Genomic DNA, 112,734 nt, shown 5'->3' with positions numbered 1-112,734 from the left:
CGGCGGCGGCCATGCCCGAGGCGAAGGCGAAGCCGCGGCTGCCGCCTTCCAGGCCCGCCACGCAGCGCTCGTAGGCGAAGCGGGTCGGGTTGTGCGTGCGCGAGTACTCGAAGCCCTGGTGCTCGCCCGGGCTGGATTGCGCGTAGGTCGACGTCGCATAGATCGGCGGCATGACTGCGCCGGTGCTCGGGTCGGGCGACTGGCCGGCGTGGATCGCCTTGGTGCCGAGTGCCCACTGCGCCGGATCGGCCGCGTTGCGGTCATCGGTCATGGAAGAAGGTCCTGTTCGACTGGCCGGCGATTCTAGCATCGGGCCTCACGCGCCCCACGGCGCACGGACGCGCGCAGAAGGCCGTGCGCACGCCGTTCAGCTGGCGTGGCGCCAGAACTGCCGCAAACCGCAGCGCGAGTCGATCAAGACCGGCCCGACAGCGCCTTCGCGGCGCCTACTGCACCCGCCGACGGAGGTAGTTCAGCAGGTCGATCCGGGTGATCAGGCCGAGGAAGCGCTCGCCCTCGGTGACGATCGCAACCTGGCCGCGGTCGAACACCGGCAACAGCGCCTCGACCGGCGATTTGACGTCCAGGAAGTCGAGCTTGCTGACCATCGCGGTCGAGACCGGATCGCGGAAGCGGCCTTCGTCGCCGTAGACGTGCAGCAGCACGTCGCTCTCGTCGAGGATGCCGACGATCCGGTCGCCGTCCATGACTGGCAACTGCGAGATCTCGTAGAGCTTCATGCGCTGGTAGGCGGTGACCAGCAGATCGCCCGGGGCCAGCACGACGGTGTCGCGACGCGAATACGGGCGCAGGATCAGGTCACGCAGGTCGCCGTGCTGCTCACGCTCGATGAAGCCGTTGTCGAGCATCCAGTAGTCGTTGTAGAGCTTGCTCAGGTACTTGTTGCCGGTGTCGCAGACGAACACCAGCACCTTCTTGGGGCGCGTCTGGGCGCGGCAGTACTTGAGCGCGGCCGCCAGCAGCGTGCCGGTGGAAGACCCCCCGAGGATGCCTTCTGCCTGCAGCAGTTCGCGCGCCGCCAGGAAGCTCTCGCGGTCGCTGATCGCGTAGGCCTGCCGCACGCGCGAGAAGTCGGAGATGCTCGGCAGGAAGTCCTCGCCGATGCCTTCGACCATCCAGCTGCCGGACTTGTCGCTGAGCGTGCCGTCGTTGATGTATTCGGCCAGGATCGAGCCGACCGGGTCGGCCAGCACCAGCTCGACGTCCGGGGCATGTTCGGCGAAGCAGCGCGACAGGCCGGTCATCGTGCCCGAGCTGCCGCAGCCGAAGACGATCGCGTCCAGGCCGCCGACCTCGGCCATCTGGCGCAGGATTTCCGGGCCGGTGCCATGCTCGTGCGCGGCCGGGTTGTCGGGGTTGCCGAACTGGTTGATGAAGTAGGCGCCAGGCGTCTCGGCGGCGATGCGCGCGGCGAGGTCCTGGTAATACTCCGGATGGCCCTTGGCCACGTCCGAGCGCGTCAGCACGACCTCGGCCCCCATCGCCTTGAGGTTGAAGATCTTCTCGCGGCTCATCTTGTCGGGAACGACCAGGATCAGCTTGTAGCCCTTCTGTTGGGCCACCAGCGCCAGACCGATGCCGGTATTGCCGGCCGTGCCCTCGACCAGCGTGGCGCCGGGCGCGATGTCGCCGCGCTGTTCGGCCGCTTCGATCATGCTCAGGCCGATCCGGTCCTTGATCGAGCCGCCAGGATTCTGGTTCTCGAGCTTGAAGTAGAGTTCGCAGACGCCGGCGTCGAGGCGGCGCGCTTTGACGATCGGGGTCTCGGCGATCAGGTCGAGGACGGAAGAGGCGATCGGCATGGGGTCCGGTCCACAGCAGGCGGGCCGTCGATTATCGCCCATCGCCACCGCGCCGGTCGCGGTACCCGGCATTCGCGGGCGATGGCGGCCGACGAGGATGACCGCCACCGCCCGCGACTGACGTGAACCTAGTGTTTCTGCATCGCGTCGTACATCGACGCCAGGCGGTCCTTCGCGGCAAGTTTCTCGCGCTTCATCTGCGACAGCGTGGCTTCATCCACCGGCAACACGCCCAGCTCGGCATTGAGCACTTTCTTGTCCAACTCCTTGTGCCGGTAGTAGAGCTGTCGGAACTCGACATTGCCCTTCATGATTTCTTCGAGTTCCACCTGCGAGTGCGCTTCGAACATGAAATCCTCCTGACACGAATGCGAACGCCCCGGCCGGCGACGGCAGGGGCGCTGCGGGGACGGCCTCCAGGGGACGGGCCTCGAACGATCCGCTCGGGCATGCGGCGCCGCGCTTGGGGCGGGCATCGGACACCTCATGAGGGATCGTCTCGGTCATCGGCCTGGTTCGTTGACCGGATGGCGAAAGAGGAGACCACCCGGCGCAATCGACCCTACTCCGGGGTCGCAACGGCGGCAAGGCCCCGACGGCATGCGACAACGCGGCCGCGCGGTCAGACACGTTAAGAGCAGCGCTCAGGGACCCACGCACATCGCGTCATGGCGCGGCCGGCACGTTAAGATGACGCCAAGTGCTTGATTCCACTTGGATTCATGGATGTGAGGTGATCCACCGGGACAGCACATCCCGGCGCGCCCACAGCCAGTGACAGGGCCCGCATGTCGCGCCGGCCGTCTCACGCAGCCGACGGATGACTCAGGGCTCGAGGCTCTTGAGCAGTTCGGCCTCGCGCCGCTTGAGTTCGGCCTCACGCTGGCGCGCGGCGCGCAACTTGGCGGCCTCGCCACTCGCGACCCCCTGCAGCACGGTCTCGGCCTGCTGGCGCGCGGCCAGTTCCTCCTCGGCCGCCAGACGCAGGCGCGCGGCTTCCTCGGCCTGGATCTGCGCCTGGATACGCAGGCGCTCGGCCTCCTGGCGTGCCCGCACGGCGTCCTGCTGGCTGGCCTCGACCAGCAACTGCGCGCGCTCGCGCTCGAGTTCGCCCAGCTCCCGGCGCGCGACCTCGGTCTGCGCGGCGACTTCGGCCGTTTCCACCCGCCACTGTGCAATCTGCAGCGCGGATGCGCGCTGGCTGCTCCGCACCGTGGCGAGCGTGGCCAGGGCCTGGCGTGCCTGCAGGCGCTCGTAGGCGGCCGCGCCGGCGGTCCCGGCATCGGCATCGATGGCCTGCAGCCGCTGCTGAAGCGCGGCAGCATCGGTGTCGTTGCCCGATTGGGCCCAGGCCGTGGACACGGCCATGGTCAGGGCGAGCGTCAGAATCGACAGGCGCATGCTCAGTTCTCCCCCTGCAGCCGCTGGCGCAGATTGGTGATCTCGGCGCGTCGCTGCGCCAATTCGGCCTCGGTGGCCGCCTGACGCGCGCGGGCGTGGGCCAGATCGGCGAGCGCGGAGGCCGACAGCGCGAGCGTCCGCGCTTCGGCATCGCGGCCGTTGCCGGCCGCCGCCTGCGCCTGTTCGAGCGCGCGGCGCGCCTGGTCGATCTGCATCGGTGCGTACTGGTCGGCGTCGGCATCGCCAGCCCGGGCGACCGACAGCCGGGCAGCTGCGAGATCCTCGGTCGGTGGCGGTGCGCTGGCGCAGCCTGCAAGCGACAGGGCACAGGCGAGCACGGCTGCGCCCAGCAGTGGCCGGATGTATGCGAAGCTTGTCTTCATCGAAGCATCGTGCCCGAAAAGCGTCATTACGGGCATTGTCGTCAGCAAGCCGGGGGCGCGCAATGTGCCCCGGCCGCCCGTGGGGAATTCATACATGGACATCGGCCCGTTTCTGAAGCTGATGACGGAAAAAAGCGCGTCGGACATGTTCCTGAGCACCGGCGCGCCGATCCACATCAAGATCGAAGGTCGGTTGCAGCCGCTCGAGGGCACGCATCTGGCGCCGGGGGTCGTCCGCCAGATCGCCTACTCGATGATGGACGAGCAGCAGATCCGGCGTTTCGAGCGCGACCTCGAGATGAACATGGCCTACTCGCTGCCCGAGGTCGGCCGCTTCCGGGTCAACGTCTTCCGGCAGCGCGGCGAAGCCGGCATGGTGGTGCGTGCGATCAGCAGCAAGATTCCCGACATCGCGCAGTTGCAGCTGCCGCAGGTGCTCAAGGACGTGATCACCGCACCGCGCGGGCTGGTGCTGATCGTGGGCTCCACCGGCTCGGGCAAGTCGACGACGCTGGCGTCGATGATCGATCACCGCAATACCTGTTCGGCCGGCCACATCCTCACCATCGAGGACCCGATCGAGTACCTGCATCGGCACAAGCGCTCACTGGTCAACCAGCGCGAGGTCGGGATCGACACCCAGACCTTCCACAACGCGTTGAAGAATGCGATGCGCGAAGCGCCCGACGTGATCCTGATCGGCGAGATCCTCGACGCGACCACGATGGAAGCGGCGATCGCGTTCGCCGAGACCGGGCACCTGTGCCTGGCCACCCTGCACTCCAATAATGCCGACCAGACGATCGAGCGCATCCTCAACTTCTTCCCTGAGGCCGCGCACAAGAACGTGCTGATGAACCTGTCGCTGAACCTGCGCGCGGTGATCTCCCAACGCCTGGTCGAGGGCGTGGACGGCCGCCGGCTGCCGGCGACCGAGGTGCTGCTCAACACGCCGACGATCCGCGACCTGCTGCGCCGAGGCCATGTCCACGAGGTCAAGCAGGCGATGGAGGAATCGCTCGAGGAAGGCATGGAGACCTTCGACCAGTGCCTCTACCGCCTCTACAAGAGCGGGCGCATCGAGCGCGAAACCGCACTGCGCGCCGCCGACTCGCGCGACGGCCTGGACCTGAAATTCCGGCTCTCTGAAGGTTCAGCCGACGCCCACGATCCGTACGCGGACGTGTTCGCCCCGCAGTCGCTCTAGCCCGCGGCCTTCAGGCGGCGTCGGGCTGGGCCTCGGGCCGCGCGGCGGCGAAGGCCGGCATCGCCAGGCAAGCCGATTCGATCGCGAGGATGCGTGGGTACGGCGCGAGCTCGACGCCGAAACGGCGGGCGTTGTAGAGCTGCGGGACCAGCGCGCAATCGGCAAGCCCGGGCGCATCGCCGACGCAGAACCTGCCCGCTTCGGGCGCCTCGCCCAGCAGGCGCTCGAACGCCGCGAGCCCATCACTGACCCAGCGCCCGATCCAACGGGTGCGTCCTGCCGCATCGATGTCCCATTCGTGTTCCAGGAACTGCAGCACGCGCAGGTTGCCGAGCGGATGAATGTCGCAGGCCACCAGTTGCGCGAGCGCACGCGCGCGATGGCGCGCGACGGGATCGGTGGGGAGCAGCGGCGACGACGAGAAGACCTCGTCGAGGTATTCGATGATTGCCAGCGACTGGGTCAGCATGCGCTCGCCATGCCGCAACACCGGCACCAGCCGCTGGGGATTGCGCGCCGCGTGCACGGGCGCGCGTTGCTCGCCGCCGTCGCGCAGCAGGTGCACCGGCACCGACGCGAACGCCAGCCCCTTGAGGTGCAGCGCGATGCGCACGCGGTACGCGGCGCTCGAACGCCAGTAGCCGTACAGCGTCAGCGCAGCATCGGTCATGCGTCGGCGTCTACGTCGGGAACGTAGCGCTCGACGACCTGCTCGATCGCACCGAAGATGCTCGCCCCGGACGCATCGAGCATCTCGATGCGCACGGTGTCTCCGAACGACAGGAACGGCGTCTTCGGCGCGCCATGCTCGAGGGTTTCGACGACGCGTCGCTCGGCGAAGCACGAGGCTCCCTTGCTGGTATCGGCGTTGGCGATGGTGCCCGAACCGACGATCGTGCCGGCCGTCAGCGGCCGCGTCCTGGCCGCGTGGGCCACCAGTTGCGCGAAGTCGAACTGCATATCCACGCCCGCCTCCGGCGCGCCGAACCAGTCGCCGTTGACGTGGGTCACCAGCGGCAGGTGCAGCTTGTGCTCGCGCCAGGCCTCCCCCAGTTCGTCCGGCGTCACGAACACCGGACTCAGTGCCGACCTCGGCTTGGCCTGCAGGAAGCCGAAGCCCTTGGCGAGTTCGCCCGGGATCAGGTTGCGCAGGCTGACGTCGTTGACCAGGCCGACGAGTTGGATATGGCCGGCCGCTTGGGCCGGCGTCACGGCCATCGGCACATCGTCGGTGACCACGACGATCTCCGCTTCCAGATCGATCCCGTAGTCTTCGCTGGTCACCTTGACCGTGTCACGCGGGCCGTAGAACCCGGCGCTGGTCGCCTGGTACATCAGCGGATCGGTATAGAAACTCTCGGGCACCTCGGCGCCCCGCGCGCGACGCACCCGCTCGACGTGCGGCAGGTAGGCGCTGCCGTCGACGAACTCGTAGGCGCGCGGCAGCGGCGCGGCGAGCCGGACGAGATCGAGGTCGAAGACACCGTCGGCGTCGCCGGCGTTGAGCGATTCGTAGAGCGCATTGAGCCGGGGCGCGGCGTTCGACCAGTCGTCGAGCGCCTGCTGCAGTGTCGCCGCAACGCCGGTGGCACGCACGGCGGTGGCCAGGTCGCGCGAGACGACGATCAGGGTGCCGTCACGGCCGCCCTCCTTCAATGAACCCAGCTTCATGGCAACTCCGGTTGGCGTCGGCTATTCGTTGCGATTGTAACCAAGTGCCGGCCCGCGATCAGTCCTCGCCCTGGAACGCGCCGCTGCGGTAGGTCAGCACCAGAGTATCGCGATGGCCGGCGGCGTCGATCGGCTGGATCGGCGTCGATTCGTGGATGACGCGGTGGTCGTCGAGCAGCAATGCCGACCACGGCCGGGTCAGCGTGAAGCGCTGGCCGCTGGGGCCGTCGGCGTCGAAGACGCGGGTTTCGCCGCCCTTGATGCCCTCGCGGGCGACGAGCAGCACGGCGACGAAATCCACGCCGTCGCGATGCGCACCTTCGGGCGTCGGCCGCCCGATGCCATCGGTGGTGTCGATGCGGAACTGGTGCGCCTCCACGTACCAAGGCTGGCGTGCGCGGACCTGGTCGAACACCGCGCCGAGCCCGGCGATCAGCGCCGTCCACACCGGCGCCGCGGCCGTGGCCGCGTCGACCGGTTCGAACCAGCGATGCATACCGCCGTGCAGCGCGTTGTAGTCCTCCGATTGCCAGTGCGCGCGTCGCGCCGCCGCGACGAGTTGGTCGCCGTGCTGCACGTAGCAGGCATGGCGGCGCCGACGATAGCGCCCGCCATCGCGCAGGTAGCCGTCGGGCGGTAACGCGTCCCAGTCGGATCGCAGCGCCTGCAGATCGGCGATCGCGACCTCGCACAGCGTCGACAGCGCGTCGGGGGCCAGCACCGCGAAACCGTGGGCCTTGAGATCGGCGACCGCACGCGCGGCGTCGGATAACGGAGGAAGAGGGCTGTGCATCGGCGGATTCTAGGGCGTGGAACCGGCCTGCGGACGAGCGCGTTTGCTGGGACAAGCGCGAATGTCCGCGCAAAAAAAAAGCCCGCCTTTCGGCGGGCTTTTTCGTAGATGGCAGCCCCGGATGGATTCGAACCACCGAATGCCTGAGTCAGAGTCAGGTGCCTTACCGCTTGGCGACGGGGCTATGACGCTATTGTACCGCCGAAACCGCAAAAAATCGCAAGTCCCGGCGATGCCGGATCCACGCATCGCGCGTGGATCCGAACCCGCGCGATCAGCGCTTGGAGAACTGCGTGGCGCGGCGAGCCTTGTGCAGACCGACCTTCTTGCGCTCGACTTCGCGCGCGTCGCGGGTCATGAACCCGGCCTTGCGCAGTTCGGTCTTCAGCGTTTCGTCGTATTCGACCAGCGCGCGCGCGATGCCCAGGCGGATCGCACCGGCCTGGCCGGTGGTGCCGCCGCCGGTGGCGGTGACGACGACGTCGAAGGTCTCGGTGTTCTGGGTCAGCTCGAGCGGCTGACGCACGATCATGCGCGCGGTCTCGCGGCCGAAGAACTCGTCGAGCGGACGGTCGTTGACGGTGATCTTGCCGCTGCCCTTGCGCAGGAACACGCGGGCGACAGAGGACTTGCGACGGCCGGTGCCGTAATTCTGGGTGATAGCCATGACTTAGAGTTCCAGGGGCTGCGGCTGCTGGGCGGCGTGCGGATGCTCGGCACCCTTGTACACCTTGAGCTTGCGGTACATGGCACGGCCGAGCGTGTTCTTCGGCAGCATGCCCTTGACGGCGATCTCGATCACGCGTTCGGGGTGGCGCTCGAGCGCCTGGCCCAGCGATTCGGTCTTGAGGTTGCCGATGTAGCCCGTGAAACGGTGGTAGAGCTTGTCGGTCATCTTCTTGCCGGTCACCGCGATCTTCTCGGCGTTGATCACGACGATGTAGTCGCCGGTATCGACGTGCGGGGTGTAGACGGGCTTGTGCTTGCCGCGCAGGCGGTGGGCGATTTCCGCGCTCAGGCGGCCCAGCGTCTTGCCGGTGGCGTCGACGAGATACCAGTCGCGCTGGACGGTCTCGGACTTGGCGGTGAAAGTCTTCATGACGGGTTGGTACTCGGTCGGTGACTGGTCGGGCTGATTGCGCCGGTGGCCGGCGGAACTTCGCCTCGCGTTGTGTACGGTGCAGCAAAGAGGCGGGATGATAGCGCGACCGGTCATCGCGCGCAACCAAGTGCCTGGACCGCGCTGGCATCGGCTGCCCGCACCGCAGACAATGGACCGCCCCGGACACCTGGAGCCACCGCGATGTCATCGTCCCGATCGAGGTTCGGCCCGCTCGACCAGGTCCTGGTCGAAACCCAGCGCGCGCTGGAGACAGTCTTCGGCAATCCGCCCGCCGCCCGCCCCAACCCGGCAGCCGACACCCCCGACGTCGTGCTCGACCCGCACGAACGCCGCCATGCGGCCGGACTGATGCGCATCAACCATGTCGGCGAAGTCTGCGCCCAGGGGCTGTACTTCGGGCAGGCCGCGGTCGCCCGCGAGCCCGACACCCGCGACCACCTGCTCGAGGCCGCGCAGGAGGAGACCGACCACCTGGCCTGGTGCGCGCAGCGCCTGCGCGAGCTCGACAGCCGGCCCAGCATGTTCAATCCACTGTGGTACGGCGGCAGCTATGCGCTCGGCGTGCTCGCCGGGCTGCGCGGCGACGGCTGGAACCTCGGCTTCGTGGTCGAGACCGAGCGCCAGGTGGAAGCCCATCTGGACGAGCACCTGGAGACGTTGCCGCCGGCCGACGCGCGCAGCCGCGACATCCTGCGGCAGATGAAGGAGGACGAGGCCCGGCACGCCGACCACGCGGAACTGGCCGGCGCCCGCGCGCTGCCCTGGCCGATTCCCTCGCTGATGTCGGCCGCCTCGTCGGTGATGAAGACGGTGGCGTACCGGCTGTAGCGCCAGGGGCCCTGACGGGCGATCGGTAGCGAACGACGCGGCAGGCGCCCGGCGTCGGCCAGGCACCCAACGGATCGCCGCGCACTCCAAACGAAAACGGCCCCGCATCACGCGAGGCCGTTTTCGAATCATGCATCGCCGATCACGGCGCCTGCGTCAGTCGACGAGGTTGCGCCCGTGATAGAGCTCCTCGATCTCGCGCTTGAGGCGCGCCTCGATCTTCATCCGGTCCTTGAATGACAGGTTGCGCGCCTTCTCCTCGAACAGGTACTGGTCGAGGTCGAAATCCTTGAGGTGCATCTTCGTGTGGAAGATGTTCTCCTGGTAGACATTCACATCGAGCGCGTCGTAGCGCGACTTGATGTTCTTGGCCAGGTAGTCCTGGATCGAATTGATCTTGTGGTCGATGTAGTGCTTCTTGCCCTTCACGTCGCGGGTGAAGCCGCGCACGCGGTAGTCCATGACCACGATGTCCGACTCGAGGCTCTCGATCAGGTAGTTGAGCGCCTTGAGCGGCGAGATCACGCCGCACGTCGCCACATCGATGTCGGCGCGGAAGGTCGCGATGCCGTTGTCGGGGTGGGTCTCGGGATAGGTGTGGACGGTGATGTGCGACTTGTCGAGGTGCGCGACCACCGCATCGGAGATCACGCCCTTGGCGTCCTTGCGGTCGATCACCGGTTCCTCGGAGATCAGGATCGTCACCGACGCGCCCTGGGGCTCGTAGTCCTGACGGGCGACGTGCAAGATGTTCGCGCCGATGATCTCCGCGACATCGGTCAGGATCTGCGTCAGCCGGTCGGCGTTGTAGACCTCGTCGATGTAAGCGATATAGCGCTGGCGCTCGTCCTCGGACGAGGCGTAGCACACGTCGTAGATGTTGAACGACAGGGCCTTGGTCAGGTTGTTGAAACCCTGGAGCTTCAGGCGCGGGAGCGGTTTGACCACAGCGGTCGACCCTCGGGGGTTGGGCGAAACGGCGATTATGCGGCAAACCGGGGCCCGCTCGCGACCTCGGCGCATCGCGGTTTGCCCCCGACCGGCCGACCGCCTACTCTTCGGCATTCCCCGCTGCGATGCCTCATGCCCTCCGATCCCGTGGCCCTGATCAATTCCCATGTTCGCACGCCGCATCCGATGTCGCCGTCGGCAGCGGCCATCGAACGCTTCCTCGCCCATTGCCACCGCCGGCGCTATCCGCCGCGCAGCGAGGTGTTCCGCCCCGGCGATCCGGCGGGCACGCTGTACTACGTGGTGAGCGGCTCGGTCAGCATCATCACCGAGGAGGAGGACGGCCGCGAACTGGTGCTGGGGTACTTCGGGCCGGGCGAGATGGTCGGCGAGATGGGCCTGTTCATCGAATCTGACGTGCGCGAGGTCATCCTGCGCACCCGGACCCAGTGCGAGCTGGCCGAGATCAGCTACGAGCGGCTCTATCAGCTGTTCGAGACCACGCTGGCGGGTGATGCCACCTCGATCATGTATGCGATCGGCGCCCAGCTCTCGCGCAGGCTGCTCGACACCAGCCGCAAGGCCGGCCGGCTGGCGTTCCTGGATGTCACCGACCGCATCGTGCGCACGCTGCACGACCTGACCCAGGAGCCGGATGCGATGAGCCACCCGCAGGGCACCCAGTTGCGGATCTCGAGACAGGAGCTGGCCCGGCTGGTCGGCTGCTCGCGCGAGATGGCCGGCCGGGTGCTCAAGAAGCTGCAGGCCGACGGCAAGCTGACCGCCCGCGGCAAGACCATCGTGCTGTTCGGGACGCGGTAGACGCCATGAGCACCGGACATTTCGCACCGCGCGGCGATCTGCCCGACGCCGATCTGCGCAGCGCGTCGGCCATCGACGCCGACGACGTCGCCGCCCTGCTCTCGGAGCTGGGCTATCCCTGCGGCGTGGACGACGCGCGCGAGCGCATCCTGGCGGTCACCGCCAACGACCGCCAGGCGCTGGTGGTCGCACGCAGCGGTGGCCGGGTCTGCGGGCTGGTCGCGCTGGACTTCATGTACTACCTGCCGCTGGGCACCACCACCTGCAGGATCACCGCGCTGGTGGTCACCGATACCGCGAAGGGCCAAGGGCTGGGCCGCCAGTTACTGAAGGAGGCCGAGCGCCGCGCGCGCTTCGCCGGCGCGGCGCGGCTGGAACTGACCAGCGGCTCGCAGCGCACCGATGCGCACGCGTTCTACCGGGCCTGCGGCTTCTCCGACGGCACCCTGCGCTTCATCAAGCGGCTCGGCGACGCCTGATCCTTCGACAGCGCGCCCCTTGGGCGCCGTATGCTGTGGCCGACCATCGCAATGGACCGCACATGACGCTTGGCGACCAATTCCTGTTCTTCGTGCTGGTCGGCCTGGCCGCGCAGCTGATCGATGGTGCGCTGGGCATGGCGTTCGGGCTGGTGTCCTCCTCGGTGTTGCTGAGCATGGGCGTGCCGCCGGCGGCGGTGAGCGCCAGCGTGCACACCGCCGAGGTGTTCACCACCGGCGCTTCGGGCGTGTCGCACCTGGCGATGCGCAATGTCGACCGGCGGCTGTTCTTCCGCCTGGCGATCCCGGGCATGGTCGGCGGTGTGCTCGGCGCCTATGTCCTGACCCGATTGCCCGGCGACGTGGTCCGCCCGTTCATCTACGCCTACCTGCTGGTGCTCTCGGTGCTGATCCTGCTGCGCGCAGCGGGTCGGATGCTGCCCCGGCGCGAGGTGCAGCGGGTGCCGCTGCTCGGCTTCGTGGCCGGCCTGCTCGATGCCAGCGGCGGTGGCGGCTGGGGCCCGGTCGCGACCTCGACGCTGCTCGCGCGCGGCGGCACGGCGCGCACGACGATCGGCACCGTCAACGCCGCCGAGTTCCTGGTCACGTTGTCGATCTCGGTTACGTTCTTCCTGACCATCGGCCTGCAGCACCTGGACGTGGTGCTCGGCCTGCTGGTCGGCGGCATGATCGCCGCGCCGCTGGCGGCGCTGTTCGTGCGCCATGTGCGCGAGCGCTGGGTGCTGCTGGCGGTGGGCGTGCTGGTGATGGCGATCAGCCTCTACCAGATCGGCCGGTCGCTACTGCCCGGCTGAGCCTGCCGGGGTGCCGGCGCGATCGCCGCAGCCCCAGTTGAGGATCGGTGTGCCTGACGGCAGTACGCGCCGGAACATCGCCACCGCGCCCGCCTTCGGGTTGACCACCACCGGGCTTGCCGCCGCCTTGAGCAGCGGCAGGTCCGCGCTCGAATCGGAATAGGCGATGTCGATGTCACCGTAGCCGCGCTCGCGCAGCATGCGCATCTTCTCCTCGGCATGGCAGTGCCGCGTGGCCACGACGGCGCCGAGCTTGGGGCCCACCGCGGTGCCGATCACCGGCACGGTCTCGTGCGCCACAAAGGCCAGGATCGCGCGCGCCAGTTCGGGCGGCGCGCCGGTCGCCACGACCACGCGGTCGCCGGCTTCGCGGTGGCCGTGCAGCACCTCGAGCGCCACCGGCAGCAGCCGCGGGCGGATCTGGTCGGCGTGCCGGGCGACGTAGAGATCGATCAGGCGATCCAGCGACCCGCGGCTGTTCAGACCCACGGTGCCGATCCACGCGTAGCCGGAGATGCCGTAACGACGGGTCGGCAGGCAGGCGATCATCGGCCCGAGCAGCGGCGTGGCCAGCAGCGCCAGCGCCGTGCGCCAGGCGCTGCGGCGGATCAGCCAGCTGAACAGGTGCGTGCCCGAATCGCCGTCGTAGAGGGTGTGGTCGAAGTCGAAGACCACGGTGCGCGGCGCAGCGGCGGCCTGTGCATCGGTGGCCGGCCCGCCGGCCGCGGCGGCAGCCGGCGTCAGCAGCCCGGCCAGCGTCGGCGCGGCATTGTTGGCAGGCGCGTCGCCGGGCGAGGCCCGGGCCGGATCGCTGGCCTCGACGATCACCGCGGTCAGTGGCGCACGCGGCGCGTCCGCTTCATCCGGTGCCTGCGGCGGCGGCGCGATGACCTCGGGCGGCGGCAGGGCCGGCGAGAACAAGGCGCCGAGCGCGACGCCGGGATCGGGTGCGCGCATGAAGGCTTCGCCGACCAGGAAAGCGTCGATGCCCGCCTCGCGCATCCGCGCAACGTCGTCGGCCGTATGGATGCCGCTCTCGGTGACCAGGCGCCGATCGCGCGGCACCGCGCCCTGCAGCGACAGCGTGGTGTCGAGCGAGACCTCGAAGCTGCGCAGGCTGCGGTTGTTGATGCCCAGCAGCGGCGACGGCACCTGCAGCGCGCGTTCGAGCTCGTCGATGTCATGCACCTCGACCAGCACGTCGAGATCCAGCGACATTGCCAGCCCGGCCAACTCGGCCAGCGCGCGATCGTCGAGCGCGGCGACGATCAGCAGGATGCAGTCGGCGCCGAGCGCGCGCGACTCGTGGACCTGCCAGGGGTCGACGATGAAATCCTTGCGCAGCACCGGCAGCGAGCAGGCGGCGCGCGCCTGCACCAGATAGTCGTCGGCGCCCTGGAAGAAGTCGATGTCGGTCAGTACCGACAGGCAAGCCGCACCGCCGGCCGCGTAGCTGCGGGCGATGTCGGCGGGGCGAAAGTCCGGGCGGATCACGCCCTTCGACGGGCTGGCCTTCTTGATCTCGGCGATCACCGCCGCATCGCCTGCGGCGATTCTGGCCTCGATCGCCGCGGCGAACCCACGGACCGGGCCGGCATCGGCCGCGCGCGCCGCGATCTCGGCCAGCGGGCAGACGGCGCGACGAGCGGCGACTTCTTCGTGTTTGCGCGCGACGATGCGCTGCAGGACGTCGTTCAAGATCGTAGAACCGCGGCGGACGGACAGGGCCGCCCAAGATACCGCAGGTGATGCCGCCGCCGGGCGCCGGGCCCGATCAATGGGCCCGACCGTTGGTCGCCGCCACGAACGCGTCGAGCCGCGCACGCGCGCCGCCGTCGGCGATCGCCTTGTGCGCGCGCGTAACGCCATCGGCGATCGAGTCGGCCACGCCGGCGACATACAGCGCCGCGCCGGCGTTGAGGCAGACGATGTCGCGTGCCAGCCCCGGCGTGTCGTCGAGTGCGGCCAGCAGCAGCGCCTTCGATTCGGCCGCGTCGGCGACCCGCAGGTTGCGGCTGGCCGCCATCGCGATGCCGAAGTCCTCGGGATGGATCTCGTACTCGTGCACCTGCCCGTCGCGCAGTTCGCCGACCAGGGTGCCGGCGCCCAGCGAGATCTCGTCCATGCCATCGCGCCCCCAGACCACCAGCGCGCGCTCGGCGCCCAACTCCCGCAGCACGCGGACCTGGATGCCGACCAGGTCGGGATGGAACACCCCCATCAGGATGTTCGGTGCGCCGGCCGGATTGGTCAGCGGGCCGAGGATGTTGAAGATCGTGCGCACGCCCATCTCGCGTCGCACCGGGGCGACGACCTGCATCGCCGGGTGGTGCACCGGTGCGAACATGAAGCCGATCCCGGTGCGCGCGATGCAATCGGCGACCGCCTCGGGCTGCAGGTCGATGCGCGCGCCCAGCGCCTCGAGCACGTCGGCGCTGCCCGATTTCGACGACACGCTGCGGTTGCCGTGCTTGGCGACCTTGGCGCCGGCCGCGGCGACCACGAACATGCTCGCCGTGGAGATGTTGAAGGTGTGCGCGCCGTCGCCGCCGGTGCCGACGATGTCGACCAGTTGCACGCGGTCGTCCTCGGCGAGCGGCACCGGCAATGCGAACTCGCGCATGACCTGCGCCGCCCCCGCGATTTCGTCGACGGTCTCCTTCTTGACCCGCAGGCCCGAGAGGATCGCCGCCGTCATCAGTGGCGAAACCTCGCCACGCATGATCTGGCGCATCAGCTCGACCATCTCGTCGCGGAAGATCTCGCGGTGCTCGATCGTCCGTTGCAGGGCTTCGTGGGGGGTGATGGGCATCGCGACGCGGACTCCTGGCGCAGGCTGACGCTGCAGATTGTCGCCGATCCCGGCGCCGTGCCCGCAATCGCAGGGCACGAACGCTGCCGCGCTGCCGCTCAGGGCTTGCCGTTGGACACCGTCATCCGGTCGAAGACCTTGACCACGACACCGCCACCGGGCACCAGCGCACCCGCGACCTCGGCACCGAGTTCGAACATCGTCTCGCGGGTCACCAGCCGGTTCACCTTGTCCTTGAACCACTGCCCGGCCTCGACGACCTCGCCGGTCAGCCCATCGACCTCGATCACGCCGCGCCGGTCGGCATTGGACCAGACGTACTCGAACGCGAACACCGGACGGAAGAACAGGTGCAGCTTCTCGAACCGGTCCTGGTCCTCGTGGATCTCGTGGGCGTTGATGGCCTCGGCTGCCAGCTTGGCCTTGGCGATCTGGATCGCCGAGGCCATCGGCACCCGCGGCTGCACCGCCTCGGGCCGGTCGAGCGCTTCGAGCTCGGCGTGCTTGTAGCGCTCCACGTAGGCCGCCAGCGTCGCCGCCTTGATCTCACGCCCCAGGCCGTCGACATAGTCGGCGTAGTCGACCCGGCGATAGCACTGCTCGATGACCGGCACGTCGATCCGGCCCTTGCCGCCGTTGCGCGCGACCTCGTAGGACTGCGCCCCGATCTGGACCGACTTGGCATGCGGGTTGTGCACCGGAACCGGGTAGTCGACCCGGCAGGCGTACTCGACGGTCCGCTGCGCGACCACGTGCCAGAACGGCTCCAGGCGCATCTCCTGCCGCGACAGCAGCACGGTCTCGGGCTTGGGGCGATTGAGCGGGTTCCACTTGGCCAGCGTCCCGAAGGCGCCGAGTTTCTTCTTCTCGGCCTGCTCCTGCGCGGCCCGGAACGAGTAGACCTCATCGAAAACGTAGAGCCGGGCGGCGCCCGGGTGCGCTGGCACCTGCATGTCCATTGTGTCCTTCTCCTTCTGGAATCCGCGTTTGTCCTCGCCCCGCCCCACTCAGCGCGTCAGGAAGTTCTTCAGCAAGGCATGGCCGTGTTCGGTGAGGATCGACTCGGGGTGGAACTGCACGCCCTCGACCGGATACGTGCGATGGCGCAGGCCCATGATCTCCTCCACCGTGCCGTCATCATGCTCGGTCCAGGCGGTGACCTCCAGGCAATCGGGCAACGATGCGCGCTCGACGACCAAGGAGTGGTAGCGGGTGGCGTCGAAGCCATCGGGCAATCCGGTGAACACGCCGCGGCCCTTGTGCCGGATCGGCGAGGTCTTGCCGTGCATGATCCGGCCGGCGCGGACCACGCGACCGCCGTAGGCCTGGCCGAGCGCCTGATGGCCCAGGCACACGCCCAGGATCGGCACCGTCGCCCCGAGCCGCTCGATCACCGCCAGCGACACGCCCGCCTCGTTCGGCGTACACGGGCCGGGCGAGATCACGATCCGCTCGGGGGCGAGCCGCTCGATCTGTTCGACCGTCAATGCGTCGTTGCGCTCCACCCGGACCTCGGCGCCGAGCGCCTGCAGGTACTGCACGAGGTTCCAGGTAAAGCTGTCGTAGTTGTCGAGCATCAACAGCACGGCTGGGCACCTTGACGTGTGTGGGGTAAGCAGGCGGCGCGGCATCGCGTCGGCCCTTCAGGCACGCGCCGAGGATTGAAGGCGCCCGGCATTATCCGTCGCGGCGCGGCGCACCGACACCCCCTTGCGCATCGATGATCGCCCGCTGTCTGACCTGGATCAGGGCGGCGCCCGCAGCGGTCGCCCAGGATGGCGACACCCATCCGGAGACCGCCATGACCAGTGCCGCAGCCCCGACCTACACCGCCCACCCCTTTGACGCTCGCGGCATCGCCCGGCGTTTCCGCCATTCGGCGATCTTCGGCGCACTGGGCGCGCTGCAACCGGGCGAGGCCATGCGCTTCGTCAACGACCACGACCCGTTGCCGTTGCTCGACCAGTTGCGCGAGCGTTTCGGCGAGCGGCTGGAGATCGCCTACCTGCAGCGCGACCCCGGCGTGGTGGCGATCGACTTCATCATCCGGAGCTGAGCGCTGTGGGTTTCCCCGCGTTCTTCGCGCAGGCGCCGGTCCTGCGGCTGCGCGACGACCTGTCGATGCTGCTCGGTGCGACGCCTGACGGGATCATCGAGTACCGCTACGCAGATGCGGTGCGCCTGGCCGGCCATTCGTGTCCGACGGTGGCCGGCGCATGGCTGTGCGCGCGGGCCGGGCTGCGTGCGCTGTACGGCGAGGCCGTACCCGAGCGCGGCGGCGTGTCGGTCCATTTGCCCGATGACGAGGATACTGGCGTGACCGGCGTGGTCGGGCAGGTGCTGACGCTGGTCACCGGCGCGGCCGGGGCCGGCGGCTTCAAGGGCCTCGGCGGCCGCCATGCGCGCAATGGGCTGCTGCATTACGGCGATGGCGGCAGCGCCTCGCTGCGGTTGCGTCGGCTCGATACCGGCGCCGCGATCGAGGTGGTGCTCGACACCGCACCGGTGCCAGCCGACGCCGAGCAGCGCGCATTGCTCGGCGCGGTCGTCCAGGGCACCGCCGATCCGGACCAGCGACACCGGTTCGGCGAGGCCTGGCAGGCGCGGGTACGCCGGCTGCTGCTTGATCACGCCGACGACCCGGCCGTGGTGCGCGTGCGCGCCGTCGCCTGAATGCCGTCGCCTGCGGCTACAGCCCCTTCGCCGCCTGCGCGACCGCGCGGAACAGCGCGCGGCCCTTGTTCATCGTCTCGGCCCATTCCATGTCGGGATCGGAGTCGTACACGATGCCCGCGCCGGCCTGCACGTACAGGCGACCGTCCTGGATCACCGCGGTACGGATCGCGATCGCGGTATCGGCGTCGCCGTGCCAACCGATGTAACCGACCGCGCCCGAGTACACGTTGCGCTTGACCGGCTCGAGGCTGCGGACGATCTCCAGCGCGCGCACCTTCGGCGCGCCACTGACCGTGCCGGCCGGGAACGTCGCGCGCAGCACATCGGCGTAGCTCAGGCCGGCCTTCAACCGACCGGTGACCTCGCTGACGATGTGCATGACATGGCTGTAGCGCTCGATCACGAAGCGCTCGCCGACCTCGACCGTACCCGGCGCCGAGACATGGCCGACGTCGTTGCGGCCCAGGTCGATCAGCATCAGGTGCTCGGCGCGCTCCTTGGGATCGGCCAGCAACTCGGCCTCCAGTGCCTGGTCCTGCGCCGGGGTCGCGCCACGCGGGCGCGTGCCGGCGATCGGACGCACGGTGACCGCATCGCCCTGCAGGCGCACCAGGATCTCCGGCGACGAACCCACGACCTGGGTCCCGCCGACATCGAGGAAGTACATGTACGGCGAGGGGTTGAGTGCGCGCAGTGCCCGGTAGACGTCGACCGGGCGGGCCTGGAACGGCACCGACATGCGCTGCGACAGCACGACCTGGAAGGCGTCGCCGTCGGCGATGTAGTCCTTGACCTGCGCCACCGCGTCGATGAAGCCCTCGCGGGTGAAGCCGGACACGAAGTCCGATTCGTCCAGCGCGGCCGGCTGCAGGGTTTCGGGGTAGCCCGCCCCGCCCTGGCGCAGCCGGTGGCTGAGTGCATCGAGCCGGCGGTTGGCGCGCGCCCAGGCCTGGGGCTCGCGCGGGTCGGCATGCACGATCAGGTACAGCCGGCCCTTGAGGTTGTCGAACACCGCGACCTCGGTGCTGAGCATCAGCAGGATGTCCGGCGTGCCCAGCTCGTCGCGCACGTCGGCGCGCGCCGCATTGCGCAGCCGCGGCTCGATGTACTCGATGCACTCGAAGCCGAACCAGCCGACCAGGCCGCCGGCGAAGCCGGGCAGGCCCTCGACCCGCGGCACCGAATGCTCGGCGCGCAGGCGCTCGACCTCGGCGAACGGATCGGCGACCTCCCGCGTTTCGATCGTCTCGCCGTGCTCGCGAACGGTCAGCGTGTGGCCGCGGAAGGCGTACACCCGCTCGGCCGGCAACCCGATGATCGAATGCCGACCGAAGCGCTCGCCGCCCTCGACCGATTCGAACAGGTAGGTGTGCGGCCCATCGGCTAGCTTGAGATAGACCGACAGCGGCGTGTCGAGGTCGGACAGCACCTCGCGCACCACCGGGATGCGTGTGTGGCCGTCAGCGGCGTACTGCTGGAACTGGGACTGCGAGATCACGCGGCATTTCCTCGGGCAACGGGCGGGCGGACACGGCGGCAGAACGCCGCCATCGCCGGTCGATGCCGAGGATCCACAGGTGCGGGGCAGCGGGAACGCGCATCCCGCTACTCTAGCGAGTCGCCCCTGGTGATGCGACTGTCCCGGCGCCGCGCAACGGGCAGTCCACAGGCAGGTGCATGCGGATCCGGCCGGCGACGCATTCGACCGCGAAGCGCCGCGAGGCGTGCGGCTCGCCATCGAGGTTGAGCGTGAGCGGCGCATCCGACTCGACGACCAGCCGCGGCAGCCGGCGACGCACCGCGACGTGGTCGAGCGCGGCGACCTTACCCTCGACCAATGCGGTGCGCAGCGCCGCGACAACCTCGCCCTCGAATTCGGGCACGATCGTCAGATCGATCATGCCGTCATCGATCCAGGCGTCGGGACACAGCGCCTGCCCGCCGCCGGCCTGACGGCCATTGCCGATACCCAGCGCGACCAGGCCGCCGTCCCAGGCGAAATCGGGACCGCGCACACGCACCTGGATCGGCTCGATCCGGCCCACCCGAGACAGCCCGGTCACGAAGTAGGCCAGCCCGCCAAGCACGCGCTTGAGGGCGTCGCGCGTCTCGACCGTCACCTGGGTGCCGAAGCCCCCCGAGGCCAGGTTCGCGCACCACAGCACGGCGTCGTCGGCCGCCACGCGCAGCACATCGACGGGGCGAGGCGGCAGTTCGGCCACCAGGGCAAGTGCGTCCTGCGGCGCATCGGGTATCTGCGCTGCGGTCGCGAAGTCGTTGGCAGTCCCCAGTGGCAACACGCCCAGCGACGGCAGCGCATCGGCCGCTTCCGGACGTGCAGCAAGTGCGGAGACCACCGCATTGACCGTGCCATCACCGCCGCCCACGATCAGCGTGTCCACGCCACTGGCCAGTGCTTCATCGACGAAGCGCGCGGCATCGCCCGCCTCCCAGGTCACCCGGACCGCCAGCGCGATGCCACGGCCGCGCATCGTCGCAACCGCCTCGCGCACCGCCTCCACCCCCGCCGATTTGCCGTTGAGGATCAGACACCAGGACGGAGCAGGCATGGGGCACGAGACAAGGGAAAGGTGGCGCAGCGTAGCGGAGTGCGCGGCATGCGCTGTTAAACGCCCCTCACGCCCTCGCCCGCGCGCCGTCATGACGCTGTCATCGAGCGCCCGGACCATGGGAGGCCATAGCAGGGACGACGGGCGGAGGCAGGATCAGCCTCCAATCTTCCGGAAGGCCGCATCGCAGGATGCGGCCTTTCTTCTGCGCCTCTCCTTGCGCGCATTCCTCTCCGGAAGGGGCCGCCGCCTGTCGGCCGCAAGCCGCTCTTCCCTCGGCAGGCCCCAGCGCAAAACCGGGGTCAGAGTGCAATTGCGTGAGGCGAAACTGCACTCTGACCCCGGTTTAAAGTGCTGGCTTCAGGCCGACAGGTCGCCGGCGCGGGCGATCTGTGTGCGCATCGCCTCGACGACCGCACGGTAGTCGGGCTGGCCGAAGATCGCCGAGCCGGCGACGAAGGTGTCGGCGCCCGCCGCGGCAATCTGGCCGATGTTGTCGGGTTTGACGCCACCGTCGATCTCCAGCCGGATCGGTTTGCCGGTGGCGTCGATGCGCTCGCGCACGCGGCGCAGCTTGTCGAGCGTCGAGGGAATGAACGCCTGGCCGCCGAAGCCCGGATTGACCGACATCAGCAGCACCATGTCCAGATCTTCGAGCACGTAGTCGAGCACCTCGACCGGCGTCGCCGGATTCAACACCAGGCCAGCCTGGCAGCCCTCGGCGCGGATCAACTGGATCGTGCGGTGCACGTGGCGGCTGGCCTCGGGATGGAAGCTGATCAGCGTCGCGCCGGCGCGGGCGAAGTCCGGCACGATGCGGTCGACCGGCTCGACCATCAGGTGCACGTCGATCGGCGCAGTCACCCCGTGCTTGCGCAGCGCCTCGCACACCAGCGGGCCGATCGTCAGGTTCGGCACGTAATGGTTGTCCATCACGTCGAAATGCACCCAGTCGGCACCGGCGGCGAGCACGGCGTCGACCTCCTCGCCGAGCCGGGCGAAGTTGGCGGACAGGATCGAGGGCGCGATGACGGCGGGCTGCATGGATGGCTCCGGGAGCGACGGAAGGACGCGGCGAGGGCCGCAGGCCGTCATTCTACGCGGCGGCGCACGCGGCCCAGTGCTCGCCGGGCGCAGCGAACGGGCTCGGCGGGCGCCACCGGGACAGTGGGACGTATGCGCCGACGATGCGCGTGCCGCGCCTCAGCGCCGGGGACGCTTGCGGCCGTCGCGGCCGCGGCGCAGCCGATCGTAGGCGGCATTGAGCTCGGCGGCCCGCGCCTCGGCCTGGGCCCGCAGCTCCGGCGCCGCGCCGGCCACACGGTCGGGGTGGTACTGCGAGATCAACCGGCGATAGGCCTGGTCGATCTGGACCTGGGTGGCGTCCGGGGCCAGGCCGAACACCGCATAGTCCTTCTGCTGGCGCGGCGCCAGCCAGCCGGCATCGAACGCATGGCCGATCACCAGCCCGATCACGCCGCCCGCCGGGTGGCGCAGCAGCAGCCATCCGGCGATGAAGCCCAACAGTTTTCCGTACCAGCGTTGCATGGCCGGCAGTGTAGCGGTTCGCCGCCGCGCGGGCGGTCGAGAAGCCCCCCTGCACCGCGACCGCGTTCGCACTACACTTGCCGGCCGTTTTGCGACGCAACCCGGACCACCCCTGTGTCGACGACCCTGCTCGAAGCGAACCTGCCCGGCCTCCACCTGCGCCACCGCGGCAAGGTCCGCGACGTGTTCGAGCTTGGCGAGGAGCGGCTGCTGATCGTCGCCACCGACCGCCTGAGCGCGTTCGACGTCGTGCTGCCCGACCCGATTCCCGGCAAGGGCGAGATGCTCTGCCAGATCAGCAACTTCTGGTTCGAGCAGACCGCGGCGCTGATGCCCAATCACCTGACCGGCGTGGAAGTGGCCAGCGTGCTGCCCGCAGGGGTCGATCCGGCGCTCTATGCGCAGCGTGCGGTCGTGACGAAGAAGCTCAAGCCGGTCCCGGTCGAGGCGATTGCCCGCGGCTACCTGATCGGCAGCGGCTGGAAGGATTACCAGCGCACCGGCCGGGTCAGCGGCATCGCGCTGCCGGGCGACCTGCGCCAGGCCGAACAGTTGCCGCAGCCGATCTTCACGCCGTCGACGAAGGCCGCCGTCGGCGACCATGACGAGAACATCGACTTCGACACGATGGTGCGCCACATCGGCGCCGATCTTGCCGAACAGGTGCGCGACGCCACGCTGCGGCTGTATGCGCATGCCGCCGCGCATGCCGCTGAGCGCGGCATCATCCTGGCCGACACCAAGTTCGAGTTCGGCACCGATGCCGACGGCCGCCTGTACGTCATGGACGAGATGCTGACCCCGGACTCGTCGCGTTACTGGCCGGCGGACGAATACCAGGTCGGCACCAGCCCGCCGAGCTACGACAAGCAGATCGTGCGCGACTATCTGGAAACGCTGGACTGGGACAAGACCGCGCCGGGCCCGCGCCTGCCGGCCGAGGTCATCGCGCGCACCCGCGCGCGCTACGCCGAGGCCCTGCAACGGCTGGCGGGCATCGCCGTCGACTGAAGGCGCATCGGCGCGCGCAGCGTGACTGGCGCGGTGCCCGATGAGGAATGCGATCAGGGGGCCGCGCGCGGCCTACAGCGGTGGGCCGACCCACACGGCCATGCCATCGGGCCGACGCGACGCGACCAAGCCGATGGGGCAGACGCGTGCGTCTGCCCCGCCCCGCCATCAGAAGTCGGTGACGAAGGTCACCAGGCCGCTGATCACGGCGGCATAGCTGGTCGCGAGCATCGCCACCAGCAGCAAGGCTGCCCACAGCCGCGCGGGCCAGCCGCGTCCGCCACGCCAGGTCTCGCGCAGGTTCCAGGCCGACGTCGCGAGCCCGGCCGCGATCGCGACGACAGACAGCGCGCTCAGCACCAGCACCCAACCATTGAGGCCGTCGTTGATCCGGAAGTAGTCGGCCATGAACCAGGCGATCAGGCCGATCCAGCCGGCCCAGCTCAGCAACACCAGCCAGCTTGCGGCGCGGCTCGCCCGGTAGGCGCGTACAGTGCGCGGCGGCCACGGCAGCGCGAGGCGATAGCGGCGCCGCACCAGTGCACTGACCGGCCAGGCCAATGCGCTGAGCACCAATACCGCGAACGACACACCCAGCACCGGCATCAGCCACGCGGCCGAGCGATAGCCTTCGACGCGCTGGAAGAGCATGAACGGCGAGACCGCATCGACCGAGAACGCAGTCACCTTGCCGTCTTCGACCACCGCGGCCAATCGCTGCTTGCCATCCAGCGTGCGCCAGACGAACGGCGCCACCGGATAGAAGCGACCCGGCTGGCCGTCGGTGCCCGAGAACATCGGGAACCCGACCGAACCGTCGCCGTAGTCCACGAGCTGCACCTGCTGGAGCTGCATCAGGCGCATGAAGCCCGACTCGCTGCGGCGCGAGTTCAGGTAATGGCCTGCGGCGAGCAGCCGGGCCTGCGCCTTCGCTGTCTCGATGTCGACCTGGGCCGGCGGCGTCTGCGCGGGGAAGTAACGGTCGGCGAAGCCTTCGAGCAGTTCGCTGCGGATCACGCCGGTCGCGCCGTCCGCGCCGGTGCTGTTGACCGACACGAAGACACCCACGCCCTGATCGCGGAACAGATACAGATACGAGTGGAAGAAGATCGTGTCGCCGCCGTGGCCGAGCACCCGCTGTCCGTTGAGGTCGATCTCGTAGAAGCCCAGCGCCATGGTCCGCAGCGGCGGGACGAAGCGGGTCTGCGGCGTGTACATCTGCGCCGCGGTCGCGGCCTTGAGCAGCGGAGAGTCGCGGCCGGCCGCGGTCTCCAGGTGCGCGATCATGAAGCGCGCCATGTCGCTGCCGGTGGCCGCCAGGGCGCCGGCCGGCGCCGACGGCACGACTTCGTAACCACCGGGTTCGTCCGAGGCGAGCTGATAGCCGCGCGCCATCAGCCCGGCCAGTTCGTCGGGCAGCGGCTGGCGGAAGCTCGAGCGGGTCATCCGCAACGGCTGCAGGACATGCCGCTCGATGTAGTCGTCGAACGACTCGCCACTGACCCGCGCGACGATGTAGCCCGCCAAGCTGGTCGCGTAGTTCGAGTACGCCGGGACCGTGCCGGACTCGAAGATCTGGCCGGGCACCCAGGCCTTGAGGTAGGCGCCGAGCTCGGTCTTGCCGGCGCGCGCCTGCGCCTCGGTGGTCATCAGATTCTTGACCCGCTCCTCCAGTCCCGAGGTGTGGGTCATCAGGTGGCGCAGCGTGATCGGTGTCCCGCGCGTCGGCACCCGGAAGTCGAGGTAGTCGTTGATGTCGGCATCCAGATCCAGGCGCCCGGCCTCGACCTGCTGCATCACCGCCGTCCAGGTCAGCAGCTTGGAGACCGAGCCCGGCCGGAACAGCGTCGCGTCCGGATCCACCGGCTGGCGCTTGGCGACATCGGCGTAGCCGTAACCACGCTTGGCGATGATCTCCCCGTCCTTGACCACGGTGACCACACCGCCGGCGATGTTGCCGCGGGCCAGCGCATAGGGCATGAACCCGTCGAGCCAGGCCGTGACATCAGTCCCGGTCAGGACATGGGCGCCGTCGGCGGCCGGGGGCGTTTCGACAGTCGCCGGCAGCTCGGGGGCCGCCGGGGCCGCGGGCGCGGGCCCCGTCTGGGCGAACGCGGAGGTGCACAGCAGCAAGCAGGCCAGCAACGATCGCACACGCAACGAACCTGACATCGGGAGCACCTCGACGGGACGGACGTAGGACCAATCTGCCGACTGTCTCGCCCCGAATCGGACAAGTCAAGCCTGATCGGAAAATATTCTCGCTTCTGGCACAGATGACCGACCAGGGAGAAAACGACGCCGAGCGCCGCACCCACGTGGCAGATATCGGCGCGGGCGACCGGCATCGAACGCGCTGCATTCTGCGAAGATGCCCGCGCACCCACGGCACCCGGGAGTCCTGATGGACACGACACACGACGGCGAAGGCGTGCGCCCGATCGAGCACTGGTTCGCGCATTACTCGGCCGACCATCGCAACGCAGCCAACCAGCGGATCCATGTCGTCGCCGTGCCGGCGATCCTGTGGAGCGTGGTGGCCCTGCTGTGGTGCCTGCCGCCGGGGCCGTTCTTCCGCCATGGGGCCTGGGCCGCGCTCGCGATGTTCGGCGCCTGGCTGTTCTACCAGCGCGCGTCGCGCCCGCTGGGCCTGGGCATGCTCGCCGTCTTCATGGCGATGGCCGCGGCCACGGCCTGGCTGCATCGCACGCTCGGCACGCCCGGGCTGCTGGCGCTGGGCGCGGCCGTCTTCGTGGTGGCATGGATCGCCCAGTTCGTCGGCCACAGCCGGTGGTTCGAGGCCCGCAAGCCGAGCTTCCTGACCGACTTGCGCTATCTGCTGATCGGGCCGGCCTGGGTATTGGCCAAGCTGTATCGGCGGCTCGGCTGGCGGTACTGAGGGGGGTCGCTCAGTCCGGGAACATCGACGCGTCGGGCACAAACGGCCGCGGCGCGTAGCCGAACGCGGCCTGCGCCGGGGCGGGGTCGAACACCAGATCCTCGCGCATCCGCGCCACCGCCCCGGCCGGCAATCCCTGCAACTGACCGGCGCGATGCGCCAGCTGCAACGCCACTTCGAACAACGGCGCCGGCAGCAGCAATAGCCGTGGCCGCGGGGTCAGCACCGCCAGCGTGCGCGCGACCATGTCGCGATAGCGCAGCGTCTCGCCGCCGGGCAAGGCGTAGGCCTGGCCGGCGGCGGCCGGTGCATCGACCGCAGCCAGCGCCGCGGCCGCCAGATCGTCGGCATGCACCGGCTGACGCAGGCCACGCGCATCGGTGGGCAGCACGAAGAGGCCGCGGCGGCGCGCAAGCGCGACCACGCGCGCCAGGTTATGCGCGCTGCCGTGCCCGTAGATCAGCGTCGGGCGCAACAACGTCGCCGCCGCGCCGCGATCGCCGGCGGCCGCGAACAAGCGCGTCCCGGCTTCGCGCAGCCGGGACGCCAGCGCGCGTTCGTCGGGGTCGGCCGCAGCCTGCTTGGTCGCGTCGCTGGTGGATCCAAACGCCACCACGCGCGGGCTCTCGGGGCCAGTGGCCGCATACCAGATCGAGAAATGGTCCAGCGGCCCACAACTGAAAACGGCATCGAAGCGACCGGTCAGCACCGGCATCGCCTGGAAGCCGCCCAGATGCCAGCGCAGGCCCGGTTGCGACGGACGGGCCTCGCGCGAGACCGCATCGACCGTCCAGCCAGCGGCGAGCAGCCGCGCCACCAGCGCACGCCCGATCGCGCCACTGCCGCCCAGCACCAGTGCATGCCTGTTCATGTCCGTCCGCCGTGGAGAGGCGGCCGGCCCCGGGAAGACGCGAACGGCGCGGAGCATGCTGACATCCTCACAGCATAGCCGGCAAAATCCACGAACTGTTCGCGCGCATCGGTTAGACTGCTCGGCCCTTGCGCGCTCCGCCGGCTTTCTGGCCGACCGCCTCCACAAGGAGTCCGATGCTCGAACTGTTGTTGGCCCTGCCCTTCGTGCTGGCGCTCGTCGTCGCCCTCTCGGCGCACGCGTCGCGTCGCACCACCGCCTGGCTCGCCGGCTTCGTGCCGTTGCTGGGACTGGCGGTATTGGCGGCAGTGGCTGGCGACGTGTTCGACGGCACGATCCTGCGCACCGGCTACGAATGGATCCCCGAGGCCGGGCTCGACTTCAGCCTGCGGATGGACGGGCTGGCCTGGACCTTCGCATTGATGGTGCTGGGCATCGGCGGGCTGGTGGTGCTCTACGGCGCCTACTACCTGTCGCCCAAGGACAGCCCACGGCGGTTCTTCACCTACCTGCTGCTGTTCATGGGTGCGATGCTGGGCATGGTCCTGGCCGGCAACCTGCTGCTGCTGGCGGTGTTCTGGGAGCTGACCTCGATCAGCTCGTTCCTGCTCATCGGGTTCTGGTCGCATCGCCAGGACGCCCGCCAGGGCGCGCGCATGGCGCTGACGATCACCGGCCTGGGCGGCCTGGCGCTGCTGGGCGGCGTGCTGCTGATCGGGCGCATCGTCGGCAGCTACGATCTCGATGCGGTGCTCGCGGCTGGTGACACGATCCGCGCCAGCCACCTCTACCCCGCGGCGCTGGCCCTGGTGCTGCTGGGCGTGTTCACCAAGAGCGCGCAGTTCCCGTTCCATTTCTGGCTGCCGCAGGCAATGGCTGCGCCCACACCGGTATCGGCCTATCTGCACTCGGCGACGATGGTCAAGGCGGGCGTGTTCCTGCTCGCGCGGCTGCACCCCGCACTGGCGGGCACTGACCTGTTCTTCTATGTCGTCACCGGCGTCGGCGCGACGACGCTGCTGGTCGGCGCCTGGTTCGCGATCTTCCAGCACGACCTCAAGGGGCTGCTGGCCTACTCGACGATCTCGCACCTGGGCCTGATCACGCTGCTGTTCGGCCTGTCGACCGACATGGCCGTGGTGGCCGGCCTGTTCCACATCCTCAACCACGCCATGTTCAAGGCCTCGCTGTTCATGGCGGCGGGCATCATCGACCACGAGGCCGGGACCCGCGACATGCGCCGGCTCGGCAACCTCCGGCGCCTGATGCCGATGACCAGTGCCCTGGCGATCATCGCCTCGCTGGCGATGGCGGGGATTCCGCTGCTCAACGGCTTTTTGTCCAAGGAAATGTTCTTCGCCGAGGCGCTGGAGATCGGCGGGCACGGCACGATGCGGCTGATCATCAGCGGCGCCGCGCTGCTGGCCGGCGTGTTCGGCATCGCCTACAGCCTGCGCTTCGTGCACGACACGTTCTTCGGCAACGGGCCACGCGCGCTGGATGTGGTACCGCACGAGCCGCCGCGCTGGATGCGCATCCCGGTCGGCGTGCTCGCGGTGCTGTGCGTGGTGGTCGGCATCGTGCCCGCGCTGACGGTGCAGCCGCTGCTGCGCACGATGGTCGCCGGCACGCTCGGCGATGCCGCGCCCACATTCAGTCTTGCGGTCTGGCACGGGGTGAACCTGCCGCTGCTGATGAGCGTGGCCAGCCTGGTGCTGGGCGTGGCGCTGTACTTCGGCCTGCGCCGGCTGCTCGACTTCCATGCGGTGGTGACGCGCTCGATCGGCCGGCACGTGTTCCACGTCAACATCGAACGGCTGTTCTCGCTGGCGCGCGCCTTCACCGCCCGCGTGGCCAATGGCCGCCTGCAGCGCAGCCTGCTAGGCCTGCTGCTGGTCGCGTTGCTGCTCGCCGGCTGGCCGCTGGTCGGCGAGATCGGCGAGATCCTGTCGGCGGCGCCGCGCTCGCAGACCATGCCGGCGATCGGCTGGATCCTGTGGACGCTGCTGGTGGCCGCGTCGATCGGCACGGTGCTGGTGCACGGCAAGCGGCTGACCGCACTGATCGTGATCGGCGGCGTCGGCCTGACCGTGAGCCTGATGTTCGTCTACCTATCGGCGCCGGATCTGGCACTGACCCAGCTGCTGGTGGAGATGGTCACCATCGCGCTGATGATGATGGCGCTCAACTACCTGCCCAAGCAGTCGAAGGTTGCGCGTACGCCGCTGCGCAAGGTCCGCGACGTGGCGATCTCGCTGGTCGCCGGCGGCGGACTGGCGACACTGGCCTACGCGATGATGATGGCGCCGGTGGACACGATCTCCGGCGAACTGCTGGTGCGCTCGCTGCCCGAGGCCTACGGACGCAACGTCGTCAACGTGATCCTGGTCGACTTCCGCGGCTTCGATACCTTTGGCGAGATCACCGTGTTCGGCACCGCCGCGCTGGTCGTGCACGCGTTGCTGCGCTGGGCGCGGCTGCAGCCCGATGAAGTGATGCCCGGTCCGCCGGTGCACCTGCCGATCGCGGCCGACCTGACCCAGTTGCTGTTCCCGCTGGCGCTCACGGTCTCGATCTACCTGTTCCTGCGCGGGCACAACGCGCCCGGCGGCGGTTTCATCGCCGGCCTGGTGTTTGCGGTGCCGGTGCTGGTGAAGTACGTGCTGCAGGGCGCGCGTGCGGTCGAGGCGACCTTCGGCTTCGACTACCTGCGCGGCATCGGCATCGGCCTGCTGCTGGCGGTGATCGGCGGCGTGGGCTCGTGGTGGTTCGGCCTGCCGTTCCTGACCAGCGGCCACATCGATCTGAACCTGCCCGTGGTCGGCCTGCTGCCGCTGGCCAGCGCCCTGGTGTTCGACACCGGCGTCTACGTGGTGGTGTTCGCCGGCACGCTGCTGATGCTCTCGACGATGGGCACGGTCAAGCAACGCCAGTCCAGCGAGGAGACGTCCTGATGGAATTCGCGATCGCCAGCGCCATCGGCGTGCTTGCCGCCTCGGGCGTGTACCTGCTGCTGCGCGCACGCACTTTCGACGTCATCCTCGGGCTGACGTTGCTGTCGTACGCCACCAACCTGCTGATCTTCTCGTCCGGTCGCATCGTGGTCGGCAAGCCGCCGGTGCTCGGCGATGGCCTTCCCGAGACGCTGGCCAGCTACACCGATCCGCTGCCGCAGGCACTGGTGCTGACCGCGATCGTGATCGCCTTCGCGATGACCGCGGTGACCGTGGTCGTGGCGATGCGCGAGCATTCGGATCTGCATACCGACCACGTCGACGGCGAAGAGCCCGACGACGAGCGGCGCGGGGGCGGGCGATGAACCACATCGCGATCGCGCCGATCCTGGTGCCATTGATCACTGGCGCCCTGCTGTTGCTGCTCGAGCGCCGGCATCGCGCCTCGACCCTGCGGCTGTGGGCGTGGCTGGGCATGGCGGTGCTGCTGGCGGTCAGCATCGCGCTGCTGCTGCAGGTCCAGCGCGAGGAGATGCTGGTCTACCTGCTCGGCGACTGGCCTGCCCGGCTGGGCATCGCACTGATGGTCGATCGCCTGTCGGCGATGATGGTGATGACCACCACGCTGCTTGCCATCCCGTGCCTGCTCTACGCCTGCGCCGGCTGGGACAAGCGCGCGCTGCACTTCCATGCCTTGTTCCAGGTCCAGCTCGCGGGCCTCAACGGCTCGTTCCTGACCGGCGATCTGTTCAACCTGTTCGTGTTCTTCGAGGTGATGCTGATCGCCTCCTACGGCCTGCTGCTGAGCGGCGCGCGCGGTGCGCGGATCAAGGCCGGCATGCACTACGTGGTGTTCAACATCGCGGCATCGACGGTGTTCCTGCTCGCGCTCGGCCTGCTCTACGGCTTGCTGGGCACGTTGAACATGGCCGAGCTGGCGGTGCGCGTGGCCCAGGTGCCGCCCGAAACCGCGCCATTGGTGCGCGCCGGCGCCGGCTTGCTGCTGCTGGTGTTCTGCGCCAAAGCCGCGCTGCTGCCGCTGTACCTGTGGCTGCCGGAAGCCTATGCACGGGCACCGGCGGCAGTGGCGGCACTGTTCACCATCATGACCAAGGTCGGCCTGTACGCGATCCTGCGTGTCTTCACCCTGGTGTTCGGCGCCGATGCCGGCCTGCTCGCCGACCTCGCTTGGCCGTGGCTGCTGCCGGCGGGTGCGGCGACGATGGTGCTGGCCGCACTTGGCGTGGTCGGTGCGCCGCGACTGCGCATCGGCGTGGCCTACCTGGTGCTGTTGTCGGCCGGCATGCTGTTCGTCGCATTCGCGCTCGCCAACCGTGGCGCGATCTCCGCCGGCCTGTACTACCTGCCCCACAGCGTGTTCGTGACTGCGGCGCTGTTCCTGCTGGCCGACATCATCCAGCGCCACCGCGGCAGCACCGGCGACTATCTGATGCCGATCGCCTCGATGCCTGGCAAGACCGTGCCGGCGCTGTTGTTTCTGGTCGCGGCGATCTCGGTCACCGGCCTGCCGCCGCTGTCGGGCTTCATCGGCAAGCTGCAACTGCTCAACTCGGTCCCCGAGTCGGTCATCGGCTGGGTCTGGGCCGCGATCCTGGTCAGCAGCCTGATGGCGATCATCGGCCTGTCGCGTAGCGGCACGCGGCTGTTCTGGCGCGTCGATCCGGTCCCCGAGGGCACAGCGCCGATGCCGCTGCGCCGCTCGGAAATCGCTGCGACCATGCTGCTGCTCGGCTACGGTGTGGCGATGACGCTCTTCGCCGGGCCGCTGCTGCGCTACACCGATGCGACGGCTGCGCAATTGCTCGATACCGGCGCGACGGTCGAGCGCGTCGGCGGGACCACACCGTTGATCCGGGAGCCCTCGCGATGAAGCGCCGTCTGCTGCCGTCGATCCCGCAGAGCCTGACGGTCTTTCTCTTCTGGCTGTTGATGGCCGAGGACTTCAGCCCCGCCAACATCGTCATGGCGCTGCTGCTGGCCTGGTTGATGCCGCTGCTGGCCTCGCGGATGGAACGCGAGTTCGCCCAGCTGGGCCGCCTGCGCGGCGTCTGGGCGCTGGGCGCGCGCGTGCTGTGGGACATCGTGGTCGCCAACGTCACCGTCGCCCGTCAGGTCCTCGGCCCCCGCGACAAGCTCAACTCCCAGTTCGTCTGGCTGCCGCTGGACCTGACCAACATCCACGGTATTTCCGCGCTGACCAGCCTGATCACGCTGACGCCCGGAACCGTATCCGCGGAACTGTCGGAAGACCGCCGGTTTCTGTTGATCCACTGCCTGAGCACCGACGATCCCGACGCGCTGGTCGCCGAGATCAAGGACCGCTACGAGGCCCCGCTGCGGGAGATCTTCCCATGAACGGCAATCCCCTGATCGAACTGGCCATCATTGCCGGCATGCACCTGGTCGGCATCGCCATGCTGCTGTCGACGTGGCGGTTGCTGCGCGGGCCCACTGCGCCCGATCGCATCCTCGCCCTCGACACGCTCTACGTCAGTTCGATCGCCCAGCTCATCCTGTTCGGCATGCTGATGGATACCGAAATCTACTTCGAGGCGGCGCTGATCATCGCGATGCTCGGCTTTGTCGGCACCGTGGTGCTCAGCAAGTACGTGATCCGCCGGGACGTCGTCGAATGAACATCGTCCTCGACCTCGTCATCGCGCTGTTGCTGCTGGTGGGGTGCTTCTTCACCCTGCTCGGCGCGATCGCGCTGCTCAAGCTGCGCGACTTCTTCCAGCGCGTCCATGGTCCGGCCAAGGCCAGCACGCTGGGCGTGGGCTGCATCCTGTTTGCCTCGATCCTCTACCACTCGGTCAACGAGAGCGGCGTGCATCCGCGCGAACTGCTGATCACGGTGTTCCTGTTCCTGACCGCGCCGATCAGCGCGCACCTGATGTCGCGCGCCGCGTTGTCGTTGATGGACGACCGACCGCCGCATCCCGGGCGCACGCCCGATGCGAGCCAGCGCGTCGTCGACGACGAGGATCCGGCACCGCCCGAGCGCGACTGAGCTTCCTTCAGCCGCGCGTTCGGGCGATACCCGCGCCTTCAGCCGCAGCCTTCGACGTAGTCGATCTGCGGCGGCACGCCGATGCGCCACTCGGTGACCTTGCCGGCTGCATCGGTCTCGAACACCAGGGCCTTGTCGCCCTCTGCGACACGCAGCGTCTGCGCGCCTTCCACGTACTTGTGCGGCGAGGCTTCGACGCGCCCGCCGTAGAGGCGCTCGATCTCGGCCCGATCCATGCCGACCTTGCCGCCGCCCGGGGCGGTGTAGCCCTCGTTGCGGACATCGATCCGGACGAAGCGATCGCCTTCGATCATGAAGCCGAGCCGGTAGTCGGTCGTGCCGATCGGCTGCGGCTTGAGGATGTAGCAGCCGCCCGGCTCCGAGGGCGCCGCATCGCCGAGGTCGTTGCCCCAGGACATGCGCACGTCTTCTGCGGTACCGCCGAAGGCGGCCGGTCCGAAGCCGTCGAACGTGATCACACCATCGACCACCTGCGGAATGTTGGTGCCCGGCGCGTGCGCGGAAGCGGGCGCCGCGTCGGTGCCTGCGGCCTGCACCGGCGGCGAGCCTGCGGGCGCGGGGTCGGCGGCCTGTGGCGTGCGGGCATCGGTCTCGGGGCCGGCAGCCGGCGCGGGCGAGCGGTCACCGCAGGCCGATAGCGCGAGCGCAAGCAGGGCGACGGCAGGCAGGGTCTGCTTCATGGGCAACTCCACGAGAAAAAGACCGCGCCAGCGTCCGCGAGCCCGTGTGAATGGGCTGCGAACTGCGCGCCGACAGCAGCCGATACGCAATCGGCACGGCCAGGCGCTACCGCCGCACTTGCCGTCCTGCATCGACCGCCGTTGCAGGCGGGTGCCCTGCGCTAACGCGGCGGCACGAACCGGCGCTCCAGGCCCGCCCAGACGGTCTGGTAGTCCGCTTGCCGATGCGCGGCTTCGAGCGCCTGCATCGTCGGTCGCAGCACCCCGCGGGTCTCGAACATGAAGGCCATCGTGTCGGCGATCACGTCGGGCTTGGAGAGGTCGGCGGCGCTGGCCTTGTCGAACGTGGCCGCATCCGGCCCGTGACCGCTCATACAGTTGTGCAGCGAACACGCGCCGGGCGAGAAGCCGTCGGCCTTGGCGTCGTACTGGCCGTGCACCAGGCCCATGAACTCGCTGGCGACGTTGCGATGGAACCACGGCGGCCGGAATGTGTGCTGCGCCACCAGCCAGCGCGGCGGGAAGATCGCGAAATCGAGATTGGCGGTGCCGGGGGTGTCACTGGGCGAAGTGAGCACGGTGAAGATGCTCGGGTCCGGGTGGTCGAAGCTGATCGAGCCGATCGTGTTGAACCGGCGCAGGTCGTACTTGTACGGCGCGTAGTTGCCATGCCAGCCGACGACGTCGAGTGGCGAGTGCCCGATCGACGCCTGCCACAGATGCCCCTGGAACTTGGCGATCAGCGAGAAGTCGCCTTCGATGTCCTCGTAGCGCGCCACCGGAGTCAGGAAGTCGCGCGGATTGGCCAAGCCGTTGGCGCCGATCGGCCCGAGGTCAGGCAGGCGCAGCGCGCGCCCCTGGTTCTCGCACACGTAGCCGCGGCTCGCCCCGTCGGGCAACTCGACGCGGAAGCGGATGCCGCGCGGAATCACCGCGATCTCCTGCGGTTCGACCTCGAGTGTGCCGAGCTCGGTCGCCACCACCAGGCGGCCCAGCTGCGGCACCAGCAACAACTCGCCATCGGCGCTGTAGAAGAAGCGGTCGGTCATCGAGGTGTTGGCGGCGTAGACGTGGATGCCGACACCGTCGTAAGCGCCAGCGCCGCCGCTGCCACCCATCGAGAACAGGCCATCGACGAAATCGACCGGGGTCTCGGGCAACGGGATCGGGCTCCAGCGCAATTGCTCGGGCGTCACCGGTCCGCGATCGAAGCCGTCGTGAAAGCGCGGCTGCACGAACGGCGCGAAGCGCCCGTGCAGCACCGCCGGGCGGATGCGGTACAGCCAGCTGCGTCGATTCTCGCAGCGCGGCGCGGTGAACGCGGTGCCCGACAGCTGTTCGGCGTAGAGCCCGTGCGCGACGCGCTGCGGCGAGTTCTGGCCGACCGGCAGCGTGTCCGGCTCGGCCTGGGTCGCGAACTCGTTGCCGAATCCGGACATGTAGTCGAGCACCGGGCGCGGCTGCACCGCGGTTTGCGGCATCGGGATGATCGTGTCGTCGATCGTTGCGTTCATCGCTTCACCTGGAGGATCGTTGCCATCGCCGCGCGGCGCGGGCGCGGCGTCAAGCCGCACGCACCCCTCGCCGCCGATCGGTCGTCACGCGGTGCCGCGCCCCGGCGCCCGCTGGGCGCCAGCGCGCGGCGTCACAGCACGCCGCGCTTCATCTGGTCGCGTTCGATGCTCTCGAACAGCGCCTGGAAATTGCCCTCGCCGAAGCCCTCGTTGCCCTTGCGCTGGATGATCTCGAAGAAGATCGGACCGAACGCGTTCTCGGTGAAGATCTGCAGCAGCTTGCGCTGCTTGGTCTCGGGATCGGCATCGATCAGGATCTTGTTCCGGCGCAGTCGCGGCACATCCTCGCCATGATTGGGAATGCGCTGGTCGATCACGTCGAAGTAGGTGTCGGGCGTGTCGAGGAAGGTGATGCCGTGCTCGCGCATCTTCTCGATCGAGCTGTAGATGTCGTCGGTGAAGCAGGCGATGTGCTGGATGCCCTCGCCCTTGTAGGCGTCCAGGTACTCGTTGATCTGCGACTTGGGATCGCTGGACTCGTTGAGCGGGATGCGCACGATGCCGTCGGGCGCGGTCATCGCCTTGGACACCAGGCCGGTCTTGCTGCCCTTGATGTCGAAGTAGCGGATCTCGCGGAAGTTGAACAGCTTCTCGTAGTAATCCGACCACTTCTGCATGTTGCCGAAGTAGAGGTTGTGCGTGAGATGGTCGATGAAGGTCAGGCCGAACCCGACCGGGTTCTGGTCGGCGCCCTCGACCGGCACGTAGTCGTCGCCGTAGATCGACCCCGCATCGCCATAGCGATCGACCAGATAGAGCATGCAGTCGCCGATGCCCTTGACCACCGGCGCATCGACCGCCTTGGTGGATTCGCGCGCGCCGATCGCCTCGCCGCCGTTCTCCAGCACGCGTCCGTAGACCTCGTCGGCCGGCCGCTTGAACCGGATCGCGAAGCCGCAGGCCGAGGGGCCGTGGGCCTTGGCGAAGTCGGCCGCAAACGAATCGGGGTCGGCGTTGAGCAGGAAGTTCACCCCGCCCTGGCGGTACACGGTGATCGGACGCGACTTGTGCTGGAGCACCGCGGTAAAGCCCATGTTGCGGAAGTACGCGTGCATGGCATCGGCCTGGCCTGCCGGCGCGGCGAACTCGACGAATTCGAAGCCGTCGATGCCCATCGGGTTCTCGAACGTGGTGACGTTCATGCCCAGATTGGGGCCGGTGTGTGCGGGGGCGCTCATGGGATACTCCGTGGCGTGACGATGGCTTGGATGCCCGTTTATAGTTTCAGCTGCAACCACTTGCAAGGCGCACCGCACCATGACGCAGCCGGTATCCCCTGTCGCTGGAGACGGGCAGGCCCCTGAACACGCCACGCTCGACCTGGAAACGTTCCTGCCCTACCGGCTCAGCGTGCTGACCAACCACATCAGCCGCGGGCTGGCGGACATCTATTCCGAGCGGTTCGGCATCAGTGTCACCGAGTGGCGGGTCATCGCGGTGCTCGGCCGCGACCGCGGGCTGTCGGCGAACGAGGTGGCCGAACGCACCGCGATGGACAAGGTCGCCGTCAGCCGCGCGGTCGCCCGGTTGCTCGAGCGCGAATTGCTGTTGCGCGGCATGCACGACAGCGACCGCCGACGCTCGGTGCTCGCGCTCAGCCCCGCCGGCGAAGCGGTCTACGACGTCGTGGCCCCGCTCGCGCTGGAGTACCAGCAGCGGGTGATGGCGCCACTCGATGCCGACGAGCGCGCGACCCTGCTCCGACTCATGGACAAGCTCGAGGCGTCGCTGGCCGGCTGATCGTCGGCGATAGGAACGAAAACGGCGGCCCGAAGGCCGCCGTTTTGCTGTCCGGCCCGGCCGGTTACTTCACGCCGTGCATCAACCGGTTGACCAGCGGGGCGATCACGAACAGCAGCACGCCGGCACCGGCCAGCGCCCAGAAGCCGAACGTATAGCCGGCCTGCGCCGAGGCGGCGGTCATGCCGCTTTCGCCGCTGACCTGACCGGCGAAGATGCCCGCCAGGTTGTTGCCGATCGCGATCGACAGGAACCAGCAGCCCATCGCCATGCCGGCCACGCGCGTGGGCGCGAGCTTGGTCGTCATCGACAGACCGATCGGCGACAGGCACAGCTCGCCGATCGACTGGATCACATACACCGCGAACAGCGTCCAGAACGGAATCTTGCCGTTGCCGTCGACCATGCTGTTGAGCGCGATCATCAGCAGCAGGAATGCCAGGCCGTTGAAGATCAGGCCCAGTCCGAACTTGCGCGGGATCGACGGATTGGCCCGGCCCATCTTGACCCACATCCAGGCCATGATCGGCGCGAAGGTGATGATGGCGATCGAGTTGACCGACTGGAACCACTCCAGCGGGAAGGTCCAGCTGCCGAACTCGCGATTGACGATGCGGTCGGCGAGGAAGGTGAACGAGCTGCCGGCCTGCTCGAAGAACATCCAGAACAGCACGTTGAACACGAAGATGATCAGCATCGCGATCACCTTGTCGCGCGCCATCTTGCCCTCGCGGATGCCCTCGACCAGCAGCATCACCGCCGGTACCACGAACAGCGCCATCAGGATCGCCTGCAGCGCGCTCGCGTCGATGGTGAGCAGGAAGTAGAACAGCGGGATGCCGATCGCGGCGCCGAGTACGGCCACCAGGCCCACGCGTGCGAGACCTTCCTGGCCCGGATCCGGCAGGCCGATGCCCTTGAGCTGGCTGCGGCCGGCCCAGAACCACACCAGGCTGATCACCATGCCGATGCCGGCGGCGATGAACACCCACTGGTAGTGCGGGTCGGTGTCGGTGCCGAACACCTTGCGGGCCAGCCAGCCAGTGACCACCGGGGCGATCATCGCGCCGATGTTGATGCCCATGTAGAAGATCGTGAAACCGGCATCGCGGCGTGCATCGCCCTGCATGTACAGCTTACCGACCATGGTCGAGATGATCGGCTTGAACAGGCCGTTGCCGACGATGATCGTCGCCAGACCCAGCTTGAACAGCGGTTCGCTTGGCGAGGCCAGCATGAACAGGCCCAGCGCCATGAACATCGCACCGAGCAGGATCGAACGCTGGAAGCCGATCAGCTTGTCGGCGACGTAGCCACCGAAGATCGCGCCCGCATAGACCAGCGCGAGGTAGGCGCCGTACATCTCGCTCGCCGGTCGCTCGCCGGCGGCATCGCCGCCGTGGAACTGCGCGACGATGTACAGCACCATCGCCCAACGGATGCCGTAGAACGCGAAGCGTTCCCAGAATTCCGACATGAAAAGCATCCACAGCGGGCGTGGATGGCCGAGCACCTGGGGGAACTCGGGCGGATTGACGGGCGGCGGCGGTACGGCCGCGACTTTGGGCTCGACGACGTCGGCGCTCATGAAGATCCTTGCATAGGGAAGCTGGGACGACCCGGTCGGACGGGCCGCCGGGGAGCGGCGAGAATCCCAGCCCGGAGCCCGGGCGTCAACGTGGCGTCAACGCCCGACCGGGAGGACTTTTGCACCGCGCCCCTGTTCAGCCAGCGGGGTAGTCGTAGCTCGCGCCCAGCCCCAGCGGGATGCCCAGCGCCCAGAACGCCAGCAGGAACGCGGTCCACAGCACCGACAGGGCGATCGAGTACGGAATCATGATCGACACCAGCGTGCCGATGCCGGCCGCGGTCACGTAGCGCTGGCAGAACACCACGATCAGCGGGAAGTACGGCATCAGCGGGGTCAGGATCGTCGTCATCGAGTCGCCGACCCGGTACGCCGCCTGGGTCAGGTCCGGCGACACGCCCAGCTGCATCATCAACGGCACCATGATCGGTGCCAGCAGCGCCCACTTGGCCGAAGCCGAGCCGATGAACAGGTTGACCACGCCGGTCATCAGGATCAGGCCGATGATCGTCAGCCACATCGGCAGCCCCAGCGCCTTGAGGAAGTCCGCGCCCTCCACCGCCATCAGCGTGCCCAGGCCCGAGCCGTTGAACGCGGCCAGGAACTGCGCGATGAAGAACGCGATGACGATGTAGTAACCCATGCCGCTCATTGACTTGGTCATCGCCGCGATGACATCGCGATGCGAGCGGACCGTGCCGGCGACGGCGCCGTAGACCACGCCCGGCAGCAGGAACAGCACGAAGATCAGCGCGACGATCGACTGCATCACCGGCGCGGCCGCGACCAGCAGCGGATGACTGCCCTCGGGCACCGCGTCTGCCGGCGCGCGCCACGGCGAGGTCTCGGGCATCAGCGTCAGCGCGAACAGCAGGGACGCGACGAGCATCGCGACCACAGCCCAGGTCAGGCCACGCTTCTCAGCCGCGCTCAGCGGGTCCATCTTCGGCAGATTGGCCGGGTCGCCGTCGACGACCGTGCGCGCCAGCCGCGGCTCGACGATGCGGTCGGTGACGAACCAGCCGATCGCGATGATCAGCAGGCTCGACGCGGTGGTGAAGATCCAGTTGTTGAGCGGGTTGATCGTCAGCGCCGGGTCGAGGATGCGTCCGGCTTCCTGGGTGAAACCGGCCAGCAGCGGATCCAGCGACGAGGGCACCAGCAGCGTGGCCGAAAATCCCCCCGACACGCCGCAGAAGGCGGCGGCGATTCCGGCCAGCGGATGACGCCCGGCGGCATAGAAGATCACCCCGCCCAGCGGAATCACCAGCACGTAGCCGGCATCGACCGCGACGTGGCTGAGCACCGCGACCGCGACCAGCGCCGGCGTCAGCAGCATCTTCGGTGTCACCGACAGCACGCTGCGCAAAGCCGCGTTGATGAAGCCGGTATGTTCGGCCACGCCCAGCCCCAGCATCGCGACCAGCACCACGCCCAGCGGCGCGAAGCCCAGGAATACGCGCACCATGTTGGCCATGAACGCGGTCAGCGACTCGCCCGAGAGCTGGTTGACGATCTGGATCGGCGTGCCGCTGCGGGGATCGATCGCAGCGAAGTCCACCCCCGACAGTGCCCACGACAGCGCCCACACCGCGAGCATCAACAGCAGGAACAGCATCGCCGGATCCGGCAGCCGGTTGCCGGTGCGTTCGATCGTGTCGAGAAGACGGGCGACGATGCCGCGCGGTGCGCCGGTGTCGGACGAAGGCTGGCTCATGCGATGGAGTCCCCTGCAAAGCGTGCGATCGCGCATCCTAGCAGCACGTCACAGCCCCACGTCGGCAGGCGGCCTGCGTCCGCAGGCGCCCATTTCCCCGGCGCCCGGCCGTCGCAGCGGCCGGACGCCCGCATGATGTGGCGGGGTCAGCGCACGATGCTGGCGCGCACGCTGACCCGTTCGAACGCGCGTTCGCCGACCACGCGCAGGTACCAGCGCCCCGCGGCAGGCGCGGCCACCTGGACCAGTTCGTTGTTGCCCGGACGACGCGAGCGCAGGTCGAAGTCGTCCGGCGTCGGCATCGCGGCATGCGACGCATAAAGCGACACGTCGCCGCTGCCACCCGAGGTCAGCACCCGCAGCGTGCGTGCGCCTTCGGGCACATCGATGCGGAAGAGCTGCGACGTCCCCGCCGCGCCCGATACGCCCTGGACCGGCACGCCATCAGTCAACGGCAGCGCCGGGTCGGCGACCACCGCGGTCGCTGCCGTGGCGCTGTTGTCGCCCTGGTCCGGATCGTGGGTCTGCGAGGTCGCAGCGACCGTCAGCACCAGCGTCCGGCCGACCGCCGAAGCTGGCGCGGTCGCCGACAGCGCGAACGCCGCCTCGCCGGCCGCCGCGAGCGCCTCGTGGTTGCACGACAACGTCGTCGTGCCGTCGCCGACGACCGGCGCCTCGCAGTCCCAGCCCGCCGGGGCCGTCACGGCAAGGTCCGCGAGTTCGGCGTCGAAGACCGCACCGACACCGGGAAACTGCGCGGCATCGGGCCCGGCGTTGCGCAGCACGGCCGAGAACGCCAATGGCGCGCCCTCGACGGCCTCGGCATTCGCCGCCTCGGCCTCGATGCCCAGGTCGGCCACCGTCGCCGGCTGCAGCCGGAGCAGCAGCACCGTGGGATCGTGATCGGACAGCCGGGTCGGCGTGGTCGCATCGTTGCGCGCGGTCTCGGGGAAGTCGGCATTGATGCGCGCATGGCTGACGTCGAGCCCGACGACCATCGGCGAATCGATGACCGCCTGATTCAGCAGCACGTGGTCGAGCGACTGCGCCTGGTAGTCGAAGACGAAGGAGTAACGCTCGTCCTCTGCCGCCTCCAGCGTCATGTTCAACAGCGACGGCGCCACCAGCACCGCGCCGTCGCCGTCGACCGCGGTCTGCGCATCCGGCGACGGCAGACCGGTCGTCGTGCCCATCGCGTCGACGTAGCCATCGTTGAACTCGAAGGCGTTGAAGTCGCCGAGCACCACGATGTGCCGGCCGGCATTGGCCCGCTGCATGTCGTCGATCAGCGAGGCCAGGAACTCGGCCTGCCGCTGGCGCTTGGCGCGCACGCGCGCACCGCCGCTGATCCAACCGTTGCTACCGCCGTCGTCAGCCTCGATGCCGCTGAGCGAGCGCTGGTGGACGACGATCGCGGTGAACGGGAACCGGCGGCCGTCGGCGAAATGCGCGACCGCATCGAGCACCAGCGGCGGCCGGTCGTTGAGCACGCTGGTCGAGCCGTTCGGGTTGACCAGCACCGCGTCCGCGCCTTGCTGCACGACCGAATGCACCTCGATCCTTGCGATGCCCGGTGCGACCGCGCCGGTCCGCACCAGGAAGCCGACATCGATGCCGCCGACGTCGAAGCCCTCCTGCAGGTAGGCGACGTAGCCTGGGTCAGGCTGGCCCGCGGCCACCGCATCGGCATTGATCCGCGCGGCCAGCTGCTGCAGCACGCCGAGATTCTCGACCTCGGTCACGCCGACGACATCGGGCATGTGCAGGAAGGCGCGGATGCCGATCGACGCTTTGACCAGCCGTCGCTCCAGCGCCGCGGCGGTCAGCGTCGGGCCGCTGTTGCCGTCGTTGACGGTGTCGAAGAAGCGCTGCAGGTTGTAGGTCGCCAGACTCACGTGGTCGGGACCCGGCAGCGCCGCCGGACGCACCTCGCCGGCACCGCTGCAGTCGGTGTCGAGCGCACTCTCTGGGTAGATCGTGTAGCGGCGGAAGGTGTAGTCGAGCGGCCCGGTCAGCGAGCCGCCGACGATGCGGCAGCCCGCTGCGAGATCGGCTGTCGGCGCACCGATCGTGGTGCTGTTGACCACGATCGTCTCGGGATTGAAATCCCAGCGCGGGATCGCCGGCGCACTGCTGCCCAAGGGATCGGGATCAGGTACCTGGATGCCCGGCTCGCGGAACGGGCGCGGGGTGCCGGTCACCACGACCGCGAACCGGCCGTTGCCGGTCGCAGTCGCGGCGCGCTCGTCGACGTTGCCGCCGGTCGGCGCCACGACGGTGAAGCTCGGCGCGGTCACGCGCATCCCCTCCAGCGGCTCGAGCTGGTCGAGACCGCCGTCGGCGCGCGGCAGGTCGACGGTCAGCACGACCGGCGTCGGCAGCGCGTGGCCGCTGGACAACGCGACGACCGAGGCGTCAGTGATCTCGGTCAACGGCAGCTGGTGCGGGTCGGCGGCCGGCACGTACTCGATGACCGTGCCCTGCACCAGCACTTTGTTGCCGACGGCGGCATCGGCGGGCGGCACGCTGCCGGTGAACACGAACACGCCTTCGGAGGTCATCGGATCGCCATCGTCCTCGCCATCGGGCGTCTGGATGAAGAAGCCGTTGTTCTTGCGGCCGGTCACGATCCCGGTGGTGGCAACCGGCTGGTTCTCGACCGGCGAGCGGGCGCCCGGCCCTTGGATCTGGTGGATCGGCAGCGTCAGCACGTCGTCGTTGACGATCAGCCCGGTGCCGCGCGCCTTGGCGACGAGCGCACCCTCGACGTCGGCCAGGTCCACGTGGAAATCCTCATCGGGCTCGACGGCCTGATCGCCGACCACGTCGACGTGGATCGTCAGCTCGCGCTGGCCCGGCGCGAAACGGCCGGTCCCGGACTTGGCGATGTAATCCTGGTCGGCCACCGTCGCACTGCCATCGGCGGTCGCGTACGCGAAGTCCACCCCGTCCGGTCCCGCCGGCTGGTTGAGGCTGACGGTGAAGAAGAACGGCGTCGTGCCGCTGTCGCCCTCGGCGCCGCGGGTGTCGCCGATGCTCATGTACAGCGCACCGCCCCCGCCGCAGACGTTGGGCACCGAGGCCGCGTTGCGCGGCGCCGGCGCGGCGGCCGAGAAGTCGGCGGCGTTGTCGTCGCTGTCGGTGCAGCCACCGCCGGCACGCACGGCGGCCAGCGCATTGCCCAGCGCCGGTGCGGGCCCCGAGCCTTCGAAGAAGTTCGCGCCGCCAAAACCCACGAGGTCGAGGATCAGCGCCTGCTGCGCCGGGGTGCAAGGCGTGCTGCCGCCGTTGCAGCCCAGCCCGGTCACGGTGTCGGCCAGCACCACCTTGCCCGCGCTGCCTGACATGTTGATCGTGCCGCTCGCATCGGGCGCCGGCAGCGGGTCGCCGTTCGCGCCGCCGGCCAGTGCGACCAGGAAGTAGCCGCCGGCAGGCATGTCGACGCTTGGCAGCACCACGATCTGGTTGGCACCGGCGCCGAAGTGGCCGTTGCCGGTCGCGCTCGCGTACTGCACCGACTTGCCGGCGAGCGAGGCGGGCTGGGCGCCGGCGTTGAACAGCTCGACGTAGTCGGCCTGGTAGGGGGCGCCGGCGTTGCCGCCTCCGCCATAGACCTGACTGACCACGACCTGGGCCTGCGCGCCGGTGGCGGCGCAGGCCAGCAACAGCGCCGGCAACAGCCGGCGGACGGTCTCGTTCATGCGTCGGTTCCCTGACATCCCCGGGCGAAGGCGCCCCACCCCGATGGTGAACCGCCCGAGTGTCGGTTGCATGACGCTCTGCGGCATGGCCACCCTCGGGGCCCACGGCACGTCCTGCGCTACGCTGTGCCGATGACCATCGACCGCAACCAGCGTCCGCTCGAGGACGGCATCCACCGCGACCTGTCCGGGCGCCTGACCTATGGCGGCTACCTGCGCCTGGACCTGCTGCTCGCCGCCCAGCAGCCGCTGTCCGAGCCGCCGCACCATGACGAGATGCTGTTCGTGGTGCAGCACCAGGTCTCGGAGCTGTGGCTGAAACTGATGATCCACGAACTGTCGGCGGCCATCGCGCACCTGCGCCGCGACGAGGTCTGGCGCTGCCGCAAGGTGCTGGCACGCTGCAAGCAGGTGCTGCGGCAACTGACCGAGCAGTGGTCGGTGCTCGAGACGATGACGCCGGCCGAGTACATGGAGTTCCGCGATGTGCTGGGCCCCTCGTCGGGGTTCCAGTCGCTGCAGTACCGCACGGTCGAGTTCCTGCTGGGGAACAAGAACGCCGCGATGCTCGAGGTGTTCGCGCACGATCCCGACGGCCAGGCAGGATTGCGCGCGGTGCTGGAGCAGCCCGGCCTGTATGACGAATTCCTGCGCTATCTCGCGCGCTGGGGGCACCCGGTCGCACCGGCCCACGTGGCGCGCGACTGGGCGCAGCCGCACGTCTTCGATGCGGATCTGGTGCCCGTGCTGCGCACGATCTACGAGGACACCGACCGCTGGTGGCGCGAGTATTCGCTGTGCGAGGACCTCGTCGACCTGGAAAGCCAGTTCCAGTCGTGGCGCTTCCGCCACATGCGCACGGTGATGCGGATCATCGGCTTCAAGCGCGGCACCGGCGGCTCGAGCGGCGTGGGCTTTCTGCGCCAGGCGCTGGAACTGAGCTTTTTCCCAGAGCTGTTCGAGGTCCGCACCCACCTCGGCCAGCCGACGCCGTCCCTGCCCGACTGAGACGCCGGCAGGTCCGATGCCCATGTCCGGGAACGCGCTGCCGCTCTGGCTCCAGGCCGTGGTCTGGACCGCCGCGATCGCGGTGCTGCTGCGCCAGGCCGGTGCGCTGCGCACGCATATCCGCGCGGCCACGCCCGACACATTGCGCGTGCTGCTGGTCGCGGCCCTGGCGCTGGCGGCGATGCGCTGGTTCAACACCGCCGCGCTGCAGGGCGTGATGCTGCATTTCCTGGGCGCAACCATCGCGACCTTGCTGTTCGGCACCGGCGTCGCCTGTTGGGTGATGGCCGCCGTCAGCCTGAGCGGCGTGCTGCTGGGCGCGGCGTGGCAGGGCTGGGCCGCCGACTTTCTGGTCACAGGCGCATTGCCGGTCGCGGTCACAGCGGTGGCCTCGCGCGCGGCGCTGCGCTGGGCGCCGCGCAACATCGTCGTCTACGTGATGCTCAACGCCTTCGCGGCCGCCGCACTGGCGATGGCGGCCTCGATGCTCGCCAAGGCCACCGTGACCGCCTGGCTCGGCGGCCGGACGGTCGAGGCCTATCTGACTGCGACGCCGCTGTTGATGTTCGCCGAGGCGTTCTTCTCCGGCACGGCCATGGCCCTGATCGTGGTCTACCGGCCGCATTGGTGCACGAGCTTCGACGACCGCGCCTATCTCTGGCCCCAGGCCCCGATGTGAGCCACGCGCAGTCGTGGCGCCGTGCTGTCATGATGCGATGTGCAATGGGCCTTGCACATCGCCGCCAGTATCATGGCGCGATTGTCTCTGACCGGTGGGTGTGATGACCGTCGCCGCGAAGTTCGAGATCGAAGACCTGCACGGCCTCGGCCCGGACGGCACGCGCGTCGCGCCGTTGCGCAAGGCCTTCGCCGCTCCCGCCACGCGGCCGTCGCTGTTGGTGCGAAGGCTGTTCGTACGGACTTTCGACAGCAAGGCGATCGCCCTGCAGCGCACCGGCGAGGTGGGCTCCGATGCCGCGTGCGTCGGCCACGAAGCGCCCCGCGTCGCCCGCTGCGCCGGGACCGGTGGCGAGGCCGCGCGCTGCCTCGCGATGCGCGACGACCTCGCGCGGCCGCACTGACGTGGAGGCAGAGACGCCCCCGCTCGCCGGTCGCCGCGCGCTCGTCGCCGGGGGCAGCCGCGGCATCGGACTCGCGATCGCGCAGGCCTTGGCCGGCGCCGGCGCCGCGGTGTCGATCTGCGCACGCGGCGCCACATCGCTCGATGCCGCGATCGCCACGATCGGGCACTCCAGCGGACGCGTGCACCGCCATGCCTGCGATCTCGCCGACGCCGCGCAGATCGAGGCTTGGGTCGCGGCCGCCGCCGATGCGCTGGGCGGCATCGACATCGTCGTCAACAACGCCTCCGCGCTGTCGCACGCCGCCGGCGATGCCGCGTGGCATGCCGGCTTCGAGGTCGACCTGATGGCGGCGGTGCGCTGCAACCGGGCCGCGCTGCCACACCTGCGCCGCAGCGCTGCGCCGTCGATCCTCAACGTCGGCTCGATCAACGCGCTGCGCCCGACGCCGCGCGCCACGGCGTACTCGGCGCTCAAGGCCGCGCTGCACCACTACACCCTGAGCCTGGCGGCCGAGCTCGCCCGCGAGCGCATCCGGGTCAACGCGCTCGCGCCAGGTTCAATCCTTTTCGAAGACGGGCTGTGGGCACGGCGTGCGGAATCGGAGCCTGCGCTGTACGCGCAGGTCCGCGACGCGATCCCATTCGGCGGATTCGGGCGTCCGGAACACGTCGCCGCGGCGGCGCTGTTCCTGTGCTCCGACCAGGCCGCCTGGATCACCGGCCAGGTCCTGGCAGTCGACGGCGGGCAGTCACTGGGCGTGTAAGGCCGCCACGGCGCCGCCCGGCGCCCGGCTGCCTCCGAGGCACGCCCGCATGCCGCGCCGCAGCCGCATGTCCTCGTCCTTCGACCGCGACGACCGCGCCGACGTCTGGCCGCGGGCGCCGATGCCGCCCGATCAAGTGCCTCCCGCCTATGCATGGCGCGGCGCTCCGGCGCGACCCACGGTGGGGGGTCAGGACCGCTGCCCTGGCGCGGTTGCCGCGTTCTACGTGGCATACCGAGCCCCGCCCTGCCACCTGGGGAGCACCCCAGCATCGCCTTCACATGGCGCACACTAAAGTGCGCTCCCCATTCATCATGAACAGGAATCGCAACAATGGCGATGTTGACCGCAACGATCGCAGGCGGGCTGATGGGCTTCGGCCTGATCAACTTCATGGCCCACAAGGCCAAGAGCGCGAACCACCCGTGGGACGTGCGCGAGTTCACCGCCGACGGCGACGTGCTGGGCCGAGTCGACGCCTGGGCCGCAGCCAACGGCTACAAGCTGCGCAGCGACGACGGTCGCCGCCGCGTCTATCAGAAGGGCATCAACATCCTGACCGCACCGATGCGCCTGGACGTCGAGCGCGACGGCAATCGCTACACCACCCGCAGCTACGTCCACGTCGACGGCCTGCTGCTCAAGGGCGACCTCGCGCTGTCCTATCCCGGCGTGATGGCCAAGCTGCCGCGCGCCAACGCCCTCAAGGCACAGAACCAGCTGTTGGCCGAGCTGGGCCAGCCGCCGCTGGGCTGATCCGATCTGGCCGGCCCGCCCCCGTCGACGATGCCGGCGGGGGCGGCCTCGGCGTACAGTCAGCGCGCGACGCGATCCAGCCAGGCGCACAACCCTTGTGCGTTGAGGGCGATGTCGCCGCCGAGCACCTCGCGCACGCGCGCAGGCGCGTCGACGATGCCGTGGGCGACGGCCCGTTCGGTGTAGAGCCCGACCAGGCCGTCGACGATCACCGATTGCCGATCGTCGCGCCCGTCAGCCGCCTGCGCGATCGCAACCATCGCATCGATCACCGTATGCAGGTCGCTGCCCAGCCGCGTGCACTCGGTCACCTCGCCGTAGTGCGCGATCCGGATCGAGACCGGCGCACGCGCCAGCAGCCGATCGATGGAGGCATGCATCTGCTGCGGATCGAACTGCACCGGCGAGGTCGTCGGAACAATGAAGGCGCCCGCGTCGGTATCGAGCTCGCGATAGGAAATACCGAAGGTATCGCCGGCGAACCAACTGCGGGTCACGTCGTCCCAGACGCTGTAATGGTGACGGGCGTGGCCGGGCGTATCGACGCAGACCAGCGCCCTGCCCGCCAGATCGACAACATGGCCGTCGTCGGCGATCACCACGCGTGCCTCAGGCACCGGCAACATGCCGGCGTGGTCGCGCGCGAAGTCCGCCTCGCCGTACACCGCCTTCGCGCCGGCGATCAGCCGCGTCGGATCGATCATGTGCGGCGCGCCGCGCGGATGCACGACCAGTCGCGCATTGGGCAACGCGCGCATCAACGGCCCGGCGCCGCCGGCGTGGTCGAGGTGCACGTGGGTCACCATGACCCAGTCGACCGATGCGCGGTCCACACCCGCCGCCTCGATCGCGGCAAGCACGCGCGGAGCGCAGGTCGCGGTCCCGCAGTCGATCAGCGCGGCGCGCCCCCCACTGCGCAGCAGATAGGCCGCGCACAACGCGGGCCGCACATAGCCCGTATCGATGATGGTGATTCCGCCGCTGTCTTCGCGCATCGCGTCGCTCCCAGGTCCGCTACCGGCAGTCTAGGTCGTGCGCCGGAAGACGCGCATGGGCCTTTGGTCGTAGGCGCGACGCGGCGCCACCGGCCTCAGTCGCGCGGGCGCAGAATCAACAGGCGCAGCACGAACGCGGCGCCGAGCACCGCCAGGAATACCCCGTAGCCGACCGCGGTCGCCAGGATCTGCTGCCACATGTGGCCATGCACGGGATCGGCACTCGTCTGCGCCCAATAGATCGAGACCATGAAGGCGGCGACCGACACCACCAGGCTGACCAGATCGTAGAGCACCCGCCGCACGCCACGCGGACGCCGCGGATAGACCCAGAACAGCACGCCGAGGATCGCGAACCATGGCAGAAACAGCAGCAACGTCAGGTTGAACTCGACGAGCGGGTTCATGATGCCGCCTTCTCCGCCTCCGCCGCGGCGATTGCATCCAGCGCGGCCTGCACGTCGGCCAGCGCGACGCCCTCGCCAAGCTCAGCCGGCGCCTGCGCCGGTGGCAGCTCGCCGCGACGCAGGCGCGCAATGCTCTGCCCCGCCTCGCGCGGCGCGTCGAAGCCGTGGCTCTGCAGCAACACCCGGTCGCCGTCCACGAGCTTGAAATAGAACCGGCCGTCGGCCTCGCGGTACTGCTTGAACTGCGGCGGCTCGCTGCGGATCGCGGCCGCGCCGGCGGCGGCCGGCACCGCCACCCGGCCCAGATCGCGCAGGCCGACCGCATCGCGCAGCTGTGCCAGCAACGGGGTCGCGTAGCGCTCGCGCAACCGGCGCCCGCCGTCGCGCAGGATGTCCTCGATGTCCGACGGCCGCGCGATCAACGCCTCGTAGCGCTCGCGCATCGGCGCGATCTCGCGCTCCATCACATCGAGCGCCTGTTGCTTGGCCTCGCCCCAACCGATGCCGTCGGCGAAGGCCTGCGCGAATGCGGCCGTCTGCTCCGGCGTGGCGAACGCCTGATAGAGCTGGAACAGCGCAGAGCCCTCGGTGTCTTTCGGCTCGCCAGGTGCACGGGAGTCGGTGAGGATCGAGAACACCAGCTTCTTGAGCTGCGCGGGCGGTGCGAACAGCGGAATCGTATTGTCGTAGCTCTTGCTCATCTTGCGCCCGTCCAGGCCGGGCAGCGTGGCGACGTCGTCGTCGATCACCGCCTCGGGCAGCGTGAACCACTCGCGCCCGTACAGATGGTTGAAGCGCTGCGCAAAGTCGCGTGCCATCTCGATGTGCTGAATCTGGTCGCGCCCCACCGGCACGCGGTCGGCGTTGAAGATCAGGATGTCGGCCGCCATCAGCACCGGATAGAGATAGAGCCCGGCGGTCACCGACGCGTCCTCATCCAGCGCCTGGGCCCGATTCCGGTCCACGGCGGCCTTGTAGGCATGCGCCCGGTTGAGCAGCCCCTTGCCGGCCACGCAGGTCAGCAGCCACATCAGCTCGGTGGTCTCGGGCACATCGCTCTGGCGGTAGAACCAGACCTTCGCCGGGTCCAGGCCCGCGGCCAGCCACGTGGCCGAGACTTCCAGGGTCGAGCGCTGCACACGGGCCGGGTCCTGCGTATTGACCAGGCTGTGGAGGTCGGCGAGGAAGTAGAAGCTCTCGGTGCCCGGCGCCTTGCTGGCGGCGACTGCCGGGCGCACGGCGCCGACGTAGTTACCGACGTGCGGCGTGCCGGAGGGCTTGATGCCAGTGAGGACGCGCAGGGGACGTGGTGACATGGCAGCAGCGACAGACCAGGGATGGCCCAGTCTACCTGTTCGACTGCAGCCGATCCCCCGCTCGCGCCGCCAGACCGACACGTCGACGCACTGATCTGGTCGCCGGCTCCGCTCCCAGGTACGAAAACGGGCCGGCGAACCGGCCCGTCGTGGCGCATTGAATCTCGATGAAGCGGATCAGTCGAGGGTCTTCTCGAATTCGCGCACTTCCTTCTCGGCGCGGTCGCGCTCCCAGCCGTACTTCTCCTGCAGCTTGCCGGCCAGGTACTTGCTGTCGCCGGCAGCGACATCGAATACGTCATCCGTCAGGTCGCCCCACTTGGCCTGCGCCTTGCCCTTGAGCTGGGTCCACTTGCCGGAAATGATGTCTTTGTTCATCGTCGTTTCGTCCTATCGTGAGGTCGGAAGGCCCGCAGAAGCGATGCGGATTGGATCGCAGCGGGCTTGGGGAGATCCTCGCGCAGCGCGCATCAAGTGGCGGTCAAGGGAACATGATCTCGGCCGTCACATCGCTGAGCGCTTCCCTGACCGTTCATGGGCCGCTCGCGACAGGCGATGACCACGCGCGCGCACGAAAAAGCCGGCATTCGCCGGCTTTTTCGGATTGCGTGGTGCGGAGTACGATCAGGGGCGACGCGTGGTGGCGCCCGTGTCGTTCGCGCTGTCTTCCATCTTCTCACCGACCTTCTGGACGTCCTGGCCAGCGCCGCGGACGGTGTTGCAGGCGCTCAGCGAGCCGGCGGTGAACAGGGCGAGCAGCAGAAGTGCAGTCAGACGCTTCATGGGATTCTCCAGGGAGGTTTCACGGGCGATTGCGCAGGCAGGCAACCGTTGGGCGGACTATAGGAGCCCGCAGTGTGAATACCGCGTGCAACGCGCTGGCATCGTCCCGGCTGCGGCGCCCTGCATGGGGCCGTCAGTCGCGCATCAGCGTCGATTTTCCGAACAGGCTTTCGACCAGGTCCACCGCCAGTTCCGCGGTGGCGTTGCCGTGGTCGAGCGCGGTGTTGACCTCCACCACGTCCAGCGACCCCAGCCGCCCGGTGTCGGCGATCATTTCCATCACCAACTGCGCCTCGCGATAGTTGATGCCGCCCGGGACCGGGGTGCCGGTGCCCGGGGCGATGGTCGGGTCGAGCACGTCGACGTCGAAGCTCACATGCAGATGGGTGTCGGCATCGACACCCTCGAGCGCCTGCTCGACCACGCGCCGCATGCCGACCTCGTCGATGTAGCGCATGTCGTAGATATCCAGGCCGTGCGCCTTGACCAAGCGCTTCTCGTCCGGATCGACCGAGCGGATGCCGATCTGGCGGAACTGGTCGACCCGCGTGGCCGGCGTCTCGCCGCCGAGTCCGGTCAGCACCTCCGGCCCGATCCCGCACAGGCAGGCGACCGGCATCCCGTGCACATTGCCCGACGGGGTGATCTGCGACGTATTGAAATCGGTGTGCGCATCGAGCCACAGCACGCGCAGCGTCTTGCCGACCGCCCGGCAGTGGCGCGCGACTGCCGCGATCGAGCCGATCGCCAGGCAGTGGTCGCCGCCGAGCATGATCGGCATGCGCCCGCGCGCGAGTTCCGCCGACGAGGCCTCAAGCACTGCCCGGTTCCAGGCCACGACCTCATCGAGATGCCGGTAGCCACCCTGCGGACCCTGCCAGGGATTCCGGGGCCCTTTGAGGTCGCCCAGGTCGACCACATCGATCCCGCGCGCCAGCAAGGCTTCGGCCAAGCCGGCCACACGCAAGCCTTCGGGGCCCATCGAGGCACCACGGCGTCCTGCCCCCACGTCCGTGGGCACACCGAAGATCGAGACCGGCGAGTACGCGTGCTGCATGGCTTCTCCTGGGAACTGGCGGACGCAAGCCGCGCGGGTGGCACCACGCGCGGACGACGGACCGACACCGTGCGGCCGTGGGAGGCGCCTGGGCGGCGCGGGTCGCGGAAACGGCGTCTGGATGGTGCGGCACCCGGCTTGGAAAACCATGGGAGCCGGTTGAATCGTTTGGCGCTTCGACAAAACCGGAGGCGTGCTACGAAACTTCTGTAGGCGCGCCACTGGTAAGAGGCGCAGTCTATCAGCCGGGGCGCCATGCTCCGAACCTGCCCCACTCGATCGCCAAGGACGGATCATGTACAGAAGCGCGGGACTGGCCCTCCTCTTTGCCGCCGCCGCAGCGCAAGCGCATCCGGGTGGCCTCAACGCAGAGGGCTGCCACAACAACCGGAAGACCGGTGAGTATCACTGCCACAGGTCGCCATCGGCACCGGCGCCGCCACGGCAGCGACTTGCGCCATCCAGCGTCGAGCCAGCCGCGGGGTGGTCATATCGCAACTGCACTGAGGCACGGGAGGCAGGCGCGGCCCCCATCCGGCGCGGAGCGCCAGGCTATGGGCCCCATTTGGACCGGGACGGGGACGGCATCGGTTGCGAGTAGCCAATACGGCCGTCCACACCTCCATTCTGGCGCGCCCCCGATCGATGCTGGGCGCGCTTTTCAGCAACGCCGAGTGCGCGAAGAGCGGTTGAGAACTGACGGGAGCGCCGCGCCAGCGTCGCGCGGGTCGCAGCCCATGCGACCACGGCCGGGATGATGCCCGGCATGCCTTCCAGATCAACAGCAAAAGCCGCCCTCCTACGCTCTCGCGAGCCGCACGTGATCCCACCTGCTGGCCTGGCCAACATGCCGTCGCTCGGCGATTCGGTCTTCAACGACCGCGGCTGGCGGAATCCGCTGCGCGGCGAGCACGTCGATCGGTCTCGGTGGGAGGCCTACAGGATCGGGCCGGCGTCATCGCGCGTGCTATCGAGCGTGCGACTGCTGGAGGACGGCATGTTCGAGGTCACCAGCGGCGAGGGGTTCGCCCGCGTCTCGGACCCGCAAGCCGCGTTCGAGTTGGCCGCCGGCTGGGCGATCGCAAAGCTGCCGGACTGACGCGAAGGCGCTAGGCAAGCGCGGTCGGAAACATCGCCCAAGTGCCCACGACCAACGCCAACACGACGCCCGCGCCAGCTGCCAGAACCACGCTGCAGCCCATGGCACGACCGAGCTTCGCTTGCCGGTCGGACCTGGTGGTGGGGATCCCGGTCATACGCGCGAAGTCGCGCTTGGCCTTGGTTACTCCCAAGACCTTGTTCCACGAGACGATACTTTTCTTCCGTCTAACCATTGCGCTTCCCTCCGCATTCGGCCTTTCCTGACTGTGCGCGTTCGGTGTGACTTTCCCCCCAATCAGTGCGCGGCGCAGCGATACGCAGCCCGAAGCGCCGCGTCGACACCGGCGCCAACTTCTGCCTCTTGCACCTCGCGCGGCGCGCGCGCTGTGTACTTAACGAAGCCCTCGATCACCTCGCGGTGCGAGGCACCGATCGGGAAGCAGTACGGGTTGTCTGGCGCGACGGACGTGTTGTCGATCACCGCCTGCACGTAGGCGAAGCAGTAGGCGCCGCGCGCTGCCTCGGCCGCAGGCGGCTCGTCGCCTGCTATCCAGGGTTGCAGTGCATCCCGGCACCAGGTCGCGAGTTCGCCGACGGTGCGCGGCGGCTGATCGACGCCGGAGGCCGATACCGCCGGCGCCAGTAGCGCGATCACGACAGCGGCCACGCCGGCCGCGATGCCTCCCTGCTTAATCGTCATCCCCTGGACGAAAGTCGGTCCGATTCTATCCAGACCGAGGCCCTGGCGTTCGTTGTCCCAGCATCCCGGGATGACCTGGAATCGGAAGATGGTGCCGGCACCCGGGTTCGAACTGGGGACCTACCGCTTACAAGGCGGTTGCTCTACCAACTGAGCTATGCCGGCATGGGGCGGCGAGGCCGCGCGGGGATTCTAACCTGCATCCTGGGTGGCAGCGCAGTAGCCGGGTTCGACCCGGGCCGCCCCGGTGCGCGTGCGCAGCGCGGCATCGGCCATTGCCCCGTCGACCAGCGCATCGAGCCAGGGCTGCGGCTGGCCGCCGATCGGCTCGGCCTGCGCGGCGAAGCCGGCGGCGCGCAGGGCGTCGACGCGTGCCTGCGCGGGCGCTTCGCTGTCGAAGCGGCCCAGCGCGATGCCGTGCGCATCGTCGCCATCGGCAATCACGTACTGGTCCTCGATCCCGGCCGCGCGCAGCCGTGCGGCCATCGCGTCGGCCGCGGCGCGGTCGCGCTGCGGCGGCAGCCAGACCCGCCAGCCGCGCGGCGCGACGGCGACCTCGCGCGCGAACACGCGGACACCATCGCTCGCCAGACGCCGGCGCGCGGCATCGCGTGCGCCGGTGTTGGCGAATGGGCCAAGTGCGACGCAGCGCGGCGCTGCCGCCGCGTCGCCCTCGCTGTCGCCATCGAGTACCGCGGCCTCTGCGCTCTCGAAGGCCTCGGCCAGCGGCACCGGGGCCTGCGGTGCCGCCTGCGGCTCGAGCAGGGTCAGCGTGGGCGGAGCCTCCGCCACCAGTGGCGCCGATTCGGCCGGGGTGTCGCGCAGTGCCCACCAGGCGGCGACACCGAGATTGAGGATCACCAGCAACAGAACGAGCGCGCGCAGCAGCATGGGAGCCTCCTAGGTGCCGGCCGTGGTCGGCCTCGCACGGTACCAGCGCGCCAGGCCGGCCAGGACCAGGTCGGGCCGGACCTGCGCCTGCGGCAGAAGCGGCTGCAGGTCTGCCGCGCCACCGCCATGCAGCAACAGGTCGGGCGTGCCGCCGATCCGCGACGCGGCCTGGGCGAGGCTGCGTTCGACCAGCGCCACGGCGGCGCCTTCGCAGCCTGAGGCCAGGGCGTCGTCGGTATCGCTCGCAAATTCGACGTATCGCCCGCCTGTTGCCGGCAACTGCGCGACCCGGCGTTGCAGGGCCTCGCGCATCAGCGTCGGCGATGGCGCGATGCGCCCTCCCAGGTGCCGGCCATCGGCATCGAGCAGATCGATCGTCAGCGCTGTGCCCACGCCGACCACCACCACGGGCGCTGCGGCCTGCGCGCGCGCAGCCAGCAATGCCAGGAACCGGTCCACGCCGAGCCGTGTCGGGTCGGGATACGCGATGGTCAGGCCATCGAGCACCGGCAGTGTGTGCGCCAGTTCGACCCGTGCACCGCGTGCGGCCAGCGCGTCGAGCAGCACCACCCGCAGCGCTGGTGAGGCGACACTGGCCACCAGCGCGGTCTCGATCCGCGGCGGCAGGCGCTCGATCCACGTTGGATCCAGCCCGCCGGCCGCATGTGCCGTGCCGGCCACCGGCCCGATCTCCGCGCCATCGAGCGGCGCGTACTTGAGCCGGGTATTGCCCAGGTCGAACAACCAGACCGTCATGTCGCGTCCCCATTGCGCACGCTGACTTCGCCTGCGTGGAAGGTCCGGACGCCGTCGCCGAAGCGGACCCGCAGCGCGCCGTCATCGGCGATACCGTCGGCCGTGCCTTCGAGCACGCCGGTCCCGGTCTGCACCAGGACCGCGCGCCCGGCCAGTGCGTCCACTGCCGCAAATGCGGGCAGGAACGGGGCCAGGCCGTCGCGATCGAAGCGCGCCAGCGCCGGGATCCAGGCACCGATCACGGCAGCGGCGACCGCATCGCGCGACGGCAGCGCCGGTGCGAGGGTCGCCAGATCGATCCAGGGCTGGTCGATGCGGGCAGCATCGGCGGCGGGCATCCGTACGTTGATGCCAATGCCCAGCACCGCGCGCACCGGCCCGGCATGCTCGCCGCAGCCTTCGACCAGCACGCCGCCGAGTTTGCGCAGGCCTGCGTTGTCTAACACCACCAGGTCGTTCGGCCACTTGAGCCGTACGTCGCCGACGCCGAGCCCGTGCAGCGCCTCGACCGCGGCGATGCCCGCCACCAGGCTCAACCCGCCCAAGCGCGCAAGCCCGCCTTCAAAGCCACGCTGCAGCGACAGGTAGATGTGCGCGGCCAGTGGTGAGCACCAACTCCGCCCCCGGCGTCCGCGCCCGCCGGTCTGGCGTTCGGCCAGCAGTGCCTCGGCGGCCGCGCCCGGCATGGGCCGGCGCAGCAGTTCGGCGTTGGTCGAATCCAGGGTCCAGGCCACGTCGAGCCGATCCAGGCCCGCGCGCGCGTTCGCCGGCAATGCCGCGAGGATCGCGTCCCGGTCGAGCAGCGAGACCGGGTGGGCCAGCGCATACCCCTGCCCGCGCCGGGCCTCGATCGGCACGCCGGCCTCGCGCAGCAGGCCGATCCGCTTCCAGACCGCCGCGCGTGTCTGTCCCGACTCGCGCGCCAGCGCATCGCCCGACACCGGGCCTGCGATCAGCCGCGCCAGCAAGGCGCGCTCGGCGTTGGGCGTGGTCATGCGGCGGTCGCGGATGGATCGAGGGCGGAGGCGGGCATGCGGTCGATTATCGGCGAGGGCGCCGCCGCTGTCGTGCGCTGCTGCGACGCAACGTCGCGGGCGCGCGACCTGCGCTATAGTCGGCGGATCTTCGCGTCCGCCTGACTGCCCGGGGTCTTCGATGTCGATACGAGCGATGTTCTGCGCGCTGCTGTTTGCTGCCTGCCTGCCGGCGGCGGCCCGCGAAGCGCGCGTCCCCGGGCCCTCGGACACCCCGCCTTGCGCCGCGGCGACGCCTGCGTCAGCCCCCGAGACGGCTGGCAGCGATGCCGTCCGGCGCCCGCCGGCCAGCGCGTCGAAGGCCCGTCCGGCGACTTCGGGCGGCATCGAGAGCGACGGTCCGCTGCGCGGCCCGCGCTGGCACAGCTTCCTGCCCGGCATGTTCCGCTGAGGCAACGGCCCCGGTCGTGCGTTCGCTGATCCGGCGCCTGTTCGCGGGCGCTCCGCCGCCCATCCCCGATGCGGACTGGGTGGCCATCCGCCACCAATTGCCTTGGGTCCACGCGCTCGACGATGCACGTGCGGTGCGGCTGCGCACGCTCGCAGCGCACTTCCTGCACCGCAAGACCATCACCCCGGTCGCCGGCCTGGCGCTGGACGCACGCGAGCGGCTGCTGCTCGCGACGCTGTGCTGCCTGCCGCTGCTCGAGTTTGGCGACGAGGGCCTGCACGGCTGGTCACAGCTCATCGTCTACCCCGATGCGTTCCGGGTGAACCGCAGCCACGTCGACGCCGCAGGCGTGATGCACGAGTGGGACGACGAACTGATCGGTGAAGCCTGGGAGAGCGGGCCGCTGGTGTTGTCGTGGGCCGACATTCAGAGCGACATCGCCGAGCCCGACGGCGGCTTCTGCGTGGCGGTGCACGAGATGGCGCACAAGCTCGATGCGCTCGATGGCGTGCTCGACGGCACCCCGCCGCTGCCGCGCCCGTGGCAGCGGGCCTGGGCGCAGGATTTCCAGCGCGCGTTCGATGGCTTCGTCGCCCGCGTCGACGCAGGGCACGACACCGCGCTCGACCCCTACGCAGCCGAGGCGCCCGAGGAATTCTTCGCCGTCTGCAGCGAGTACCACTTCAGCGCGCCGGCGTTGCTGCGCGACACGCTGCCCGAGGTCGCCGCGCACCTCGAACGCTTCTACGGTCCGTCGCCGCTGGCGTAGGCCAGCGCAGCGCCGTCGCGACAGGCGGCCGCCGATGCCGGTCAGAAGCCCGGCGGCAACCGCACCGAGAAGCAGGCCCCGCCCAGTTCCTCCGAGCGCCCGACGTGCAGTTCGCCGCGGTAGCTATGCACGATGTCCTGCACGATCGACAGGCCGATGCCGTGGCCCTGCACGCGCTCGTCGCCGCGCACACCGCGCTGGAGCACCGTTGCGACGCGATCGGGCGGAATGCCGGGACCGTCGTCCTCGACCACCAGCACCAGGCCCGGCCGCCGGTTGGGCGCGGTGTCGCCCGAACGCACCGTCAGCAGCACCCGCGAGCGTGCCCACTTGAACGCATTTTCGAGCAGGTTGCCGAGCAGTTCCTGCAGGTCGCCGGGTTCGCCATGGAAGCGCGCTGCCGCGTCGATCTCGAATTCGCAGACCGCGCCCTTGGCGGCATAGATCTTCTCCAGCCCGCGCACGATCTGCTCGGCATGCGGTTCGATCTCGATCGCGGCCGAGAACAATTGGTGGCCGCTGGAGGCCGCGCGCGCGAGCTGGTACGTCACCAGGTCGGTCATACGCTGCAACTGGCTCTCGACCTCCTCGCGCAGTTCGGCCTCGCCGGTGCCGGCGTCGAGCCGCGAGCGCAGCACCGCCAGCGGCGTCTTGAGGCTGTGCGCCAAGTCGGACATGGTGTTGCGCTGACGCGCGAGGTGTTCGCGCTCGCTTTCGATCAGCGCGTTGATGCTCTCGGTCAGCGGCAGCAGCTCGCGCGGATGCTGCATGCCCATGCGGTCGGCCTGGCCGCGCTGTACGCGCACCAGTTCGTGTTCGACCCGCCGCAACGGCCACAGGCTCCAGCGCACGATCAGCGCCTGCAACAGCAGCAGAATCATGCCGGCGATGCCGAGGTTGACCCACAGCGCGGCGCGGAAGACCCGCACCTGGCGCGGCACGATGCCGGCGTCCTCCATCACATAGATGGTGTAGGCGAACTCGTCGTCGGTGCGCGTCTCCTCCGGCGACCACAGCAGGCCCAGACCGTAACGATAGACCTCGCCCGGCGAGCCGTCGCTGCGCACGATGGGCAGCGGGCCTTCGAACTTCTCCTCGCGCGCGCCGAGCATCGTCGCCTCGGGCAACTGCGGGCCCGACGCAGAACGCGAGGCCCAGGTGCCGCTGGGCAGCACCACCTCGGCGTACAGGCCGCTGCCTGGGCGCAGGAAGCGGTCGTCGGGCGGAGACTCGGACGGCAGGTAGATCTCACCGCCACGCAGGAACTCGATATCGCCGGCGTAGGCGTAGACATAGTTGCGCAGGCGCTCGCGCTGACCTTCGCTGGCGACGTCGATGAACGCCCGGTCGAGCGCATAACCGGCCAGTGCCAGAAACGCGAGCAGGCCGATACTGGCCGCCAGCAACTGGCGCGCCTGCAACGAGCGCGGGCGCCACCGCGAGGGGCGCCGCACCTTGGTCTTGGGGCGTCGGGACTCAGCAGGCATGACGGCTCACGGGCGTGGACTGCGGCCCCGATGCGTGACGGCAACGGGCCGAAGGGCGCGACTGCCGACCGCGCGGCTCACCCCTCGCCGTTGCGCGGGATCGCGAACCGGTAGCCACGGCCCCGCACGGTTTCGATCGGCTTGAGCGCGCCGTCCGGATCGAGTTTCTTGCGCAGGCGGCCGATGAACACCTCGAGCACGTTGGAATCGCGATCGAAGTCCTGCTGGTAAATGTGCTCGGTCAGATCGGCCTTCGAGACCAGCTCGCCGGCATGCATCATCAGATACTCGAGCACCTTGTACTCGTAGCTCGTCAGATCGACATTCTTGCCGTCCACGCTGACCGTCTGCGCGGCCAGATCCAGCGTTACCGTGCCGCATTCGAGCGTGGGCTTGCTCCAGCCCGCCGCGCGGCGGACCAGCGCATTGATGCGTGCGAGCAGTTCCTCGACGTGAAACGGCTTGACCAGGTAGTCGTCCGCGCCCTGCTTGAGGCCGTCGACCTTGTCCTGCCAACTCGAACGTGCGGTCAGGATCAGCACCGGAAATTGCTTGCCCTCTTCGCGGAGCGCCTTGATCAGCTCCATGCCCGACATCTTCGGCAACCCCAGGTCGATGATGCCCACGTCGAACGGCACTTCGCGGCCCATGTACAGGCCCTCTTCGCCGTCCTGGGCAGCGTCGACGGCAAAGCCTTCGCGCTTCAGCCGGGCGGCAAGGGTCTCACGCAGGGGAGCTTCGTCTTCGACGAGCAGGATTCGCATGGGGTCAACTCCGGTCGAACGGCCGGACCGGCCGTGAATTGGGGGCGAGAATGCAGGATCAATCGTCGTCGCCGCGTGCACGGGCGTCACGCCCACGCTGCTGCGGATCGTCGACGTACACCCGGACCCGGCCGCTATCGTCCATCACCTTGATGCGATTGACGTCGCGGCCATCGGCATGCATCCGCTCCACGCTGAGCACCCGGCCCCGCGTCGTGCGTTCGATCCGGCGGACCGAAGCGGACATGGAATCCTGGGCGCCCCGCGGGCCCACGTTCTGCCGCCCCCACGATGCCCGCATGTCGGGCCCGCTGCGGGCGTCTCCCATCGGCGGGCCCTCTTGCGCCCGCACCGTCACGGCCGCGCCCGAGGCGCAAAACGCCACAGCGAGCAGGATCAGCGAAGTGGGTCTGGACGACGGGGCAGGCACGGCCGCTCCTTGAGCGTGGGTCGGCGGACTAATGCATGGCATGGTCGGGCGGAGGCGGTGAATCCGTCCTTAACTTTTCGTTGACAAGGCTGTCTGTGTTCAGCTTCGAAGGGGGTCCGATCATGTCCGGATTCGGCCAAGGGTGCAACGGCGGTCCCTCGATCCGACGTCAATGGATCAGGCCGGCACCGCGGTCGCCTCCAGTGCCTGCTCGACCAAGGCCCAGTCGGCGCCCGGCCGGTGCGCACCTTCGCTGAGGATCTGCCGGAAGCGCCGCCCGCCCGGTTGTCCGTGGAACAGCCCCAGCACGTGGCGCACGACGTGCTTGAGCGCCACGCCCTCGGCCAGGCGCGCCTCGATCCAGGGACGCAACGCCCGCAGCAACGCCTCACGCGGCTGTTCCACCCGCCCCCACAGCGCGGCATCGAGCCGGTGCAGCAGATAGGGATCGTGGTAGGCGGCGCGGCCCAGCATCACGCCGTCGACATACCTCAACTGCTCATGCGCCGCCTCCAGCGTCGCAATGCCGCCGTTGACCACAACCGGCAGCGCCGGGCGCTCGCGCTTGAGCCGCCAGGCCCAGTCATAGCGCAGCGGCGGGATGTCGCGGTTCTCCTTCGGCGACAGCCCCTGCAGCCAGGCATTGCGCGCGTGCACCACCACCATCGATGCACCGGCGGCGACCACGCCATCGACGAACGCGACAAACGCGCCGTAATCGTCGTCGTCGTCGACCCCGAGCCGGCATTTCACCGTGACCGGCACCGGGCTGGCGGCGGCCATCGCCGCGACGCAGTCGGCGACCAGCGCGGGCTCGCGCATCAGGCAAGCCCCGAAACGCCCGGCCTGCACCCGATCCGAGGGGCAGCCGCAGTTGAGGTTGATCTCGTCGAAGCCATGCTCGGCGGCAATCGCCGACGCCTGCGCCAGCAACGCCGGATCGCTCCCGCCCAGTTGCAGCGCCAGCGGCGCCTGCTCGGGCGTGGCCGCGAGCAGCCGCACGCGGTCGCCGTGGATCACCGCGTTGGCATGCACCATCTCGGTGTACAGGCGTGCGCCGGGCGCGAGGATGCGGTGGAACTGCCGACAATGAACGTCGGTCCAGTCCATCATCGGGGCAACCGAGAGCCGCAGGGCGTCGGGGTCGAAAGTGTGCATACGGCTTCCGTTGGGCGCGACGTGCCGGCCTTGCCGGCGTGGGCGTCGCGCGAGGCCCGTCGCGTCGCGGGCCGTGCAGGGTCGGCCATTGTGCGCCCGCGCGCCTGACGCCTCAAACGCCACCGTCTGAACGACCGGTCGGTGTCTGTACGCGCGGGCGCCACAACGCCGCGAATGCGGGCGCATTGCGATGCTGCACAGCGATCGCGCCGCAGGCGCGCCTGAGGGGCCGTTCGATGGTGTTCGTCTTCCTGTTCGCCGCGCTGCTGGTCGTCTGGAGCTTGGGCGCGGTGCTGCTGTGGCACGACACGCCTCGCACCAGCGATGCGCTGGCCTGGGTTGCCGGGCTGCTGGCGCTGGCGACTGCGGCGGCGTTCGGCGTCGGGCTGGTCGGGCTCGTGCGCTACGGCGACTGGGAGGCGTTGACAACCGCGCAGGCACTGCACGCAGTATTCGGCGAGGGCAGCCTGGCACTGCGTCGCTCGGAATGGGGCTGGCTCAACCGGCTGTCGGGCGTCTATCTGGGGCTCGATCTGGGCTGGACGCTGCTGATGCTGTGCGCAGCGCAGTTCGCATCGATCGGCTTCTGGTCGACGCATGCGCAGCGGCGGCGCGCGTCACGGCGCGGCCGCCCGAAGCGCGACTGATCGCGGCCCGCGATCCATCGCACGGTCGGCCTGTGCTGCGCCGCTCAGCTGGCGTCCGGCTTGGGTACGGACTGCTGCGCCGCCGTTGCGCCCGCACCCTCATGTTCGGCCACCAGCAGCATCAGGCTGCGGTCGACCAGTGCCCGTGTCGCGCCCGGTGCCAGTTGGCCGCGGTCGTCCGGATTGGCGGTGTCGATCAGCACGCGCCACGGCACGCCATCGATCGCCGGCGGTGCGAAGTCGACAGCGTCGGCGCTGGCATTGATGAGCAGCAACAGGCTGACATGGCGGGCGTCTGGGTGCCCTTCGGCGTCCTCGACGCGACCATCGAGCTGGACCATGATCGCGCGCGCATTCGGGTCATCCCATTGCCCAGGCGAGAGCTCGCTGCCATCGGGCGCGAGCCAGGCGATGTCGCGTACGCCGCGACGCTCGTCGAATCGGCCGTCGAGGAACCGCGTGCTGCGCAGCAGCGGCTGGTCGCGACGCAGCCGCGCGAGCCGCCCGACGAAGGCCGACAGTGCCGCGCCCTCGCCGCGCCAGGCCGCCTCCCAGTCAAGCCAGGTCAAGGGGTTGTCCTGGCAGTAGGCATTGTTGTTGCCCTGCTGGCTGTGGCCGAACTCGTCGCCGGCCAGCAGCATCGGCGTGCCTTGCGACAGCAGCAGGGTCGCCAGCAGGTTGCGCTTCTGCCGCGCGCGCAATGTGTTGATCGCGGCGTCGTCGGTCTCGCCCTCGACGCCGTAGTTGGCCGACAGGCTGTGATCGTGGCCGTCGCGGTTATCCTCGCCGTTCGCCTCGTTGTGCTTGTCGGCGTAGGTCACCAGGTCGTGCAGCGTGAAGCCATCGTGCGCGGTGACGAAGTTCACCGAAGCACGCGGACGCCGACCGCGGTGGTCGAACAGGTCGGCCGAACCGGTCAGCCGCCGCGCGAACTCGGGCAGTTGGCCGGCATCGCTGCGCCAGAATGCGCGCATCGTGTCGCGGAACTTGTCGTTCCACTCCGACCAACCGGGCGGGAAGTTGCCGACCTGGTAGCCGCCCGGCCCGATGTCCCAGGGCTCGGCGATCAGCTTGACCTGGGCCAACTGCGGATCCTGGCCGACCGCATCGAGGAAGCCGCTACTGCGATCGAAGCCATGCGGTTCGCGCCCCAGGATCGTCGCCAGGTCGAAGCGGAAGCCGTCGACGTGCATCTGCGAGGCCCAGTAGCGCAGCGAGTCGTTGACCATGCGCAGCGCGCCGGCGTTGGTCAGATCGAAGGTGTTTCCGGTGCCGGTGTCGTTGATGTAGTAGCGGCGGTCGTCGGCAAGCCGATAGTAGCTGGCGTTGTCGATGCCCTTGAACGACAGCGTCGGCCCCAGTTCGTTGCCCTCGGCGGTGTGGTTGTAGACCACGTCGAGCAATACCTCGATGCCGGCACGATGCAGGTGGGCGACCATCTGCTTGAACTCGGCGATGTTGTGGGACGCCAGGTAGCGCGGATGCGGTGCGAAGAAGCCGATCGAGTTGTAGCCCCAGTAGTTGCGCAGGCCGCGTTCGAGCAGGTGCTGGTCGTCGACGAAGGCATGGATGGGCAACAGCTCGACCGCGGTCACGCCCAACCCGCGCAGGTGGTCGATCAGGGCATCGTGCTTGAGCGCCGAGAACGTGCCGCGCGCAGACTCGGGCACGGCGGGATGGCGCATGCTCAGGCCGCGCACGTGTGCCTCGTAGATCACCGTGCGATCCCATGGCGTATGCAGCCGGCGGTCCTCGCCCCAGGTGTAGGCCGGGTCGATGACCGCGGCCTTGGGCATGTACGGCGCGCTGTCGCGACGGTCGAAGCTCAGGTCGGCATCGCGGTGACCGACGGTGTAGCCGAACAGGTGCGGCGCCCATTTGAGCTCGCCGACGATCTGCTTGGCGTAAGGATCGAGCAGCAGCTTGTTGGGGTTGAAGCGGTGGCCGGCATCGGGTGCATAAGGGCCATGCACGCGATAGCCATAGAGCTGGCCCGGTCGGGCGTCGGGCAGATAGCCATGCCAGATCTCGTCGGTGTGCTCGGGCAGCGTGATGCGTTCCTGCTCGCGGCCACGCGCGTCGAACAGGCACAGGTCCACGCGCGTGGCATGGGCCGAGTACAGCGCGAAGTTCACGCCCAGGCCGTCCCAGGTCGCCCCCAGCGGGAACGGGCGGCCTTCGCGCACGCGCGAGCGCTGCAACAGGCGCGGTGGCGTGGCGCGCGCAATGCGTGGCGCGGCCATCAGCGCGGCATCCCGACGGCGTGTTCGATGTTTTCGCGCTCGGCCTGCAATTCGGCATCGACGAGCCGCTCGGCCATCGCCCAGTGGCGCAACGATTCGCCATCGGGGCGGCCTTCGGCCTGCCAGATCTCGCGCGCGAGCTCCCGGATCCGGGCCGTGCGCTGCTGTTCGTCCATTGTCGTTCGACTCATCGTTCGGCGGTGAGCACCGCCAGGGGAAACCGCGACCACAGCGCCGTGAGCCGATGCCGCCCGCCTGTCACGACGGTGCCGGCGATCGCATCGCGCCAGCGGCCATCGGGAAGCACGATCGACGTCGTATTCCAGACCCGGGGAACCAGTGCCGGCGCGTCCCCCTCGACCCAGGACAGCCCGAACGCGCGCGGCACGAGCACTATCAGCGCATCGCCGTCATGCCGTCGTGTACATCCAAGCACTCGATCGGCTGCATCGCCGTCGGCGTACAGCGGGGCATAGTCGCCATGCGCGAACAGCGCCGAGTGCGCATGACGCAAGGCCAACAGACATCGCCACAGCCAGGCCTTGGGACGCCCCTCGCGCCAGTCCGCATCGGGTGCGCGGTCGTCAGCCAGCCACGCCCGGCGCAAGTCGAAGTCCACCGCACGTCGATTGTCGGGATCGACCAGCGACAGATCCCAGCCCTCGCAGCCCTGGTACAGGTCCGGCACACCGGGCACGCACAACTGCAACGCCGCCTGCGCCAAGCCGACAACCACGCCCGGCGCGGCCAAGCACTCGGCCGCCTGCGCGAGCACCGCGCGCGCGCTGTCGTCGGCAAGCGCGCGACCGAGCAGCGCCGTCGCCGCGGCCTCGTAGTCGGCATCAGGCCGCGTCCACGACGAGCGCAGCTTGGCCTCACGCAAGGCCTTGAGCTGCCAGGCGGCGACGCGCTCGCGCAGGTGCGCGACGCCGGCGCTGTCGTCGGCGCGCAACGTGGGCGGCCAGGCGCCGACCAGCGTCTGCCACAGCATCGCGCGGTCACCGCCATCGACCGGCGCGCAGGCTTCGACCAGCGAGGACTCAACATCGGCCACGACATTCGCCCACCAGGTGGGCTCGGCGCTCAACAGCGCCAGCCGCGCCCGGACGTCGGCGCCGCGCTTGTGATCGTGGGTCGAGGTCGCCAGCAACGCCCGCGGCCCACGGCGGGCAGCGGCCGTATGGAAGTCCTCGACCGGCAGTGCCAGATGCTGGGGGTGGCTGCCGACCTCGTTGCGCGAGAGCAGCACGCCGTGGCGATAGAACGCGGTGTCCTCGACCGATTTCGCATTGAGTGGCGCCGAGAGGTGTTCGCAGCGCAGGCGCAGCGCGCGCGAGGCCGCGCCCGGGCGCTGCAAGGCCTCGAGCAGCGCAGCGACCGCGACCGCCAGCACCGCATCGTCGTCGCGCGCGAGCGCGCGCTGCGCCGCGGTCTGCCAGCGCGCCAGGTCGTCGGCGTCGAAGCCGCCCGCATGCGCATAGGTCCGGTAGACCGGAAACTCGCACAGCACCGCGACCAGCGCCCGGCGCAGCGCCGGCGCCCCCAGTTCGCGCAACGCGGCATCGCCGGCGACCACGGCGTCGAGGGCGCGCGCCGCGCGGTCGGCTTCTGCGGCCAGCGCCCGGTCCAGTTGCTGGTGACGCGCCAGTCGTTCCTCGGCAGCGAAATCGCCGCTGCGTCCGCTGGCCGCACGCCATTGCGCCTGCAGCGCGGCCTCGCCCTCGCCGGTATGCAAGACGCCGGCGACCTGGTCCATGAAGTCGTAGCCGGTGGTGCCGTCGCAGGCCCAGTCGGCAGGCAGCCCCTCGCCCGGCGCGAGAATCTTCTCGACCAGCAGCACCGGTCGATCGGGCCCCATGCTCGCCGCATCAAGGGCGCGGCGCAGGCGCCGCAGGTAGCCGCGCGGATCGGCCAGGCCGTCGACGTGGTCAATGCGCACGCCGTCGATCGCGCCCTCGGCCAGCAGCCGCAGCGGCAGCGCATGCACCGCGTCGAAGACCGGCACGTGCTCGATCCGCAGCGCCGCCAGCGAGGTGATGTCGAAGAAACGCCGGTAGTTGACGCGATCGAAGCCCGTGCGCCACCACGCCAACCGGTAGGGCTGCGCCAGCGCGAGCGCCTCGAGCCGCGCCGGGTCGGCATTGCAGGCGGCGCACCAGGCGGCGCGGTCGCCTTCGGGCGCGCCCGTCACTGGGAACGGTACCATGTGATGCACCAGCACCGGGCCGCGCGCACCATCCTCGACCTGCAACACGCCATCGGCGATCGCGTTGCGCAGCGGCCGGTCGAGCACCGGCAGCCATAACCGACCCTCGCGACCGGGCGCACGCCAGTCGATATCGAACCAGTCCGCGTGGCGCGACGCACGTCCCTGGGCAAGCACGTCCCACCACCACGGATTGTCGGCGTGCGTGGCCATGTGGTTGGGCACGATGTCGAGCAGCAGGCCAAGGCCGGCGTCACGCGCAGTGCGCGCCAGCCGCGCGAAGCCGACGTCGCCACCGAGCTCGGGATTGAGACGGGTGGGATCGATCTGGTCGTAACCGTGCGTCGAGCCGGGCACCGCGGTACCGACCGGCGACAGGTACAGTTGACTGACACCAAGCGCGGCGTAGTAGTCGACTTGCGCTGCGGCAGCGTCGAAGCCGAAGTCGGCATGCAGTTGCAGCCGGGCGGTCGCGCGCAGCGCGGTCATGGGCATTTCCTCGCGCGATCGAACGCGGCCAGCGCTGCATCCAACGATGCGTCGGGCGTGGGCAGGCGTCGGCGCCAGTTGGGATGGGTGTCGACCGTGCCCGGTAGGTTCGGCTGCTCGTCCAGGTCCAACGCATCCTCGGCGGGCAACAGCGCGAGCGGCGAAGGCGAAGCGGCGACGAAGGCGCGCCAGGCTGTCGGCCCGGTCGTCCCCATTGCTTGCGCACAAGCCGCGTCGAGCGCGGCAACATCGGCCGCGCGTGCTTGCCGCTGCACGCGCTGGTCCGCCGGCGCCAGGCTCCCCAATCGCAGGCGCCAATCGAGATCGCGGCCGCATGCCCAGCCGGCCAGCGTCGGCAGGTCGTGGGTCGTGGTGGTCGCAATGGCTTCGCGGCGCCAGCGCGACGGCGGCAGGAAGGCGCCATCGGTGTCGCGGGTGAACGGCAGTACGTCGATGCCGAGCACGCCGCGACGGGCCAGCGTGTCGCGGATGCCGGGCGGCACCACGCCCAGGTCCTCGCCGATGACGATGCAGCGATGGCGCCATGACGCCAGCGCGACCAGATTGAGCAGATCGTCCAGCGGACAGCGCAGGTAGGCACCGGCGGACGAGGGCGCGCCGCGCGGCACCACCCACAGGCGCATCAGGCCGAGGATGTGGTCGATGCGAATCCCGCCGCGGCCGCGCATCGTCGCATCGAGCAACGCGCGGAACGGCGCGAAGCCCTGGCGTCGCAAAGCGCTGGGGGCGTAGCTGGTGACACCCCAGACCTGGCCCTCGGCGTTGAAGGCGTCGGGTGGCGCGCCGAGTTCGAGCCCTTGCAGCACCGCGTCCGGGCAGGCGGCGGCCTCGGCGCCGGCCGGGTCGAAGCCCACCGCGAGATCGGCGATCAGCCCCAGGCCCATGCCGTGTTGCCGAGCGGCGTCCTGCACAACGTCCCAGCTCCCAGCCGCCAGCCATTGCGCGAAGCGATGCAGCGACGGATCGTCATCGCCAAAGTCGGCGGCGGCGTGCTTGGCGAAGGCGTCGAGCGCGGAACCGCCTGCGGCTTCGAACTGCGTCAATGCCGCACAGGCGGTCTCGGGCAGTCGATCGCGCGCCTCATGCAGCGCGCGCAGCCGACGCCAGCGCAGCCCGGCCGCGGCCGGCCAGTCGACGAGATCCGCGTCCGCGCCGTCGGTCGCGAACAACGCCAGCGCCGCGCACAGCGCGCGGACGGTGTCATCGCCGAGCACCAGGGCCGGTGCGGCGTGGACCGGATCGAAAAAGCGCCGATCGCTGGGCGAATACGGACTGTAGAGGCCGCCCGGCGGTCGCGCGGCATGCACCGGACTGAGCGCCAGCGCATCGCCGCCCGCGGCCGCGACCCGCTGCGCCCAGTCGAGCACGCCGGCGGCATCGCCGACGCCGCCATCGTCCACGGCGCGCGTGCCGTAGACCTGCAGCCCGACGCCCCAGGCACGCGGTGCGGGGATACCGAGCGCATCGGCGACGCCGAAACAGCGCGTCGGGGCGACCGCGAGCGTCTGCGTGCGCCCGTGCCAGACATATCGCCAGTCGCCGGGCCGGACCGGTGCGCGAGTGCAGCCGTCCGCCGGGACGGTGACCACATGTTCGTCGCCGTCCTCATGGATCAGTGTCAGTGTGGCGCCGGCCGGCAAACGACAGGCCATGCCGGCTTCGGCGGTCGCCAGCGGCGGTGGGATCGCGTCGGCAGCGGCGCATGCGCGGCGCGCCGCCTCGATCGCCGCCGGTGTATGGGTCTGCAGGCCCAACGCCGTGAGGATCGCGCGCAGTGCGCCGTCGTCGACAATGCGCGCGCGGCCGGCGGCGTCCTCCCATGCGCGGCACAGCCCGGCGGCGTCGGCCAACGCATGGAGCGCGGCGTTCATGCCCGCCCCCAGCGCAGCGCCGTGGTGTCGGGCGGCACCTGTGACGCATCGGGACCGCCGTCGCTGCGGTAGTGGCCGAGCGGGGTCGCAAGCTCCGGCTCGAACGCGACCGGCGTCGTGCCCAGATTGCAGACCAGCTCCATGTGCCACGTGCCATCCGACCAGGCCGCGCGCACCGCGGCCGGCGCGATGGCGCGCGCGCCCTGTGCGCGCAACGCGCGAAGCCGCGGTACCAACTGCGCGCGGCGCACCGCCAGCAGGTCGGCGAACCAGGCGGCCCATTCGGCGCCCGGCCCGGCCTCGGCCTCGCCCGGGTCCAGACGCGCCAGTTCGAACGTCGCGAGCGCATTGGGGTCCGGGATCCGCGCGCGCGCCTGCGGATCGGCGAAGGCGGCGAACGACGCGAACTCGCGGCGCCGGCCTTCGCGCACCGCGGCATCGAGCGGCGGCGGGAAATCGGTGAAGAACGGAAACGGCGCGGTCGCCCCCCAGGGCTCGCCCATGAAGAACAGCGGCACCATCGGCGTGAGTGCGGTCAGCGCCAGCGCCGCGCGCAGCCGCGCGGCCGGCAGCTGCGACGCGAGCCGATCGCCGAACGCCCGGTTGCCGATCTGGTCGTGGTTCTGTGCGAACGCCACGAAATGCTGCGGCGGCACCTGGGCACTGGGTTCGCCACGCACGAGGCCGCGTGCATCGGCCTCGCCCTGGAAGGCGAACCCCTCGCCAAGCACGCGCGCCAAGTGGGCGGCCGGCGCATCGGCGAACGCGGCGTAGTAGCCCTCGGTCTCGCCGGTCAGCAGCACATGCAAGGCATTGTGGAAGTCGTCGTTCCACTGCGCGTCGTAGCCATCGCCGCCGAGCCATGAGGCCGTGTTGTGTTCGTTCTCCAGCACCAGGTGCACGTGCCGCTGCGCCGGTATCTCGGCGCGCAGCGCAGCACGCAGGGTCTTGAGGAACGCCGGCGGCGCGATTGCGTGCACGGCGTCGAACCGCAGCCCGTCGATGCGGTATTCGTGCAGCCACATGCGCGCGTTGTCGATGAAGAAACGCTGCACCCGGGGCTGGCGGAAATCGATCGCCGCGCCCCACGGCGTCGGCGTGTCGCTGCGGAAGAACACCGGCGCGTAGGCCGGCAGATGATTACCGTGCGGACCGAAGTGGTTGTAGACCACGTCGACGAACACCATCAGGCCATGTCCGTGGGCTTCGTCGATCAGCGCGCGCAGTTCGTCCGGCGTGCCGTAGGCCGAGGCTGGCGCGTACGGCAGCACGCCGTCGTAGCCCCAGTTGCGCGCGCCCGGGAACTCGCCCAGCGGCATCAACTCGATCGCGGTGATTCCCAGCTTCGCCAGCCGCGACAGCTGCGCACGCACGCCGGCATAGCCGCCGCAGGCGCCGACGTGCAGTTCATAGAGCACCGTCTCGTTCCAGGGACGCCCGCGCCAGTCGTCGTGGCGCCAGCGATAGGCCGCCGGATCGACGACCGCGCTCGGGCCGTCGATGCCGTCGGGCTGCCAGCGCGAGGCGGGATCGGGCACCAGCGCGTCATCGAGCCGGTAGCGATAGCGCAGGCCGGGCGCGGCGGGCTGGTCGAGCACGAAGCCACCGTCGCCGTCGGCACGCATCGGCACCGGCGCACCGTCCTGGGGGACCAACCAGGCCTGCGTACAGGCAGGCGCCCAGATCGAGAACCGCACCGTGCCGTCAGCCTGCAGTTGCGCGCCCCAGGCGCCTGCCGGCGTGCTCACCCGAGGCATTTCAGCCAGATCGTCGCCAGCGGCGGCAGGGTCAGCCGCAGTGACTGTGCGTGACCGTGCATGCTTTCGGGGGCGGTGACGGCATCACCGCCGTTGCCGACATTGCTGCCGCCGTAGTGGGCGCTGTCGGTATTGAGAATCTCGCGCCAGCGCCCGGCATGCGGCACCCCGACCCGATAGCCGTGGCGAACTTCTGGGGTCATGTTGCTGACCACCAGCACCGGACGTCCGCCGCCGGGACGATGGCGCAGGAAAGCGAACACGCTGTTGGCGTGGTCGTCGCCGACGCTCCAGTCGAAACCCTCGGGCCGGTCGTCGGCGACATACAGTGCGGAGTGCGCACGCAGCAGGGCATTGAGATCACCGACCAGGCGCTGGATCCCGGCATGCCCCGGGTCGTCGAGCAAGTGCCAGTCCAGCGCACCGTCGTGGGCCCACTCGCGGCGCTGGCCGAACTCGCCGCCCATGAACAGCAGCTTGCGGCCCGGGTGCGCCCACATGAAGCCGAAGTAGGCCCGCAGGTTGGCACGCTGGCGCCAGTCGTCGCCGGGCATCTTCGACAACAGCGCGCCCTTGCCGTGCACGACCTCGTCGTGCGAAAGCGGCAGCACGAAGCGCTCGGAGAACGCGTACACCATGCCGAAGGTCATCTCGCTGTGGTGGTGCCGGCGATGCACCGGGTCGCGCTGCATGTACTGCAACGTGTCATGCATCCAGCCCATGTTCCACTTGTGCGAAAACCCCAGGCCACCCTCCTCCACCGGCGCGGTCACCCCGTGCCACGCGGTCGATTCCTCGGCCATGACCCAGACGCCGGGATGGCGGGCGGCCACCTCGGTGTTGAGCCGGCGCAGGAACGCGACCGCCTGCAGGTTCTCGCGCCCGCCGTGTTCGTTGGGCACCCACTCGCCGTCGCCGCGGCTGTAGTCGCGGTAGAGCATCGAGGCAACCGCATCGATGCGCAGCCCGTCGAGATGGAAGCGTTCGATCCACTCCAGCGCGCAGCCGATCAGATAGCCCGAGACCTCGTTGCGGCCGTAGTTGTAGATCAGCGTGTTCCAGTCACGATGCAGGCCTTCGCGCGGGTCGGCGTGCTCATAGAGCGCGGTGCCGTCGAAGCCCTGCAACCCGTGTGCATCGTCGGGGAAGTGCGCGCCGACCCAGTCGACGATCACGCCCAGACCAGCACGATGGCAGGCATCGACGAAGCGGGCGAAGCCGTCGGGCCCGCCGTGGCGCGCGGTCGGCGCATACAGTCCGGTCGGCTGGTAACCCCAGGAGCCGCCGAACGGGTACTCGCCGACCGGCAGCAGCTCGACATGGGTGAAGCCCAGCCCGGCGACATAGGGCACCAGCTGCGCGGCGAGCGCGTCCCAGTCCAGCGATGCGCCGTCGGACGTCCGCTGCCACGACGCCGCGTGGACTTCGTAGATACTCATCGGCAGGTCGGCGCGTGTCTCGCGCTCGGCCATCCAGGCCTGGTCGGTCCACGCGAATGGCCCTTGCTGCGGGACGATCGACGCGGTCGCCGGCGGCAGTTCGGCCTGCCGCGCGAGCGGATCGGCCTTGTGCGCCAAGCGCCGGCCGTCGCCAGTGACGATCGCGAACTTGTAGCGCTGCCCGGCCAGATCCTGCGGCAGGAACAACTCCCACACGCCCGCGGTATGCCGCAGGCGCATCGGATGCCGGCGCTCGTCCCAGGCGTTGAAGTCGCCGACCAGGGCGACCCGCTGCGCATTCGGGGCCCAGACCGCAAAGCCGGTGCCGGGCACGCCATCGAGCGTCCTGGCATGGGCGCCGAGCGCGCGGCGCGTCGCATCGGGATCGCCGTCGCGCAGCGCATGCAGCGTCGCCTCCTCCAGCACCGGGCCGAACCGGTACGGGTCCTCGGTGATCTGCACCGCGTCAGGCCATTCGATGCGCAGGCGGTAATCGGTCCCCGTCGCCAGCCGCGCCTCGAACAGGCCGCGCGGATCGCGCGCGCGCATCGGCGCCAGCACCGCACCGGTCGCGTCGACCAGCGCCGCGCCGTGTGCCCCGGGCAACAGCGCGCGCACCGTCATGTCACCATCGGCCTGGACGTGCGGGCCGAGCAGCGCGAATGCATCGGCGGCGCAGGCCTCGAGCAATGCGTCGACTTCTGGCCCCAGGTCGTCCGAGGCATGCGCCGGATCGTGGCCGGCGCTGGCAGATCCGCTCATGCGGCGCGCGCCGCGGTGCGCGCGTAGAGGTCGGCGTAGCGCTGGCCTGCGTGCTCCCAGCCCGAGGGCACCAGCATCGCGGCGCGACGCATCGCCGACATCAGACCCGGCAGCCGCCAGGTCCGGAACGCGCGTCCGACGCAACGGCGCAGCGCATCGGCCGACGGCTCGGCGAACAGGAAGCCGGTCACCCCGTCGTCGACGGTATCGATCAACCCACCGGTGGCATGCGCGATCGGCAAGCTGCCGAAGCGCTGAGCGTACATCTGGCTCAGCCCACAAGGCTCGAAGCGCGAGGGCATCAACAGAAAATCGGATGCGGCATAGACGCGTCGCGCCAAGCTCTCCTCGAAGCCGATCATCGCCGCCATGTGCGCCGGATAGCGGCCGCACAGCGTGCGCACCGAGCGCTCGATCTGCCGTTCGCCCTGGCCGACGAACACGATCTGGCCGCCGGCGGCGGCGATCTGCGGCGCTACCTCCACCACCAGGTCCATACCCTTCTGGTGCACCAGCCGAGACACCACCGCAAACAGCGGTCCGCGGCTCTGCGGCAGATGGAACTCGCGCCGCACCTGCTCGGCGTTGACGTTCTTGCCCTGCCACTGATTGACGCTGAAGTGCACGGGCAGATGCGCATCGGTGCGCGGATCGTAGCTGGCGTCCACGCCGTTGATGATCCCGCTCAGGCGCCCGGCCGCGGCGCGGCGTGCGAGCAGCGCATCGAGTCCGCAGCCCAGCTCCGGGCCGGTGATCTGGCGCGCGTAGCTCACGCTCACGGTGTTGACCTGGTCGGCATGCACGATGCCGGCCTGCAGGAACGACAGCCGGCCGTAGAAGTCCAGCGCCGGCGCGGCGGCCTCGGGAATGCCCAACTGTGGCGCCATCGTCGCCGGAAACAGGCCCTGGTAGGCGAGGTTGTGGATCGTCAGCAGGCTGGGGACCGCGATCCCCTCCCAACGCAGGTAGCCGGCGGCAAGCGCACACGGCCAGTCGTTGAGATGCAGCAACCGCGGCGTCCAATCCAGGCCAGCGCGGCCGGCGGCGATCTGCGCGGCTGCATGCGACAGGGTCGCAAAGCGCACTGCATTGTCGTCCCAGTCGGTGCCGGCATCCGAGACATAGGGTGAGCCCTCGCGCTCGAACAGCGCGGCGTTGAGCAGCACGTAGACCGGCAGGCCGTCGGCCTGGCGCACCAGGCCGATGCGGCAGGCCGGCAATGCGGCGCTGCCGGCGATCTCACCGACGATCTCCAGCGCGCCGGCCTTCTCCAGTACCGCCGGGTAGCCCGGAATCAGCACCCGCACGTCATAACGCGCGCGCAACGCGCGTGGGAGCGCAGCGGCCACCTCGCCCAGACCACCGGCCTTGACGAAGTCGCTCATCTCCGACGTCACGAACAGCGAGGGTTGTCGCGCTCGCGCGGTGACTGCGATCCGGGCGGTCGGAGCGGAACGGGCGAACCGGCCGCGTGCATCGCGTTGGCGCTGCAAGCCGCGAACGGTCTTGGCGCGGACCACGGGTCCTGGGTGGTCGATGGGCTGTGGCATGACGAAGTCCGATAAGCGTGGCGACGAACGGCCGTCATACGGCGCGCTGCCCGGGCAGGGCGGCGATCCATGGCGGGATGGCGTGTGGGGGAGTCACCGGCGACGGGACGATCGTCCCGGCCTTGAATCCACTATGGGAATGCGCCAATAAAAGCGTCGTGAAGCGGGCATGGCCGCGATGTGACGCCTGGGACGAACTTTCGCCATCTCGGAAGCAGGCAACGGGCACAACGATGCGATGAATGCGCTGTGGGGACGCTGCCCGTCAGCGCTGCGCCTGAATCGCGCACGCGGATCGATCGCGTTCTGCCTCTCGATCTACAGGCCGGTTGCCTCGACACTGCCGCGCGCCGCATGGCCGATGGCGCGAGCGCAAGGCCGGTTGACCATCTCAGTCGACGTGCGCGTTCGCACCGGGCGCGCGGCGTGCCGGCGTCGCCGTCGATACTGGCACCACCTGCACCTCGGCCTGCGTGGACGGCACACCGCTCGCGCCGACCTGCGAGCCTTCCACCAGTTGCGTGCCGTGTTCGCTCGATTGGCTGACGATGCGCACCAGCTCGCTCGACCCATCCGGCCAGACCACACGGAATGTGGCCCCGGGCGGCAACGTCCGAAACGGGGTCGGGCTCTGCGCGCGATACAACGCGGCCACCTGCGCAGCGCCGAGGCGGCGCTGTTCGGGCGGCGCCTCGATGGTGGTCTCGGCGACTTCGGCCAGGCCACCGTAATGGTCGCCGATCGCATCGACGACCACCCCTGCGACCGCGACCGAGTAGCCGAAGAAGACCGCAGCCCAGAACCAGAACCGTACCCTGCGCGAAAACGCCCGCTGCTTCATCTCATCACCATCCCGACCTGCCGGTCGCGTCGTAGTTCAGCTGTCATCTCTTCGATCTGTTCGGCGTCCTGCGGCGGCGACGCCTCCCGGACGAACGCCGAGAAATCCTGGCTCTCATCCTGAGCGCAGATGCCACCCTCGGCGCAGTACCGGGTCATCAGCGCCCCGTCACCGCTGCAATCCAGGCCCAGGCCGCAGGCCGCGTTGTGCCAGGCGGTCTCCGCGTTCTGGGAGCCGGCCACGCGACCGGCCAGCGCCGGATCCCCGGCCGCCGCCTCGCCCATCGCCGGGGCCAGTGCGGTGTAGGCATCCGGGTCGGCCGATTCGAGCACGCGGTCGACCAGCCCCCGGCGATAGTCCTCGTCGTCGGCCAGCGGCGCGCCCATCGACAGCAACGCCGCCTCGGCCGGCAGGCTGCCGGCCAGCGCCGCCTCGCGCCGTTGTTCCACCAATTGCACGAAACTCGGCGCGTCGTCGGCGACGAAGCGGCCGCAGCGGCGCTCGATCCGGGCGCGCGCGTCCCGCAGCGGGCGCGCGGCCGGCAGGGGCAGACTGGCGAGCAACAAGGTGTCGCGTGCGTAGTCGACCGGCGCCCGGGCATAGCCGGCGCAGTACTCATGGATCCGGCTGACCAGCCAGCGCGCCTCGGCGTCGCCGCTCTCGGCCAGCGGCAGCAATCGCTGCGCGAGTGCGAACAGATCCTGCGACCGCTCGAAGGCCTGCCGCGGCGAGACCGGGACCGCCGAGGCCACGCGCTGCGAGGTGGCATGGCGCGTCGTCCGTCCCAACCGTGGGGTCGTCTTTGTCGCAGCCCCAGACACCCGCGACATGGCGAATGCATCGCCAACCGGCGCCGCGTCACGGCTCCGGTTCGCCGCAGCCGGTGCATCGGCACGCGAGAACGCCAGCCCCAGGACCACGGCGGCGGCGAGCACGAGGGCGGCGGCGACTCTCAGATGCAAGGTGGGCTTCCGGCAGGTCCGGGCAGGAGCGGGATCGCCCACGCCGAGCCATTCGACCTGGGCGGCAATGCCGCCGGCGCGCGCAGAACCGGGCGGGACCGCGATTGTAGCCCATCGCGGCAGCCCACCCGGGCGGGATCCCAGCCGCAATCTGTGACTGCCATCACGTCACCGCACGCGAGCTCACACACCCTGCAGGGCGGACCTCAGTGGTGGCGTCCGGCGCTCCCTTCTGAGACGCGCGTTGACATGCTGCATGCACCCGCCGCCCGCAAGGTGATGTGCCGCCCTTTCTCGGAGCCCGCCATGCGTCCTACGCCGTTCGTGCGCCCGCTTGCCGCCGCCCTCGCCTCGCTGGTCCTGTTCGCCGCCGCCGGCTGCGACCGCCGCGATCAGCAAGAAGCGCTATCGACCGACCCGCAGACCGTGCCGCCGCCCGACCACGCGGCCACCCGCAATCCGGACGCGGGCGCGGGCGTCACCGCTCAGGACGTGGACGGCGACCGCACCGCCGCGCCCCCGGCCGACAGCGTCGAGCAGGGCCCGCTGTCGGAACCCGTTGGCGACCCCGCGCCGCCGCCGCCCGACCCGCCGCCGGCCCCTTGAGCGACACTGCGGCCTTTACGCGCCGGGACATGGGACCGAAGATGCCGGCCCCACGTCGCGGAAATTCACCATGCCTCACCTCGAACTGAGCCTGCGCTGCAGCGAAGCCGAGCAGCCACGCTATGCGCGCGCGCTCGAAGACGTGGGGGCCCTGGCGGTGACGATGCTCGACGCCGACGCCGATACCTCCAACGAGCAGGCGATCCTGGAGCCGGGCGTGGGCGAGACACCGTTGTGGAACTCCGTGGTGCTGACCGCGTTGTTCGAGGTCGACACCGACGCGCTGGCGCTGCTGGCCGCGCTCGAGTCCTTCGACGGCGGGCTCGACTGGACCCGTGCCGGCTTCGCCAAGGTCGAGGACCAGGACTGGGAGCGGGCCTGGATGGACCAGTACGTGCCGCTGCGCTTCGGCGCGCGCACCTGGATCGTCCCTTGGAACAGCGAGGTCCCCGAGGAAGCCGGCGACGATGCGGCGATCGTCCGCCTCGATCCCGGCCTGGCCTTCGGCTCGGGTACCCACCCCACGACCTCGCTGTGCCTGCAGTGGCTCGATGGGTTGGCCACCGATGGCGTGCTCGACGGCTGCACCGTGCTCGACTACGGCTGCGGCAGCGGCATCCTCGCGCTCGCCGCGCTCAAGCTGGGCGCCGCGCAGGCGATCGGCGTCGACAACGATCCGCAGGCGCTCCAGGCCTCGGGCGACAACGCCGCGCGCAATGGCGTGGACACGGCCCTGACGGTGTTTCTGCCCAGCGACGCGCCACAGGCGAGCTATCCGGTGGTGGTCGCCAACATCCTGGCCACCGCGCTCGATGCCCTGGCCGAGACGCTGGCAGAGCGCGTCGCACCGGGTGGGCGGATCGCGCTGTCGGGCATTCTCGACGGCCAGGAAGAAGCGCTGCTGCGACGCTATCGCCCCTGGTTCGAGCAGTTGGCGGTCACGCGCGAAGGCGATTGGGTCCGCATCGACGGCGTGCGGCGCTGAGCCCGCATCCGCGCAAGCCCATGCTTCAATAGCCGGATGTTCATCCATTGCCGGCACTGCGGCGACCTGGTCGCCACCGACCGGGCGACCGGCCTGCCACCGGCGCGCTGCCCGCGTTGCGCCGGTGTCTTGCATGCCGCCGCCCCGCCCGAGCCGACGGTCTCGGTAGCCAGTCTGCTCAGACCGCGCCCCGACCCCGCGGCGCCGCCGATGGCGGTGACGTCCGCCGCGGCGCCGCCCGCGCCGCCCGCCGAGCCGACGCGCAAGGCATCCTCCCCGCCCCCGGACGACGCGTCGCGTACCGTCCCGAGTTTCGCCCGCTCGCGTGTCGCCGCTGCCTCGCCCCGCGCACGGCGATGGCTGTGGGTCGCCGCTGTTGGGCTGGCCCTGCTGCTGGTCCTGCAGGGCCTGCTTGCCGAGCGCGCGCGACTGGCTGCCCACCCGGCCTGGCGCCCCGCGCTGGAGCGCCTGTGCGGCGCGCTGGGCTGCGCGCTGCCGCCCTGGCGCGAGCCCGCGGCGCTGGCGCTGCTCGCGCGCGATGTCCGTGCCGAGCCCGAGGATCCGACCCGTCTGCAGGTCAGCGCGGCCTTCCGCAACGACGCGCGCTGGCCGCAAGCCTGGCCGCAACTGCGGCTGGTGCTGTCAGACATCGATGGCTACGTGATCGGCAGCCGCGTGTTCACGGCCCAGGAGTATCTGGGCGGCGCGCCGCCTGCGCCGACGCTCGCGCCCGGCGCCACTGCGCACGTTCGCCTGACGCTCAAAGAGCCTGGGCCCGGCGCGGTCTCGTTCGCCTTCGAACTGCTGTAGACAGGCCTGTACCGCTGGTCGGCGCGTTTGTCCGGTCGCCGCGCCGCACGATAGACTCACCCAGCCGCCATGCCCGCGCTGCCGACGCCACCCGCCGTCGGCGCTTTATCCGCTCGAGAGCCGCCTTGAACGCAGACCGATCCGACAGCAGCACGCGCGAGGCGCCACGGACCCCGCTGCGCGAGCATGTCGCCACCTCGATCCAGCGCTATCTGGGCGATCTCAACGGCAACGACACCGACAACCTCTACGAGGTCGCACTGCGCGAGCTGGAGATTCCGCTGTTTGCCGAGGTGCTCAATTTCTGCGATGGCAATCAGAGCCGCGCGGCCGCGATGCTGGGCATCCATCGTGCGACGCTGCGCAAGAAGCTGCGCGAGTACGGGTTGACCCAGTAACGCCCGCCACGCAGGGCGCGCTGGCCGCGGCCGCTATAATCGCGGGCTCTTTCCGCTCCGCAGCCACCCCATGACCGTCTCCGCTTCGTCCGGCGCGCCCGTGCAGATCCGCCGCGCCCTGCTGTCCGTTTCCGACAAGACCGGCCTGCTCGATCTGGCCCGCGCGCTGGCTGCGCGCAACGTCGAGCTGCTGTCGACCGGCGGCACCGCCAAGGCGCTGCGCGAGGCCGGGTTGGCGGTACGCGACGTCAGCGACGTCACCGGCTTTCCCGAAATCATGGACGGACGCGTCAAGACGCTGCACCCCAAGGTCCATGGCGGCCTGCTGGGGCGTCGCGGTACCGACGATGCGGTGATGGCCGAGCACGGCATCGAGGCGATCGACCTGCTGGTGCTCAACCTCTATCCGTTCGAGCGCGTGGCCTTTGCCACGGATGCGAAGTTCGACGACATCGTCGAGAACATCGACATCGGCGGGCCGGCGATGCTGCGCGCGGCCGCGAAGAACTTCGCACACGTCGCGGTCGCGACCGACCCGGCGCAGTACCCCGCACTGATCCAGGAGCTCGATGCCCACGATGGCGCGCTGTCGGCCGCGACCCGGTTCGCATTGTCGGTCGCCGCATTCAACCGCGTCGCTCAGTACGACGCGCGCATCAGCGATGTGTTGTCGGCGATCGCCGAGCCGTCGGATGCCGGCGCGGCCAAGCGCGCGCCGTTCGGCGGCCAGAGCAACGGCAACTTCGTCAAGGTCATGGACCTGCGCTACGGCGAGAATCCGCACCAGCAGGCCGCGTTCTACCGCGACCTGTATCCGGTGCCCGGCACGTTGGCGACCTTCACCCAGTTGCAGGGCAAGGAACTGTCGTACAACAACATCGCCGACGCCGATGCTGCGTGGGAATGCGTGCGTCAGTTCGATGCCCCGGCCTGTGTGATCGTCAAGCACGCCAATCCCTGCGGCGTCGCCGTCGGTGCGGCCTGCGGCGATGCCTACGAACTGGCCTACGCCACCGATCCGACTTCGGCCTTCGGCGGCATCATCGCGTTCAACCGCAAGCTCGATGCCGCGACGGCAAAGGTCATTCTCGATCGCCAGTTCGTCGAGGTGCTGATCGCGCCCGACTTCGATCCCGCCGCGCTCGATTACGCGACCAAGAAGGCCAATGTGCGCGTGCTGCGCATTCCGCACGGCGATGGTCGCAACAACACCGACGTCAAGCGCGTGGGCTCGGGTCTGCTGATGCAGACCGCCGACGTGCGCGAGGTGACCGCCGACGAATTGAAGGTCGTGACCCAGCGCGCGCCGACCCAGGCGCAGTTGGGCGACCTGCTGTTCGCCTGGCGGGTGGCCAAGTTCGTGAAGTCCAACGCGATCGTCTATGCCAAGGACCAGCGTACGATCGGTGTCGGCGCCGGGCAGATGAGCCGGGTGTACTCGGCACGCATCGCCGGCATCAAGGCGGGCGACGCCGGCCTGGTGGTCCCCGGCTCGGTCATGGCCTCCGATGCGTTCTTCCCGTTCCGCGACGGCATCGACGCCGCGGCCGAAGCCGGCATCACGGCGGTGATCCAGCCCGGCGGCTCGATGCGCGACAACGAGGTGATCGCCGCAGCCGACGAACACGGCATCGCGATGGTGTTCACGGGCGTGCGTCACTTCCGGCATTGATGCCAGCGGGGCTGGCATCAATCCCAAGGTTCGCTGCGCAAACCTCGGGCCCCGGCCAGCGGCTTCGCTTTCCCTCCGCGCCGATAGCGCGGAGGGGGCTTTCGAGCGCTCACTCCGGCCTCGCGGTACGCGCGCTATGGTCGGCGCCCATCCGCTCATGGAGGTTGCGATGGCACGTGCATCTTGGTGGTACCCTGCGTCGAAGCGCGGTTGGCCGGTCGTACTGGCCACGACGCTGGCGTTGACCGCCTGCGGCCAGGCGCAGCCCCCGGCCGCCGCAGCGCTGCCGGCGACGACGGCCGAGGCGGTGGCCACACCTGTACGTGAGCCGACCCGCGTCGACGGCACGGCGGCCGATGACGGCGAGCCCGTGGGCCTGCCCGGCGGCTGGGTTCGCGACTACCTGGTGACCCAGTACGGCGAACTCGCGCAACTCGTCGGCACCTGGCCGGGCCACCCGGTCGCTGCCGGCCTGGGTGAGGACGCGGCCGAGCGCGAGGTCTGCGCACGCGCTGCGATCGGCACTGCCGACACCCCCGCCGAGCTGGTCGCGGTCTGCGGTGTCCCCGACGGCGCCGGTCATGTCACCGGTGCGCTGGTCGACCTCTTCCTGCTCGAGGCCGACGACGGCCGTGCCGTGGCCGCGGCCCGGCAGCACCTCACCGATTACGGCAGCAGTGGCGACGTCGCCGACGTGCGCGTCCAACGCTTTGGCGCGGCGCTGTACGGCGTGATGATCGAGGACGGCTTCACCGGCCAGGGCATCACGGTCGGCGCCCGCAGCCTCCTGTTGCCGCACGCGGGCGGCTTCCGCGAAGCGGCGACGGTGCGCAGCAGCCTCGAGCATCCCCAGGCGCCGGACGACGCGCTCGATCTCGCCTTCGACCTGACGGTGGACGACCGCGACCGGAAGGCTCCCGCGTGGCCACTGGTGATCCGCGAACACGGCGAGGCTTGCGGCCGATACGTGGACCGCGAATACCGGCTGGCGTTCGACCCGGCCACCGGTACCTGGCCCGTCCCCGCGGCATTGCAGCGCGACAGTTGCGATTGAGTGCAGGACAGATCTACCGCGCGCCTACCGCGCCCGCTGCGCAGGGCCGATAGACTAGTCGCCCCTCCGCTTCTCTCGGCTACGCATGAAGAAGGTTCTGGTCATCGGTTCGGGCGGCCGCGAGCACGCGCTGGCCTGGAAGCTCGCACAGTCGCCGCAGGTCGGCGAGGTGCTGGTCGCACCGGGCAACGCGGGCACCGCGCGCGAGGCCGGTTGCCGCAACGTCGATGTCGCCGCCACCGATCTGGACGCATTGCTCGCGCTGGCACGCGACCAGGGCGTGGCCTTCACCGTCGTCGGACCCGAGGCGCCGCTGGTCGCCGGCGTCGTCGACCGGTTCCGCGGCGCCGGCCTGCGCATCTTCGGGCCGACCGCCGGCGCCGCGCAGCTCGAGGGCAGCAAGGCGTTCGCGAAGGATTTCCTGGCCCGCCACGGCATCCCGACCGCCGCCTATGCGGTGTTCACCGATGCCGACACCGCGATCGAATACGTGCGGCAGCACGGCGCGCCGATCGTGGTCAAGGCCGACGGTCTGGCCGCCGGCAAGGGCGTCATCGTCGCCGCCACGCTGGACGAGGCGGAAGCGGCGATCCACGACATGCTTTCGGGTAACGCCTTCGGCAGCGCCGGTGCGCGCGTGGTGATCGAGGAGTTCCTCGACGGCGAGGAAGCGAGCTTCATTTCGATGGTCGACGGTACGACCGCGCTGCCGATGGCGACCAGCCAGGACCACAAACGCGTGGGCGATGGCGACACCGGCCCCAACACCGGCGGCATGGGCGCCTACTCGCCGGCTCCGGTCGTGACTCCGGATGTGCACGCGCGGATCATGCGCGAGGTCGTCGAACCGACCGTACGCGGCATGGCCGCCGACGGCGTGCCGTTCACCGGCTTCCTCTACGCCGGGCTGATGATCGATGCCTCCGGCGCGCCGAAGGTCATCGAGTTCAATGTCCGGTTCGGCGACCCGGAAACACAGCCGGTGATGATGCGGCTGACCTCGGATTTCGCCGCGCTGATCGAAGCTGCGATCGACGGCGCGCTCGCTGGCGTGCAGGCGCAGTGGGACCCGCGCCCGGCGCTGGGCGTGGTCATGGCCGCCGAGCACTATCCCGATACGCCGCGCACGGGCGATGCGATCAACACCTGGGACACGCCGCCATTACCTGACACCAAGGTCTTCCATGCCGGCACCCGGCTCGACGCACACGGCCAGGCGGTGACCGCGGGCGGGCGCGTGCTGTGCGTCGTCGCGCTCGGTGAGTCTGTGGCCGATGCCCAGCATCGCGCCTACGGCGAGATCGCCGGCATCTCCTGGCCGGGCGAGTTCCATCGCAAGGACATCGGCTGGCGCGCGATCGAACGCGAGCGCAGCTAAGGCCCCACCGCGCCGAACCCGCACGACCGTCCCGCGCCCGCATGCCCTCCCCGATCAATGAGCGCCTGACCCGGCTGTGGGCCCATGAGAAGGCCAGCACCGCGCTGCGCGTATCGATCGCGTTCGGCGGTGCGATGGCGCTGTGCTGGCAGTTCCAGCAGTTGGCCGCATTGCCGGCGGTGTTCCTGGGCATCATCGCCAGCGCGATCGCCGAGACCGACGACAACGGCTTTGGCCGGACCAAGGCGGTGCTGCTGTCGCTGCTGTGCTTCGGCGCCGCTGCCGGCGCGATCACGCTGCTGTTTCCCTACCCGCTGGCCTTCATTGCCTGCCTGGCGGCCACCACGTTCGCACTGACCCTGCTCGGCGCCCTGGGCGAACGCTACGCATCCATCGCCCAGGGCACGGTGGCGCTGATGCTGTATGCGGCGATCGGCATCGACCAGCACGGCGTTGGCGACGCCGAGGCAGCCTGGCGCGGCGCGGGCCAGTTGCTCGCCGGCGCGGCCTGGTACGGCGCGCTGTCGATCCTGTGGACGATCCTGTTCGCCAACCGTCCCGTCCGCGAGCGGCTGGCCCGGCTGTTCGCCGAACTGGGTCGCTACCTGCAGTTGAAGGCGGCGCTGTTCGAGCCGATCCGCGACCGTGACCTGCACGCACGCCGGCTCGCGCTGTCGGAGCAGAACGCGCGCGTGGTCGCGGCGCTTGAGGCCACAAAGAACGCGATCATCAGCCGGTTCGGTCGCTCCGGCCGCCCGGGCGTGCAATCGGGGCTGTACTTCCGCCTGTACTACATGGCGCAGGAATTCCACGAGCGCGCCAGCTCGTCCCACTACCCTTACGAGGCGCTGGCCGAGGCGTTCTTCCACAGCGACGTGCTCTACCGCGGCCAACGGCTGCTCGAGCTTCAGGGCCGCGCCTGCCGCGCGCTCGGCGAGGCGATCCGTCTGCGCCGCCCGTTCCAGTACGGTGCCGGCACACGCCAGGCGATGGTCGATCTGCGCCAGTCGCTCGACCACCTGCACGCGCGCGGCGACGGCCGGCAGACCCGCTTGCTCGCCTCGCTCGAATCCTTGGTGCGCAATCTGCAGGCGATCGACCGTCGACTGGCCGAGGACACCCTGTCCGACGCACCGCTCGATGGCATGGACACACGCCTGCGCGATGCCTCGCCGCACACCCTGCGCGAGATGGCCACGCGCCTGGGGCGGCAGCTGAGCCCGACCTCGGTGCTGTTCCGGCATGGCCTGCGCATGGCGATCGCGCTGTGCGCCGGCTATGCGGTCATGCATGCGATCGGCGCACGCAACGGGTTCTGGATACTGCTGACCATCGCTTTCGTCTGCAGACCGAGCTTCGGTGCGACGCGCCGGCGCCTGGCCCAGCGCATCGCCGGCACCCTGCTCGGCCTGGCCGCCACCTGGGCGTTGATGCAGCTGTTCGTCGGCGTGGAGGTCCAGTTGCTGCTGGCGTTGCTGGCCGCGGTGGTGTTCTTCGTCAGCCGCACCGATCGCTACGCGCTCGCGACCGCAGCGATCACGGTGATGGCGCTGCTGTGCTTCAACCTGATCGGCGATGGCTTCGTGCTGATCTGGCCGCGCCTGCTCGACACGCTGATCGGCTGCGCGATCGCCGCGGCCGCCTCGTTCCTGATCCTGCCCGACTGGCGCGGCCGGCAACTCCACCTGGTCATGGCCGGGGTCGTCGATGCCCACGCGCGCTACCTGGGCCAGGTCTTGGAGCAATACCGCAGCGGTATGCGCGACGACCTGCCCTACCGAGTCGCCCGGCGCGACATGCACAACGCCGAGGCGGCACTGTCGGTGGCCTTGTCCAACCGGCTGCGCGAACCCGGACGCTACCGGCGCGACCTCGACGCGGCCTTCCGGTTCCTCGCCGTGTCCAATACCGCGCTCGGCTATCTGTCGGGACTGGGCGCGCACCGCGGCACGCTGGACAGCGAGGCCGATGAGGCGGTGTTCGCGGCTGGGGCGCATCTGCAGCGCGCGCTGGCGCAGATCGCGGCCGCGCTGTCCGCGCGCCGGGCGCCCCCGGCCGTCGACGCAGCCGCGGAGACCGCGATGGCCGAGGCGCTCGAACGCGCCGGCGATGCCACGGACGATCCGCGGCGCCGGCTGCTGGGCACCCAACTGGCCTTGCTGCTGCGCCTGCTGCCGGATCTGCGCAACGCCGCCGAGGCCGCTGGTGCACCGGCGGCGAATTCTCGCCTCGCGGCGGCCGGCTGAGCGGCCGTGACATACACGCCGACCCGATGACGGCCGCCACCGCGCGTGCCATTCTCCAGGCCGTTCCCACCAGGCCCACCGCATGATCCCAGGCAACGCCACGCTGACCATGTCCGTGTTGATGACGCCGGACATGGCCAACTTCTCCGGCAACGTGCACGGCGGCACGCTGCTCAAGTATCTCGACGAGGTGGCCTACGCCTGCGCCAGTCGCTACGCCGGGCGTTACGTGGTCACGCTGTCGGTCGACCAGGTGACCTTCCGCGAACCGGTCCATGTCGGCGAACTGGTGACGTTCCTGGCCTCGGTCAACTACACCGGCCGCACGTCGATGGAAGTGGGCATCAAGATCATCGCCGAGAACATCCAGGCCCGCTCGGTCCGCCACACCAACAGTTGCTTCTTCACGATGGTCGCGGTCGACGCCGACGGGCGCCCGGTGCCGGTCCCGCCGCGCGAGCCGGTCAATGCCGAGGAGCGCCGGCGCTTCGAGCAAGGCCGGCAGCGGCGCCAGATCCGCCAGGAACTGGAGCAACGCTACCGGGCGGTCCGTGGCGCGAGTGATGCGACGCCGTGACCGCATCGCACCATTGCGCGCCATGAAGCCGTCTGGTCGGACTGCAATGCCGACCTGCTAGGCTCCGCGCAGTCCGTCCAGGAGCCGCCATGTCAGGCCAGTCCCAGTTCGCCCTACTGCGGCAGCGGCGCTTCCTGCCCTACTTCACGGTCCAGGCGCTCGGCGCGTTCAACGACAACGTCTACCGGCAATCGGTGATCGCGCTGCTGTTCTTCCTCGGCGTCGGCACCGCGGAGCGCACGCTCTACACCAATCTCGCGCCGGCGCTGTTCATCCTGCCCTACTTCCTGTTCTCGGCGATCGCCGGCCAGATCGCCGAGAAGCTCGAGAAGCAGAAGCTGATCGTGATCACGACCGCGATGGAGATCGCGATCATGTCGTTGGCCGCCGCGGGCTTCCTGCTGCAGAGCATGCCGGTGCTGCTGGTCGCGCTGTTTCTGACCGGCACCCAGTCGACCCTGTTCGGCCCGGTGAAGTATTCGATCCTGCCCTCGGTGCTGCGGCCCGAAGAGCTCACCGGCGGCAACGGCCTGGTCGAGATGGGCACGTCGATCTCGATCCTGGCCGGCATGATCTACGGCGGCCTAGTGTTCAAGCTTGCCGGCAGCCACGGCCCCGAAGCCGCTGCGGCCTCGGTGGTCGCGCTGGCGGTCGCCGGCAACCTGGTCGCACGGCTGATCCCGAAGGTGGATGCCGGCGCGCCGACGCTGACGATCAACTGGAACCCGATTCCCGAATCGCGGGCGGTGATGCGCCTGGCCAGGCGCCAGCTGGCGGTGCGCAACGCGATCCTGGGCGTGTCCTGGTTCTGGTTCGTCGGCACGGTGCTGACCGCGCAGTTGCCGACCTACGCCGAGGTCTATCTGGGCGGCGTGGTCAACGACACCGCGCTGTACATCTTCGCGCTGGCCCTGTTCTCGGTCGGCGTGGGCGCCGGCTCGCTGCTGTGCGAAAAGCTGTCCGGACGCATCGTCGAGATCGGCCTGGTGCCCGTCGGCGCCTTCGGTATCAGCGCGATGCTGCTCGACCTGTACTTCGCCCGGCCCGGCCTGCCGCCGCAGACCGGCCTGACAATCGCCGCCTTCCTCGACGCGCCCGGCGGCTGGCGCATCGTGGCCGACCTGATCGGGGTGGGCCTGTTCACCGGCATCTTCGTCGTCCCGCTGTTCGCGCTGATCCAGAGCCGCACGCCGCGTTCGGAACTATCGCGGGTGATCGCCGGGCTCAACATCCAGAACTCGCTGTTCATCGTTGCCGCAGCGGTGATCGGCGTGCTGGTACAGCGTGAGTCGCTGTCGCTGGGCGGCCTGACGCTGCCGTTGCCGGGCCTGACCGTGCCGCAGATGTTCCTGGCCCTGGCGATCGCCAACCTGCTGGTCGCGATCTGGATCTTCACCATCGTGCCAGAGTTCCTGATGCGCCTGGCCAGCATGCTGCTGGTCCGCACGCTCTACCGATTGCGCGAGCGCGACGTCGATCCGGCGATCCCGGCAGACGGCGCGGCCCTGATCGTCTGCAACCATGTCAGCTACATGGATGCGCTGATCCTGTCGGCGGCGATCCCGCGGCCGGTGCGGTTCGTGATGGACCACCGGATCTTCGCGATCCCCGGGCTGCGCTGGATCTTCCGGCACGCCAAGGCGATTCCGATCGCCGGTGCCAAGGACGACCCGGCGCTGATGCAGCGCGCGTTCGACGCCATCGATGCCGCCCTGGCGCAGGGTGAACTGGTCGGCATCTTTCCCGAAGGCCGGCTGACGAGCGATGGCGAGATCGCCACCTTCCGCACGGGGGTGGAGCGCATCCTGGCGCGCGCCCAGGCGCGCGGCCAGCAGGTGCCGGTGGTCGCGCTGGCGCTGCGTGGCATGTGGACCAGCATGTGGAGCCGGCACCATGCCCATGCCGGCAGCCGGTTCGCCCGCATGCGCGTGCCGCGGCGCCTGCGCGCCCGCATCGAGGTCGTCGCCGCACCGCGGATCGACGCGTCGGCCGATCTCACCGCTCCGAGGCTCGAGGCCGAGGTGCGGGCGCTCCGCGGCGATGCCGCCTGAGCGTATGCCCTCTGCCCGCCGGTGTCCGGCTCGGGTACGCTTGCGTCCATTCAGGTCCGCCCACGTCGGACCGACCGTTCTCGGGGAGCCACATGCCAATCGGGCCCACGTCATCGAAGCCTGCACAGCGCGTGCGCGCGTGCAGCGCAGCGTCGATTTCCGCCCCCGTCTCCGCCGCCCTGTTCAGCGGGTGGCGTGCCAGACGGCCGGTTCCATGCCGCCCGCCTGCAGCAGGTGACAGGACGGGACCTCGGCGTCCACATCTCCACGACGCCGTCTCCACCTAGGCTGCACGCGTTGCCCCAATCCGAGCATTCCGTCACACCCTCCCGCCATCCTCCAGGAGCGCACCACCATGAGCACCATCCCACCGCCCCCGCCGCCGCCCAATCCCTATGACGCCCCCGGTACGCCGCTGCCCGGCACGCCGATCGCGCCGGGCACGGTGCCCAACCACCTGGCATGGTCGATCATCGCCACCGTGCTCTCGCTGTGCCTGTGCTGCATCGTCGGCACGATCCCGGGCATCGTCGCGATCGTGTTCGCCGCCAAGGTCAACACGCTGCTGGGCCAAGGCGATTTGGCAGGCGCACAGCGCGCGTCCAACACCGCCAAGACCTGGTGCTGGGTCACCACCGGCCTGTGCATCATCGGCCTGCTGTGGACGATCTACTCGCTGACGCTGGGTGGCGGCATGGAGCAATACCAGATGATCTTCGACCAGATCCAGAGCGACATCTGATGTCCCACGTGCACGGCCAGCGCCCCTTGGCGCGCGTGCGCGCCGCCACCGTCGCCCTCGCGGGCGGCGGTCTGGCGGCGGCCGCGACCGGTGTCTGGCTGCTGCGCACGTTCGATCCCAATGCCCCGGGCAGCCCCTTCCCGCCGTGCATGTTCTACGCCGCGACCGGATGGGTCTGTCCCGGCTGCGGCCTGACCCGCTGCCTGCACGCGCTGGTCCATGGCGACCTGCCGCAGGCGTTCTCAATGAACCCGCTGCTGCTGGTGCTGCTCGCGCTCTCCCCACTCGCACTCGCATGGCGCATGGGATGGCGGCCCGCCTGGCTGCAGCCGGTCGCTGCGCGCTTGTCGACGGCGACGTTCTGGCTGGTGCTGCTGTCGGTCTACTGGGTCGCGCGCAACCTGCCGTGGCCGCCGTTCACCTGGCTTGCGCCCGGCGGACTCGGCTGACAGCCCTTCAACCGGCCTCGGCGCCGGTCTGCAATGCGTACCAGCGTGCGATCAGCCAGCGCGAGATCGACAGCGCGGGCGACAACGACAGCTCCGGATTGGCATCGCGCAACGCCGCGCCGATCGCATCGGCATCGAACCAGCGCGCGTCCTCCAGCTCGTCGTTGACGCGCGGGACGTCGGGCTCGGCCTCGGCGAGAAAACCGAGCATCAGCGAGGACGGGAACGGCCAGGGCTGCGAGGCGAGATACCGGCAACTGCGCACCCGCACCGCGCTTTCCTCGAACACTTCGCGTCCGACCGTCTGTTCGAGCGTCTCGCCCGGCTCGACGAAGCCGGCGAGCGTGGAATAGCGGCGTGGCGCCCAGGCCGCCTGGCGGCCCAGCAGCAACCGCGTGCCGTCGGTCACCGCGACGATGATCGCCGGATCGGTGCGCGGATAGTGCTCGGTGCCGCATTGCGGACAGCGGCCGAGCCAACCGGCCCGCGCCCACTGCAGCGCCGCGCCGCAAGCGCCGCAGTAGCGGTGCCGCGCACGCCAGTGCAGCACCGCGCGCGCCTGTGCGAAGGCGGTGGAGTCGCGTAACGGCCACGATGCCGCAGCGCTGCGCAGATCCACCACCCCGTGTACCGACAGGCCCTCGGGCGCATCGCCCGCAGGCAGCGCAAACCAACCCTGCTCGCCGTGCAGGCCGAGGAACACTGCAGAATCCGGGCGCTCGCCCAGCGCGGTCCCGGTCAACGCAGGGGGCGCGCCGTCGGCGTCGACGGCCGCATCGCCATGCGCATCGAGCACCAGCACACGCGCCTCGGGCCACAGCCGCGACAGCACGGCGCTGTCGGTACGCAGATGTTCGGCGCGGTCGAGCGGCGCCTCGACGAAACGAAAGTCCATGCGCAGATTATGGCCGGCCGCGGTGTCGCGATGGCGACATGGACCGCTGAGTCGTGCACCGACCGGCGACACTCGCGCCGGCCAGCCGCCCGCCGGTCAGACCGTGAAGCTGCTGCCGCAGCCGCAGGTCGACTTCGCGTTGGGGTTGCGGATCGTGAACTGCGCGCCGTGCAGGCTCTCGACGTAGTCCACCGCTGCGCCCATCAGGTACTGCAGGCTCAGCGGATCGACCACCAGGGTGACGTCGTCGGTGACGATCGCCAGATCGTCCTCGGCGCGCTCTTCGTCGAACTCGAAGCCGTACTGGAAGCCCGAACAGCCCCCACCCTGGATATAGACGCGCAGGTTCAGCGCGGGATTGCCCTCGCCTTCGATCAACTCGCGCACCTTGGCCGCCGCGGCGGGCGTGAATTCCAGCGGCCGCTCCAGGGACTGGTAGCCGGGGCCCTCGATGGTCAGCACTTCGCTCATGGCCGACAGGATGAGGGGGCCGGCGGCCGCGTTCAAGGCTCGGGCGCGGAACGCGGCGTCACGTCTGCCCAGCTGAACGCGCGTTCCACGGCCGCGCCGCGGCCCTTGGGCGCGAGCCGCACGGTGACCCGCAACGGCTGGAAACCGGGCGGCAACACGATATCGCCCTCGACCTGCTGGAAGTACTTGAACGCATACGGCACGCCGGGCGCGTCGGCGCGCTGGCGCAGGTCCGACCAGGCCAGCGTCTGCAGCCGGCCGTTGCGGGTGCCCTCGATCGCCAGCCGCATCTCGCCCTCGCTGGCCGCATCCCGGGCCAGGCTCTGGGTGAGCGTGGCGGTGTAGTGCCAGCCCTGATCGGTCCGGGGCTGCATGCGCAGCTCGTGGACGCTCAGCTCGCGCCCCTGCGAGGTCGAGCCGACAAAGCGCTCGTAGAACGCCACGTCGGCGCGCAACGCGGCGATCTCCTCGTCGCGTTCGGCCAGCGTTCCCTGCAGCTCGCGGTTCGCGTCGCGGCTGATCTGGTCGGAGCGCGTGAGCGTGGCGACCTGCTGCTGCAGCTCTTCGATCTGTGCGGCTTGGGCGGCGAGCTGGCGCTGCGGATGCGCAGCCCCGGGCGCGAACACCTGCCACGCGCCCCACAGGCCGAACAGCAACGACACCGCCGTCACGCCGAGCAGCACGCGCGCCCAGCGCGGGCCATGCGGAGGGCGGGCGGACGCGCCGGGCGAGGCCGGCGTCGGGGACTGCCCGGTGGGCTCGGGTGGGATCATCGGACAAGGTATAGCGAGCGCGGCGAAGCGCAGTCAAGCCGCCGCGCTCCCTATACTCGTTGCCATCGCGCCGCGCTCCGCGTTGCGGCGAATCGGAGGTCGCGATGTCGGAAGCCCATCTGTTCGCGATCGGTGTGGTGCTGGCGTGGCTGGCCGGCGTGCGCGCCTATCTGACTGTCTTCGGGGTCGGGGTCGCCGGCGCGCTCGGCTGGCTCGACCTGCCGCCCGCGCTCGAGGCCACGGCCTCGCCCTGGGTGCTGGGCGTGTCGGGCGCGTTGGCGGTGGCCGAATTCTTCGCCGACAAGATCCCCGGCGTCGATTCGGGCTGGGACCTGCTGCAGACGCTCGCGCGCGTGCCGGCGGGCGCCTTTCTCGCCGCGGCCGCGCTGTCGCCGGACGGCGAGCTGGGCGCCGGGATGCTCGCCACCGGCGCGGGCGTGGCGCTGAGCAGTCATGCGCTCAAATCGGGCACGCGGCTGCTGCTCAATCTGTCGCCCGAACCGGTCAGCAATGTCGCCGCCTCCTCGACCGAGGACGCGGTGACCGTCGGCGCACTCGGGCTGGCCCTCGCCTCGCCCTGGCTGGCCCTGGCGCTGGTGGTGGCGATCGGCCTGAGCGGCCTGCTCGCAGCGGCCTGGCTGTGGCGCCGGGTGTTCGGCCGTGCCCGCAAACGCGCGGCCGTCTTGCCGCGCTCCTGATCGCGGCCGGGTAAAGTGATCACTTCCCAAGCTTCTCGTTCTCGCCACGCCATGCCCGATCCCGACAAACCGCAACGCGCGGAGTTCCCCCCCACTGCATATTGGAGGCGGTGGGCCGCCGATGCCGGCCGCCCGTCGCTGCCCGAGGCCGCCGACGCGACTGCTGCCGAGCGCGGGGACACGGCTGCGGTGTTGAACGACGACGGCAGGCCGTACCGGGTGCTGGTGGTCGAGGACGATCCGAGCCAGGCGCTGTTTGCCGAGAGCGTGCTCAACGGCGCCGGACTGCAGGCCCGTGTGGTCGCGATCGCCAACGAGTTCCTGTCGACCGTGGCCGAGTTCGCCCCGGACCTGGTGCTGATGGACCTGCACATGCCGGGCATGGATGGCGCCGAACTGACCGCGCTGCTGCGCCAGCAACCGGCGCACCGGCATATCCCGGTGGTGTTCCTGACCGGCGATGTAGATCCCGAGCGCCAGTTCGAGGCGCTGGAAGTGGGCGCCGACGATTTCCTGACCAAGCCGGTCCGGCCGCGCCACCTGGTGTCGGCGGTGCACAACCGTATCCGTCGCGCCCGGACCCTGCAGCAGATGCCCGATCCGGGCCGTAGTCCGGTCACCGGCCTCAACAGCCGGCTGCAGTTGCTGCAGCAACTCGCCGAGGCCATCCCGGCGCACCCGCGCGGGGTGCTGGCATTCGTCGAGATCGAGGGCATCACCGCGCTGCGCGACCGCTACGGCTACGCGGGGCTTGAGACTGTCCTCACCGACGCCGGCCGCCACCTGCATCACCTGGTCGAAGGCGCGGCGGCCACGCGCCTGAACGACAACACGTTCCTGGTGTTCGCGCCGCAGATCGACCGGACCGCGCTCGACGCCTGGGCGCGCGGGCTGCGCGACGGGATCGGCAGCCACCCGTTCCCGCTCGCAGGCCAGAGCCTGCGTCTGCGTGCGCTGATCGGCTATGCCGATCTCGCGCACGCCTACGAGGACCCCGGCACCGCGCTGGCCGCCGCCGAGCAAGCCCTGCGCGATGCGCGCGGCACGCCGGCCGGCATCGCGGTGCACATGCCCGCGCCGCCCGCGGGCGGCGACGACGCGACCCCGTCGTTGTCGGAAGACCTGCGCGGCGCGCTCGACGAGGGCCGCATCGAACTGGCATTCCAGCCGATCGTCTCGGTCGCCGGCGGCGACGAACCGCAGTACCAGACCCTGCTGCGGCTGCGCGGTCGCGATGGCGAGCTGCATTCGGCCGCGCGCATCCTGCCGGCGGCGGAACTGGCCGGGGTGCTGTTCGACATCGACCGGCGCGTGCTGGAACTGGCGATCGCCACCCTGGCCGAGCGCACCCAGCGTGGCGGCACGATGCGCCTGTTCGTCTCGCAGTCCTCGCGCAGCCTGGTGCAGGCAGGCTATGCCGACTGGCTGCTGCAGCGCCTGCGCGATGCCGGGATTCCGGGGGCTGCGCTGGTCATCGACGTGCGCCAGGACGATGCGCTGATCCATGCGCTGTCGCTGCAGGAATTCTGCGCGCGCATGGTCCCGGCCGGCGTCCAGCTGTGCCTGGGCCAGTACAGCGACGGCGAGGAGGCCAACGCATTGCTCGCGCAACTGCCCTTGGGCTTCGTGCGCCTGTCGGGCCGGTACTCGCGTCAGCTCGACGAGCCACGCGTGCGCGACGAGATGCGCGGCGCGGTCGAACGTGCGCACCGGCTCGGACTGCAGGTGATCGGCCAGCAGGTCGAGAACCCGCAGGCCGCCGCGACGCTGTGGATGAGCGGCATCGACTACATCCAGGGCAACCTGGTACAGCGCGTGGCCGACGCCCTCGACTTCGACTTCCACCACTCGGTGCTGTAGCCGCGATGGCGCTCTCTGCCTTGCGCCGCGGCGCACTTCTGGCTGCGATCGCAGCAGCGGTGGCCGCGTCGCTACACATGCTCGCGATCCCCGGCCCCTGGCCGCTGGTGGCCGCCGTGCTGGCGGCCGTGGCCGCGGCGGCGGTGTGGGCGCTCGGCGCGCCGCTGCGCGCGCAGCGGCAGGCCGTCGAGGACGCGCAGGCCCAGGCGCAGCGCGATACCCAGGCCTGCGCACAGTTGCAGCGCGAGCTCGATGCGCACACCCATCTGGAGCAGCAACTGCGCCAGGCCAAGACGGCGGCCGAATCGGCAGTGATGGCCAAGGGCGAGTTCCTGGCCACGATGAGCCACGAGATCCGCACGCCGCTCAACGGCATCACCCCGATGCTCGACCTGCTGCTGCACGCGCCGCTGCCGGCCGACCACCTCGAACTGGTCCGCACCGCTTATCTGTCGGCGCAGCAGATGCAACGCATCGTCGACGACATCCTCGACTACTCCAAGCTCGAGTCCGATCGGCTCGACCTGGAAGTCACCGGCTTCAACCTGCGCGAACTGCTGCAGAGCGTGATCCAGCCGATGGACCGCCAGGCCCAGGCCAAAGGGCTGCGCATGCAGTTGCAGATCGATCCGGCGGTGCGGCTGGCGGTGTGCGGGGATCCGGTGCGGCTGCGCCAGATCCTGAGCAACCTGCTCAGCAATGCAGTGAAGTTCACCGAACGCGGCGGCATCACCGTGGACGTGCGGCGGCTGGGTGAGACCGCCACGCATCACCGGCTGCGCTTCGAGGTCCGCGATACCGGCATCGGCATTCCGGTGCAAAGCCAATCGCGGCTGTTCCAGGCCTTCAGCCAGGCCGACGCATCGACGACGCGGCTCTACGGCGGCACCGGCTTGGGCCTGGCGATTTCGCGGCGGATCGTCGAACTCATGGATGGCAGCATCGGCGTCACGTCCGCGGCAGGCGCGGGTTCGACGTTCTGGTTCGAGATCCCGCTGCGCAAGGCTCGAGGCGATCTGCAATCGGGCGCCGGCGCATCGGGGCCGGGAGCCGCCCTGCTGCTGACCGCCGATGCGCGCCTGCGCGCCCGCCTGTCGATGCTGCTGTCGGACTGGGGCCTGCGCGTGCAGGCGGTCGAGACCACGCACGAAGCGCTCGAACAGCTGCGCCAGGGCGCAGGCGCCAGCCCGTCCGCGGCCTGGACGATCGTCGTCGCCGACCTGGCCGGACTGCGCGATGGCGGCGTCGCGCTGCGCCGCAATCTCGCCCGGCATGCCGACTACGGGCAACCGCGGCTGGTCTGCCTGCAGGGGGACGAGCCGGTCGACGGCCCGGACGACGAGGCTGTCGTGCTCCACCGGCAGGCCCCGGATGTGCGCCTGCGTGAGGCGGTGCTGGGCGAGTCGGTGCTCGGCGACGCATCGGACCCCGTGCAGCCCGCACCGATGCCGCCTCCACGCACTGCCGCGCCCAGAACACCACCGTCCGCGGGCCTCGCGCCGCAAGGCGGCGCTGCACTGAAGCCGCGCGTGCTGCTGGTCGAGGACAATCCGGTCAATCAGATGGTCGGGCAACGCTTGCTGGACGTGCTGGGCCTGCCCTGCGACACCGCCGGCAACGGCGAGATCGCGCTGGAGAAGCTCGCCGACGGCGGCTACGACATCGTGCTGATGGATTGCCAGATGCCGGTGTTGGATGGCTATGCCGCGACCCGGCGTTGGCGCGAGCGCGAGGCCGCCTCCGGCACCGGGCGCCGCCTGCCGATCGTTGCGATGACTGCCAATGCGATGGCTGGCGATCGGCAGAAGTGCCTGGATGCCGGCATGGACGATTACCTGGCCAAACCGGTCACGCGCAGCGAACTGGCGCGTTGCCTGGAGCGCTGGTGGCCGGCCGAGGCGGGGACGGGCGCTGGCACCGGGATGATGCCGGCCGCTACGGAAGCTGAGACGCCGCCGGCCACGCCAGTGACCGCCTCGCCCACCTCACCGCCCGCGCCGGCATTGCCGGACGCGCCGGGGCCTGATGTCCTCGACGGCGAGGTGCTCGACGACCTGCGCGATCTGCTCGGCGACGATGTCGACCGACTGGTGGCGGTGTTCCTCGACGACACCCCGCGCCTGCTCGCCAGCTTCAATGCCGCGGCCGCGGCAGGCGACCAGGACGCGATGCGCGAAGCCGCGCATTCGCTCAAGTCCTCGAGCGCGAATCTCGGCGCGCTGGCCCTGTCGGCGGAGGCGAAACGGATCGAGGCGGCGGCGCGGGCGGGAACGCTGCGTGAGGCCGAAGACGCGGCCCGGCGACTGGACGCAGCGTTCGCACACGCGCGTCAGGCACTGCTGGCGCGGGCACCGGCCGCCAGCTGATCGGCGCGCCGGACGCGCGCCCGCACCCAGGGGCGATCAGTCGTCGCCCATCTGGCTCTGCAGATAATTCTCTTCGCCGATGCGATTGATCAGGTCGAGCTGCGTTTCCAGCCAGTCGACGTGTTCCTCTTCGTTTTCGAGGATGTCGGCCAGCAGCTTGCGGCTGACGAAATCGCCGACTTGCTCGCAATGCGCGATCGCCTCGCGCAGCACCGGCAAACCGTCCATCTCCAGCGCGAGGTCGCATTCGAGCATCTCGCGCGGCGTCTCGCCGATGCGCAGCTTGCCCAGTGCCTGGAAGTTCGGCAGCCCCTCGAGAAACAGAATGCGCTCCGACAACGCGTCGGCGTGCTTCATTTCCTCGATCGATTCCTTGTACTCATGCTTGCCCAGCGCCTCCAGGCCCCAGTGCTTGAGCATCTTGGCGTGCAGGAAGTACTGGTTGATCGCCGTGAGTTCGTTGTACAGCGCCTGATTGAGGTAGCGGATGACCTGCGCGTCGCCCTTCATCGCGGTGCGTCCTGTCGGGGGAAAGGCGCCACTCTAGCTGGACGCGCACGTCGATGAAGGAACGCGAATCGTGCGCATTCCTTCGTGCGACTGGAGGGGCTTAGGCGAGCGTCAGGCGGCCGAGGCGATCAGCGGCAACTCGAGCGTCGGCGCGCGCGCCGCGTGGTACTCGTCGAGCAGACTGGCGGCCATGTCGGTGCAGCTGCCGCAGGTGGCGCCACAGCCGGTGCGCATCGTCAGCTCGGACACTTCGCGGCAGCCGTGCGCAGCGGCCTGGCGGATCTGGGTGTCGGTGACGCCGTTGCAGATGCAGACGAACAAGGCTGCGGTCCTGGCCGGGGCTGGGAGCCCTATTCGGCCACAAACGAGAATCACTGTCAAATGAGAAACGTTCAGCTGTGTCCGTCGGAATCGCGGTTGCGCAGCGCTTCGAGGCGACGCGCACGCCGCTGCGGCCGCCGCCCCCGGGGGCGCTCGACCGCGGCCTGCGGAATCGCCTGGGTCCCGGCAACCTTGCGCGCGTACGGCGCCAGATGCCGCAGTGCGCTGACGTAGACGCCGCGCTTGAACACCACCACATGATCGAGCGGGTACCAGAAGTCCACCCACCGCCAATGATCGAACTCTGGCTTGTCCGACAGGTCGAGCCGCAGATGGGTCTCCTCACCGACGAACTGCAGCAGGAACCAGACCTGCTTCTGGCCGATGCAGACGATACGGTCGTTGCGACGGATCGCCCGCTGCGGCAGGCGATAGCGCAGCCAGCCGGGCGTCGCCCCGAGCACGGAAACGTGCTCGGGCAACAGCCCGGTCTCCTCGCGCAACTCGCGGTACATGGCCTCGAGCGGCGTCTCGTCGGTATTCATCCCGCCTTGCGGGAACTGCCAGCCGTCGCGGCGCACCCGGCGCGCCCAGAACACGCGCCCGTCCGGGTGCATCAGCACGATGCCGACATTGGGTCTGAACCCGTCCGGATCGATCACGATGCGGACTCCTAATACGATTGACTGAGCGTCACTGTGCTCGACTCTGCCACGGGTCCGGCGGAGCGACAAGCGGTCGCAGCCTCCGGTCGCGCCCCGCCCGCAGCCGCCTCGCATGGCGGCGTTCAGGTCGGGGGCGACGGGTCTGCGTGCCAGATCCTCGGGCGAGGTTGCAAACGTGGCGAGCCGGCGCCAGGACAGTGGCCGGCGCGCTGCGCCAGGCGCGGCTGCCGGCGAATGGTGCAGCGCAGGCGCCTGGGCGCCGCAGGCGAAGGGGGCACAGGCACGCGGCGGCGTGCGCCGATACCGGGCGCGATCGGCGGGCAGATCGCAGACAGCAAAAACCCGCCGGGCGGCGGGTTCTCGAGGCAGCCCCGATGGTGGCTATGGGTGGACTCGAACCACCGACCCCAGCATTATGAGTGCTGTGCTCTAACCGGCTGAGCTACATAGCCATCGGGCGCCGTCGCGTTCGCGACGAGCCGCGCATTCTGCAACGCGCGGCGGCCCGCGTCAACGGGCCACCGCCCTCAATCAGCGGGCGGTCGCTGCCGCCGGAGTCTCGCGCAGGCCCAACTGGTCGAGCATGAACGCGTACATCTCGGCCGACTCGCGGTAGCGGCGGAAACGGCCCGACTTGCCGCCGTGTCCGGCCTCCATGTTGGTGCGGAACACCACCGGATGGGTGCCGGTGTTGACGTCACGCAACCGCGCGACGTACTTCGCCGGCTCCCAGTACTGGACCTGCGAATCCCACAGCCCGGTGCCGATGAACATCGCCGGGTAGGCCTTGGCTTGGAGGTTGTCGTAGGGCGAGTAGCCGAGGATGTAGTCGTAATAGCGCTTGTCTTCCGGGTTGCCCCATTCGTCGTACTCGTTGGTGGTCAGCGGGATGCTCGGGTCGAGCATCGTCGTGACCACGTCGACGAACGGCACCTGCGACAGGATCACCCGGTACTTCTCGGGCGCCATGTTCGAAATCGCACCCATCAGCAGGCCGCCGGCGCTGCCGCCGTAGGCGGCGACGCGGTCGGGCGCCGCATAGCCGCGCTTGACCAGGTCGTCGGTGACGTCGATGAAGTCGGTGAAGGTGTTGACCTTGTTGAGTAGCTTGCCGTCGTCGTACCAGGCGCGGCCCATTTCCTCGCCGCCGCGGATGTGCGCGATCGCATAGACCATGCCGCGGTCGAGCAGGCTGACGTTGGTCACGCTGAAGCCCGGATCCATCGAGGCACCGTAGCTGCCATAACCGTACTGCAGCATCGCCGCCGTGCCGTCCTTCTCGAAGCCCTTGCGGTAGACCAGCGAGACCGGCACGCGCTGGCCGTCGCGCGCGGTCGTCCACACGCGCTCGGTGACGTAGTTGGCCGGGTCGTAGCCGATCACCGCCTGCTGCTTGAGCTGACGGCGCTCGCCGGTGCGCGTGTTGACCTCGAACGTCGTCGCCGGCGTGGTCAGCGAGGTGTAGCTGTAGCGCAGCCAGTCGGTGTCGGGCTCGGAATTGATCGACAGGCCCATCGCGTAGGCCGGTTCGTCGGCCTGCACGAACGTGTCGCTGCCGTCGGCCTTGAGCACGCGCACGCGGGTCAGTGCCTGCGCACGTTCCTCGATGGCGGTGAAGCCGTCGAACAGCTCGTAGCCTTCGATGTACACATCGTCGCGGTGCGGCACCAGGTCGGTCCACTGCCGACGCGAGGTCGCATCGCTGGGCGCGGTGACGAGCTTGAAGTTCGTCGCCTTGTCCGCATTGGTGCGGATCACCCAGCGCCCGCCGTGATGGTCGGCGTCGTATTCGACATCGCGCGCGCGCGGCGCGAGCACGGTGAACGTCTCAGGATTGTCGGCCGGGGCATAGCGCAGTTCGCTCGACACGGTGCTGCCCAGGCCGATGACGATGAAGCGGTCGTCGCGGGTGCGATCGATGCCCATGTAGAAGCTGTCGTCCTTCTCCTCGTAGACCAGCACGTCGTCGGCGACCGGCGTGCCGAGCACGTGTTTCTTCACGCGCACGGTGAGCAGGGTCTCCGGATCGTTCTCGACGTAGAACAGGGTCTTGCCATCGTCGGCCCAGACCAGGTTCGCCGACACGCCGGGAATGGTCTCGGGATAGATCTCGCCGGTCTCCAGGTTCTTGAAGCGCACCGTGTACTGGCGCCGGCCATTGGTGTCGTCGGCGTAGGCCAGGATACGGTTGTCGCGGGTCACGTCCCAGTCGCCGACCGCGTAGTAGTCCTTGCCCTCGGCAAGCTGGTTGACGTCGAGCATCACCTGCTCGCCGGCGAAGTCGCCCTTGGCGTTCGCGGCCTGGATCGACAGCGCATCGACCCCGGGACCGTCCGCGCGGCGCGCATGCACCGGGTAATCCTTGCCGGTCTCGAAGCGCGCGTAGTACCAGAAGCCGCGATCACGGTACGGCACCGAGCTGTCGTCCTGCTGGATCCGGCCGACGATCTCGTCATAAAGACGGTCCTCGAGCGGCTTGAGCGGCGCGAGCATCGCATCGGCATAGGCGTTCTCGGCATTGAGATACGCCAGCATGGCCGGATCCTCGCGCTTGTCGTCGCGCAGCCAGTAGTAGACGTCCTCGCGCGTCGCACCGTGCGGCGCCTTGACGGTATGCGGGCGCTGCTCGGCATCGGGCGGAACCGGCGCGGCGGCGTGGGTGACGGGAGAAACGCTCATCAGGCTCAGACTCGTCAGGATCGGCGCGGCCAGCAACGCGGCCGCGCGGGGGAAAGATGTCTTCATAGGTGGGTCCACTCGCTGCCGATGCAACGTCAGAAAGAACACCGGCCGCGAAGGCGGCCGGTGCACGATGGCATCACTTGCCCAGTTGCTGCCACAGGAACGTCAGGTAGAGCGCATCCATATGGGCCTGCTGGCGGTTGTTCGCCGCGCCGCCATGGCCGCCTTCGATGTTCTCGTAGTAGCGCACGTCCTTCCCGGCCTCCGACATCCTGGCCATCATCTTGCGCGCGTGGCCGGGGTGCACGCGGTCGTCGCGCGTCGAGGTCAGGATCAGCGTCGGCGGATAGTCCTTGGCCGGATCAAACAGGTGGTACGGCGAGAACGTGCGGATGAATTCCCACTCTTCCGGCTTGTCCGGATTGCCGTACTCGGCCATCCACGATGCACCGGCCAGCAGCTGGTGATAGCGCTGCATGTCGAGCAGCGGCACCTGGATCACCACCGCGCCGAACAGCTCCGGGTACTGGGTGAGCATGTTGCCGGTGAGCAGGCCGCCGTTGCTGCCGCCGCGAATGCCCAGGTGGGCCGGGGATGTGATCTTGCGGTCGATCATGTCCTGGGCGACCGCGGCGAAGTCCTCATACGCCTTGTGGCGGTTCTGCTTGAGCGCCGCCTGGTGCCAGCGCGGACCGTACTCGCCGCCGCCGCGGATGTTGGCGACCGCGTACACGCCGCCCTTCTCCAGCCAGCCCTTGCCCACGCCGCCCGAGTAGCCCGGAGTCAGCGAGATCTCGAAGCCACCGTAGCCGTAGAGCAGCGTCGGGTTGCTGCCGTCGAGCTGCATGTTCTTCGGGCGCACCAGGAAATACGGCACGCGGGTGCCGTCCTTGGACGTGGCGAAGTGCTGCTCGACCTCGTGGGTGCTGGCGTCGAAGAACGCCGGCATGGTCTTGAGGATGTCGGGCGCCTTGTCGCTGCCGACCTCCGCCAGCATCAGCGTGCTGGGCGTGAGGTAGTCGGTGACGGTCATCCACACCGCGTCGGACTCGTCACTGTCGACCGCGGTGACCGCGACCGTGCCCAGTTCGGGCACGCCGGCCAGTGCGCTGCGCGCCCAGCCATCGGCGCCTGGCGTCAGCACGGTGAGCGTGTTCTTGACGTCCTCGAGCACGTTGAGCACGAGGTGGTGCTTGGTCCAGATCGCACCGGCGAGCGAGGTCGTCTCGGTCGGCTCGAACAGCGCTTCGAATTCGCGCTTGCCGGCCATGAAGTCGTCGAACTTCGTCACCAGCAGCGAGCCCGCCGGATAGTCGCGACCGCCGACGTTCCAGGCTTCGCGCAGTTCCAGCATCAGCCAGTCGTGGTGGACCGACTTGTTGGCCGAGTTCGGCGCGTCGACCTTGGTCAGCTGACCATCGGCGCCGCGCAGGTAGAGCTCATCGTTGTAGAAAGCCAGCGTGCGGCTGACGAAATCGCGCTCGAAGCCCGGCGTGTCGTCGCGCATCGCGGCGATGTACATGTCGTCCGGCTTGCCCTCGTAGACCAGCGTGGCCTGGTCCATCGACTGGCCGCGCGCCAACTGCTTGACGATGCGCGGGTAGCCCGACGAGGTCAGCGACCCGTCGCCGAAATCGGTGTAGACGTAGACGTTGTCCTGGTCGATCCAGCCCAGTCCGCCCTTGGCTTCGTCACGGAAGAAGCCGCCATCGACCCAAGACTTGGTCGACACGTCGAACTCGCGCGTCACGTCGGCGTCAGCGCCGCCGCGCGAGAGCGCGATCAGGCAACGGGTGTAGGCCGGGCGCAGGCAGCTGGCGCCGTGCCACACCCAGTTCTCGCCCTCGGCCTTGTTGAGCGCGTCGAGGTCGAGCACGGTCTCCCATTTGGGCTGCGGCTTGCGGTATTCCTCGAGCGTGGTGCGGCGCCAGATGCCGCGCTCGTGGTTCCGGTCGCGCCAGAAGTTGTAGTACCACTCGCCCTGCTTGTAGGCGACCGGGATCTTGTCGTCGGAATCGTAGATCGCCAGCAGGTCGGACTCGAGCTGCTTGAACTCGGGCGTGGCGGCGAGCTCGGCCTCGGCCTTGGCGTTCTGGGTGCGGACCCAGTCGAGGGCCTTGTCGTCGGTGACGGCTTCGAGCCACTGGTAGGGATCGTTCACGGCGGCCTCCTGGGCAGATGCGGTGCCCATCGAGAGGCCGGCGGAGATCCCGGCGGCGAGGCAGAGCTTGGACAACAGGGACATGGCGCCTCCGGCGGGCGGGGATTCAAGTAACCCCCAACGCTAGCACGGGCATCGGCAGCCGCCGCATGACCAAAGTCACCCCTCCCCACGCCGCGGCCTCAGCGGCCCAACGGTAACCAGCCTGCTGCGGCGAGCGCGGCGCGCAGGGGTGTGGCCGTGCGGCGACGCGGCGCGGGCCGGCGGGCCGCCTGCGGAAGGCCTGGCCGACGCCGCCGCAAGACCGCTGACGAGGCCAGCTTGCGGCGGCGCGGCAGGCGAAGCACGCACCAGGTGAGCCAGGCGGCCGCAGGCATGCCGACCAGCCACAGCGGCGGCCAGCCGAATGCGGCGACGCCGCTGCGCAGCCCGGGAAACGACAGCAGCGCGACACTGCCCAGGAACAGCAGGCCGAGCAAGCCGGCGCCGACGAGGGCACGGGGATCGGAGGCAGGCGATTCGAAGACATTCGACATGGCGACAGAAGCTCCCAGCGCGCCCGGTTTGGGCCGTGCGGAGAGTCTGAGTCGCGCCCATCTCATGGACTGCGACATCGCCTGAGCGACCGGAAACGAGGGCGGTCGCGCCCTGCCCGATGTCGCGCCCCATGGACACGGCGCATGCCTTGCCCCGGCGACGGCATATCGGCCGCGCTTCCGACACAGCGCGGCGGGTCGCGCGACCGGGAGCGCCGATCAGCGCTCGTACTTCGACAGCGCCAGTTCCAGCAGCGAGCGGGCCTGCTCGCGCAGCGCGACGGGCTCGGCGATTTGCGCATCGGCGCCGTAATGCAACACGTCCATCAACAACTCGCGCGCATTGCTGTAGGGCACCTTGAGCTCGTAGCGGCCGTCGGGCAGGAACCGGCCCTGCTGTTGCGAATGCCAATGCTCGTCGGCGACCCAGCGCGCGGCGCGGGCCTCGAACAGGATCGTCGCCACGCCCTTGGGCGGGCCGGAGAAGATGCCGTAGCTGCCGGCCAGATGGGTGTCGAGTTCGGCATCCTCGATGTCGCGCGCCTGCCCGGGCAGCATGCGTGCGTTGGTGATGCGATCGACCGAGAAGCTGCGCAGCGCGTCGCGATCGTGGTCCCAGGCATCGAGATACCAGTTGTCGCGGTAGTGGGTGATGCGCTGCGGGGAGACCGTGCGGCGGGTGCGTTCGTCGGTCGAGCGGGCGCGGTACTCGAATGCGAGCTGGCGACGCTCGAGCACCGCCGAGCAGACGTTGCGGAACGCGTGCTCGTCCATGCGTCGGCCGCGATGCGGCACCACGCGCACGCGCTGCACCGGCCACTGCTTGCCGGCCGAGTGTTCGTCGAGCAGCTTTTCGATCCGCGACTGCAGTGGCGCCAGCGCGCTCGACAGCACGCCGCCGCCACTACGCGAGAGCAACTGCTGGGCGGCAAGCAAGGCATGCAGTTCACCCGAGCTCAGCCATAGGCCCGGCAACTCGAAGCGGTCGCCTTCGGCGCTGTCATAGCGGAAGCCTGCATCGCCATCGCCCACGACCGGCGCCATCAGCGCATCGCGCAGAAACGCCAGGTCGCGGTAGACGGTGGCGCGCGAGCATTCCAGTTCGTCCTGCAGCCGGGCCACCGTGACCGGGTAGCGCGAGGTCTTGAGGATGCGGTGCAACGAGAGGATGCGTTCGTATCGGTCCATGCGCCGATTATGGCCCGTCGTCGTGGCCGGCGGCGCGATGGCGCACCGGATAACCACGCGCTAACGCGTCGGCCCTAGACTCGCGCGCGGATCAGGAGACCGCCCTGCATGACGCACCCCAGACGCGAGCGCACCGGCGGGATCGCCGCAGTACTCACGCTCGCCTGCCACTTGGTGGTCCTGGCCTGGCTGCGGTCCGGCCCCGTCGGGCCACATGCCCCCCGCGCCGACGACCGACCGCTCCAGGTGGTCTGGCTCGACCCCGAGCCGGCGACCGCGCCTGGTGTCGCCCCGCCGCCCGCGTCCCGCGTGGCGCAAGCGCCGTCCGTGCCGTCCGTGCCGTCCGTACCTTCCGGGCCGTCGACCGCACCGACGCCGCGGTCCAGCCTGACCGCGGTCGAGATCGCGCCGGCCGCCGCCCCCGATGTCGAACCCTCCGCGGCGCCGCTGCATGCCCAGGCCCGGGCATGGGCACGCGCCCAGACCGCACCGGTCGACTTCGCCCCCGATCCCCTGCGCCATCGCGCGCCGCCACGCCCCGATGGCAACTTCGCGATGCGCGCGCCGATCTCGGCGCAGGACGTGGTCGAGGGCATCGGCGCGCTGGTGTTCGGCGGCGGACCGACCGACCCCTGCCCGCAGATCCGCCGCAACCTCGCCAATGCCGACCTCGGCGCTGGGCGGGCACTGGCCGAGGAAGAGCTTCACCGGCTGCAGCGCGACTGCCTGTAGCGGATTACGCGCAGCTCAGTCGCGCGCGCCGGCCTCGCGCACATGGGCCAGCGCCGCGGCAGCGACGCGCGCGGCCTGGCCGCGCAGCTCAGGCATCGCGATGCTTTCCCACAATGTGCCGATCCGCGGAATCCCCAACGTCCACAGACCCGGCACCGTCGCCCCCGAACGATCGCGCACACCGCCGGCAGCGTCGGTGTCGATGCCCATGCCGTGCGGCCCTGAACGTGCCAGCCCCCGTGCGTGCAACGCCGCCGGCAGGGTACCGGGCACCTGCGTTGGCCGTTTCTCCAGTCCGGTGGCGTTGACGATGCGATCGACCATCAGGCGCTCGTCGTCGTTGCGCCGACGGCGACGCCAGTCGAGCTGCCAGCGGCCGTCGTCGCACGCCGCCACCGTCATCACCCGGCCGGCATGCAGCGAGAAGCGACCATCGCGGCGCATCGCCTCGACCACCGCAGCCGCCTCGGGCGCGATGCGATGCCGGTGGATATCCCAGTGACGTACCCCGTGACGCAGAAAGCGGGCCTGCTCGGCCGGCGGCCAGGCCTGCCACAGCGTCTGCACTTGCGGGCGCAGCCGCTCGAGCGCGTCCTGCCAGGGCCGGCCCTGGGCCTGCGCCTCGGCAGCCCATCGCCGCAACAGGCGCATGCGCGCACGCACGCCCAACGGCAGCAATGGCTCGACGCCCCCGGCCTGCGGCACCGTCCCCGGCGCGTGGGCCAGCGGCAGCAGCCCGTGGCGCGAGATCGCAACGACCCGGCCGCGATGTCCATTGGCATGCAGCGTCAGCAGCACGTCGACCATGCTCAGCCCCGCGCCCACGATCGCGACGTCGGCCTCCGGCGCGATCGCGGCCACCGCGGCGTAATGCCAAGCCTCGATGATGCCGGGTGCGGCCGCGCCGACGCCGGACACCGGGAGCGCGGCCGGCACCCCGCCCGTCGCCAGCACCACCGCCCGCGCGCGCAGTTCGGTGTCTGCACCGGTACGCAATACAAAGCCGGACGCGGCCGGGCGTACCTCATCGACCGTCTCGGTCAGGCGCATCAGCGTGCCGGCCTGCAGCGCCGCTGCCAGGCGCGCCTGCAGGTAGTCGCCGTAGACACGGCGCGGCGCGAACGTCGCTGGCAAGGCCTCGGCCGGGAGTGCCGCCGTGCTTGGCGCCTCGCGCAGGAACGCCAGGAAGTCGTCCGGTCGGTCGTCGAACGCGCTCATCCGCGCGGCGTTCACATTGAGCAGGTGCTCGTCACGCGGTGTCGAATACGCCACGCCTTGAGCCAAATCCGGCCGCGGTTCGACGAGCGCCACGCGCAGGTCAGGAGTTGCGAGCAGGTGCAGCGCCACCAGAGCGCCGGCCGCGCCGCCCCCGATCACGGCGACATCGACCTCGGGAAGAGCAGGCTGGGACACGGCAGAATCCTTGGGCGCGGACCGGGCATTATCGCGCGTCCCGCTCCGCCACCCGGTTGCCCCGCACTGCGAACCAACAGCTGAACCCAGGACGCCGATCGATGGCCCTTGGGTTGGAAGCGTCGGACGCGCTCGGCATAATCGGCTGTAACCGATTTCATGAATGGCTGTCATGCTCGCTGGCTGGTGGCTGGCTTTCGCAGGCCTGCCGATCTACACACAACCGCTTCCGGCCGCACCGGAGCAACCGGCTGTGCTCGCCGTGGCAACGCGCCAGGTGCCGTTGCGCCGGCCGTGCTTCCGGCTCAAGTGCACGGACGCGGAATGGACCGCGAGCGCGGCCCGGCGCCGGATCTGGGCGCCGCGTGCGCCAGGCGTCCGCCCCAAGTCGGTCGCACCGCCCGTCATCCGCCTGCCCGATCGTCCGGCGATCGCGCTGTATTCGCCATTCGCGCAACGCGACAGCTTCCGCTCCGGCGGCAACCACGTGAAGTGGGACACCAGCTACGGGATCGAGGCGATCCGCAGCCCCGAGACCTCGTTGCGACTGGAGTTCGGCACCGGCGTGCGCATCGAGCCCTACACCGACTTCGGCACCGCGGTACCCGGTCCGGTGGCCCGGGGTCAGCTCCAGCTGTCGCAGGAACTGGGCCGCCGCGCGTCGTTCACCCAGCAGGTGCAGGTCGAGACCGGCCGCGAGAACACCTTCCTGCGGCAGACGCTGGCGTTCGACTACGAGCTGTTTCCGCAATGGACGCTGCGCTCGGACTTCGAGCTGCGCCACGACACCCTGGGCAACGGCGGCCGCGGCAGCACCGATACCGAAAGCTCGCTGAAGGTGCAGTACCAGTTCTGAGCGGCCAAGTCCGCCGCTCGCGCAGTCCTCAACCGGGCAGGAACGCGCCCGCGCCGCCTTCGAGCAGGCGGGCAGCCACCGCCGACCCCAGCGCCTCGCCCTCGCCTTCCGGGGCCTCGCCCCCGGCGCGAACCGCGCGGCCGTCGAGAGCCGAACCGACCAGCCCGTCGAGCAGGATCCGTCCACCGTCCAGCCGCGCGAACGCAGCGACCGGGACGTGGCAACTGCCATGCAGGGCCCGGTTCATCGCACGCTCGGCCTCGACGCAGCGACGCGTAGGGCCGTGGTCGAGCGCGGCCACCAGGGCCTGCAGCTGCGGGGTATCGTCGCGGCATTCGATCGCGATCGCGCCCTGGGCCGGGGCGGGCAGCCAGTCGGGCGCATCCAACCGTGCACGGATGCGGGCGTCCAGGCCGAGCCGCTGCAGCCCGGCGCACGCCAGCACGATCGCGTCATACTGCCCGCTGTCGAGCTTCGCCAGCCGGGTGTTGATGTTGCCGCGCAGGTCGAGGATCTCCAGATCCGGGCGACGCGCACGCAGCTGCGCCTGGCGCCGCAACGATGAAGTGCCCACGCGCGCGCCCTCAGGCAGGGCGTCGATCGATGCGAACGTGTTGCTGACGAACGCATCGGCGTGGTCGGCGCGCGCCAGGATCGCCGGCAGCGCGAACCCGGGCTCGAGCTCCATCGGCACATCCTTGAGCGAGTGCACGGCGCAGTCGGCGTCGCCGGCCTGCATCGCGATCTCCAGTTCTTTGAGGAACAGGCCCTTGCCGCCGATCGCGGCCAGCGAGCGGTCGAGCACCTCGTCGCCACGCGTGCTCAACGGCACCAGTTCGACCTCGAGGCCGGGATGGCGCGCGCGCAAGGCCGCGGCAACGTGTTCGCTCTGCCACAACGCGAGCGGGCTCTTGCGGGTGGCGATACGCAGTCGTTCCATCCGGCCATTATCGACGATCCCGGCACCGGGACGCGAACCGCTGGATCGCTAGAGCTGGCGCACCGCCTCGCGCAGCTGCGGCACGCAGCGCCGACTGACCTCGAGCGTGCGCTCGGCGTGGCGCAGCACGGCATGGACATGGCCCTCGGCATCGCGGCGCAGTTCCAGCAGTTCGTGCCGCGCGACCAGACAATTGCGGTGGATGCGCACGAAGCGGTCGCCGAACTCCTCCTCGAGCGACTTGAGTGATTCCTCGACCAGGTCCTCGCCGCGTGCGTGGTGCACCACGACGTACTTCTCCTCGGCCTGCAGGTAGCGGATGTCCTCGACCGGGATCAGCCGGAGGCTGCCGCGCAGCCGTGCGCACAGATGGGTCCGCTGACGGTCGGCCACGACCGATGCAGCCTCGCGCCCCGCGACGAACGCGCGTGCGCGCTCGACCGCCGCCTGCAGCCGTTCGGCACGCACTGGCTTGACCAGGTAGTCCACCGCGGCGGCCTCGAAGGCCTTGAGCGCGTGGGCATCGTAAGCGGTGCAGAACACGATCGCCGGCCGCGGCTCGAAGGCATTGAGATGCCGGGCCGCCTCCAGGCCATCGATCCCCGGCATCGCGATGTCGAGCAACACCAGCGCCGGCGCGTGCGCCGCACAGGCGTCCAGCGCCGCGCGACCATCGCCGACCTCGGCGACGACCTCCACGCCCGGCACCTGCGCCAGCAATGTGCGTAGCCGCTCGCGGGCGAGCGGCTCGTCGTCAGCGATCACGACCTTCATGGTCTTCCGCTCCCCTCAAGGCCCGGTCCTGCGATGGTGCCCCGACCGGCATCCGCACGCCAGCGGATCGGACCGCCGGGCGCACTGCACTGCGTCGCACCCGCGGCCCATGGGCCATGCCGCCGTCAGCCCGCGAACCGCGCGCTCAGCCAGTCGCCCAGGTCGGCGATCTCCTCGGCGCATACCGAGTGCGGCATCGCATAGGTCTGCCACTGCACATCGAAGCCGAACTGGCGCAGCAGCGCGGCGCTCTGCTGCCCGGCGATCGCGGGCACCACGGGGTCCTGCGTGCCGTGCGCCATGAACACCGGCTGCGCAACTGCGCCTTTGACCAGGGCATCGTGCGCCGTGGCGGCAGCGGGCAGATAGGTCGACAGCCCGACCAACCCACCCAGTGGCGCAGTGCGGCGCAGCCCGGCTGCGAGCGTGATCGCGCCGCCCTGCGAAAAGCCGGCCAGGATCACCCGCGCCGGCGGGACCCCGCGCTCGGCCTCACGGGCGATCAGCGCATCGACCTGAGCCACCGACGTCTGCACGCCGGCCTCGTCAGCGCGATTGCCCAGGTCGATGTCGACGATGTCGTACCAGGCCCGCATGCGCACGCCGTTGTTGATCGTCACTGGGCGCACCGGTGCGTGCGGAAACACGAAGCGCAGGGCCGGCCAGTCGGGGCGGACGAGCTCGGGCACGATGGGCGCGAAGTCGTTGCCGTCTGCGCCCAGGCCGTGCAGCCAGATCACGCTCCACGCAGGCGCGGGCCCGGTCTCGCGTTCAATGCAGTCGAGCAGTGCGGTGTCGTCGTTCATTCGGATGTCGTCGTGGGACCGCCCGTCAGTGTAAGCGCTGGCCCCCGAGGCGGCAGCGCGTCAATCGGCGCGCGGCGCCACCGGCGCCTCGGCCTGCGCCCGCAGTTCGCTGGCACGCAGCAGCACACGCGGCGGCGCGGCCTCCTCGGGCGTGGCGAACAGGCGCGCCCGGCGCATCGCCTGCCCCAACCGCCGCGACGAGGTCAGCCGGACAATCGGAATCGAGCCGGCCAGGCCGATGATCATCGGCGACATCCACAGTGCGAGCCCCGGCGATATCCACCACGCGACAATGCCCATGCCGATGCCAAGCACCGTGGTACCGCGATAGCTGCGCCACAGCTCGCCATAGGTCTGCCGCCCATCGTCGCGCTGTTGGGCATCCCATCCCGAATCGCGCCCCGCCAGTACCTCGGCCACGCCGCGCGACTGCACGTACATGGTGACCGGCGCCATCAGCGCCGCCAGGATGTTTTCGATCAACAGGCTGACGAACCCGCGGACGGCCCCGCCGCAGCCACGGCGCATCCGCGCATCGCTCAAAGTGGCGATGTAGCCGAAGATCTTCGGCGCGAACAGCAGCACCATCGTCAGCACGAACACGCCCATGAAGCGGCCGTCGTCGATCGCCATCCAGTAACCCGCCGCCGAAAAGCCATTCTCGCCAGGGATGCCGTGCTGCAGCGGCACCGCGAGCCCCACCAGGATCAACATCGCCCACAGCGGTGCGGTCAGGTAGTGCCCGATGCCGATCAGCATGTGCCAGCGGTTGACCCAGTGCAGGCCACGCGCCGGCAGCACGCCGCCGTGCTGCAGGTTGCCCTGGCACCAGCGGCGATCGCGGATCAGCATGTCGGTCAGCGTCGGTGGTCCTTCCTCGTAGCTGCCCTCGAGCGTTGGCACCATGTGCAAGGCCCAACCGCCGCGACGCAACAGCGCCGCCTCGACGAAATCGTGGCTGAGCACGGTGCCGCGGAAGGGCGTCGTGCCCTGGAGCTCGGGCAGGCCGCCATGGGCGGCGAACGCGGCGCTGCGGATCATCGCGTTGTGGCCCCAGTAATTGCTTTCCGCACCATGCCACCAAGCCACGCCCTGGGCGATCACCGGGCCGTACATGCGGCCGGAAAACTGCTGCATCCGCGCGAACATCGTCGTGCCGTTGACGATCACCGGCAGGGTCTGGATCAAGGCGACATCGTCGTGGCGTTCCATCGCACCGACCAGGCGCACCAGGGTGTCGCCGGTCATCAGGCTGTCGGCATCAAGGATCAGAAACTGCGGATAGCCCCCGCCCCAGCGCCGCACCCAATCGGCGATGTTGCCGGCCTTGCGCTCGCGGTTGTCCTCCCGGCGCCGGTAGTAGAGCGTGACGCCCAACCCCAGCGCACGCAGCCGCGCGAAGGCCTGCACCTCGCGGGCGTGGATACCCGCGTCGCGGGTATCGCTGAGGACGAACAGATCGAACCGCTCGCCCTGCCCCGTCTCGGCCAGGGATTCGCAGATCGCCTGGACACCGGCGAACAGCCGCTCGGGATGCTCGTTATAGGTCGGCATCAACAACGCGGTGCGCGAGGCCAGGACCGGCAACGGATCCCGGGCCTCGATGCCCAGCCGCGCGGGCCGCCGCAGCAGCACCATCGCAAAGCCGGCCAGCGAACTTGCGAATGATTGCGCGATCCAGGCGAACAACGGCACGAACACCGCCAGCAGCAGGCCCTCGAGCACATCGATGCCGCCGATCCGCAGCAGCCACCAGATCTGATAAGTGGCCAGTACGGTCAGGCCACCGGTCACCCCCACAATCGCGGCACGGCGCCAGCCCATCCCGCGCGGTGCACTGGGCAGCTTCGGCGACGCCAGACGCCCCGTACGCAATGACTGCACAGGCATGGGAATCGGGTGTTCGGGCGGCAGGGGAGCAGGTGACGGCCGGATCCCCGGCGGTGCAGGCGCACTCATGCGCGGCACCGCAATGCGAGCTCGGGCTTGGCGGGGCGCGCCGCAGCTGCCGCCAATCGATCAAGGTCGAGCATCATCGTTCCGCCGCATCGCATTCAGGTAGGGCCGCAATGTAACGATGCGGTTGTAAGGGTTTCGCGAAACGGAGCGTTGGCTGGTGGGCCCACCAGGACTCGAACCTGGAACCAAAGGATTATGAGTCCTCTGCTCTAACCATTGAGCTATAGGCCCGCGCAGCGCGCATCGTACCAAGCCGGGCTCCCTGGGCACCACGATACCGCTGGACTCTGCCGGCTTTCGCGCCCGCACCGCCATACCTGCTGAGGCCTGAACGACTTTCGGAAGCAGCATGCAGGTGAGCTGCCGCGACGCGAGCGCTGCGACCTATTCCAACTGCGCCGCTGAACCGATGTCACGAGCGCCTGGCGGACGCCGTTAGAGGCGCTCTGACGTCCCTCAGTCAGCACCGCAACTAACAGTGACCGCGTTCTACTCCGGACGGGCAACAGCCTGCCGGCCGGAAGCCGCTCTCCCCTCGGCAAGGCCGCTTCGCGGTCCGGCCACGCGAAGCACGCCGGGCGTTCGCCCGCTCGCGCGGCATGCCGCGCAAGCTAAAGCGGGCTCACCCATGGCGCGCTTGACGCGGCCACCGGCCGCCAGTCTGCTGCTTTGATGCCGCTTGCAACTCGTCTTCGGAAAGCACAGCGCGGCACTGCCTCTGACCTCGGGAATGCCCGGCATGCGGCGCGTATTCGGACTCCAAGCGCGACTGCAGCGGTGAGAACGCATCTTCGCCGAAGTCGCACAGCCAAACGTCGGCAGCGGCGGACTGGCGCTCGGTGGCTGCGTCAAGCGCGCCAGGGACGGCGCGCGCCCGAGTCAAGGCAGGATGCCTTGCCGAGGGAAGAGCAGCTACCGGCCGGCAGGCCGCTGCCCTTCCGAAGTAAGCAAACGGCCGGCCCCTTTTGAAGTACGTCAGGCCAATACCCGTTGGAAAAAAAGACGCCACAAAGAAAAACCCCCGCCGGATGT

107 protein-coding genes, 4 tRNA genes and 1 pseudogene (1 of these 112 only partly in view) are annotated in these 112,734 nt (G+C 69.7%); 42 read left to right on the top strand and 70 right to left on the bottom strand.

Annotated elements, in window-relative coordinates; translation table 11 throughout:
• The 5 genes from WAF18_RS07015 to WAF18_RS06995 all read right to left on the bottom strand — a co-directional run.
• Positions 1-271, bottom strand: the beginning of a protein-coding gene (locus WAF18_RS07015) for a cystathionine gamma-synthase (RefSeq protein ID WP_337244463.1). The gene continues 911 nt to the left of window position 1, outside the view; only the first 271 of its 1,182 coding nucleotides appear in the window; it begins with the start codon at positions 269-271; the stop codon falls past the left edge of the window.
• A 175-nt stretch (positions 272-446) separates the two neighbouring features.
• Positions 447-1,823, bottom strand: coding sequence for a pyridoxal-phosphate dependent enzyme (locus WAF18_RS07010; protein ID WP_183427669.1), 1,377 nt, complete (start codon positions 1,821-1,823; stop codon positions 447-449).
• Between the two features lie 128 nt (positions 1,824-1,951).
• On the bottom strand, positions 1,952-2,173 hold the full coding sequence (locus WAF18_RS07005) for a YdcH family protein (protein ID WP_047137910.1): 222 nt from the start codon (positions 2,171-2,173) through the stop codon (positions 1,952-1,954).
• 475 nt (positions 2,174-2,648) lie between these two features.
• On the bottom strand, positions 2,649-3,224 hold the full coding sequence (locus WAF18_RS07000; RefSeq protein ID WP_337244462.1) for a hypothetical protein: 576 nt from the start codon (positions 3,222-3,224) through the stop codon (positions 2,649-2,651).
• Positions 3,225-3,226: 2 nt separating this feature from the next.
• Entirely contained in the window at positions 3,227-3,754 is a 528-nt protein-coding gene (locus WAF18_RS06995) for a DUF4398 domain-containing protein (RefSeq protein WP_337244461.1), read from the bottom strand.
• Here WAF18_RS06995 and WAF18_RS06990 point away from each other — a divergent pair.
• A complete protein-coding gene (locus WAF18_RS06990) occupies positions 3,702-4,814 on the top strand; it encodes a PilT/PilU family type 4a pilus ATPase (RefSeq protein WP_183427672.1) in 1,113 nt (370 codons plus the stop codon). The genes WAF18_RS06995 and WAF18_RS06990 overlap by 53 nt on opposite strands.
• A gap of 10 nt (positions 4,815-4,824) precedes the next feature.
• Here WAF18_RS06990 and maiA read toward each other — a convergent pair whose 3' ends face one another.
• The 6 genes from maiA to rplM all read right to left on the bottom strand — a co-directional run bounded on the left by maiA (position 4,825) and on the right by rplM (position 8,377).
• Positions 4,825-5,484 carry a maleylacetoacetate isomerase gene (maiA, locus tag WAF18_RS06985; RefSeq protein WP_337244460.1) on the bottom strand — a complete coding sequence of 220 codons (660 nt, stop codon included), beginning with the start codon at positions 5,482-5,484 and terminating at the stop codon, positions 4,825-4,827.
• Entirely contained in the window at positions 5,481-6,485 is a 1,005-nt protein-coding gene (locus WAF18_RS06980; protein WP_337244459.1) for a fumarylacetoacetate hydrolase family protein, read from the bottom strand. The genes maiA and WAF18_RS06980 overlap by 4 nt, the downstream gene beginning before the upstream one ends.
• Before the next feature lie 58 nt (positions 6,486-6,543).
• Positions 6,544-7,278 (bottom strand): 2OG-Fe dioxygenase family protein, encoded by a 735-nt coding sequence (locus tag WAF18_RS06975; RefSeq protein ID WP_337244458.1) that lies wholly within the window; start codon positions 7,276-7,278, stop codon positions 6,544-6,546.
• Positions 7,279-7,387: 109 nt separating this feature from the next.
• Positions 7,388-7,462 (bottom strand) — tRNA-Gln (locus WAF18_RS06970).
• A gap of 90 nt (positions 7,463-7,552) precedes the next feature.
• Complete coding sequence (gene rpsI, locus WAF18_RS06965) at positions 7,553-7,945, bottom strand: 30S ribosomal protein S9 (protein WP_183427676.1); 393 nt, start codon at positions 7,943-7,945, stop codon at positions 7,553-7,555.
• A 3-nt stretch (positions 7,946-7,948) separates the two neighbouring features.
• A complete protein-coding gene (gene rplM / locus WAF18_RS06960) occupies positions 7,949-8,377 on the bottom strand; it encodes a 50S ribosomal protein L13 (protein WP_183427677.1) in 429 nt (142 codons plus the stop codon).
• A gap of 204 nt (positions 8,378-8,581) precedes the next feature.
• Here rplM and coq7 point away from each other — a divergent pair, with 204 nt between their 5' ends.
• Positions 8,582-9,229, top strand: a complete 648-nt coding sequence (gene coq7, locus WAF18_RS06955) for a 2-polyprenyl-3-methyl-6-methoxy-1,4-benzoquinone monooxygenase (RefSeq protein WP_337244457.1) — start codon at positions 8,582-8,584, stop codon at positions 9,227-9,229.
• A 156-nt stretch (positions 9,230-9,385) separates the two neighbouring features.
• On the opposite strand, the gene speD is transcribed toward coq7, so the two are convergent.
• Complete coding sequence (speD, locus tag WAF18_RS06950) at positions 9,386-10,177, bottom strand: adenosylmethionine decarboxylase (protein WP_183427679.1); 792 nt, start codon at positions 10,175-10,177, stop codon at positions 9,386-9,388.
• Positions 10,178-10,366: 189 nt separating this feature from the next.
• Here speD and crp point away from each other — a divergent pair, with 189 nt between their 5' ends.
• From crp to WAF18_RS06935, 3 genes are all read left to right on the top strand, one after another.
• Entirely contained in the window at positions 10,367-11,002 is a 636-nt protein-coding gene (crp, locus tag WAF18_RS06945; protein ID WP_337244578.1) for a cAMP-activated global transcriptional regulator CRP, read from the top strand.
• A 5-nt stretch (positions 11,003-11,007) separates the two neighbouring features.
• Positions 11,008-11,481: a GNAT family N-acetyltransferase gene (locus WAF18_RS06940; RefSeq protein WP_183427681.1), complete on the top strand. Its 474-nt coding sequence runs from the start codon at positions 11,008-11,010 to the stop codon at positions 11,479-11,481.
• A 62-nt stretch (positions 11,482-11,543) separates the two neighbouring features.
• On the top strand, positions 11,544-12,296 hold the full coding sequence (locus tag WAF18_RS06935; protein ID WP_183427682.1) for a sulfite exporter TauE/SafE family protein: 753 nt from the start codon (positions 11,544-11,546) through the stop codon (positions 12,294-12,296).
• On the opposite strand, the gene WAF18_RS06930 is transcribed toward WAF18_RS06935, so the two are convergent.
• From WAF18_RS06930 to WAF18_RS06910, 5 genes and pseudogenes are all read right to left on the bottom strand, one after another.
• Positions 12,282-12,971, bottom strand: a complete 690-nt coding sequence (locus tag WAF18_RS06930) for a haloacid dehalogenase-like hydrolase (protein ID WP_337244577.1) — start codon at positions 12,969-12,971, stop codon at positions 12,282-12,284. The two genes, WAF18_RS06935 and WAF18_RS06930, sit on opposite strands and share 15 nt — an antisense overlap.
• Positions 12,972-13,232: 261 nt before the next feature.
• Positions 13,233-13,994, bottom strand: a pseudogene (trpC, locus tag WAF18_RS06925) (indole-3-glycerol phosphate synthase TrpC); the annotation flags it as partial.
• Between the two features lie 76 nt (positions 13,995-14,070).
• Complete coding sequence (gene trpD, locus WAF18_RS06920) at positions 14,071-15,108, bottom strand: anthranilate phosphoribosyltransferase (protein WP_183427683.1); 1,038 nt, start codon at positions 15,106-15,108, stop codon at positions 14,071-14,073.
• 98 nt (positions 15,109-15,206) lie between these two features.
• The gene (locus WAF18_RS06915; RefSeq protein ID WP_183427684.1) at positions 15,207-16,067 is read right to left on the bottom strand and encodes a hypothetical protein; all 861 of its coding nucleotides are present in this window, start codon (positions 16,065-16,067) and stop codon (positions 15,207-15,209) included.
• 48 nt (positions 16,068-16,115) lie between these two features.
• Positions 16,116-16,694 carry an aminodeoxychorismate/anthranilate synthase component II gene (locus tag WAF18_RS06910; RefSeq protein WP_337244456.1) on the bottom strand — a complete coding sequence of 193 codons (579 nt, stop codon included), beginning with the start codon at positions 16,692-16,694 and terminating at the stop codon, positions 16,116-16,118.
• A 215-nt stretch (positions 16,695-16,909) separates the two neighbouring features.
• Between WAF18_RS06910 and WAF18_RS06905 the strand changes: the two genes are divergently transcribed.
• Both WAF18_RS06905 and WAF18_RS06900 read left to right on the top strand, forming a co-directional pair.
• Positions 16,910-17,164 (top strand): DUF2249 domain-containing protein, encoded by a 255-nt coding sequence (locus WAF18_RS06905; RefSeq protein WP_337244455.1) that lies wholly within the window; start codon positions 16,910-16,912, stop codon positions 17,162-17,164.
• Between the two features lie 5 nt (positions 17,165-17,169).
• Positions 17,170-17,781, top strand: coding sequence for a hypothetical protein (locus tag WAF18_RS06900; protein WP_337244454.1), 612 nt, complete (start codon positions 17,170-17,172; stop codon positions 17,779-17,781).
• Positions 17,782-17,797: 16 nt separating this feature from the next.
• Here WAF18_RS06900 and trpE read toward each other — a convergent pair whose 3' ends face one another.
• The 4 genes from trpE to WAF18_RS06880 form a co-directional block, all read right to left on the bottom strand.
• A complete protein-coding gene (trpE, locus tag WAF18_RS06895) occupies positions 17,798-19,282 on the bottom strand; it encodes an anthranilate synthase component I (RefSeq protein WP_337244453.1) in 1,485 nt (494 codons plus the stop codon).
• A 112-nt stretch (positions 19,283-19,394) separates the two neighbouring features.
• Positions 19,395-20,354 carry a lipid kinase YegS gene (gene yegS / locus WAF18_RS06890; protein ID WP_337244452.1) on the bottom strand — a complete coding sequence of 320 codons (960 nt, stop codon included), beginning with the start codon at positions 20,352-20,354 and terminating at the stop codon, positions 19,395-19,397.
• 360 nt (positions 20,355-20,714) lie between these two features.
• Positions 20,715-21,398 (bottom strand): ribulose-phosphate 3-epimerase, encoded by a 684-nt coding sequence (gene rpe, locus WAF18_RS06885; protein ID WP_337244451.1) that lies wholly within the window; start codon positions 21,396-21,398, stop codon positions 20,715-20,717.
• 159 nt (positions 21,399-21,557) lie between these two features.
• Positions 21,558-21,902, bottom strand: a complete 345-nt coding sequence (locus WAF18_RS06880) for a J domain-containing protein (protein WP_183427690.1) — start codon at positions 21,900-21,902, stop codon at positions 21,558-21,560.
• A gap of 114 nt (positions 21,903-22,016) precedes the next feature.
• Between WAF18_RS06880 and WAF18_RS06875 the strand changes: the two genes are divergently transcribed.
• The gene (locus tag WAF18_RS06875) at positions 22,017-22,913 is read left to right on the top strand and encodes a phosphoribosylaminoimidazolesuccinocarboxamide synthase (protein ID WP_337244450.1); all 897 of its coding nucleotides are present in this window, start codon (positions 22,017-22,019) and stop codon (positions 22,911-22,913) included.
• A 168-nt stretch (positions 22,914-23,081) separates the two neighbouring features.
• Here the strand turns inward: WAF18_RS06875 and WAF18_RS06870 are convergent, their stop codons facing one another.
• Positions 23,082-25,085 carry a serine hydrolase domain-containing protein gene (locus tag WAF18_RS06870; RefSeq protein WP_337244449.1) on the bottom strand — a complete coding sequence of 668 codons (2,004 nt, stop codon included), beginning with the start codon at positions 25,083-25,085 and terminating at the stop codon, positions 23,082-23,084.
• 232 nt (positions 25,086-25,317) lie between these two features.
• Between WAF18_RS06870 and WAF18_RS06865 the strand changes: the two genes are divergently transcribed.
• The gene (locus tag WAF18_RS06865) at positions 25,318-25,812 is read left to right on the top strand and encodes an Mpo1-like protein (protein ID WP_337244448.1); all 495 of its coding nucleotides are present in this window, start codon (positions 25,318-25,320) and stop codon (positions 25,810-25,812) included.
• 10 nt (positions 25,813-25,822) lie between these two features.
• Here WAF18_RS06865 and WAF18_RS06860 read toward each other — a convergent pair whose 3' ends face one another.
• The gene (locus WAF18_RS06860; protein WP_337244447.1) at positions 25,823-26,683 is read right to left on the bottom strand and encodes an NAD-dependent epimerase/dehydratase family protein; all 861 of its coding nucleotides are present in this window, start codon (positions 26,681-26,683) and stop codon (positions 25,823-25,825) included.
• Between the two features lie 176 nt (positions 26,684-26,859).
• Here WAF18_RS06860 and WAF18_RS06855 point away from each other — a divergent pair, with 176 nt between their 5' ends.
• The 6 genes from WAF18_RS06855 to WAF18_RS06830 are packed head-to-tail and all read left to right on the top strand — an operon-like array spanning position 26,860 to position 32,668.
• Positions 26,860-29,637 (top strand): monovalent cation/H+ antiporter subunit A, encoded by a 2,778-nt coding sequence (locus tag WAF18_RS06855; RefSeq protein ID WP_337244446.1) that lies wholly within the window; start codon positions 26,860-26,862, stop codon positions 29,635-29,637.
• Positions 29,637-30,002, top strand: a complete 366-nt coding sequence (locus WAF18_RS06850) for a Na+/H+ antiporter subunit C (protein WP_183427696.1) — start codon at positions 29,637-29,639, stop codon at positions 30,000-30,002. Before WAF18_RS06855 ends, WAF18_RS06850 begins: the two co-directional genes overlap by 1 nt.
• Positions 29,999-31,528 carry a monovalent cation/H+ antiporter subunit D gene (locus tag WAF18_RS06845; protein ID WP_337244445.1) on the top strand — a complete coding sequence of 510 codons (1,530 nt, stop codon included), beginning with the start codon at positions 29,999-30,001 and terminating at the stop codon, positions 31,526-31,528. Before WAF18_RS06850 ends, WAF18_RS06845 begins: the two co-directional genes overlap by 4 nt.
• Positions 31,525-32,013, top strand: a complete 489-nt coding sequence (locus tag WAF18_RS06840; protein WP_337244444.1) for a Na+/H+ antiporter subunit E — start codon at positions 31,525-31,527, stop codon at positions 32,011-32,013. Before WAF18_RS06845 ends, WAF18_RS06840 begins: the two co-directional genes overlap by 4 nt.
• Positions 32,010-32,294, top strand: a complete 285-nt coding sequence (locus tag WAF18_RS06835; protein WP_183427699.1) for a K+/H+ antiporter subunit F — start codon at positions 32,010-32,012, stop codon at positions 32,292-32,294. The genes WAF18_RS06840 and WAF18_RS06835 overlap by 4 nt, the downstream gene beginning before the upstream one ends.
• Positions 32,291-32,668 (top strand): Na+/H+ antiporter subunit G, encoded by a 378-nt coding sequence (locus WAF18_RS06830; protein WP_183427700.1) that lies wholly within the window; start codon positions 32,291-32,293, stop codon positions 32,666-32,668. Before WAF18_RS06835 ends, WAF18_RS06830 begins: the two co-directional genes overlap by 4 nt.
• Positions 32,669-32,706: 38 nt before the next feature.
• Here WAF18_RS06830 and WAF18_RS06825 read toward each other — a convergent pair whose 3' ends face one another.
• From WAF18_RS06825 to hppD, 3 genes are all read right to left on the bottom strand, one after another.
• Positions 32,707-33,369: a lectin gene (locus tag WAF18_RS06825; protein WP_337244443.1), complete on the bottom strand. Its 663-nt coding sequence runs from the start codon at positions 33,367-33,369 to the stop codon at positions 32,707-32,709.
• A 161-nt stretch (positions 33,370-33,530) separates the two neighbouring features.
• Positions 33,531-34,808, bottom strand: a complete 1,278-nt coding sequence (gene hmgA, locus WAF18_RS06820) for a homogentisate 1,2-dioxygenase (RefSeq protein WP_337244576.1) — start codon at positions 34,806-34,808, stop codon at positions 33,531-33,533.
• 206 nt (positions 34,809-35,014) lie between these two features.
• A complete protein-coding gene (gene hppD, locus WAF18_RS06815; RefSeq protein ID WP_337244442.1) occupies positions 35,015-36,121 on the bottom strand; it encodes a 4-hydroxyphenylpyruvate dioxygenase in 1,107 nt (368 codons plus the stop codon).
• A 79-nt stretch (positions 36,122-36,200) separates the two neighbouring features.
• On the opposite strand from hppD, the gene WAF18_RS06810 reads away from it, so the two are divergent.
• Positions 36,201-36,683: a MarR family winged helix-turn-helix transcriptional regulator gene (locus tag WAF18_RS06810; protein WP_337244441.1), complete on the top strand. Its 483-nt coding sequence runs from the start codon at positions 36,201-36,203 to the stop codon at positions 36,681-36,683.
• Between the two features lie 64 nt (positions 36,684-36,747).
• On the opposite strand, the gene WAF18_RS06805 is transcribed toward WAF18_RS06810, so the two are convergent.
• From WAF18_RS06805 to WAF18_RS06795, 3 genes are all read right to left on the bottom strand, one after another.
• Entirely contained in the window at positions 36,748-38,271 is a 1,524-nt protein-coding gene (locus WAF18_RS06805; protein WP_337244440.1) for an oligopeptide:H+ symporter, read from the bottom strand.
• A gap of 136 nt (positions 38,272-38,407) precedes the next feature.
• Positions 38,408-39,988, bottom strand: coding sequence for an AbgT family transporter (locus WAF18_RS06800; protein ID WP_337244439.1), 1,581 nt, complete (start codon positions 39,986-39,988; stop codon positions 38,408-38,410).
• A gap of 146 nt (positions 39,989-40,134) precedes the next feature.
• The gene (locus WAF18_RS06795; RefSeq protein WP_337244438.1) at positions 40,135-43,689 is read right to left on the bottom strand and encodes a pre-peptidase C-terminal domain-containing protein; all 3,555 of its coding nucleotides are present in this window, start codon (positions 43,687-43,689) and stop codon (positions 40,135-40,137) included.
• A gap of 132 nt (positions 43,690-43,821) precedes the next feature.
• On the opposite strand from WAF18_RS06795, the gene WAF18_RS06790 reads away from it, so the two are divergent.
• From WAF18_RS06790 to WAF18_RS06770, 5 genes are all read left to right on the top strand, one after another.
• The gene (locus WAF18_RS06790) at positions 43,822-44,697 is read left to right on the top strand and encodes a tryptophan 2,3-dioxygenase family protein (protein WP_337244437.1); all 876 of its coding nucleotides are present in this window, start codon (positions 43,822-43,824) and stop codon (positions 44,695-44,697) included.
• 22 nt (positions 44,698-44,719) lie between these two features.
• Positions 44,720-45,376 (top strand): energy-coupling factor ABC transporter permease, encoded by a 657-nt coding sequence (locus WAF18_RS06785; RefSeq protein ID WP_337244436.1) that lies wholly within the window; start codon positions 44,720-44,722, stop codon positions 45,374-45,376.
• Between the two features lie 103 nt (positions 45,377-45,479).
• The gene (locus tag WAF18_RS06780; protein ID WP_337244435.1) at positions 45,480-45,779 is read left to right on the top strand and encodes a hypothetical protein; all 300 of its coding nucleotides are present in this window, start codon (positions 45,480-45,482) and stop codon (positions 45,777-45,779) included.
• A 1-nt stretch (position 45,780) separates the two neighbouring features.
• Entirely contained in the window at positions 45,781-46,545 is a 765-nt protein-coding gene (locus WAF18_RS06775) for an SDR family NAD(P)-dependent oxidoreductase (protein WP_337244434.1), read from the top strand.
• A 333-nt stretch (positions 46,546-46,878) separates the two neighbouring features.
• Positions 46,879-47,301, top strand: a complete 423-nt coding sequence (locus WAF18_RS06770) for a hypothetical protein (RefSeq protein ID WP_337244433.1) — start codon at positions 46,879-46,881, stop codon at positions 47,299-47,301.
• Between the two features lie 59 nt (positions 47,302-47,360).
• Here WAF18_RS06770 and WAF18_RS06765 read toward each other — a convergent pair whose 3' ends face one another.
• The 6 genes from WAF18_RS06765 to rocF all read right to left on the bottom strand — a co-directional run bounded on the left by WAF18_RS06765 (position 47,361) and on the right by rocF (position 51,859).
• A complete protein-coding gene (locus tag WAF18_RS06765; protein ID WP_337244432.1) occupies positions 47,361-48,296 on the bottom strand; it encodes an MBL fold metallo-hydrolase in 936 nt (311 codons plus the stop codon).
• A 95-nt stretch (positions 48,297-48,391) separates the two neighbouring features.
• Positions 48,392-48,703, bottom strand: a complete 312-nt coding sequence (locus tag WAF18_RS06760; protein WP_337244431.1) for a hypothetical protein — start codon at positions 48,701-48,703, stop codon at positions 48,392-48,394.
• A complete protein-coding gene (locus WAF18_RS06755) occupies positions 48,700-50,019 on the bottom strand; it encodes a tryptophan--tRNA ligase (protein WP_337244430.1) in 1,320 nt (439 codons plus the stop codon). The genes WAF18_RS06760 and WAF18_RS06755 overlap by 4 nt, the downstream gene beginning before the upstream one ends.
• Before the next feature lie 177 nt (positions 50,020-50,196).
• On the bottom strand, positions 50,197-50,397 hold the full coding sequence (locus WAF18_RS06750) for a CsbD family protein (RefSeq protein WP_183427715.1): 201 nt from the start codon (positions 50,395-50,397) through the stop codon (positions 50,197-50,199).
• Positions 50,398-50,643: 246 nt separating this feature from the next.
• Entirely contained in the window at positions 50,644-50,802 is a 159-nt protein-coding gene (locus tag WAF18_RS06745) for an entericidin A/B family lipoprotein (protein WP_183427716.1), read from the bottom strand.
• Positions 50,803-50,935: 133 nt separating this feature from the next.
• On the bottom strand, positions 50,936-51,859 hold the full coding sequence (gene rocF, locus WAF18_RS06740) for an arginase (protein WP_337244429.1): 924 nt from the start codon (positions 51,857-51,859) through the stop codon (positions 50,936-50,938).
• A gap of 820 nt (positions 51,860-52,679) precedes the next feature.
• Between rocF and WAF18_RS06735 the strand changes: the two genes are divergently transcribed.
• Positions 52,680-52,958, top strand: coding sequence for a hypothetical protein (locus tag WAF18_RS06735; RefSeq protein ID WP_337244428.1), 279 nt, complete (start codon positions 52,680-52,682; stop codon positions 52,956-52,958).
• A 297-nt stretch (positions 52,959-53,255) separates the two neighbouring features.
• Here WAF18_RS06735 and WAF18_RS06730 read toward each other — a convergent pair whose 3' ends face one another.
• From WAF18_RS06730 to birA, 5 genes are all read right to left on the bottom strand, one after another.
• A complete protein-coding gene (locus tag WAF18_RS06730; protein WP_337244427.1) occupies positions 53,256-53,627 on the bottom strand; it encodes a Rap1a/Tai family immunity protein in 372 nt (123 codons plus the stop codon).
• A 122-nt stretch (positions 53,628-53,749) separates the two neighbouring features.
• Positions 53,750-53,825 (bottom strand) — tRNA-Thr (locus tag WAF18_RS06725).
• A 27-nt stretch (positions 53,826-53,852) separates the two neighbouring features.
• Positions 53,853-54,551 (bottom strand): SPOR domain-containing protein, encoded by a 699-nt coding sequence (locus WAF18_RS06720; RefSeq protein ID WP_337244426.1) that lies wholly within the window; start codon positions 54,549-54,551, stop codon positions 53,853-53,855.
• A 9-nt stretch (positions 54,552-54,560) separates the two neighbouring features.
• Entirely contained in the window at positions 54,561-55,307 is a 747-nt protein-coding gene (locus tag WAF18_RS06715; protein WP_337244425.1) for a type III pantothenate kinase, read from the bottom strand.
• Entirely contained in the window at positions 55,304-56,302 is a 999-nt protein-coding gene (gene birA, locus WAF18_RS06710) for a bifunctional biotin--[acetyl-CoA-carboxylase] ligase/biotin operon repressor BirA (protein ID WP_337244424.1), read from the bottom strand. The genes WAF18_RS06715 and birA overlap by 4 nt, the downstream gene beginning before the upstream one ends.
• Before the next feature lie 160 nt (positions 56,303-56,462).
• Here birA and WAF18_RS06705 point away from each other — a divergent pair, with 160 nt between their 5' ends.
• Positions 56,463-56,732 carry a hypothetical protein gene (locus WAF18_RS06705; RefSeq protein WP_337244423.1) on the top strand — a complete coding sequence of 90 codons (270 nt, stop codon included), beginning with the start codon at positions 56,463-56,465 and terminating at the stop codon, positions 56,730-56,732.
• 61 nt (positions 56,733-56,793) lie between these two features.
• On the top strand, positions 56,794-57,501 hold the full coding sequence (locus WAF18_RS06700; RefSeq protein WP_337244575.1) for a M90 family metallopeptidase: 708 nt from the start codon (positions 56,794-56,796) through the stop codon (positions 57,499-57,501).
• Between the two features lie 41 nt (positions 57,502-57,542).
• Here the strand turns inward: WAF18_RS06700 and WAF18_RS06695 are convergent, their stop codons facing one another.
• The 4 genes from WAF18_RS06695 to dusA all read right to left on the bottom strand — a co-directional run bounded on the left by WAF18_RS06695 (position 57,543) and on the right by dusA (position 61,340).
• Positions 57,543-58,988, bottom strand: a complete 1,446-nt coding sequence (locus WAF18_RS06695; RefSeq protein ID WP_337244422.1) for a sensor histidine kinase — start codon at positions 58,986-58,988, stop codon at positions 57,543-57,545.
• A gap of 77 nt (positions 58,989-59,065) precedes the next feature.
• Positions 59,066-59,752: a response regulator transcription factor gene (locus WAF18_RS06690; RefSeq protein ID WP_232115533.1), complete on the bottom strand. Its 687-nt coding sequence runs from the start codon at positions 59,750-59,752 to the stop codon at positions 59,066-59,068.
• A gap of 58 nt (positions 59,753-59,810) precedes the next feature.
• A complete protein-coding gene (locus WAF18_RS06685) occupies positions 59,811-59,999 on the bottom strand; it encodes a hypothetical protein (protein WP_337244421.1) in 189 nt (62 codons plus the stop codon).
• A gap of 360 nt (positions 60,000-60,359) precedes the next feature.
• On the bottom strand, positions 60,360-61,340 hold the full coding sequence (dusA, locus tag WAF18_RS06680) for a tRNA dihydrouridine(20/20a) synthase DusA (RefSeq protein WP_337244420.1): 981 nt from the start codon (positions 61,338-61,340) through the stop codon (positions 60,360-60,362).
• A gap of 236 nt (positions 61,341-61,576) precedes the next feature.
• Here dusA and WAF18_RS06675 point away from each other — a divergent pair, with 236 nt between their 5' ends.
• The gene (locus WAF18_RS06675) at positions 61,577-61,987 is read left to right on the top strand and encodes a hypothetical protein (RefSeq protein ID WP_337244419.1); all 411 of its coding nucleotides are present in this window, start codon (positions 61,577-61,579) and stop codon (positions 61,985-61,987) included.
• A gap of 44 nt (positions 61,988-62,031) precedes the next feature.
• On the opposite strand, the gene glgX is transcribed toward WAF18_RS06675, so the two are convergent.
• The 9 genes from glgX to WAF18_RS06630 all read right to left on the bottom strand — a co-directional run bounded on the left by glgX (position 62,032) and on the right by WAF18_RS06630 (position 76,128).
• Complete coding sequence (gene glgX / locus WAF18_RS06670; protein ID WP_337244418.1) at positions 62,032-64,230, bottom strand: glycogen debranching protein GlgX; 2,199 nt, start codon at positions 64,228-64,230, stop codon at positions 62,032-62,034.
• Positions 64,230-64,406 carry a DUF2934 domain-containing protein gene (locus WAF18_RS06665; RefSeq protein ID WP_337244417.1) on the bottom strand — a complete coding sequence of 59 codons (177 nt, stop codon included), beginning with the start codon at positions 64,404-64,406 and terminating at the stop codon, positions 64,230-64,232. The genes glgX and WAF18_RS06665 overlap by 1 nt, the downstream gene beginning before the upstream one ends.
• Before the next feature lie 11 nt (positions 64,407-64,417).
• Positions 64,418-66,925: a malto-oligosyltrehalose synthase gene (gene treY, locus WAF18_RS06660; protein WP_337244416.1), complete on the bottom strand. Its 2,508-nt coding sequence runs from the start codon at positions 66,923-66,925 to the stop codon at positions 64,418-64,420.
• The gene (locus WAF18_RS06655; protein WP_337244415.1) at positions 66,922-68,817 is read right to left on the bottom strand and encodes a 4-alpha-glucanotransferase; all 1,896 of its coding nucleotides are present in this window, start codon (positions 68,815-68,817) and stop codon (positions 66,922-66,924) included. The genes treY and WAF18_RS06655 overlap by 4 nt, the downstream gene beginning before the upstream one ends.
• Positions 68,814-70,565 (bottom strand): malto-oligosyltrehalose trehalohydrolase, encoded by a 1,752-nt coding sequence (gene treZ, locus WAF18_RS06650; RefSeq protein WP_337244414.1) that lies wholly within the window; start codon positions 70,563-70,565, stop codon positions 68,814-68,816. The genes WAF18_RS06655 and treZ overlap by 4 nt, the downstream gene beginning before the upstream one ends.
• On the bottom strand, positions 70,562-72,775 hold the full coding sequence (gene glgB / locus WAF18_RS06645) for a 1,4-alpha-glucan branching protein GlgB (RefSeq protein WP_337244413.1): 2,214 nt from the start codon (positions 72,773-72,775) through the stop codon (positions 70,562-70,564). Before glgB ends, treZ begins: the two co-directional genes overlap by 4 nt.
• Positions 72,772-74,325, bottom strand: coding sequence for a glycogen synthase GlgA (gene glgA, locus WAF18_RS06640; RefSeq protein ID WP_337244412.1), 1,554 nt, complete (start codon positions 74,323-74,325; stop codon positions 72,772-72,774). Before glgA ends, glgB begins: the two co-directional genes overlap by 4 nt.
• A gap of 391 nt (positions 74,326-74,716) precedes the next feature.
• Entirely contained in the window at positions 74,717-75,166 is a 450-nt protein-coding gene (locus WAF18_RS06635) for a hypothetical protein (RefSeq protein ID WP_337244411.1), read from the bottom strand.
• Positions 75,163-76,128 carry a hypothetical protein gene (locus tag WAF18_RS06630; RefSeq protein ID WP_337244410.1) on the bottom strand — a complete coding sequence of 322 codons (966 nt, stop codon included), beginning with the start codon at positions 76,126-76,128 and terminating at the stop codon, positions 75,163-75,165. Before WAF18_RS06630 ends, WAF18_RS06635 begins: the two co-directional genes overlap by 4 nt.
• Before the next feature lie 306 nt (positions 76,129-76,434).
• Between WAF18_RS06630 and WAF18_RS06625 the strand changes: the two genes are divergently transcribed.
• From WAF18_RS06625 to WAF18_RS06570, 12 genes are all read left to right on the top strand, one after another.
• Positions 76,435-76,734 carry a hypothetical protein gene (locus WAF18_RS06625; protein WP_337244409.1) on the top strand — a complete coding sequence of 100 codons (300 nt, stop codon included), beginning with the start codon at positions 76,435-76,437 and terminating at the stop codon, positions 76,732-76,734.
• A gap of 70 nt (positions 76,735-76,804) precedes the next feature.
• Positions 76,805-77,719, top strand: a complete 915-nt coding sequence (gene prmA, locus WAF18_RS06620) for a 50S ribosomal protein L11 methyltransferase (protein ID WP_337244408.1) — start codon at positions 76,805-76,807, stop codon at positions 77,717-77,719.
• Positions 77,720-77,755: 36 nt separating this feature from the next.
• A complete protein-coding gene (locus WAF18_RS06615; protein WP_337244407.1) occupies positions 77,756-78,529 on the top strand; it encodes a DUF3426 domain-containing protein in 774 nt (257 codons plus the stop codon).
• A gap of 125 nt (positions 78,530-78,654) precedes the next feature.
• Complete coding sequence (gene fis / locus WAF18_RS06610) at positions 78,655-78,927, top strand: DNA-binding transcriptional regulator Fis (protein WP_337244406.1); 273 nt, start codon at positions 78,655-78,657, stop codon at positions 78,925-78,927.
• A gap of 70 nt (positions 78,928-78,997) precedes the next feature.
• Positions 78,998-80,599 carry a bifunctional phosphoribosylaminoimidazolecarboxamide formyltransferase/IMP cyclohydrolase gene (gene purH, locus WAF18_RS06605; protein WP_337244405.1) on the top strand — a complete coding sequence of 534 codons (1,602 nt, stop codon included), beginning with the start codon at positions 78,998-79,000 and terminating at the stop codon, positions 80,597-80,599.
• 169 nt (positions 80,600-80,768) lie between these two features.
• On the top strand, positions 80,769-81,653 hold the full coding sequence (locus tag WAF18_RS06600) for a hypothetical protein (protein WP_337244404.1): 885 nt from the start codon (positions 80,769-80,771) through the stop codon (positions 81,651-81,653).
• A gap of 85 nt (positions 81,654-81,738) precedes the next feature.
• Positions 81,739-83,031 carry a phosphoribosylamine--glycine ligase gene (purD, locus tag WAF18_RS06595; protein ID WP_337244403.1) on the top strand — a complete coding sequence of 431 codons (1,293 nt, stop codon included), beginning with the start codon at positions 81,739-81,741 and terminating at the stop codon, positions 83,029-83,031.
• 41 nt (positions 83,032-83,072) lie between these two features.
• Complete coding sequence (gene yccS / locus WAF18_RS06590; RefSeq protein WP_337244402.1) at positions 83,073-85,277, top strand: YccS family putative transporter; 2,205 nt, start codon at positions 83,073-83,075, stop codon at positions 85,275-85,277.
• An 82-nt stretch (positions 85,278-85,359) separates the two neighbouring features.
• The gene (locus WAF18_RS06585) at positions 85,360-85,854 is read left to right on the top strand and encodes an acyl-CoA thioesterase (RefSeq protein WP_337244401.1); all 495 of its coding nucleotides are present in this window, start codon (positions 85,360-85,362) and stop codon (positions 85,852-85,854) included.
• A gap of 89 nt (positions 85,855-85,943) precedes the next feature.
• A complete protein-coding gene (locus WAF18_RS06580) occupies positions 85,944-87,905 on the top strand; it encodes an MFS transporter (RefSeq protein WP_337244400.1) in 1,962 nt (653 codons plus the stop codon).
• Between the two features lie 355 nt (positions 87,906-88,260).
• Positions 88,261-88,647, top strand: coding sequence for a CD225/dispanin family protein (locus tag WAF18_RS06575; RefSeq protein WP_183427745.1), 387 nt, complete (start codon positions 88,261-88,263; stop codon positions 88,645-88,647).
• Positions 88,647-89,096 (top strand): DUF2752 domain-containing protein, encoded by a 450-nt coding sequence (locus WAF18_RS06570; RefSeq protein ID WP_337244399.1) that lies wholly within the window; start codon positions 88,647-88,649, stop codon positions 89,094-89,096. The genes WAF18_RS06575 and WAF18_RS06570 overlap by 1 nt, the downstream gene beginning before the upstream one ends.
• 7 nt (positions 89,097-89,103) lie before the next feature.
• On the opposite strand, the gene nudC is transcribed toward WAF18_RS06570, so the two are convergent.
• From nudC to WAF18_RS06555, 3 genes are all read right to left on the bottom strand, one after another.
• Positions 89,104-89,991: an NAD(+) diphosphatase gene (gene nudC, locus WAF18_RS06565; protein ID WP_337244398.1), complete on the bottom strand. Its 888-nt coding sequence runs from the start codon at positions 89,989-89,991 to the stop codon at positions 89,104-89,106.
• A 96-nt stretch (positions 89,992-90,087) separates the two neighbouring features.
• Positions 90,088-90,462 (bottom strand): iron-sulfur cluster insertion protein ErpA, encoded by a 375-nt coding sequence (gene erpA / locus WAF18_RS06560; RefSeq protein ID WP_183427748.1) that lies wholly within the window; start codon positions 90,460-90,462, stop codon positions 90,088-90,090.
• Positions 90,463-90,494: 32 nt separating this feature from the next.
• Positions 90,495-91,235, bottom strand: a complete 741-nt coding sequence (locus WAF18_RS06555; protein WP_337244397.1) for a DUF6776 family protein — start codon at positions 91,233-91,235, stop codon at positions 90,495-90,497.
• Between the two features lie 104 nt (positions 91,236-91,339).
• Between WAF18_RS06555 and WAF18_RS06550 the strand changes: the two genes are divergently transcribed.
• From WAF18_RS06550 to WAF18_RS06540, 3 genes are all read left to right on the top strand, one after another.
• Positions 91,340-91,933 carry a DUF4126 domain-containing protein gene (locus WAF18_RS06550; RefSeq protein WP_337244396.1) on the top strand — a complete coding sequence of 198 codons (594 nt, stop codon included), beginning with the start codon at positions 91,340-91,342 and terminating at the stop codon, positions 91,931-91,933.
• A gap of 51 nt (positions 91,934-91,984) precedes the next feature.
• The gene (locus WAF18_RS06545; protein WP_337244395.1) at positions 91,985-93,793 is read left to right on the top strand and encodes an EAL domain-containing protein; all 1,809 of its coding nucleotides are present in this window, start codon (positions 91,985-91,987) and stop codon (positions 93,791-93,793) included.
• A gap of 77 nt (positions 93,794-93,870) precedes the next feature.
• Positions 93,871-96,159, top strand: coding sequence for an ATP-binding protein (locus WAF18_RS06540; RefSeq protein ID WP_337244394.1), 2,289 nt, complete (start codon positions 93,871-93,873; stop codon positions 96,157-96,159).
• A 36-nt stretch (positions 96,160-96,195) separates the two neighbouring features.
• On the opposite strand, the gene bfr is transcribed toward WAF18_RS06540, so the two are convergent.
• The 8 genes from bfr to WAF18_RS06500 form a co-directional block, all read right to left on the bottom strand.
• On the bottom strand, positions 96,196-96,669 hold the full coding sequence (bfr, locus tag WAF18_RS06535) for a bacterioferritin (protein WP_337244393.1): 474 nt from the start codon (positions 96,667-96,669) through the stop codon (positions 96,196-96,198).
• 111 nt (positions 96,670-96,780) lie between these two features.
• Positions 96,781-96,990: a (2Fe-2S)-binding protein gene (locus tag WAF18_RS06530; RefSeq protein WP_183427753.1), complete on the bottom strand. Its 210-nt coding sequence runs from the start codon at positions 96,988-96,990 to the stop codon at positions 96,781-96,783.
• Between the two features lie 71 nt (positions 96,991-97,061).
• A complete protein-coding gene (locus WAF18_RS06525) occupies positions 97,062-97,652 on the bottom strand; it encodes an RNA pyrophosphohydrolase (protein ID WP_337244392.1) in 591 nt (196 codons plus the stop codon).
• 378 nt (positions 97,653-98,030) lie between these two features.
• A tRNA-Met gene (locus WAF18_RS06520) sits at positions 98,031-98,107 on the bottom strand.
• A 79-nt stretch (positions 98,108-98,186) separates the two neighbouring features.
• Complete coding sequence (locus WAF18_RS06515) at positions 98,187-100,400, bottom strand: S9 family peptidase (protein WP_337244391.1); 2,214 nt, start codon at positions 100,398-100,400, stop codon at positions 98,187-98,189.
• Between the two features lie 73 nt (positions 100,401-100,473).
• A complete protein-coding gene (locus WAF18_RS06510) occupies positions 100,474-102,582 on the bottom strand; it encodes a prolyl oligopeptidase family serine peptidase (protein ID WP_337244390.1) in 2,109 nt (702 codons plus the stop codon).
• 98 nt (positions 102,583-102,680) lie between these two features.
• Positions 102,681-103,034: a hypothetical protein gene (locus tag WAF18_RS06505; protein WP_337244389.1), complete on the bottom strand. Its 354-nt coding sequence runs from the start codon at positions 103,032-103,034 to the stop codon at positions 102,681-102,683.
• A gap of 219 nt (positions 103,035-103,253) precedes the next feature.
• Positions 103,254-104,222, bottom strand: a complete 969-nt coding sequence (locus tag WAF18_RS06500; protein WP_183427758.1) for a YafY family protein — start codon at positions 104,220-104,222, stop codon at positions 103,254-103,256.
• 108 nt (positions 104,223-104,330) lie between these two features.
• Here WAF18_RS06500 and WAF18_RS06495 point away from each other — a divergent pair, with 108 nt between their 5' ends.
• Positions 104,331-104,954: a hypothetical protein gene (locus tag WAF18_RS06495; protein ID WP_337244388.1), complete on the top strand. Its 624-nt coding sequence runs from the start codon at positions 104,331-104,333 to the stop codon at positions 104,952-104,954.
• A gap of 15 nt (positions 104,955-104,969) precedes the next feature.
• Here the strand turns inward: WAF18_RS06495 and WAF18_RS06490 are convergent, their stop codons facing one another.
• A complete protein-coding gene (locus tag WAF18_RS06490) occupies positions 104,970-106,367 on the bottom strand; it encodes an FAD-dependent oxidoreductase (RefSeq protein ID WP_337244387.1) in 1,398 nt (465 codons plus the stop codon).
• A gap of 163 nt (positions 106,368-106,530) precedes the next feature.
• On the opposite strand from WAF18_RS06490, the gene WAF18_RS06485 reads away from it, so the two are divergent.
• A complete protein-coding gene (locus WAF18_RS06485) occupies positions 106,531-107,223 on the top strand; it encodes a DUF481 domain-containing protein (RefSeq protein WP_183427761.1) in 693 nt (230 codons plus the stop codon).
• 28 nt (positions 107,224-107,251) lie between these two features.
• On the opposite strand, the gene hemC is transcribed toward WAF18_RS06485, so the two are convergent.
• The 5 genes from hemC to WAF18_RS06460 form a co-directional block, all read right to left on the bottom strand.
• Entirely contained in the window at positions 107,252-108,163 is a 912-nt protein-coding gene (gene hemC / locus WAF18_RS06480) for a hydroxymethylbilane synthase (protein WP_337244386.1), read from the bottom strand.
• A 48-nt stretch (positions 108,164-108,211) separates the two neighbouring features.
• A complete protein-coding gene (locus WAF18_RS06475) occupies positions 108,212-108,937 on the bottom strand; it encodes a LytTR family DNA-binding domain-containing protein (protein ID WP_337244385.1) in 726 nt (241 codons plus the stop codon).
• Between the two features lie 125 nt (positions 108,938-109,062).
• Entirely contained in the window at positions 109,063-109,743 is a 681-nt protein-coding gene (locus WAF18_RS06470) for an alpha/beta hydrolase (protein ID WP_337244384.1), read from the bottom strand.
• A gap of 60 nt (positions 109,744-109,803) precedes the next feature.
• Positions 109,804-111,702, bottom strand: coding sequence for a glucans biosynthesis glucosyltransferase MdoH (gene mdoH, locus WAF18_RS06465; protein ID WP_337244383.1), 1,899 nt, complete (start codon positions 111,700-111,702; stop codon positions 109,804-109,806).
• Positions 111,703-111,857: 155 nt separating this feature from the next.
• A tRNA-Ile gene (locus tag WAF18_RS06460) sits at positions 111,858-111,933 on the bottom strand.
• Between the last annotated feature and the right edge of the window lie 801 nt (positions 111,934-112,734).

Origin of the sequence: Luteimonas sp. gir (assembly GCF_037198055.1) — a bacterium.
GTDB lineage: Bacteria > Pseudomonadota > Gammaproteobacteria > Xanthomonadales > Xanthomonadaceae > Luteimonas > Luteimonas citri_A.
The sequence above is the reverse complement of the archived record's forward strand: the minus strand, read 5'-3'. Positions and strand labels throughout refer to the sequence as shown.

Bases quoted from the DNA above. Each gene is read 5' to 3' on its own strand.
- WAF18_RS07010 (WP_183427669.1), bottom strand. From the start codon at position 1,823: ATGCCGATCGCCTCTTCCGTCCTCGACCTGATCGCCGAGACCCCGATC.
- WAF18_RS07005 (WP_047137910.1), bottom strand. From the start codon at position 2,173: ATGTTCGAAGCGCACTCGCAGGTGGAACTCGAAGAAATCATGAAGGGC.
- WAF18_RS07000 (WP_337244462.1), bottom strand. From the start codon at position 3,224: ATGCGCCTGTCGATTCTGACGCTCGCCCTGACCATGGCCGTGTCCACG.
- WAF18_RS06990 (WP_183427672.1), top strand. From the start codon at position 3,702: ATGGACATCGGCCCGTTTCTGAAGCTGATGACGGAAAAAAGCGCGTCG.
- WAF18_RS06995 (WP_337244461.1), bottom strand. From the start codon at position 3,754: ATGTCCGACGCGCTTTTTTCCGTCATCAGCTTCAGAAACGGGCCGATG.
- maiA (WP_337244460.1), bottom strand. From the start codon at position 5,484: ATGACCGATGCTGCGCTGACGCTGTACGGCTACTGGCGTTCGAGCGCC.
- WAF18_RS06980 (WP_337244459.1), bottom strand. From the start codon at position 6,485: ATGAAGCTGGGTTCATTGAAGGAGGGCGGCCGTGACGGCACCCTGATC.
- WAF18_RS06975 (WP_337244458.1), bottom strand. From the start codon at position 7,278: ATGCACAGCCCTCTTCCTCCGTTATCCGACGCCGCGCGTGCGGTCGCC.
- rpsI (WP_183427676.1), bottom strand. From the start codon at position 7,945: ATGGCTATCACCCAGAATTACGGCACCGGCCGTCGCAAGTCCTCTGTC.
- rplM (WP_183427677.1), bottom strand. From the start codon at position 8,377: ATGAAGACTTTCACCGCCAAGTCCGAGACCGTCCAGCGCGACTGGTAT.
- coq7 (WP_337244457.1), top strand. From the start codon at position 8,582: ATGTCATCGTCCCGATCGAGGTTCGGCCCGCTCGACCAGGTCCTGGTC.
- crp (WP_337244578.1), top strand. From the start codon at position 10,367: ATGTCGCCGTCGGCAGCGGCCATCGAACGCTTCCTCGCCCATTGCCAC.
- WAF18_RS06940 (WP_183427681.1), top strand. From the start codon at position 11,008: ATGAGCACCGGACATTTCGCACCGCGCGGCGATCTGCCCGACGCCGAT.
- WAF18_RS06935 (WP_183427682.1), top strand. From the start codon at position 11,544: ATGACGCTTGGCGACCAATTCCTGTTCTTCGTGCTGGTCGGCCTGGCC.
- trpD (WP_183427683.1), bottom strand. From the start codon at position 15,108: ATGCCCATCACCCCCCACGAAGCCCTGCAACGGACGATCGAGCACCGC.
- WAF18_RS06915 (WP_183427684.1), bottom strand. From the start codon at position 16,067: ATGGACATGCAGGTGCCAGCGCACCCGGGCGCCGCCCGGCTCTACGTT.
- WAF18_RS06905 (WP_337244455.1), top strand. From the start codon at position 16,910: ATGACCAGTGCCGCAGCCCCGACCTACACCGCCCACCCCTTTGACGCT.
- yegS (WP_337244452.1), bottom strand. From the start codon at position 20,354: ATGCCTGCTCCGTCCTGGTGTCTGATCCTCAACGGCAAATCGGCGGGG.
- rpe (WP_337244451.1), bottom strand. From the start codon at position 21,398: ATGCAGCCCGCCGTCATCGCGCCCTCGATCCTGTCCGCCAACTTCGCC.
- WAF18_RS06880 (WP_183427690.1), bottom strand. From the start codon at position 21,902: ATGCAACGCTGGTACGGAAAACTGTTGGGCTTCATCGCCGGATGGCTG.
- WAF18_RS06870 (WP_337244449.1), bottom strand. From the start codon at position 25,085: ATGTCAGGTTCGTTGCGTGTGCGATCGTTGCTGGCCTGCTTGCTGCTG.
- WAF18_RS06865 (WP_337244448.1), top strand. From the start codon at position 25,318: ATGGACACGACACACGACGGCGAAGGCGTGCGCCCGATCGAGCACTGG.
- WAF18_RS06860 (WP_337244447.1), bottom strand. From the start codon at position 26,683: ATGAACAGGCATGCACTGGTGCTGGGCGGCAGTGGCGCGATCGGGCGT.
- WAF18_RS06855 (WP_337244446.1), top strand. From the start codon at position 26,860: ATGCTCGAACTGTTGTTGGCCCTGCCCTTCGTGCTGGCGCTCGTCGTC.
- WAF18_RS06850 (WP_183427696.1), top strand. From the start codon at position 29,637: ATGGAATTCGCGATCGCCAGCGCCATCGGCGTGCTTGCCGCCTCGGGC.
- WAF18_RS06845 (WP_337244445.1), top strand. From the start codon at position 29,999: ATGAACCACATCGCGATCGCGCCGATCCTGGTGCCATTGATCACTGGC.
- WAF18_RS06840 (WP_337244444.1), top strand. From the start codon at position 31,525: ATGAAGCGCCGTCTGCTGCCGTCGATCCCGCAGAGCCTGACGGTCTTT.
- WAF18_RS06835 (WP_183427699.1), top strand. From the start codon at position 32,010: ATGAACGGCAATCCCCTGATCGAACTGGCCATCATTGCCGGCATGCAC.
- WAF18_RS06830 (WP_183427700.1), top strand. From the start codon at position 32,291: ATGAACATCGTCCTCGACCTCGTCATCGCGCTGTTGCTGCTGGTGGGG.
- WAF18_RS06825 (WP_337244443.1), bottom strand. From the start codon at position 33,369: ATGAAGCAGACCCTGCCTGCCGTCGCCCTGCTTGCGCTCGCGCTATCG.
- hmgA (WP_337244576.1), bottom strand. From the start codon at position 34,808: ATGTCCGGATTCGGCAACGAGTTCGCGACCCAGGCCGAGCCGGACACG.
- hppD (WP_337244442.1), bottom strand. From the start codon at position 36,121: ATGAGCGCCCCCGCACACACCGGCCCCAATCTGGGCATGAACGTCACC.
- WAF18_RS06810 (WP_337244441.1), top strand. From the start codon at position 36,201: ATGACGCAGCCGGTATCCCCTGTCGCTGGAGACGGGCAGGCCCCTGAA.
- WAF18_RS06805 (WP_337244440.1), bottom strand. From the start codon at position 38,271: ATGAGCGCCGACGTCGTCGAGCCCAAAGTCGCGGCCGTACCGCCGCCG.
- WAF18_RS06800 (WP_337244439.1), bottom strand. From the start codon at position 39,988: ATGAGCCAGCCTTCGTCCGACACCGGCGCACCGCGCGGCATCGTCGCC.
- WAF18_RS06795 (WP_337244438.1), bottom strand. From the start codon at position 43,689: ATGAACGAGACCGTCCGCCGGCTGTTGCCGGCGCTGTTGCTGGCCTGC.
- WAF18_RS06790 (WP_337244437.1), top strand. From the start codon at position 43,822: ATGACCATCGACCGCAACCAGCGTCCGCTCGAGGACGGCATCCACCGC.
- WAF18_RS06785 (WP_337244436.1), top strand. From the start codon at position 44,720: ATGTCCGGGAACGCGCTGCCGCTCTGGCTCCAGGCCGTGGTCTGGACC.
- WAF18_RS06780 (WP_337244435.1), top strand. From the start codon at position 45,480: ATGACCGTCGCCGCGAAGTTCGAGATCGAAGACCTGCACGGCCTCGGC.
- WAF18_RS06770 (WP_337244433.1), top strand. From the start codon at position 46,879: ATGGCGATGTTGACCGCAACGATCGCAGGCGGGCTGATGGGCTTCGGC.
- WAF18_RS06765 (WP_337244432.1), bottom strand. From the start codon at position 48,296: ATGCGCGAAGACAGCGGCGGAATCACCATCATCGATACGGGCTATGTG.
- WAF18_RS06760 (WP_337244431.1), bottom strand. From the start codon at position 48,703: ATGAACCCGCTCGTCGAGTTCAACCTGACGTTGCTGCTGTTTCTGCCA.
- WAF18_RS06755 (WP_337244430.1), bottom strand. From the start codon at position 50,019: ATGTCACCACGTCCCCTGCGCGTCCTCACTGGCATCAAGCCCTCCGGC.
- WAF18_RS06750 (WP_183427715.1), bottom strand. From the start codon at position 50,397: ATGAACAAAGACATCATTTCCGGCAAGTGGACCCAGCTCAAGGGCAAG.
- WAF18_RS06745 (WP_183427716.1), bottom strand. From the start codon at position 50,802: ATGAAGCGTCTGACTGCACTTCTGCTGCTCGCCCTGTTCACCGCCGGC.
- rocF (WP_337244429.1), bottom strand. From the start codon at position 51,859: ATGCAGCACGCGTACTCGCCGGTCTCGATCTTCGGTGTGCCCACGGAC.
- WAF18_RS06720 (WP_337244426.1), bottom strand. From the start codon at position 54,551: ATGCTGCTGCGCGCGCTCGTTCTGTTGCTGGTGATCCTCAATCTCGGT.
- WAF18_RS06715 (WP_337244425.1), bottom strand. From the start codon at position 55,307: ATGACGGTCTGGTTGTTCGACCTGGGCAATACCCGGCTCAAGTACGCG.
- birA (WP_337244424.1), bottom strand. From the start codon at position 56,302: ATGACCACGCCCAACGCCGAGCGCGCCTTGCTGGCGCGGCTGATCGCA.
- WAF18_RS06705 (WP_337244423.1), top strand. From the start codon at position 56,463: ATGTCGATACGAGCGATGTTCTGCGCGCTGCTGTTTGCTGCCTGCCTG.
- WAF18_RS06695 (WP_337244422.1), bottom strand. From the start codon at position 58,988: ATGCCTGCTGAGTCCCGACGCCCCAAGACCAAGGTGCGGCGCCCCTCG.
- WAF18_RS06690 (WP_232115533.1), bottom strand. From the start codon at position 59,752: ATGCGAATCCTGCTCGTCGAAGACGAAGCTCCCCTGCGTGAGACCCTT.
- WAF18_RS06685 (WP_337244421.1), bottom strand. From the start codon at position 59,999: ATGTCCGCTTCGGTCCGCCGGATCGAACGCACGACGCGGGGCCGGGTG.
- dusA (WP_337244420.1), bottom strand. From the start codon at position 61,340: ATGCACACTTTCGACCCCGACGCCCTGCGGCTCTCGGTTGCCCCGATG.
- WAF18_RS06675 (WP_337244419.1), top strand. From the start codon at position 61,577: ATGGTGTTCGTCTTCCTGTTCGCCGCGCTGCTGGTCGTCTGGAGCTTG.
- glgX (WP_337244418.1), bottom strand. From the start codon at position 64,230: ATGGCCGCGCCACGCATTGCGCGCGCCACGCCACCGCGCCTGTTGCAG.
- WAF18_RS06665 (WP_337244417.1), bottom strand. From the start codon at position 64,406: ATGGACGAACAGCAGCGCACGGCCCGGATCCGGGAGCTCGCGCGCGAG.
- treY (WP_337244416.1), bottom strand. From the start codon at position 66,925: ATGACCGCGCTGCGCGCGACCGCCCGGCTGCAACTGCATGCCGACTTC.
- WAF18_RS06655 (WP_337244415.1), bottom strand. From the start codon at position 68,817: ATGAACGCCGCGCTCCATGCGTTGGCCGACGCCGCCGGGCTGTGCCGC.
- glgB (WP_337244413.1), bottom strand. From the start codon at position 72,775: ATGAGCGGATCTGCCAGCGCCGGCCACGATCCGGCGCATGCCTCGGAC.
- glgA (WP_337244412.1), bottom strand. From the start codon at position 74,325: ATGCCACAGCCCATCGACCACCCAGGACCCGTGGTCCGCGCCAAGACC.
- WAF18_RS06635 (WP_337244411.1), bottom strand. From the start codon at position 75,166: ATGAAGCAGCGGGCGTTTTCGCGCAGGGTACGGTTCTGGTTCTGGGCT.
- WAF18_RS06625 (WP_337244409.1), top strand. From the start codon at position 76,435: ATGCGTCCTACGCCGTTCGTGCGCCCGCTTGCCGCCGCCCTCGCCTCG.
- prmA (WP_337244408.1), top strand. From the start codon at position 76,805: ATGCCTCACCTCGAACTGAGCCTGCGCTGCAGCGAAGCCGAGCAGCCA.
- WAF18_RS06615 (WP_337244407.1), top strand. From the start codon at position 77,756: ATGTTCATCCATTGCCGGCACTGCGGCGACCTGGTCGCCACCGACCGG.
- purH (WP_337244405.1), top strand. From the start codon at position 78,998: ATGACCGTCTCCGCTTCGTCCGGCGCGCCCGTGCAGATCCGCCGCGCC.
- WAF18_RS06600 (WP_337244404.1), top strand. From the start codon at position 80,769: ATGGCACGTGCATCTTGGTGGTACCCTGCGTCGAAGCGCGGTTGGCCG.
- purD (WP_337244403.1), top strand. From the start codon at position 81,739: ATGAAGAAGGTTCTGGTCATCGGTTCGGGCGGCCGCGAGCACGCGCTG.
- yccS (WP_337244402.1), top strand. From the start codon at position 83,073: ATGCCCTCCCCGATCAATGAGCGCCTGACCCGGCTGTGGGCCCATGAG.
- WAF18_RS06585 (WP_337244401.1), top strand. From the start codon at position 85,360: ATGATCCCAGGCAACGCCACGCTGACCATGTCCGTGTTGATGACGCCG.
- WAF18_RS06580 (WP_337244400.1), top strand. From the start codon at position 85,944: ATGTCAGGCCAGTCCCAGTTCGCCCTACTGCGGCAGCGGCGCTTCCTG.
- WAF18_RS06575 (WP_183427745.1), top strand. From the start codon at position 88,261: ATGAGCACCATCCCACCGCCCCCGCCGCCGCCCAATCCCTATGACGCC.
- WAF18_RS06570 (WP_337244399.1), top strand. From the start codon at position 88,647: ATGTCCCACGTGCACGGCCAGCGCCCCTTGGCGCGCGTGCGCGCCGCC.
- nudC (WP_337244398.1), bottom strand. From the start codon at position 89,991: ATGGACTTTCGTTTCGTCGAGGCGCCGCTCGACCGCGCCGAACATCTG.
- erpA (WP_183427748.1), bottom strand. From the start codon at position 90,462: ATGAGCGAAGTGCTGACCATCGAGGGCCCCGGCTACCAGTCCCTGGAG.
- WAF18_RS06555 (WP_337244397.1), bottom strand. From the start codon at position 91,235: ATGATCCCACCCGAGCCCACCGGGCAGTCCCCGACGCCGGCCTCGCCC.
- WAF18_RS06550 (WP_337244396.1), top strand. From the start codon at position 91,340: ATGTCGGAAGCCCATCTGTTCGCGATCGGTGTGGTGCTGGCGTGGCTG.
- WAF18_RS06545 (WP_337244395.1), top strand. From the start codon at position 91,985: ATGCCCGATCCCGACAAACCGCAACGCGCGGAGTTCCCCCCCACTGCA.
- WAF18_RS06540 (WP_337244394.1), top strand. From the start codon at position 93,871: ATGCTCGCGATCCCCGGCCCCTGGCCGCTGGTGGCCGCCGTGCTGGCG.
- bfr (WP_337244393.1), bottom strand. From the start codon at position 96,669: ATGAAGGGCGACGCGCAGGTCATCCGCTACCTCAATCAGGCGCTGTAC.
- WAF18_RS06515 (WP_337244391.1), bottom strand. From the start codon at position 100,400: ATGAAGACATCTTTCCCCCGCGCGGCCGCGTTGCTGGCCGCGCCGATC.
- WAF18_RS06510 (WP_337244390.1), bottom strand. From the start codon at position 102,582: ATGTCCCTGTTGTCCAAGCTCTGCCTCGCCGCCGGGATCTCCGCCGGC.
- WAF18_RS06505 (WP_337244389.1), bottom strand. From the start codon at position 103,034: ATGTCGAATGTCTTCGAATCGCCTGCCTCCGATCCCCGTGCCCTCGTC.
- WAF18_RS06500 (WP_183427758.1), bottom strand. From the start codon at position 104,222: ATGGACCGATACGAACGCATCCTCTCGTTGCACCGCATCCTCAAGACC.
- WAF18_RS06495 (WP_337244388.1), top strand. From the start codon at position 104,331: ATGACGCACCCCAGACGCGAGCGCACCGGCGGGATCGCCGCAGTACTC.
- WAF18_RS06485 (WP_183427761.1), top strand. From the start codon at position 106,531: ATGGCTGTCATGCTCGCTGGCTGGTGGCTGGCTTTCGCAGGCCTGCCG.
- hemC (WP_337244386.1), bottom strand. From the start codon at position 108,163: ATGGAACGACTGCGTATCGCCACCCGCAAGAGCCCGCTCGCGTTGTGG.
- WAF18_RS06475 (WP_337244385.1), bottom strand. From the start codon at position 108,937: ATGAAGGTCGTGATCGCTGACGACGAGCCGCTCGCCCGCGAGCGGCTA.
- WAF18_RS06470 (WP_337244384.1), bottom strand. From the start codon at position 109,743: ATGAACGACGACACCGCACTGCTCGACTGCATTGAACGCGAGACCGGG.
- mdoH (WP_337244383.1), bottom strand. From the start codon at position 111,702: ATGAGTGCGCCTGCACCGCCGGGGATCCGGCCGTCACCTGCTCCCCTG.